A 115,343-nucleotide genomic window follows, 5' to 3' on the forward strand; every position below is an offset into this window, starting at 1 on the left:
GGTTTTCGGACTTCTCGACGGCGAGGCCTCCGTATCCTACAATGGCTACGAAAAGTTTAGGGAATGTATCGATCCGTTTTTCGATGTGGAAAACCTCGAAGGGAATTATGTTCCTAGCTGAGCACGAAGCCGAAAATATCCTGATTAACTACGCTGACATCGTGACGTATATCGAGAATGACGTGTCACTCCATGGTTTGGGCAAACGCTCGGCGTCGGACATCGACGACGGCATAGAAGAAATAGTGTACCCGCAATACTGGGCCGCTTTGTGCAAATACGTCAGCTATGAGAGGCACAAGGCGAAGCTAATGAGCGGCGCATTTGCCAACACGTTCTATGCAGATGCGTCCTCCTGGCGATCGATGAAGTCGATCAAGGATGCTGTAACTTCTAAGAACGGTGATTGGCGCGATTTCATGGTCCGGTTCAAAGAGATGCGCAATAGGACGGAAGGCTATCTGAACCAACTCGGCGATGAGGAGCGGAAGAAGGCTAGGCGACGTCTGGCAGACGGAAAAATCGCGCTGGCTAAGATTCAGAGCGTTTTTGGCCTTAAGGCGACATGGCAGGGCCATCTGGTTAAGGAGGTAGCTGCGAGTGCTTATTCAACCGACTTCCGCAAAAGCCTGTTCGACAAAACTGGAATAAAGACTTGAGGTGACAGCAAAGGCTGCCTGCCGCCTGTCAGAAGCCAATGATCGTTCGCTAGCACCGTGCCTCTTCTCCGCACTGACGTCGGTGCTGGTCGGACGTTTGCATCCTCCCAATCGAAACCAAAACCTTCGTTTCATAAACTGGACGTGCATGTCCGCAAGGTGCAACAGCGGGTCACATAAGGGTATACCTTCATGTGACGAGTCGGTAGTTACAGCCACCCATGTAACATCTGGGTTGACAGCGACTATTTGTGACAGGGTAGCGTCAAGCCTAAAGCTTGAGGTGACACATGGCTCGTATAGGGTACGCCCGCGTTAGTACGCTCGATCAGGATCTAGAAATTCAACAACAGCGGCTTATAGCCGAAGGCTGCCAAATCGTCCGGTGCGAAAAGGTTTCCGGTGAAAGCCGTCAAGGCCGAACCGAGTTGGCAACAATCATCGAGTTCTTGCGCGAAGATGACGAACTGATCGTCACACGCCTTGATCGCCTCGGCCGTGACACCCGTGACGTTTTGAATATCGTCCACGAATGCGAACAGCGCGGCGCATACGTCACTGTCCTCGAGCCACACGTCTCAACAAAAGGTGAAATGGGAAAGTTATTTTGACCGTGCTCGGCATGGTGGCTCAGATGGAGCGACGATTCATCAAAGAGCGACAGCGCGAGGGCATCGAACGCGCGAAGAATCTTGGTATATACAAAGGTGGCAAGACACGTATCGACAGCAACCTCGTTGTGCAACTTCATAAACTTGGCGCTGGACCAACTGCAATAGCGCGGGAGGTAAAGTGCTCACGCATGCAGGTATACCGGATACTATCGTCTTTAGTGCACCTCTGAAGGTGGCAAATCCGTTCCGCAAAACTAGACGCATGCCGTTAAGCAACGAGAAAGTGTGCCTGTTATTTTTTTGTACTTTTCAAGGTTGTATTTGTTTGCTATGGCCGCAGAGAATACACCCTGAAGATGCTAGTTTACTAAAAAAACAGGTTCCGGATGAATTCTCAGTTGCCCGCCCTCTCTTTTCAGACAAGCTTTACCTGCGTCCATCATCACAAGGGTTTGACGACAGGACTCAGGGTTCCCTCCTTTTTCGCTCGAATCGCATTTACCTTGGTTATGGCGGGTACAATTTCATTCGCAACCGTTCCGAGCTGGGCGCAAGAACCAACGACTAAAGGGCAAACCGACATTCGTGCCCCTTCCGATGTTCGGGTCGAGCATTTCGACGACTGGACGTTGCGATGCGTTGCACCGCCTGCGACAAATGGAAAACCAGCAACGTCACCCGCCTGTGAAATCGCTCAGCCACTCATGGTCAGCCAGAATGGCAAGCCTCTTGAGGTCCTAAACCTTGCCGTTTCCCGCGCCAACGACAAAGCAGGAAAAGCGGATTGGGCGCTGGTGGTTTTAACGCCGCTCGATGTTCATCTCGCATCGGATTTTGGTTTCGCGGCCGGCACAGCGAAACCTTCCCTGTTGAAATACCGCAACTGCAATCATCTTGGTTGTTTCGTCATCGTTCCGCTGGACCGCGACCGCCTCGCCCAGATGAAAAAAGCAGCCGACGGAACCGCCTATTTTCGCTTGCTCAACAGCCAGACCGTGAAGGCGTCTTTCTCACTGAAGGGGTTCACCAAAGCATTCGATGCACTGGCGTCGGGAGCAGTTCCTAGCACACAGGCGGTGAATGACGATAAGACTGCTCCTTCCAAGGCCGTGGATGGCGGCAATTGAAGGTCTTGCGTAGCTCCAGCCGTTTTTCCGGCCTTGCGTTATCCGCCGCGCTGCTTTCGCTCGCCGTGAAAACAGCGCCTGCCCATGCGCAAGGCGTTACAAACGACGCGGCACGTCAGGCGAACCAGATCGAAAGACAGCAGGCCGAACAGGATCGGCTTCGACAAGAAGAAATGTTGCGCAAGACCACGCGTGCGCCGCAGGGAAGGCCGACAACCGCTCCCGATACCGCCTCCTCCGCCCCCGGCGAAACTTGCCTGCCGGTCAGTCGTATTTCGGTAAGTGGAACAACGCTCGTCCCCGCCGCGACCGTTACGCACACTATACGCCGGTGGGAAGGACGATGCCTCGGGCTTGCCGAACTAAACAGCGTGCTGGAGGCACTGACCTACCTTTACGTCGAACGCGGCTATATCGCCTCGCGCGCCTATCTGCCGGAACAGGATTTGTCCGACGGTTCACTGGATATTTCCGTGATCGAAGGGAGCCTCGAAGATATCACCTTGAATGGCAAGGCACCCAGCGATAACCGCATCGCGACCGCATTTCCCGGCATACGTGGCGAGCCGGCCAATCTGCGCGATATTGAACAGGGCCTCGACCAGATCAATCGGCTACGCTCCAGCAAGGGCAAGATCGCGCTGCAATCCGGCAAGGGTCAGGGGGGCTCGGTTCTTGATGTGGCTGTAGAGCAGGCGCGTCCATGGCATGTAAGCCTGTCGGCGGACAATCTCGGCGGCAATGCGACCGGCATCTATCAGTCACGTGCGGATTTCGGGCTGGATAACATCTTCGGTGTCAACGACGAATGGCTCTTCGGCTACCAGCGCTCGATGGATCACCATCCGCTTTTTCTGTCGAGCGATCGTCCCAACAGCAACACGCTGACAGCAGCCGTTTCCGTACCTTACGGCTATTGGACTTTTGGGATCAATGGTTCCTGGAGCAACTACCACTCTACCCTTCAAGGGCCGCTATCCGCCATCGAGACATCCGGTGGTTCGCATTCGGTGGCTCCCTACGTCTCGCGCGTCCTTCACCGGGATCAGACATCGAAGACGTGGATGACCGGGCGTCTGACATGGAAGGAAACTGAAAACTTCCTGCTCGGTAGCCGCATCGACGTCTCAAGCCGTGTGCTTTCCGTCGCGACGGTGGAGCTTGGCCACTCCCGCCAGCTCCTCGGGGGACAGGCAAGCGTCAGCTTCGGCTATAATCGCGGTCTGGATATTTTAGGTGCATTCGACGATTCCACCGCACCTGCAGGTTCCCCGAAAGGCCAGTGCGAGACGCTTTCAGCTTCGCTCGGATATTTCCGGACGCAGGAGCTCGGGGCGGCGACGATGATCTTCAACACCAGCGTTACCGGCCAGTGGACCGACGACCTGCTGTTTGGCTCAGAGCAAATGTCGCTTGGCGGTTATTCAACAGTACGGGGTGCGCGCGAGGCAATTCTCTATTCCGGCAAGGCAATCCTGATGCGCAACGAACTTTCGGTTCTGTTACCGGAACTCAACGATGCCGAGGCCACCCGGATCATCGGACGATTGGAACCTTACGTCGCGCTGGATCTGGGACATAGTGCTGCCGACCCGTCCGGAACCGCACTCGGCGGAAATATCATCGGTGGTGCGATCGGTCTCCGAAATCGCGGCGGCCGCATCAATTTCGATGTGTCCTATGCCGACATTCTTTCCATGCCCGACCTGCCCAGTAGCCTTCGCCCGTCGTCAGGACTGGTACAGGCACGCCTGTCGGTTTCATTTTAGACTGCGAACTCTGCGCGTTCGTTCACTAGCCACCTTAGTATGGAGCAATGGCATGCCAAAATCGAAACTCGAAAAGCAGCGCAGAGTTGAACAACCGAACTCGCGTAGTTTGCGGTTTGGTATCATCGCCCGCAAATCCGTTGCGCTGACACTTAGCGCTATTCTTGCAACACAGCCGCTGATGTTGAAAGCGCAGGAAATCCGGGCTGATCAGGCAGCGGGCTTCGCAAACCAGCCCGGTATCGGCGCAACCGGCAATGGCGTTCCGCTGATCGATATCGTCACACCGAACGCTGCCGGCCTGTCTCACAATAAGTATGGCGACTTCAATGTCGGCCCGAATGGTGTCATCCTCAACAACTCCAATCAGGATTTGTTGCGCTCACAGCTTGGCGGCCTCGTCCAGGGCAATGCCAATCTGCGCAATTCCGGCCCGGCCAGTGTCATTCTAAACGAGGTAACCGGCTCCAACCGCTCGCTTCTGCAAGGAGCTGTGGAGGTCCACGGCGGCGGTGCCAATGTCGTGATCGCCAATCCGAATGGGCTCACCTGCAATGGCTGCGGCTTCATCAATACACCACGCGTGACCCTATCGACCGGCACGCCGGAACTGGGACCAGACGGATCTTTGTCCGGTCTACGCGTAAATGGCGGTGACGTCCGCATCGGCGCAAATGGTGCCGACCTCGGCTCGGTCAATATCTTCGATATCGTTTCGCGCAAGATCGCCGTCGATGGCCCGGTCAGGGCTGGCGGCGAACTCAATCTCGTTGCGGGCCGCAACAGCTACGCCTATCAATCCGGGCTGGTGACACCAATGGCATCCGATGATGACGAACCGGCAATCGCCATCGATTCCTCGCTGCTGGGCGGCATGTATGCCGGCAGCATCAAGATCATTTCCACCGACAAAGGTGCCGGCGTCAAAATGTCCGGCGATATGGCCGCCAATGCCGGGGCAATGACGCTCAGCGCCGACGGCAAGCTCACACTCGGAAAAGCGCAAGCCAAGCAGGCAATCACAGCCAGATCCGCCAAGCAGGCGGTTACGGTTGAAAGCACGCTGTTCTCAGACGAAGCCATCGTGCTCGAAGGGTTGAGCGGCGTAAAACTGGCCGATAACGCCCTTGTCATCAGCAAAGGCAACGTCTCACTCAAGGGGGAGACCGTGTCGCTCGGCACGGATGCACTCGCGGCATCGGGAACTGACAGCGCCGGGCAGCAAACAGCCACCGGCACCCTGAACGTCGTGGCTTCGACACTAGAGGCAGGGAAGGGTCAACTTGCTGCCGGGGGTCTGCTGACAATCAAGGCTGATAACATCAATCTGACGCGCACAACCGATACCGGGCGCGACACGCTTCGGTCACTCTCTGACATCACGCTTGAGACAGATAACATTGTTGCAGTAAACGGGCGCATCACGGCTGGCGGCAATCTCACCGTTACATCAGTCGACCGTCTGACGATCAATAGCGGCCGTTACGTTTCGGGCGGCGCGCTTCTCGCAGAAGCTGCAAGCCTCACCTCCAGTGCCAGCCTCGCGGCGAAATCGTCGGCAACACTCAGAACTATAAGCGGCAATCTGGCAAATTCAGGCGAAATCGCCGGAAACGACGGTGCCATCCTCTCGTCAAAAGGGGACATCGAGAATTCGGGGCGCGTCGTTTCCACGGACAAGGTCACACTGACGGCGGATGGCGCGCTTCGAAACACGACGGCCGGACTTGTTGCCGCCAATGCAGGGGTGAAAGCGTCCGCCGGATCGATCATCAACGACGGTTCCATTGCCGCACAGGGAGGCACGCTCGACGTCGCCGCACAAACCGACATTACCAATGCCGGTACGCTGTTAAGCACCGCCTCCGCAACCGTCTCAGCCGGCGGGAATATCGGCAGTTCGGGTGAATTGCTGGTCGAGGATGCACTTTCATTGCAAGCCGCCAGTGGAACGATCACTAGCAACGGCACCATCAACGCCGGACGCGTGGATATGGAGGCGGCAGGGCTTGTTAATCAGGGTCTTTTGACCGCTCATGACCAGTCAATCGTCGCCGCTCTTTCCGGCAACTTCCAAAACTCCGGGAAAATCTCCGCGCGGAACGGGATCGGCCTTTCTATCGATGGCGATGCCACCATTTCCGGCAAGATAGAATCAAATGGCGCGCTGACACTAACGGGCCGAAACGATGGCCGGGCTGGAAACGTCAATGCTCAGGCAGGTGCGGTGCTTAACGGCAGCAGCGGGCTGGCGCTGCGGGCGGCATCCCTTGCCAATGCAGGTTCGGTCGGCTCAGCGAACGGGCCACTTCTCGCCGAGCTTGCGGGCAACCTTTCCAATACCGGACTGCTCTATTCCGGCACCTCCTCGACCTATTCTCTGGATGGCAGCTTCACCAACATCAATGCCGATGTGCTGTCAGAGACCGATCTTGTCATCAAAGGTCTGACCGGCCTGCGCGCTGGTGCTTTGGACAACCGTTCCGGCACAATCGAGGCGGTGTCCGGTAACATGGCCCTGAACGTCGCTTCGCTCACCAACCGGAGGGAGGGCCTGACCGCGACCATTGATGAGACATCGCAATCCTCGGCATCCGGATCAACCACGACGACCACCGTTACAAAACGGGAAAAAGCAACGGCGAACGGACCCGCCTCCCAGCTTCTGGCGGGAGGCAAGATCGAAATCGACACTGGAGCGCTGACCAACAGCTACAGCCAGATCGCTGCCAATGGTGATATCGCGATTACGGCTGCTTCGATCATGAACGAAGGTCGTGACCTGATCGAAACCATCGAAACGACGGCGGTGACAGAGCACTCTGAACGCTATTGCGCGCGAAGAATTCTCGGCGTCTGCGTCGACCGCAAGACGCGTTACTGGACGACCACAGAGTCAGGCACATCCTCACGCACCTACGATTCCGTGTTCGGGACCATCGAGGCCGGCGGCACTCTCAGCGCCAATGTCAGCGGGTATCTCAACAACAACGCCGTGCGCGGTCAGGCAAGCCAGATCGGGCTTTCATCCGGTGATCGGGCATTGTCGGTCGCCGACGTCGCTTTCGCCTCGCAGGCAAGCAATCTTGCAAACATCTCGGCGCTTGATGTCAGCGTCAATTCGTTGATCGGACGGCAGGCCACGTTCCAGACGATTGCGGCTCCCAACATGCCGTTCCTGATCGAAACCCGATCCGAGTTCATCGATGCTTCCAAGTTCCTTGGTTCCGATTACTTCCTCAGCCACATCGGCGGCTACAATCCTGACCTGCCACTGAAGCGACTGGGCGATGCTTACGTCGAATATCGCCTTATCCGCGACCAGATATTCAATCTGACCGGTAGCCGCTCCTTCGGTTCCAGCCTCGATCCCTATCAACTCATACAGGCGCTCTATAACAACGCCATCGATGCCCAAAAGGAATTGGGGCTTACCTTCGGCGTCGCGCTGACACCGTCACAGATTGGTGCGCTGACCAAGGACATCGTCTGGCTGGAAAAGCAGACGGTGAATGGGCACGAGGTAATGGTCCCCCGCGTCTATCTGTCCCATTCGACTGCGGCCAACACCAGTCTGGCCAGCGCGCAGATCAAGGCCGGTCAGGCGACAATCGAAACGGCGGCGCTGACAAACTCGGGAACGATCTCCACCGTCGGCAACCTCTCCATCGATACCTCGGCGGCCCTCTTCAACAATGGAGGAAGCCTGTTTGCGGGCGCTGATATCGTCATCGATGCCGGCAGCATCTTCTCTAACCGTTCCGGCACGGTTTCGGGCCGCAACGTCACCGTTGAGGCAGACGCCGTCGTCAACGACACGGCGAAGGTTCGTGATGTCTATGCCAACGGTTTTGCCGACCGTGCCCAGCAAACGGCTCGTATCGAGGCACGTGAGGACCTGCTTCTCAAGGCATCCGGGTCGATCGTTTCCGAAGGCGGACAGTTTGTTGCCGGCGATGACATGACGCTGGATGCGGGCAGCGCGATCGAGATATCGGCGCTCGAACTGGAACGGTCCCGCGACGACAAGATCAAGGGCGGGTATGACCGGGCCTATAGCCTGACCAACACGCTGGCGGAACTACAGGCGGGCGGCAATCTCCTTATCGATGCCGGTGACGATCTCGCCCTTCGAGGCGTGACGGTGACGGGTGGCGAAGACGTCACCGTTCAGGCTGATGGCGACGTGACCATCGCCTCCGTGCAGAATCGCGAAAGCCGCGACCTGAAGCTCGACATCAAGACGGGCGGCTTCCTCGGCACCGAAACCAATATTCGTCGCCAGTCCTCTTCCGTGGACACCGAAGCGACGACGATCACGGCAGGAGGTGACCTCTCCGTTATCTCGGAAACCGGCGATGTGACGTTGCAGGCACCGCAGATAAAAAGCGGCGGAGAAACCCGCCTCGAAGCGGAAGAAGGCAAGGTCGCCCTTCTCACAAACACCGACCAGAGCTTCAAGCAGGATTTTAAGCGTGAGGAAGATCTGTTCTGGTGGAACGAGCGTGATCAGGGCAAGGCCGAAGAAACGATCCGCCATGTCGAGATCGAGGCAGGTGGCGGCCTGAAGATCGATGCCGGCAACGGGATTGTCATCGAATACCACAAGACCGGCAATCTAGAAGCCTCGCTCGATCAACTCTCGCAGTCCCCCGGCCTTTCCTGGGTCGGAGATATCCGCAACGACCCGGCTCTCGCCGGCAAGGTGGACTGGAAGGCCGTCGATGCTCAGTTCCAACAGTGGGACTACAAGTCTCAAGGACTGACTGAGGCCGGTGCGGCGCTGGTGACACTCATCACGGCCGCTCTCACAGGACCAATGACGGGCTTCACGTCAAGCCTTACCAGTTCCGTTGCCGGTTCACTTGGCTTGGCCGGCAATGCAGTTGCCGAAGCGGCTATTCAGGCGGGACTTCAAACGCTCATCAACAAGAGCGCAGTGGCACTGGTCAACAATCAGGGCGACATCGGTGCGGCCCTAAAGGAACTCGGTTCGTCTGCCAATATCCGCGCGTTGCTCACCTCCATGGTGGCTGCAGGACTGACGGTTCAGCTGGCCGACATGGCTGGTCTTGGGAATGAGCTCCCGGCAAACGCACCGTTGGCCGACCGGATCACCCAGGACATTCAGCAGGGCCTTATTCGCGCCACCGTCAAGGCGGGTGTTTCTACCGCCATCGAAGGCGGCAAGCTCGACCGAAACCTGCTTGATGCATTCAGGCTCGAAGCCGCAGCGGTTCTTAGCGAAAACATCGCGCAGGAAATCGGCAAGGCGTATCATACAGGAGAAATCGATAAGGTTTCCCAGATGATCGCACATGCGGCGCTTGGTTGTGCGGCTGGTGCAATTGCCGCTGGCGACTGCAAGTCTGGAGCGATCGGCGGCGTTGTCGGTGAAGTTACCGCAGAGCTGATTGAAAAGAGTATCCACAATGCGTTGACAGAACGCGATCTAACGCGTGACGAAGCGATAGTGCTCGTCAACAATTGGCGTGCAAGCGGCGTGGATGTCGCACGCGTCGCTGCTGGTCTTGCCGCCGCCCTTGCCGGAGGTAATGTTGATACCGGAGCCGACGCGGGCGGAAATGCCGCCGAAAACAACGCCTTCTGGATCCCTGTCATAATCGTAATTGGCGTTATATTAGAGGTGACCGACAAGGTTCTTGTGGCGTCGGATGCCGTTGATATCACCGTCGCAACGTACCAGTGCAACGCTGGCAGCCAGTCCGCATGCGATCAAGCCGTCTCCATGGCAAAACAGGCAGCGGTAGATGCAGGCATAGAGCTAACAATCGGTAGCGTCATTCCTGGGTCGAAGGCGGGTGCTGATCTACTGCGATGGGTTCGAAAAAATGCTGATGCCGATACGGTAAGAGCAATTGAAACTGCAACCGAAACAGCGTCAGCAAGTATCGGGGGTAAAACATGCGTTTACAGTTGCGTTGTAGATGGCGCGACAAGATATGTTGGCATCACAGATGATATCGCGCGCCGAGGCGCAGAGCATCTGCGCGAAAAGGGAATAAAGATCACGGAAATTCGCGGCTTGTCGAACCTTTCACGGGATGATGCCAGAGCAGTTGAGCAAACCCTCATTAATTATTACGGTTTAGGCAAAAATAATGGCGACCTGCTCAACAAAATAAACTCGATTTCGAAAACAAAAAATCCAACGGCCTACGAGCAAGCCCTAGTCCGTGGCAAAGAGCTTCTCGACAGAGTCGAATACCAATGGACGAAATAGATATGTTGCAACGTAAAACAGTGAAAATCGGCGATGTCTTCCAAATTCTGACTTCAGAAGGGATTTGTTATGGGCAGGTTACCCACACCCATCCGAAATGGAAATTTGTTGTCGCTGTCTTTAGACAGTTCTTTGCAAAAGAGCCGGAGGATTTTTCTTCTTTGGTCTGCCAAGATCCGCAATTTATCACAACATTTCTTATACAAGATGCAGTTCGACAAGGGCTATTTACGCTAGTCGCAAATGTTCCGGTTTCAGAAAAATTAGAGAATTTCCCGATTTTTCGTGGAACCAATAATCTCAAAGGGGACGATACTCTTTGGTTTTTCTGGGATGGAGAAAAAGAATGGCGGGTAAAACGCCCTCTCACGAACGAGGAAAAGAAATATCCAGAAGGACCTTCTCTTCCTAGCGCTCCACTACTCATCGAGATGATTGAGAAAAACTATCGAGTTGAAAAAGACTACATATAATTTACTTTTTCGACTGCCAGATGAAATTACAACTACGACCGGAGACATATCAATGTCGGTGTAGCTTTCACTTTCTCGCCTTGAACCCTCAGCAAGGCCTCTCAAACATTCAACGATGCAAACTTGCCAATTGGTCAGAGCTTTTAGTGTCCGCTCGCGCCTTATCGAGAACGTCGGCCCACCACTGCATCATCTTCACTCGCTCGTCCCAATATGTGGCCCGATTGTAGATACGTCTAACGGCCCGCGTATCGAGATGCGCAAGCTGAGCTTCGATAGCATCGATGCTGAACTCTCCAGACTCGTTCAATATGCTGCTGGCGGAAGAACGAAAGCCGTGCGCGGTATGCTGGGCCTCAGTCACCCCCATGCGCCGCAGAGCTGAATTCATGGAGTTCTCGGATAGAACCTTCTTGCCGGACATCATTGAAGGGAAGACATAGGGCTTATCGTCAAACAGCTCCTTCATCTCCGTGAGAACTTCCACTGCTTGTGTTGAAAGCGGCACATGATGCTCTCTGCGCATTTTGGTTTTCTGTGCGGGTATGGTCCAAACTAACTTATCAAAATCTAACTCCGTCCACTCCATCGAGCGCGTCTCACCGGGATGGGCAAAACACAAGGCTTGGATTTTCAATGCGGCAACCAAAGAAGGCCAGCCCTCGTAACCGTAAATCGCACGCATCAGGCCGCCCATCTCAGCCTTCGTCGTTAATGCGGCATGGTTGACCGGCACGTGGCGTTGGAGAGCCCCCCGTAGCGCCGACGTCGGGTCGTTCTCGGCCCTTGACGTTGCGATGGCATATCGGAACACACGACCAATGGCAGCGCGCGTTGCCAATGCACTTTCCACTCGCCCGCTCTTTTCGATGGTGGTCAACACCGCAAGAACATCACGCGCGGTAATCTGGGTGACCGGATAAGGTCCAAGCTTTGCTGCGAGATCCTTCAACATCCATTTATTCTTCGTGATGGTCGGCTCTGCACGCTTGTCGCGTTTCAGCTTCTCAATGAATTCATCCGCAATGACACCGGTCCAAACCTTCAGCCAGCTTCTTCTTGGCCTCGTCGCGCAATCGACGGGCATCCGCCAGCCCAACCGTTGGGTACGCCCCAATCGTAAGAGTTTTTCGCTTTCCGAAAAAATCGTAATCGAAGCGCCAAGACTTTCCCCCAGCAACCGAAATGTAGAGGTAAAGCCCCTTCTCATCAGACAGCTTGCACGGCTTGCTGTCGGCTTTGGCATTCTTAAACCTGAATGTCTGTCAGTGCCATTTTACGGTATCGGCTTCCCACCACGATGACGAATACCGTGATTTTTACCGACAAAATTGCTGGATGTCACTGCATACCGTTGCACGATCTTACGCGCACACGAGGCAAAAGCGCTGAAAAATCAGCGCTTGTTGGACGTCGTTGATCTTGTTGGAAAGGTCGCTGGAGCGGGTGAAGGGAATCGAACCCTCGTATTCAGCTTGGGAAGCTGCTGCTCTACCATTGAGCTACACCCGCACCGTGAAATAAGACATCGGACAGTTCGCATCGGGTGTCAAGCACCCGGCAGGCTCATTATTCCGCGCGGAAATGCTTGGAAAGTTTCAGGCCCTGCGCCTGGTAGTTGGAGCCGAGACCCGTGCCGTAGAGGCCCTCTGGTTTGTGCAGCATGTGCTCGTAAACCAGACGGCCGACGATCTGGCCGTGTTCGAGGATGAAGGGCACCTCGTGGCTGCGCACCTCCAGCACGGCGCGGCTGCCGGTGCCGCCGGCCTGCGCGTGGCCGAAGCCGGGATCGAAGAAGCCGGCGTAGTGCACGCGGAACTCGCCCACCAAGGGGTCGAAGGGGGTCATTTCAGCCGCGTAGAGCGGAGGAACGTGCACGGCTTCGCGCGAGACGAGAATGTAGAACTCATCCGGATCGAGGATCAGTTCGGCGCGGCCGCGCGCATAAAGCGGCTCCCAGAAATCGAGCACGTCGTGCTGGGCCTTTTTGTCGACATCCACCACCGCCGTGTGATGCTTGCCGCGATAGCCGATCAGCCCATTGTCGCCAAAACCCTTGAGATCGATGGAAAGGGCGATGCCGCCACCGGTGACGTTGGGCGTTTCGCTGGCAACCAGCGTTTCCGTTTCGTGCAGCTTCAGAAGCTCATTTTCGTTGAGCAGCGAATGGCCTATGCGGAAGCGGATCTGCGACAGGCGCGAGCCGCGGCGGACCACCACGGGGAAGGTACGCGGGCTGATTTCCAGATAAAGCGGGCCGGCATATCCCGCCGGTATCTTGTCGAATTCCTGCGCGTTGTCGGTCATGACGCGGGTGAAAATATCAAGGCGACCGGTCGAGCTTTTGGGATTGGCCGAAGCCGACATCTCCGCCGGCAGTTCCAGGCTTTCCATCAGCGGAACAATATAAACGCAACCGGTTTCCAGCACTGCGCCGTTGCTGAGGTCGATCTCGTGCAGGCTGAAGCGGTTGAGCTTGTCTATGACGCGGGTTCCAGGGCCGGGCATGAAGCTGGCGCGCACGCGATAGGCTTTTGAACCCAGCCGCAGATCGAGGCTGGCGGGCTGCACCTGGTCAATATCGAGCTCGGCCTCGCTTTTCAGCTTGCCGCCCGCAAACAGCGCCCGGATAGCGCCATCCGCCAAAATGCCCGTGGTTCTCGTCATGGTCATCATTCCTTTTGACCGCGACAAAACCAAAAGGAAGGCATTGACGCAAGCGGGTAACGGCAGTATGGCAATCTTATCCCGTGGTGATTTGGCCGGTCGGCTTGCAGCCACGTTAAATAAGTGGCTAAAAAGACCGGGTGCTTGGAACCGGTCTGCTTTTGCGGCCGGTTTTTTTGTTTTGAAGGTGATCACATGAGCAATAAATGGCGCCCGGCAACCCAGCTCGTTCACGGCGGTACGCTACGCTCCCCCTATGGTGAAACGTCGGAAGCAATCTATCTGACCCAGGGTTTCGTCTACGAAAACTCCGAAGCCGCCGAAGCGCGCTTCAAGGGTGAAACGGACGGCTTCATCTACGCCCGTTATGCAAGCCCGACCAATGACATGTTCGAAAAGCGCATGTGCCTGCTGGAAGGTGCGGAAGACGCCCGGGCGCTTGCCTCCGGCATGGCCGCTGTCACCGCCGCCATCATGTGCCAGCTGCGCGCCGGCGACCATATCGTTGCCGCACGCGCCCTTTTTGGCTCCTGCCGTTGGGTGGTTGAGACGCTTGCTCCGAAATACGGCATCGAATGCACGCTGATCGACGGCCGCGATCTCGGCAATTGGGAAAAGGCGATCCAGCCGAATACCAAGCTGTTTTTCCTTGAAAGCCCGACCAATCCGACACTCGAAGTGGTGGATATTGCCGGCGTGGCAAAGCTTGCCAACCAGATTGGCGCCAAAGTCGTGGTCGATAATGTGTTCGCGACGCCGCTCTTCCAGAAGCCGCTCGAACTCGGCGCCCATATCGTGGTTTATTCGGCGACCAAACATATTGATGGTCAGGGCCGTTGCCTCGGCGGCGTGATCCTTTCCGACAAGAAGTGGATCGAGGAAGAGTTGCAGGACTATTTCCGCCACACCGGCCCGGCCATGTCGCCGTTCAACGCGTGGACGCTGCTGAAGGGCATCGAGACCCTGCCGCTGCGCGTCAAACAGCAGACGGAAAATGCCGCAAAGATCGCCGATTTCCTCGCCGATAGCGGCAAGGTCGCCAAGGTCATCTATCCCGGCCGCGCCGATCACCCGCAGGCCGATATTATTGCGCGGCAGATGTCCGGCGGCTCGACACTGGTGGCTTTCGAGCTGAAGGGCGGCAAGGATGCGGCTTTCGCGCTGCAGAACGCGCTGGAGATCGTCAAGATTTCCAACAATCTGGGCGATGCCAAGAGCCTGATCACCCACCCCGGCACCACGACGCACAAGAACCTTTCCGATGAGGCGCGCGCCGAACTGGGCATTTCCGGTGGAACCTTACGTCTTTCCTGCGGTATCGAGGACACGGACGACCTGCTGGAAGATTTGGCGAAGGGGCTGGCAGCCGTTTCCGCCTGAAAATTCAATCCACAAGCGCCATGGCCCCACCCTGCGTCGGGCCATGGCGCAGCCAGCACCGCAAGGGGCAAAATCCTGTGGCGGGCAACCAATATTTACCTTTATCGTTATCCCTAACGGTGGAAAACGGCGCAACAGCAGGTGGCGCCTGCCCGTCAAGCCATTCATTTTCTTGACGATCGCCAGAGCCTATAGTGTAGGATAATGGCAGCAGGCATAATATCGAGGTGTGGCGCGTATGTATCGTGCTCTGACAAGGGATATCGAGGTAACGGTCGATCCGTATTATCTCGAAGAACAATCCGACCCGGATGACGATCGTTACGTCTGGGGCTATAAAGTCGTGATCTCGAACAACTCCGACATGACGGTGACACTCGTCAATCGCTATTGGCATATCACCGATCAAAACGGCCAGGTGGATGAAGTATACGGACCGGGCGTCGTCGGCGAGCAGCCGCACCTGAACCCCGGCGACAGCTATGAGTACTCCTCCGGCTGTCCGCTGGATACGCCTTCAGGCCTGATGTTCGGCCATTATGAAATGGAAACGGAAAAGGGCGAGGTGTTCAATGTCACCATACCCGCCTTTTCGCTGGATTCGCCCGGGCTTTTGCGGGTGTTGAACTGAGACTCCCGAACAGTTGAGAAGCCGCACCTTTTAAAGGCGCGGCTTTTTTATTCAGACGTTTTCAAACTCGCTGACATCGTAGCGATAGGTGGTGGAGCAGAACTCGCAGGTCACCGCGATTGCGCCGTCTTCCTCACTCGCCTTGATCTCTTCGGCGGTGAAGCCGGACAGAACGCCCTTGATCTTGTCCCGCGAACAGCTGCAACGATCGAAAATGACCTGCGGATCATAGATGCGCACGCCACTCTCATGGAAAAGCCTGTAGAGCAGACGCTCCACCGGCACCTGCGGATCGGTCAACTCGTCGGTATCCACCGTGTTCAGCAGCGACACCGCCTCAGTCCAGGCATCGTCCTCCGCCACGTCGTAATTGCCCTCGTCGCCGTCGCCTCCGTGAAGGTCACGCATGCGCAGACGCTCCGGCGCCTGGGGCAGGAACTGGGCAATCACGCCGCCGGCACGCCAGCCATGGCGCGGCTTGCCTTCACCGTCACGGTCGAAGAACTCGGCAACGCCGAGGCGCACGCGGGTGGGAAGCTGTTCCGACTGACGGAAATAAACCCCGGCGATTTCTTCCAGCGACGAGCCATCCAGTGGAACGATGCCCTGATAGGGCTGCATACCCATACCCTGATCGATCGTGAATGCGAGAATGCCGGTGCCCAGCAATTGCTCGGGCGAGGTGGCGTCGGCAGCGATCGCCTCGGCCAGTCGCTCTTCATCAAAACGGGCATAGGCGCGCATGCTCTCCGGCGCGGTAAAATCCGCCACCAGAAGATCGACCGGGCCATCGCCCTTGGTCTGCACGGTCAGCTTGCCGGAAAACTTCAGGGATGTGCCGATCAGCGCCGTCAGAACCGTCGCTTCCGCCAGCAGGCGGGCGACAACTGTGGGATAGTCGTGCCGTTCGAGGATGGCGTTCAGCAGCGGCCCGACCTGCACGGCGCGGCCGCGCACATCCAGACCTTCGACCTGAAAGGGTACAACCTTGTCGTCGCCAGCAAGAACGAGATCGTCCAGTTCAACCGTTACATCTGCCATATCATAACTCCCTGGCGCAGCCGTTGCGCCGCTACCGTCCAAAAGTCCGGCTTTTTGAATGTGCTTTTTTCGCTTGTCGCACAGAGATCCGGGAAGCGAAACCGCCTCCGGGGGAAATCCTGCAAATCTTGATGATGGCCCGCCAGCAAAAAACCGACGAGCCTCTTCGAAGTCCCACAAATGGTAATGTATGCGGCCAAGTTCAAGCACCCGGCCAAGCGTCGGTCGAAACCGGCGCTGGTCGTCAGATGACGCCCATGCACCAGGCGATAACGGACTTCTGTGCATGGAGCCGGTTTTCCGCCTCATCGAAGACCACCGATTGCGGCCCGTCGATGACGCCATCCGTCACTTCCTCGCCACGATGCGCCGGCAGGCAGTGCATGAACAGCGCATCCTTATCAGCCTTGGCCATCAGCGCTTCATTCACCTGATACGGCTGGAAGATGTTGTGGCCGCGCGCCTTGTGTTCCTGATTCATGGACACCCAGGTGTCGGTGACGATACAATCAGCCCCGGCAACCGCCTTGTCGGCATCATGATAAAGCGCGATCTCGCCGCCATTGTTGCGCGCCCAGTTCAGGAACTTGTCGTGCGGCTCAGACCCCATGGGTACCGCCATATTCATGCGGTAACCGAAGCGGGCCGAGCCTTCAACGAAAGAATGCAGCACGTTATTGCCGTCACCGGTCCAGGCGATTGTCTTGCCTTTGACCGGGCCGCGATGTTCCTCGAACGTCAATATGTCCGCCATGATCTGGCAGGGATGGGTGTCATCCGTCAGGCCGTTGATAACAGGCACGGTCGCGTGTTCGGCAAGCTCAAGCAGGCGCGAATGATCCGTGGTGCGGATCATGATGGCGTCGACATAACGCGACAGTACCTTGGCCGTATCGCCGATCGTTTCGGCGCGGCCGAGCTGCATTTCCGTGCCCGACAGGAAGAGTGTTTCGCCGCCGAGCTGGCGCATGCCGACATCAAAGGAGACGCGGGTGCGGGTGGACGGCTTTTCAAAGATCATCGCCAGCATCTTGCCGGCAAGCGGCTTTTCAGCCGTGCCGGCCTTGGTGGCAATCTTGCGCGTGTGCGCATCATCAAGAATCGCCCGCAAATCCTCCGACCCGACGGCCGAAAGGTCTAGAAAATGTTTTGGTGAAGCCATTTCAAACAGTCCCATGCTCGCGAGCCTCCGGAAAGAGGCCCGCCCTTGATTGGTTTCAGGCGATTTTCGCCTGTTTCGCTGTCAGGGAGGCGGCAGCCGCTTCCACTCGCGCCAGCCCTTCGCGGGCCTCTTCCGCCGTGGTGACGAGCGGCGGCAGAAGACGGATGACATTGTCACCTGCCGGCACGCCGAGCAGGTGCTCCGCGCGCATGGCCTGCAGCAAATCGCCCGAAGGAACCTTCGCCTTGATGCCCATCAACAGGCCTTCGCCACGAATTTCCTCAATCACATCAGGATAACGATCCTTGAGCGACGCCAGCCCCTGACGGAAGACCAGCGCAACATCACGAACCTTTTCCAGAAAACCGTCGGCCAGAACGACATCCAGCACGGCATTGCCAACCGCCATAGCCAGCGGATTGCCGCCATAGGTGGTGCCGTGCACACCGGCCGTCATGCCAGAGGCGGCGTCCGCTGTTGCAAGGCAGGCCCCTAGCGGGAAACCGCCTCCGATACCCTTGGCAACCGCCATGATATCCGGCGCAACGCCGGTCTGCTCATAGGCAAACAGCTTACCTGTGCGGCCGACACCTGTCTGGACTTCATCGAAAATCAGGAGCAGGCCGTGCTCGTCGCACAATCCACGCAGGATTTGCAGGAATTCCTTGCTCGGCGCGCGAATACCACCCTCGCCCTGAATAGGCTCGATCAAAAGCGCCGCCGTCTCAGTCGTGATGGCGGCCTTCAAGGCATCGATATCGGCGAAAGGAACCTGATCGAAACCTTCGACCTTGGGGCCAAAACCTTCGAGATATTTCTGCTGACCGCCGGCAGCGATCGTCGCCAGCGTGCGGCCATGGAAGGCGCCTTCGAAGGTAACGATGCGGAACTTTTCCGGATGACCCTTTGAATAATGATAACGGCGCGCCGTCTTAATGGCGCATTCCAGCGCTTCAGCACCGGAATTGGTGAAGAACACCTTGTCTGCGAAGGTTGCTTCCGTCAGCCGCTTGGCGAGCTTTTCCTGCCCCGGTACTTCATAGAGGTTCGAGACGTGCCAGACCTTCTCGGCCTGCGTCTTGATTGCTTCCACGAGGTGCGGATGGGCGTGGCCCAGCGAATTGACCGCAACACCGGCTGCAAAATCCAGATATCGTTCGCCACTCTCCGTGAACAGCCAGACGCCTTCACCGCGCTCGAAGCGCAGGGGGGCTCTTGAAAACGTATCAAACAATGGCGCGCCGGCTTCGGCCATGGCTGTATCACTCCTTGCGCGGATGCGCTGTCATAAGGTTGTCAATAGGCTCGCGGGGTTATCCCTCGCCTGAAAATCAAAAATGCCGCCTCGCGGCGGCAGGGGCACTATTGTCAGTTCGTTTGCCGATGTCAACAAAAGTCCGCGTTTCCCGGGCTTCTCAAGCACTAGTAGGCAGCCGCCAGAGAGCCCCAAGGTGTTGCCTTTCTGACTCAACACTCCAGCAAGTTGGGGAAAACCGGAAAATCGATTCCAGATGATTCCCGCGACTCTTGCCACGGAGTCGGGCTGGCACTAGGTTAATCGCTAATTACTAGACTGCATTGCGGCGGAACTAGTCACCTAAAATCCGGTAGGAACCACGCTTGCGGCACACCCGCGAGACGGAGATGGATTCTGCCGAAATATACGCGACAAGCGGAGAAGCGGCATGAACTGGACAGACGAGCGGGTCGAGAAACTCAAGAAATTGTGGGCCGAAGGACTTAGCGCCAGCCAGATAGCAGCACAGCTGGGCGGCGTCAGCCGTAATGCCGTGATTGGCAAGGTCCACCGTCTCAATCTGCCGGGACGTGTCAAGGCTGGCGGACCGGTCACTTCGGCACGCTCCGCGCCCAAGCGCACAGCAACACCTGCCCCGCGCGCGACAAATTTCGCGGGCCGCGTCAACGCGGCGCCGGCCCGAATTCTCACCCGTTCGAACGCGGCAACAGCGCTGCACGAAGAAATCGGCATCGAGACCGCCGAAGTTCTCGACTACGTTCCTTCTTCCAGAAATGTCGTTACGCCGATTTCCCGTCGCCTGACGCTGACGGAACTGACGGAGCGCACCTGCAAGTGGCCGGTCGGCGACCCGCTGAAGGATGACTTCCACTTCTGCGGTTGCGAGGCGCTGGAATCCTCGCCCTATTGCAAGTTCCATGCGAAGCTCGCTTATCAGCCGGTCAGTGAGCGCCGTAAGGCTTGAGTGTTGCGGCACGCATTCAGCACTCAAAAACTACGGGCCTTCTGGCCCGTTTTTTTTGACAAAATCAGGTCGGTTGGGAAATATGCCAGTGGCACGCCTGACCGTTTCCTCCATCACCGCCGTGCCTTGCCACACAATCCGGATACCGGGCCGGCCGTCGATTGCCCGTTCAACGGATGGAGTTTCATTTTTAGGGAATGTTCAAAACCGAAAGGCCCGAAACCGGAATGGTGTCGGGCCTTTTGATTTTTGGTCGGATTTTGTGCTCACTGAAGCTGTAAACCCGGCTTCGCTCAAGCTTCCATCGAATACCCGGCACCGCGGACGGTGCGGATGACATCCTGCATGTGAGAAAAATTAAGCGCCTTGCGCAGGCGTCCGACGTGAACGTCAACGGTGCGCTCATCGACATAGATATCATGACCCCAGACGCCGTCCAGCAACTGCGAGCGGGAGAACACCCGACCCGGAGATGTCATCAGGAATTCCAGCAGGCGGAATTCCGTCGGCCCAAGACGGACTTCGCGGCTTTTGCGGTGAACGCGATGGGTTTCGCGATCCAGTTCGATATCGCCGCATTTCAGCACCGATGAAAGAACCTCGGGACGGGCGCGACGCAGCATCGCTTTGACCCGGGCCATAAGTTCCGGCGTCGAAAACGGCTTGACGACATAATCGTCGGCGCCGGTGGCAAGACCACGCACCCGCTCGCTTTCTTCACCGCGCGCTGTCAGCATGATGATGGGCAGGCGTTCGGTTTCGGGCCGCATTCTCAGGCGCCGGCACAGCTCGATGCCGGAAACGCCGGGCAACATCCAGTCCAGGATGAGAAGATCCGGAATACGCTCCTGCAGCCTGATTTCCGCCTCGTCGCCACGGGGTATCGTGTCGACGTCATATCCCTCAGCCTCGAGATTGTAACGAAGGAGGACGCTCAACGCTTCCTCGTCTTCCACAACTGCAATCTTGGGCACCATATGCTGAACTCCGCAAGCTTCTGCTTGTCTGTTATTCGGTCACAGAACCGAGTGTGTTGGAACTATCGTCCTTCGGACGCTCGCCCTCCGGCTGGCTGCCGGTGGCCATGTAATAAATTGTCTCAGCGATATTCGTCGCATGATCGCCGATACGCTCGATGTTCTTGGCGCAGAACAGAAGATGCGTGCAGGTGGTGATGTTGCGCGGATCTTCCATCATGTAGGTCAGAAGCTCACGGAAGAGCGACGTGTACATGGCGTCGATTTCTTCGTCACGCTCGCGGATGGCGTTGGCCTTCTCGGCGGAACGCGTGGAATAGACGTCAAGTACTTCCTTGAGCTGCACCAGCGCCAGTTCCGACAGATGTTCGAGACCGCGGGCAAGCTTGCGTGGCACGCCGGTGCCGGCAACCGCGATAACGCGCTTGGCAGTGTTCTTGCCAAGGTCGCCGACGCGCTCGAGATCGCCGGCAATACGCAGCGTGCCGATGATTTCGCGAAGATCGGCCGCGACAGGCTGCCGTCTGGCGATGGTGACGATGGCCTTGTCGCCGATCTCGCGCTCGGAATGATCGAGGATCGCGTCGTCGGAAATAACCTTCTGCGCCAGCGCAGCGTCGGAATTGACCAGTGCGCGCACGGCGTCGGCGCACATCTGCTCGGCCAGACCGCCCATTTCGGCGATGCGGCGGGTCAGGAACTTCAATTCGTCGTCATAAGCGGACAGAATATGCGAATGGGTCGTTGTCTGTGTCATGGTCTAATCCTCCGGCTTGGCCTTCATGCACGTGCACGCCAGCGGGGCACGGCAAAGGCACCAGTCTTGTTCGGTTTCGATAAAGCGCCGGCCGGAAATCAGCCGAAGCGACCCATGATGTAATCCTGCGTGCGCTGGTCGTCCGGATTGGTGAACATCTTGTCCGTTTCGTTTTCTTCGACAAGATGACCAAGATGGAACATGGCCGTACGCTGGGAAACACGTGCTGCCTGCTGCATGGAGTGCGTGACGATAACGATCGTATAGTTGGCGCGCAGTTCGTGGATCAGTTCCTCGACCTTGGCGGTTGCGATCGGATCGAGCGCCGAGCAGGGCTCATCCATCAGGATCACTTCCGGGCTAACGGCAACCGCGCGCGCAATGCACAGACGCTGCTGCTGACCACCGGAAAGGCCGGTGCCGGATTCGTGCAGGCGGTCCTTGACCTCATTCCACAAACCAGCCTTCTGCAGGCTCTGTTCGACGATCTGGTCCATATCCGCCTTGTTACGGGCAAGACCGTGGATGCGCGGGCCGTAGGAGATGTTCTCGTAAATCGTCTTCGGGAACGGGTTCGGCTTCTGGAACACCATGCCGACGCGGGCACGCAATTCCACGACGTCGATCGCCTGGTCGTAGATATCATCGGTGTCGAGGGTGATCTTGCCGGTGACCCGGCAGCCATCGATCGTATCGTTCATGCGATTCAAGGTGCGCAGGAAGGTGGATTTACCGCAACCGGACGGACCGATGAGCGCAGTCACCGTGTTCTCGCGGACATTGAGGTTAACGTCGTAAAGCGCGCGCTTTTCGCCGTAAAAAACCGAAACGTCCTTGCCGATCATCTTGTATGTAACTTCATTCATTTTCTTGTCCAGCGCCTTTTCAACTGCTGCTTCCGACAACATGTTCATTGCTCAATCTCCCTCTACCAACGCCGTTCGAAGCGGCGACGCAACAGGATTGCGCCAACATTCATGACGATGAGGAACAAAAGCAGGATGATGATAGCGCCGGATGTTCTTTCGACAAAGGCACGTTCAGCTTCGTTCGCCCACATGTAAATCTGCACCGGCAGCGCCGTGGACGGGTCCATCGGCGTTGTCGGATAGTTCGCGACGAATGCCACCATGCCGATCAAGAGCAGCGGCGCCGTTTCGCCCAGCGCATGGGCGAGGCCGATGATGGTACCGGTCAGAATGCCCGGCATGGCAAGCGGCAGGACATGATGGAAGATCGTCTGCATCTTCGAGGCGCCAAGACCGAGTGCTGCAGCGCGGATCGACGGCGGCACGGCCTTCAAAGCGGCGCGGGTCGCTATGATGATCGTTGGCAACGTCATCAGCGTCAGGACGAGGCCGCCGACCAGAGAGGCCGAGCGCGGAAAGCCCATGAAGTTGATAAAGACGGAAAGGCCAAGCAGACCGTAGACGATCGAGGGAACAGCCGCCAGATTGTTGATGTTCACTTCGATAAGGTCAGTCAGGCGGTTCTTCGGGGCGAATTCCTCGAGATAGATCGAGGCTGCGACACCGATCGGCAGCGAAAGCACCAGCACGATCATCATCATGTAGAAGGAGCCGATGAGGGCAACGCCGACACCCGCCGCTTCCGGACGGCTCGAATTGCCGTTGACGAAGATCCCGGTATTGAAATGCTTGCCGAGCTGGCCGCTTTCGGCAAGCTGGTTCATCCAGCCGAGCTGCTGGTTCGAGATACGGCGGTTGGCTTCATCCACCGTCAGATCGACCTGGCCCTTGAAGGCGCTGTCGACATCGCCCGATGCCAGAAGCGTGACAGTGCGCGTGGTACCGATGACGGCAGGATCAGCAATGACGATGTCGCGCAGCTGGGTGCGGACGCTGTCGGAGATCATGACGTTAACGGCGCGAAGTCCGGCCCGGTCCGTTGGCGCGACGCCGAGAACCTTGGCGACCGCATCGCGGGCGAGGACGGGATAATTGGCCGTCATCAGCTTTGCGGGATTTGCGGCCCGTTCATTCTTCGGATCGATGATCTGTTCGGAAAATTCTACCGGAACGGTGATCATCGTCTGCTGGAAGGCGGTGTATCCTTTGGATACAACCGAAAAGAGCAGAAGAAACAGGAAGATAAGGCCGAACGAGATAGCTGCCATTCCATAAGCACGGAAACGGCGTTCGGCGGCGTAGCGGCGCTTGATGCCGATATCACGGCGCGTGGCCCGGTTCGCGGCGGCAGCGCCGGTTGTGGGAGAAACGATGTCGGTCATTCATATTGCTCCCGGTATTTGCGCACAATGTAAAGCGCGTAGATATTCAGGCAAAGCGTGATGGCGAAAAGCGTGATGCCCAGTGCGAAGGCGACCAGCGTCTGCGGCGAGGTGAATTCAAGGTCGCCGGTCAGCTGGCTGACGATCTTGACCGTCACGGTGGTCATGGGTTCGAAGGGGTTGATCTGCAGGCGGGCAGCAACGCCGGCGGCAAGAACCACGATCATGGTTTCGCCGATCGCACGCGACGCCGTCATCAGCACAGCACCGACGATGCCGGGAAGTGCCGCGGGAACAATGACCCTCTTGATGGTTTCAGAGCGCGTGGCACCGAGACCGAGAGAGCCGTCGCGCAGCGAGCGCGGTACGGCGGTGATGATATCGTCCGACAGCGAAGAGACATAGGGGATCAGCATGATGCCCATGACGAAGCCGGCGGTGATAACGCTCTGCGCCTGGATGAAGTTGGCGTAGTTACCGGTCGCGATGCCGCTGATCTGCGTGGAAATGTCTCGCAGGAAAGGACCGACCGTCGTCAACGCAAAGAAGCCATAGACGATCGTCGGAATACCGGCGAGCACCTCGAGCAGCGGCTTGACCACGGAGCGAACGCGCGGCGTCGCGTATTCCGACATGTAGATCGCCGCGAACAGTCCGACCGGCACGGCGACCACCATGGCGACGAGACCGATATAGAGCGTGCCGGCGAGCAGCGGGATCAGACCGAACTGGCCGGAGGAATCCGTTGAGCCAGCCGCCGCAAAACGCGGATCCCACACCGTTCCGAAGAAGAACTGGTGTGCCGGAACCATGTTGAAGAACTGGATGGCTTCCGTCAGCATCGACAGGACGATACCGATCGTCGTCAAAATCGCGATAGACGATGCGACGAGCAGAGAGGCAAGAATGACCCTTTCGACCTTGTTTCGCGCCCGGAAGCGCGGAGCGATCGAACGCAGCGCATAAGCGGCGCCACCGAACGCGGCCGCCAGCACGACGGCGATCATCGCAATGCGGCTGGTGGAGGTCATTGCATTCAGCGTGTGGGCGGCCTCGATCATGAAGCGTTCGGGATCGCCGGCAATCGCCACACCCTTCGATGCCAGAAGCGGCCTTACCGCAGCCGTATCCGCATCGACCTGCGCGGTTTCTTCCGTTGTCAGGCGCTGAAGACCACGGGCGATGGAGCTCACCATGCCGTAGGTCAGGCTCTGCTGCGCCTCGGACTGGGCACGCACGTCTTCAGGGAAATCGCCTCGTACCGCCGAAGTGACGACCAACGGGCTGATAACAAGCCAGATACAGAGAATGAACGCCGCGGGCAGCACCGCCCAGACGACAGCGTAAGAACCGTGATAACCGGCACGGGAATGCATGCTGGAGGGACGCCCGCCAGACAAAGCAATGGCGCGGCGGCTACCGAGCAGATAACTGCCGATGCCGATCAGCGCCAGTATCAGCAAAAGGATCGATGTGTTCATTAGAATTCCCTCGGCGTGCCTCAAGAGCACGGTGCGATATCGGGCAAATCAAAAAGTCATCAAAACGAGACCGCTGGACCATCCAGAGATGCCTGCCTTTTGACTGTATCAAAGTCTGGCAAGCGTCAAGGTTGATACATCCTATCCATCTGTAATCCATAAACAATTATGTGGATGGCGATGAATCGGAACTGTCAACCGGAGACAATCGCCGAAGCGGAGAGGCACCGGGCGGAACAAGGGGCGCGGCAAGCCGCGCCCCTCATTTTTATTACATGGAAGCGCCGGCCGTGAACTTGGCGCGGATTTCTTCGCGCTCCTTGTCCGGAGCGGCAACCAGGCCGTAGTTGGCGAGCGGGGACTCAGGGCCGATCATCGCGTCAGAAACGAAGAATTCGACATATTCCTTGAGGCCCGGGATAACGCCCAGGTGAGCCTTCTTCACGTAGAAGAACAGCGGGCGCGAAACCGGGTACTTGCCGCTGGCAACGGTTTCCGTGGACGGAACGACGCCCGAAACGGTTGCAACCTTCAGACGGTCAGCGTTGTTTTCATAGAAAGCAAGGCCGAAAACGCCGAGGCCGGTCTTGTTGGCGTCGATGCGGGCCAGCGTTTCGGTGTAGTCGCCGTCGATGTCGACTGCAGCGCCGTCCTTGCGGACTGCAACGCACTTTGCAGCAGCCTGCTTGGCATCGGTAACAATCTTCTTGATGGCGTCGGTGGCGCCGGCTTCCTTGCAGCCGTCAGCCATGATCTTCTCTTCGAAGACTTCGCGGGTGCCGTGCTTGGAACCCGGGATGTAAGCGGCGATCGCTACATCAGGCAGTTCCTTGTTGACTTCCGACCACTTCTTGTTGGGGTTGGCAACGAGCTTGCCGTCCTTGACGATTTCAGCGGCGAGCGCAAGGTACAGGTCCTTCGGCTCAAGCTTGATGTCCTTGTTGGAAGAGTCCATTGCGAAGACGATACCGTCGTAACCGATCTTCACTTCCTGAACGTCGGCAACGCCAGCAGCCTTACAGGCGGCCAGTTCGTCGCTCTTGATCGGGCGCGAAGCGTTGGCGATGTCGATGGTGCCTTCACCAACGCCGGAGCAGAACGCCTTCAGACCACCGCCCGTGCCGCCGGACTCAACAACCGGAGCCTTGAAGTTCGGGAAGGTTTCGGCAAAGGTTTCAGCAACGATCTTGGCATAGGGCAGAACCGTGGAAGAACCGGCAACCTGGATCTGGTCGCGAGCAGCGGCGGCGCCAGCGAAGGCGACAGAAGCCACCAGAGCTGCTGCGGAAAATTTAAGGATGTTCATTTGTCTCTCCCGTCGTGGGCTTGTTTGTGGACGCGGCCGATAGCGGCACTCGCTCAAAGCATGCGCTCGGCGATCTTTTCTTAACCACCGTAGCCACATCCTTTTATGTCACTTCCGTGAAAGATTTGTGACAGTCTAAATTATTGATTTAATTTATAGAATTTTACGACATTAAAAGCAGACAGATATTTTATGTCAGAATCTGACCGTGAAGTCCGTGCCGTTGCCCAATTCCGATTTAATGATGAGGCGGGCGCGGTGGCGGGTGAGGATGTGCTTGACGATGGCAAGCCCCAGACCCGTTCCCTTTTTGGAGCGGCTATCGGCGACACTGACGCGATAAAACCGCTCCGTCAGACGCGGCACATGTTCGGCGGGAATGCCTGGCCCCTTGTCGATGACGCTCACTTCCACCGGCTTGCCGGGTTCGGCGCGCAGCCAGACATCCACGACCTTGCCCTCCTGCCCATATTTACAGGCATTTTCAACGAGGTTCTGAAATACCTGCACCAGTTCGTCGCGGTCGCCCTGCACTTCCGCCGGCCGGTCGGGCAGATGCAGGGTGATCTCGACATCCAGTTCATTGGCGAGCGGCAACAGCGCGTCCCGCACATGACCGATCACCGAGACCAGATCGACCTTCTGGTCCGGCGCGATATTCGCTCGCAGCTCCAGCCGTGAAAGCGACATCAGATCATCCACCAGCCTGCTCATGCGGGTTGCCTGATCCAGCATGATGGCGAGGAAACGTTCCTGTGCTTTCGGGTCGTTGCGAGCCGGACCCTGCATGGTTTCGATGAAGCCGCGCAGCGAGGCGAGCGGCGTGCGCAATTCATGGCTGGCATTGGCGACGAAGTCGCTGCGCATCCGGTCGATGCGGCGAAGCTCCGACACATCACGGAACGACAATATGTAAAATGGCGGGCCGGCCACCTCCCCCGCGTCCGCACGGGCAATGCGAACGATGAAGACCCGCTCGGATGGAAAACGCTCCGAATGCTCAACCTGATTGGGCTGCCCGGTGGTGATGGTTTCGCGGATGACATCCAGCAGGCCCGGAGATCGCAGGCGGGCGGAAATATGCGCGCCGGGCGGAAGCTGGCCGAAAGCCCGTTCCGCCGCACCGTTCTGAAACAGCACGCTGGCATTCTTGTCGAGAATGAAGACCGGCGTATCCAGCACCGCAAGGCCAGCCCTGACGCCGGAAATGACACTTTCCGCCGGCGCTTCCGGTTCATCCGTTTCCGCAACGGCAGTTTCATCCGTCTTCGGGCCCACCGGCCGCTCCCGAACGGCCAGAATGGCGATGATGGCGCAGAGCCAAAGGACGGCCGGCATATAGGGCGTATGCAGTTCCGAAACGGCCACGATGGCCAGCATGCTGACGACAAGAACGGGCAACCAGTTTCGGCCAAGCTTTCGTCCCAAAAGCTTTAATCCACGATCGCCTTCCATGACTGCCATTTCAGCCTGCTTTCCACTTTCACCTGACAGCGCATCGAATTCTCATAGGCCAGCTTCATGACAGAGATTCATCACCGCGCATTTTTCACAACGTATATGCGCAAAATCTGTGCCGCAATCGTCGCCGATGCCGCACCATGGCCAGCCCCTGCTCTTTCTCTTGAATTCTGCCGGTGGATATGAACTCATTGGCGGTGAGTTGCCTTTACACAACAATAGCCGGAGAACAAATATGGCCGAAGACACCAAGAAGCGATCGGTTGAGCTTACCATTGGCGGCAAACCGCGCAGCTTCGACATCGACGATCCGGTTCTTCCCGACTGGGTGGAGGACAAGAAGCTCTCCGCCGGCGACTTTCCCTACGACAAGAAGATGAAACGGGAAGATTACGATGCCGCGCTGGAGGCGCTGCAGGTGGAATTGGTGAAGGTACAGTTCTGGCTGCAGGCCACCGGCAAACGGGTGATGGCGGTTTTCGAAGGCCGCGATGCGGCGGGCAAGGGAGGCGCGATCTTCGCGGCCCGGGCCTATCTCAACCCGCGCTACGCCCGCGTCGTGGCGCTGACCAAACCGACGGAAACCGAACGCGGCCAATGGTATTTCCAGCGATATATCTCACATTTTCCGACTGCCGGTGAATTCGTTCTCTTCGACCGTTCGTGGTATAACCGCGCAGGCGTCGAGCCGGTCATGGGATTCTGCACCCCGGAAGAACACAAGCGCTTCCTCAAGGAAACACCGCGGCTGGAAAAGATGCTGGTCCATGAGGACATCCATCTTTTCAAATTCTGGCTCGACATCGGCCGCGAGACACAGATCGAACGTTTTCATGACCGCCGCCACAGCCCGCTGAAATGCTGGAAGCTTTCGGATATGGATATAGCGGCGCTGACAAAATGGGACGACTACACGCAAAAGCGTGACGAGATGCTGGAAAAGACCCACACCGATGTCGCCCCCTGGACGGTGGTGCGCGCCAATGACAAGCGCCGCGCCCGGGTGAACCTCATCCGCCATATTCTCAATGCGCTCGACTATGACGGCAAGGACAAGAAAGTGATCGGCGAGATCGACGGCAAGATATTGGGTTCGGGTCCGGAGTTTCTTAAATAGAACGGCAAGACGATGGCAAGCGCCTCTGAAGGCGGCGCTTGCCATTCTTCCTATCAGTTATACATTGATCGGTGTTTTTATACATTGATCGGTGTTTTCGATGGAAAATATTATTTTAGGAATATTTTATATATCTGTGACCGCTTACTTTTTGGTATCCATTACAATATCTGAAGTTCGAGATATTATGTTTTACAAGAAGCACAAATGGGACTTTAGTATTGATAGTCAACCGAAATGGAAGTCGTAAGTAGGAGATTCAGATAATCAGACCTCAAACAAAGAAAGAGCAATATTTTCGCTTCCAACTACGATTTTATACTTAATTTTTCAATTATTTTGATTAATTTATATATTAATAACAGAATATATGTAAATAAAAAACATACATATGGTTTTATATAATCATATTGGAAAGAATTTTAATTGTAGTCATAAGGTATCTAACTTACTGGCCGGGCAGAATGCGCACCGAGTAAAGATTGACCGGGCGGCTGTTGCCGTCGATATCGCTGTTGATGAAGATTTTGCCGGGTGCGTTGGGCGCGAGCGAACGCTCGAATGTCGCGTTCAGCAACATATCCGCCCGTTCAGCCGTGGCCGTAAAGCGGTGGCGTGAGCAATCTCCAAGCGTGGCGAAATCGCAGGCGACGGAAACCTGCGTCTGCCGGTCGCTGGATGATTGCAGCGTAATGGATATGGTCGAGGACTTGCCCGCCATGTCACGCATGACTTCCACCGGAACCTCGACGCTGACCGCACCATCCTGCGAAACACTTCTCGACGTTACCTTTATCGCCTTGCCGGCAGGTGTGGCAATGTTTTCGACCGTGGCACGCGGGCCTGCCGAAACTCCGGCGCTGCCGCGCTCGGCATTAAAGAGTTCCACCCAGTCATCGGAAAAACCCCGGCCGGCGGAGAGGCTAGGCGCCGGCTCCGCACCGTTGAAGTCCTCCGCCTGGACCTGGGCCGGCGGATTGGGCACGCTGGTATCGCGTTGCGCAGGCGACAGCAGCAGGCCGGACGAATAGACCCACCATGCGCCGAAACCGATAAAGGCGAGAAGCGTCACATATATGAAAAGCCTTGCAAAAAGCCCGCGGCGCTTGCGGCGGCCAACAGCGCCTTCCGGGCGGAAAGCAAGCGAGGCATCGCCCGCGCTGGAGCCTCTCTTTGATGGCTTTGCATTGCGGCGACCGGCGCTTGGAGGCTCCACGGCAGCGGTGGCGCCCGGCTGCGCATCACGCGTTTCGCCACGCAGTTCCGGCTCGATGGCCATATCGCCGTGGCGCCGCGGTTGCGAAACGGGATCGACCGAGGGTTCATCATGGGTGACACTTTCCGGCAGTGGCGGCCGCAATTGCTGCTCCACCCTGTCCAGAAGCCGGTTGCGCTCTTCATTCTCAATCACATGAATGAGGCTTTCGAGCCGCTGACGTTGCTGGGCGACGACCTGTGGTTCGTCTATGCCCTGCTTGCGCAGGCCCGCTTCCAGCGCCTGGCGGGATGATTGGTAAATCCGTGCACGAACTTCGGCGTTCGATCTGTCCGATTTTTCCAGAGCATTTCTGATTGCCGTTTCCAGTCCGCTCACGACCGATCCTTGTTCTATGCGCTTTGCAAAAATATGCGGCGCTGCGTCATTGGTTTACGATTCGGTAACGGCTATGCCGCGCCTCCGCAAGCATCGTTTGATATAAAGACCGGATTGCCTTGGGGAAAATCGATCCATTGTGGCGCTGCGACCGCAGGTTTGCGACGCTGGTACGACGCTGTTTTCGCTTTCAATCCTTTGCCGAACACGATATTAGCTTACGTGCGCGTAAACGTAATTCGTGGGAGGAAACATGCTGCCGTCCGTGCTGAAAGACAATTTGCGTCTTCCGGTCATAGCATCACCGCTATTCATTATTTCGCATCCGCAATTGACGCTGGCGCAATGCAAGGCGGGTGTCATCGGCGCTTTCCCGGCGCTGAACGCGCGGCCTGAAAGCCAGCTGGACGAATGGCTGGCGATGATGACCGAAGAGCTTGCCGCACACAACAGCGCCAACCCCGATCGTCCAGCGGCGCCCTTCGCAGTCAACCAGATCGTGCATATGTCCAACCGCCGGCTGGAGCATGATCTCGGCCTCTGCGTCAAATATAAGGTGCCGGTGGTGATCTCCTCGCTCGGCGCCGTGCCGGAAGTTAATGCGGCCGTACATTCCTATGGCGGTATCGTGCTGCACGACATCATCAATGATCGCCACGCCCGCTCCGCCATCCGCAAGGGTGCGGACGGGCTGATTGCGGTGGCGACCGGCGCTGGCGGACATGCCGGCACGCTTTCGCCCTTCGCCCTCGTGCAGGAAATCCGCGAATGGTTCGATGGCCCGCTGCTGCTGGCCGGCGCCATCGCCAATGGCGGCTCCATCCTTGCCGCACAGGCCATGGGCGCAGACATGGCCTATATCGGCTCGCCCTTCATCGCCACGCAGGAGGCACGCGCTTCCGACGGCTACAAGCAGGCGATCGTGGATTCCCAAGCGAAGGACATCGTCTATTCGAATTATTTTACCGGCATACACGGCAACTACCTGAAAAGCTCCATCGTCGCCTCTGGCATGGATTCCGACAACCTGCCCGAAGCGGACCCTTCCAAGATGGATTTCGAAACGGCAACCGGCGGCGCAAAGGCCTGGAAGGACATCTGGGGCGCCGGCCAGGGCATTGGCGCGGTCAAGGCGGTGGAACCGGTGGCGGATCTCGTCGATCGACTGGCACGCGAATATGAGGCGGCCAGACACCGCATATGCGCGAAAGCCTGAGGCATTCATAAACAACGGACAGGCAAAGCTTTTTCTCGGAATTTTCAAAACCAGCACATTCAAGGCTTGAAATCCGTCAGCATTGCCTGTATCAGCCCGCCATGAAGCTGATCCGTAACAAACGGGTCACAATCGGGCCGCTTTAGCTCAGTCGGTAGAGCACGTCATTCGTAATGACGGGGTCAGGTGTTCGAGTCACCTAAGCGGCACCATTTCCTTTAAAATCAAAGACTTGAATACCGGTTTCCGCAGGTGGGACATTTCGGTGAGACATTTCTTTGTTTATCCCCTCCTATATTCTCAAGTCGCGACATGGTGTATTCTACTTCCGTTGGCCGTTACCCAGGCAGTTACACCCGCTCCAAAAATCCGAAACGATCAAGCTTTCCCTACAGACACGCGACCCACGAAAAGCATTGCGCTTGTCACGGTCCTTGATCCAGATAGGCGAAGGGTTTGTTGAGGACGGAATTGCATACAGAATGCGGTACGATGAGATACGGGCGGCTTTGACACGCCATTTTAAAGACCTTCTGGAAAAGAAGAAGCAAGACATTGCCGCAACAGGCAGGCTCACTTCATCCGATCGCGAGAAATACGTAGCTCGTCACCATGAGGTACAGACCGCAATTGATAACAATGCGCCTATCCCGACGAATAAAACCGAAGAAGAGTTGCTGGCCACGTTCATCAGGAAGTACCAACTCAACATCCTTCCCGACAGTGAACAGTACGGTTGGTTGCAGCGGGATATCAAACCGGCATTCCGCAGCCTCATTGCATCGGTTCTAGCCTACGATGCCTCGCTGGATCATTTTGATTTGGGGCAAGCTATCCCCGTTACGTCTGCTTCGTTGCATACGCCAGCACCCAGCCTAAAAAAAACTTCCGTAACTCTGGACGATTTGTCGGACCGTTTCATCGCAGAGCGCAGCCTTGGCAATAATTGGGTGCCTCGAACCAAGCTTGAAAAGCGGGATCACATTAATTTGTTAAAAGAAATTGTCGGTTTATCCAGAGACATAAGCAGCCTGACGCCCAAGGATGTGGCACAGGTGAAAGACACGCTGACATCTCTTCCTAAAAACCGGCATAAAAACAAGCTGACGAAAAACAAGCCGCTGGCTGAGGTTTTGAAGATGGTCAATGTGGAGAAGCTTCAGGTAGCATCTATCAACAAGTACCTGCAAACATACGGCGATCTGTTCGAATACGCACTACAACACAGTATCGTTGAGAAAAACCTGTTTTCCGGTCTTTCCATCAAACAGAACAGGCAGCGCTCACAGAACGAGAGAGGCGCGTTTTCGCTTGCTCAAGCTCGACTGCTAATCACCACCTTGACCGACCCGCTGCCGGTTCTCGTAAAGAAACCGCATCAAAAGTGGGGACCACTAATCGGGCTTTATACAGGAGCTCGCTTGAATGAGATCGCACAGATCGATGTGGCAGACATACGCCAAGAAAACGGCATCTGGCTTTTTGATCTGAACGATGAAGGTGAAGACAAGCAATTAAAAACGGTCTCGTCCAGACGGCTCGTGCCCATGCATGCCAAGCTAATTGAACACGGCCTGTTGGACTATGTAGAAGCTATGCACCATCAGAAGAAAGTTAAGCTGTTTCCCGATCTGCCGAATACGATTGAGCACGGCAGAGGCAGAAATATCGGTCGTTCGTTCAACCAAACGCTTTTACCAAAACTGGGTATCAAGGAGAAAGGATTGGTATTCCACAGCCTTCGACATACGGTGATTACCAGATTAAGTCGTGCAGACGTACCAGAGCCAATCGTCAAAGCAATCGTTGGACATGCTCAACAGGGCGTGACGCAACAGCACTATTTCAAACAAGGCTATACGCTGCGGCAATTGAACGACGCCATACAGAAATTGGACTACAGCCTTCAGGACGGCGATGAGTAAATAGCTCACGGGATTGACAGGGACTCCGCGAAGATTCAAAGAAGATAGTGGAGTTGTACGTGCAGCTCTGGGGCGTGGAAACCCGAATGGATAGGTACGAGTGCCGACCTGAACGGCACAATCTCCTTGACCTATGGTCGGGGAGCCTGCGGCGTATGCAACAGGTTCTCGGACTAAAGGCCGTAGGGACCGTATCCATTCGGTTTTCCAACTCCCCGATCACCAGAGATCAAGGGGGCTTGATTGCGGGGACGCACCGCAACGATTGCCCCATAGTCGGGGCGGTCATGTTTTTAATCCTTATCCTCGGTGCCCTCGCATGGGGTGCGTACCAGTTCTTCAAATACAATACGAACTCGGGCGCAGAAACCTTACGCGCATATATCTATCTTGAGGCGCTGCTTCGAGGAGACGGTAGAGAAACTGCACAGTCCCTCGTATCTGGCAACATGATCGATCTTGATACAGAAGTGATGCAGCACATCGTCAACGAAATTCGCATTGTTCACGCGGGTAGGCAATTACCTTTGGTTGCCGAAGCCTATCGTCAGGGTATGTCAAGCAGGATGCCGGGCTGGTATCGATGGTCAGCCTCGCAATGTGACCCAACCATTTCCGTGTTCGCGGTCTACACAAGCCCGCTGACTATGAAAGAGAAAGAACCGGATTGGGTGCAGTCTTTCGTCACCTATTTCGTATTAGGCGAACTAAAGGGCGAACCGGAGGGCGAGATACCCGGCACAGTGCTTATGCCTGACAACCTCGTCACCCTGCTAGAAGGCGACTTTCCAGACTACTACAAGTTTTCAATTCCCGCCTCCCTCCGAAACTACATGGCATTCGCCTTTCCAGCTACTACGCAGTTCCGCAGCGACTTCCTGCACACTGAAATCAGGGATTACCTCACCAAAACCCTACGGCTCCTTGGCCAACCTGGGACGATGAGGCAGATGCTACAAAAGCAACATACTCAGATCAGTGGCTCTCCAATGACGGAAACCGAACTGGACGAACTGACAGCAGGGATGAAACAGCGCCAAGCCGAGGGGGTGGACGTTGTTCAAATGATGTACGGAATGGGCTTGCTATCGATTACAGAAGACGAGTTCCGCGCAAGACACGATAAAAGCTACGAGCAATTTGAAGCGGAAATGGTCGCCTTCAACAATCGGCCAGATCGCAATGACACAGATTCAGAAGCAATAATTCCGAACCACGACGCGATACAACGGAACACGTCACGTTCAATCCAAAGTTAACCGGACAGATAGCAACCTTTGATGAGGATGGACCATTCCTGCATGCTTTCGTTTCTGGCACAGACCCTATAGAACTGGCTAAAAACATTCACGCTAACTACTGATCCATCGCGCAGTGTTGTGGCCGGGTGGCAATGCGAGTTGGTTGTCTGTCTTTCTCACGCCGGGCCACAGCCAAACTTATCACGTTCAACCATGCCGCATTCAGACGAGGACGGCCACAGAGAGCAATTCCTGCTGGCACGCGGGTGTTAAACCCACAACACAGGAAACCGGTCGGCATTGCTTCTCATGAGGCCTTTGGAGAAACACCATCTGAAATCGGCAAAGAACACACATCATGTCTGTAGTTACACATATGAATTTATGTAAGTGTTCTATACAGCTTATGCTATCTATATATCTATATATCTATATATCTATATCTAATTATTCATTCTATATATTAGTAGCCTGTATATTATCCATACTATCTACAATGTCATACTTGTATCTATCTATATCCTCTATTTATACCCGGTCATTCTCTCTTGTATTCCAATCCATTCCATTCCTAGCCTGAAACCGATATCGTTTGGCCGGTCGTTGTTTTATTCCTTATATGGAGGATATAATCGACCCGTAAATTTGTGACGAAAATCAAATATTTAAGCAATAAACGACGGACACTGATCCCGGTACGTTGCTGCTTCACTACTAATCTATCGCATCGCGACGCCTACAGATATTTCGGCCGTGCTGGATAGAACTTAGTTGTGATCTTTTCACCCAAATAATTGATACAGACCTAGCTATACAAAAGATTGCTGTGGTTCAAATATTTACCCGGAAGCCAGAGAATAGAAAACCGCCATATTGGGCCGGAGAGCGGCGATGGCGGCCTTGTGGGAAAACCCCCTATCCAAATCCGTAACTTGCGTGAGAGGCCTACCCTGACCGAAACAGGGCGCATTCTTGTCGTGAATGCCCTCGCGTCGTCCTGAACTGACGGACGGCGGTCCAAAATCATCTCATGTTAAACCATCTTTGCTACCGGCTGCTATAATCTTCTGTACCGTCGCCTTCGAATAACCGATTGCATCAGCGACCTTACGTATGCTGACACCTTGATGGCGTAGCGCCATTACCTGCTTGCGAACATCGTCAGTAACTTGTGCGGGCCTGCCACCCGATCGTCCTTCCGCCTTTGCCTTCGCAATCCCCTCCATTTGCCGCTCCTTGCGGATATCCGATTCAAATTCGGCTATCAACGCCAGTATGCCCATGACGAGTTTGCCCGTGCGGCTGCTTGTATCGATTGCAGCATCGTCCAGCACCTTGAATGCGACACCTTGCTGCTCCAAATTGCTTACAATCCTGTAGAGATCGGACGTCGAACGAGCCAATCGGTCCAGCTTGGTGACGAGCAAGGTATCACCCTCTCGCAGATACCGCAGACATTCGGCCAATGCAGGGCGCTCACCGTCGAGACCTGATCGCTTTTCCGTGAATATCTTGGCTGCGCCTGCCGCTTCCAATTTCCCTACCTGAAGCGAATAGTCCTGTTGGCTAGTGGACACTCTTGCATACCCAATAACTGCACCCATGCTCCGTACTCCTAATCTCTTAAAGATATGTAGACGAACAATTAGGGTACTCAAAATGTACAGTCAAGCCGCGTGTGATAAAAAGGTATACCTTTGTGGACATATAAGACGCACCCATCCCCTTATGTCACCCAAAGGAAAACATGTTAGCAGGCAGTATTGCGTTCTTTCTGTTGTTCACGGCGTTAAGCGTGATTAGCAGACTGGCATGGGGGAAATGACAGGCTTGATCTGATCTAAATACCCACACGAAAAATTTTATAGGATTTCAGCTTTGGTCACCAAGAAGTCGTAACAATGTTTAACCCGCAGCCAGATGCGCGCAGAGGTTTCATTAGGCAACTTGATGCCGCTTCGTAAAAATTTCTAGTTTTCTTGTTATTGCCGCCCATTAAGCAGCAACCATAGATAAGCCATACGTTGACTTATTGCCGTATCCAAGCATTGTGCACGTATTGAGGCTGGGGAATATGTATGTTCAAAACATCCGTTGCGGTAGCGGCTTTTGCTGCGCTGTTGAGTTCGTGCGTGCAGTCGAGCACTATGCGGGTATCCAAAAACCAAATGATAATTCAGACCAGCGCCGAAGCGATGTGCGGCAGCGTAGGAGCAGCAAGGGCCGCGCAGAAGCAAGCTGCGGTCGAAACGATCAAGGCGGGTTATGATCGTTACATCATCACGTCTGCTGCGGCGGCGAACAACGTCACAGCAACCCAAATGCCGGGGCAATACAATACCTACGGCACGATCAACTCCTACGGCCACTACGGGACAGTCAACGCGACTACGACATATACTCCCGGCCCTATCATCTATGGCGGCTCACACGACCAGTCTATTGGCGTGATAATGTTCAAAGACGGTGAACCCGGCAGCAATCAAGCAATATCCGCTCGTGAAGTGCTCGGCCCGAAATGGGCGGTGATTGTCAAGGATGGCGTAAACCTATGTAACTAGTCGCAATACTCGTACAATCTTCGTGTAACACACCGTTCTGGCGATTGCGCAAAGCATGTATCGCAGGCCAATGCCTACCAATCTCCCGTGACGCTCGGCCGATTCAAGGCAAAGGACTATGCATTAACAGAGAGCTTGCTACACGGGTACAGCGCTCATACGGTTGTTCGCGACATTCCGTGAACCGAAGTACAGTGCGATTGGAAATGGACACAAAAGGGGGACATTTTGTCCCCCTAGCCATCCTAGAAAGCCGGTTTGCTGGGTCTTCTAAGCGATGGTGGGCGCTCTCTCCTGTACCACCATCTAGGCGATTTTAACCTATACTCAGTGACAAGGTGTCCAATCCGATATCAGTATTGGATGTCAGTACATTGCAGCCTGCCCGCTTCCCTTGTATAGTCCTGTACACGAAAGTGAGACATGTGCCTCACTAATCAGCTGTAAAAATCGTTAGTATTCAATATCTTAGATTCTTGGAAAGCCCTCACCTAAGCGGCACCATTTTCCGAATAAACAAGAAACCTTATCCCATCGATAGGCTCGACGGCCCCGATTTCGCACGGCTTCACGTGGCGATTGAGGCTGCTCAGAAGTTCGATGACCATTGAGGATTGTCGCCCGCCGGATTTTGTCACTCAGACCTCTTCAGCCAATTATTGACTGCCGGTCCGACGATGTGTATCAATACACATATGAAAAGTGGCGATATCAATTCGGCATTGGCGGCAGATGGCTGGTATGAGGTGAGCACCAAAGGTAGCCACGTCCAGTTCAAACACCCAACCAAACAAGGCCGCGTGACCGTTCCTCACCCGAAGAGGGATTTGCCGATCGGCACACTCAAAAGCATTGAAAAACAATCCGGACTGAAACTGAGGTAGAACCATGAGTAATTATATCGGACTGATCCACAAGGACGGTGATAGCGATTACGGCGTTTCTTTCCCTGACTTTCCGGGCGTTGTGACCGCAGGCACCGATCTTGATGATGCGCGCCGCATGGCGGAAGAAGCTTTGGCGCTCCATGTTGAAGGTATGATCGAGGATGGTGAAGCCATTCCCGAACCATCTTCTCTCGATACCGTCATGGCTAACGCGGAAAACAGTAATGGCGTCGCCATCCTGGTCGCTCTCAAGGCGGAGAGCAAGAAGTCTGTTCGTCTCAACATCACACTCCCGGAAGACGTTCTGAAAGAGATTGACGCGTTCGCGGAGGCCAAAGGGCTGACGCGGTCCGGCTTCCTGGCGCGGGCAGCTAAACATGAGATGTCGAACGCAAGCCGCGACGATCATCGGTAGGTCCGTTTGGCTGACGTGCGATCGTCACGGCAAAAGTGTTTGAAACCAAACAGCCCGCCACACGTTGATCGGCAAGTCACTTTCAACCAGAAAGCCAGATATCGTGGACGTCATTCGCATTCTTATCGCCATCCTTCTGCCGCCCGTCGGTGTGTTCCTTCAGGTCGGGCTTGGCCTGCAGTTCTGGCTCAATATTCTCCTGACGCTGTGCGGTTATGTCCCCGGCATCATTCACGCCATCTGGGTGATCTTGCGGAAGTGAAATTCCGGCCCGCGATGGGGCGTCCTCAACATTTTAGTACGTGATTAAATTCTCATGATCTCCGGAACCTCGTCTTCTCCCTCACGTTAAGGTGATGACAAGCAGCCAAGGAGAAAATCATGAACCAGATCATCTACATCGTCGGCCTCGTCGTTATCGTCCTCGCGATCCTGTCGTTTTTCGGCTTTCGTTGATCCCCGTTGTCAATTCACTCGCTTGCGCATATTCTAAACAGCAGTGACACACGGCCGCGCTCATGGGTTGCTCCGCTGTCGGGTGTATTTCGGGATCGCGTTGCTCTGGGAGGTGCACGATGAAGAACGAGAGATGGACAGAACCGGTCGAGGTCAATCTTGAGGCGAACGGCAAGAGTGTCGTCGCCGGCCCCTCTGAAGCACTGACTTTGCTCACGGAAGGCTGGCCGAAGATTGGTGGGTTGAGCTTCGTGAGAGCCAGAAGCGCCTGCCGCGCCGCCCTTGACGGGCGCAAATCGCCGGAGGAAGCGCGCAAATGTTTCACCGATGCGGTTTCCGAGATGCAGAAAAACCCGCATTAAATTGAGATAAAACGAAAAACGGCTCCGTCATGGAGCCGTTTTTCCGTATGTCGCGCTTCCGGAAATTGTCCGGAAACGCTTTGTCTTGGGTGCGATCAAAAGCCGCTGCTTCTTACATCCAGTAAGGCGCGACGCCGTAATAGTCATGAACCTTGCGGTCCTTGGCGGTCAGCAGATCGTTATCATCGAGATTGGCGAAATGCGGCGCGTTTTCGATCTCTTCCTTGGTGAGATCGATGCGGTAGCCATCAAGCTCCTCGTCATAGTGCAATTTTTCCCAGGGGAGTGGATAATAATCGTCGCCAATGCCGAGGAAACCGCCGAAGCTCAAGACCGCATAGGCAACACGGCCGCCGCGCTTTTCCAGGAGGATGCGCTGTATCGAGCCGATATGCTTGCCGTCAGCACCATAAACGCGGGTGCCTTCAACCTTGTCGCTGGCGATCAGGCTCGGTGTATCCTTTACATAGGGGTCCTGTCCGGCGCGGGGTTCCTGATGCAATGTCATCTCTTCCTCCTTGATTTTCCTCGTTGGTGTCACGTCTGGTAAACCCTGCGACGGGGGAATCGTTCCGAGGCGTTTCAAGCGCTGCGGCAGGTATTTTTTTGAAGGAGGACGGAACAAAAAGGCCGCTATTGGCGGATTTTTTGCCAAACTGAGGGGGAAACCCCGACCATCTTGCGGAAGACGCGGGAGAAATGCGCCTGATCCGAAAACCCGCTGGCAATGGCGATGTCGGTCAGCGCCATGTCGGTTCGCATCATCAGTTCCTTGACGCGATCAATGCGCGCCTGCATCTGCCATTGATGCGGTGGCACGCCGGTAGACGCCTTGAAGGCGTGGCTGAAATGAGATTGCGACAGGTTGGTGAGTTCCGCCAGCTCCTCCAGCCGGATCGACCGCAGGCAATGTTCGCGGATGTAATCGGTCGCCGCCCTTAATTGCCAGGCGGCAAGCTTGCTGCGTTTCTTGACCGGCTCCCGCTTCACCTTGAGGAAATCCGTCAACAGCGCCAGCACGAGGCTTTCGCCGTAGAGGTCGTGCAGCGGATCGGGATTATCGCATTCGGCCGCGATCAACCGCGCCAGCGCCAGCAGGCGCTCATCCTCGAACATCAGATGCGGATCGAGCAGGCCGTGCGGGTCAAACCCCTGCACCAGCCGCGCGCCCAGCAAACCCGCATCGAAATGCAGATCGAGATGGCGCACGAAGGACACATTGCTAAGTTCCGCATGCACATCCAGATCGGCGGGCACGAAGGAAATCCGGTTCGCCTTGGAGGAACCGTAATTGTCGCGGCGGGAGCGGTTCATCATGAACCGGCCGTCATCGCTCCCGTCCATATCCAGCAGGAAAACAAACCGCGGGTCCTTGCCGACATAACGGCCACCCGCTTTCGGGGCGCAACGCACATCCCAGAGATCGGCGACGATGCCGTTCCACACCCTTGAGCGCGGGCCGCCGATGACGGCAAAGCCCTCGATCTCATTTTCCATCCGCACGCGGAAAGCCATGGCCTCTTGATCCCGCAAGGCGCAAAGGCGCCTCTATAAACATGATAAATCTATTCATGTTTATAGAGGCAAACTATATTTCCCGCAACTCTCCGCCGTTGAAGAGGTAGCTTACCACTTCTTGGCAAGCTTGAAGGTGATGGTACGGCTGTCGCCCCAGCCGCAGACCGAGACACCGGCGCAGCTCTTGACATATTCCTTGTCGAAGACATTCGCGACGTTGACGGATGCCGTCCAGTCGTTCTTCTCGTAGCGGATTGCGGCATCGAAGACCGCCGCATCCGGAACGCGCAACGTGTTTGCCGCATCCGCCCAGGATTTACCCTGATAGCGCACACCGCCGCCGATGCTGAGGCCTTCAAACGTATCATCGGTGAAGGCGTAATCCACCCACAGGGACGCGGTGTTGGCCGGCACGATCCATGGGGATTTGCCGATCAGGTTGGGATTGGCATCACGGGTAATCTCAAGATCGGTGTAGGAATAGGAAGCAAGGGCCTTCCAGTTGTCGGAAAGATTGGCCTTGGCTTCCAGCTCGAAGCCGGTGGATTCCACCTGTCCGAACTGCCCGCTCGTGGTCACGCCGCCAGCCGTATAGGACACGATGGCATTGTCCTTGACCAGCTTGAAGACGGAGGCAGTGATGCTGCCATCAAAGAAAGTTGGCTCGTATTTGACACCTGCTTCGAACTGGTGCCCCTCCTCCGGTGCGGCCGGGGTGCCATCCGCAAGCGTATCGATCAGCGGATTGAAGAAGGTGGCCGCCGAGACATAGGGCGTCAGGCCATTGTCGAATTCATAAGCGAGGCCGGCCCGGCCGCTCAGCGCATCGTCATTGGAGCGGAAAGAAGCGCCTGCCGGCAGCCTGTTTTTAAGCTCCGTATCGACATAATCGTAACGACCGTTGAGCGTCACCAGCCAGCCATCACCGAAACGCAGCTGGTCCTGCGCGTAGATGCCGATCTGCTGCTGGGTCACGACATTGTCTGCATAAACGAAATTCGTTCCCTGCGTCGAGCCATAGACCGGCTTGAGCGCGCCGATCGCATTCGATCCGCAGCAGGCCTGCATCTGATCCAGCTTGTAATATTTATAGTCGAGACCGAAGAGCAGCGAATGGCTGACCGCACCGGTTTCGAACTGGCCTTCAATGCGGTTGTCAACGCCGAAGCTGTCCGCCTTCGACAGGCCGTCATAACCAAAGCGGGTCAACATATAGTCGTTGGTGGTGGCATCGAGGATCGGCTGGCCGTTAGCGTCGGCATTGGCCCAACCGCCCGGATAAGGTCCGGTTTCGTGTTTGTAGAGGTGGCCGTAACGGGCGTTCTGGCTGATCTTCCAGCCATTATCGAATTCATGACTGACTTCGTAACCCACCATCGACTGGTAGACGCGGCCATTGTCGATATCAGGCTCGCCATAAAAGGCCTTGCGGTCGAGCTTGCCGAAGGGCGCATCGACGACGGTGCCGACATAGGGCAGGAAGCCATTGCCGACATGGACCTGATCAAGCGCCGAGAAATATCCGTAGAGTGTGGCGCTGGTCTGCGCATCCGGCTCGAAGGTGATCTGCGGCATGATGAAGCCGCGCAGATCCTCTGAGTAATCGGTGTAATTATCGCCGCCGGAAACCTTGCCGGTGACGCGGTATTTCCACACGCCCTCAGCATCTACCTTGTCGCCGAGATCGAAACCAAAGAAGGCATTGCCGAAATTGTTGATGCCGATTTCCGTTTCACGAACCGGCGTATCCTGAGTTTGCTTGCGGACCAGCTGCACGATACCGCCGGGATTGGCGCCGCCATAGAGCACCGAGGCAGGCCCTTTCAGCACCTCCACCCGTTCCAGACCATAGGCGTCCATCTGGAAACCGCCGAAACCATAGCTGAACAGGTTCAGCCCATCGAGGAAAACACCGGTCTGGGTGGCCTGAAAACCGCGAATGTAAAACCAGTCGGTATCCGGATCGGTGCCGAAGGGCTCCGCCGTCACACCGGGCGTATAGCGCAGCACCTCGTCGATTTTCGTCACGGCGCCGCGGTCATCCATTTCCTTGCGGCCGACGACGGATACGGATTGCGGAATGTCTTTCGTTTCCGTGTCGGTTTTCGAACCGGTGGAGCTTTTCTTAGCGACGTAACCCCGGACCGGACCCGTGGCATTTTCCGCCCCCTGCCCTTCGACGGTGATTTCCCGCAGAACGGTCGTTTCCTGTGCGTGGCCCATCACCGGCGCCATCAAAACAACGGCAGCCGTTCCCAAAGCCAGACGGCCCAAAAACATCCCATGCAAATTTTTCAAGATATGCCCCGAAACAGATCGCGGACGACGGTCATAGCCGGCAGGCCGCAGCACTTCAATTAAGCTGAGTATTTACATCAGGATTAAGGCGGGATGCTTGTCGTTTTCCGGGAGGATTTGAAGCTTATTGGCCTCTCGCATTGTTTTGTGCCCGTCATTTTATGTGGCGAGACCCAGCCATCAACCTTTGCGTCGGCCGATCCTTGCAAGCAGCATGACGGGAAGGATGCCGATGACGACAATCGCCAGTGCGGCGATTGCCGCCTCTTCATAGGTGCCGCGCGCCGCTTCGCCGTAGAGATGGGTCGCGAAGGTCTCGAAATTGAGCGGCCGCAATAACAGCGTGGCGGGGAGTTCCTTGACACAGTCCACGAAGATCAGCAACGCCGCTGCCGCAAGCGATGCCTTCGAGAGTGGTAGGTGGATCTGGCGGAATGTCTGGGTTGCGGATCGCCCGAGTGTTCGCGAAGCATGATCGAAGGATTGCGGGATACGGCTCAAGCCCGCATCGACGCCGCCGGCTGCAATGGTGAGGAAACGCGCCGAATAGGCATAGATCAGGGCTGCACCGCTGCCGATGAAAATAAGGCCGGTGGATATGCCAAACCAGTCGCGCATGGTCTGGTCGACAAACCTGTCGAAACCACCGAGCGCAATCAATACGCCGATGGCAATGACCGTGCCGGGGGCTGCATATCCCACCGTGGAGAGGCGAAAGGACCAGAGCGAGAGACGCCCCGGAGCAAGGCGCATCGCGTAAGCAACTGCAAGGCCGAGAATGAGGGTGATTATCGTCGCCATCCCGGCAAAGACGATGGTGTTCAAAGCCTCCTCGGTAAAACGGGCCGACAGGCCGCTGAAGCGGAATCGTTTCCACGCTTCGATGACGAGATAGCTCGCCGGCGCCACAAAACCGATCAGGACCGGCAGGCTGCCGAGTGTAAAAGCGCCGCAGGCCTTGAGGCCAGTAAGGCGCACCGGCTCCAGTTCCCGGCTTTTCTGCGCGGAAACCGAATAACGCTGCTTGCGCCGCGCCCAGCGTTCAAACGCCACGAGGGCGACGACGATGAACAGCATGGAAAGCGCGATCTGCGCCGCACCCGGCAGATCGGATTTCGTGACCCAGGTGGTATAGACCGAAACGGTGAGGGTGCGGACGCCCAGAAATTCCGAAGCGCCGATATCGTTCAGCGCTTCCATAAGGGCAAGGCTGACGCCGACCGCGATTGCCGGGCGCGCCAACGGCACCGCGACCTTAAAAAAAGCCCTTTGTCTGGAAACGCCAAGCGTTCGGGCGGCCTCCAGCAGATTGCCAGCCTGTGTGAGGAACATGGCGCGGACGGGGATATAGACATAGGGAAACAGCACGAAGCCAAGCAGGATGATACAGCCCGTCATCGACCTTATATCCGGCAGGCGGAATTCACGCGGGCTGGAATAACCGAGCAGAAAGCGGATCACGCCCTGCACCGGCCCGATGGGGTGCAGAATATCCAGATAGGCATAGGCGACAATATAGGTGGGCATGGCCAGTGGCAGCAGCAACGCCCATTCCAATATCCGGCGACCGGGAAAATCATAAGCGGTGACCAGCCAGGCCGAACAAGTTCCGATGATACCGGCCAGCAAGCCGACACCGGCCAGAAGGATGACCGTGTCCGGCAGGGCGGTCAAAAGAACGCTTGCGCCGAGATGCGCCCACAGGCCTGCCGAACCCTGCACAGCCTGGGAGACGAGCGCAACAACCGGCACCATGGCGCCGCAGACCGCCACCATGGACAGGAACAGCCACCAGAAGGCGGATGAAAACCTTGGTCTCGCGCGGGACGTCAATGGCTGGACGGCGTCTGGATTCATGAGCTTCTTGAAAATACAGGGAAAGGCGCCCGCGGGTGCGAACGCCTTCCAGCTTGTTGTTGCCAATTGGCCTTTACTTGTCGAAGCCGACCTTGTCGACCAGTTCGCTCGCCTGCTTGCGGTGCGAGACGATTTCCGTCAGCGGCTTGTTGTCGATCTTCAGGGTGCCGAAGGAGGCGACGATCTCGTTGAGAGCCGCACCCTGCTTGACCGGATATTCGTAGTTGGCTTCAGCATAGATCTTCTGGGCTTCGTCAGAGACGAGATATTCCAGAAGCTTGACGGCTTCAGCCTTGTTCGGAGCGTTCTTGGCCACAGCCGCGCCCGAGATGTTGACCTGCGTACCGCCATTCTTGAACGTCGGCAGAACCACCTTGATGGCGTCGCCCCACTTCACCTGCTCTTCGCCGCCCTTGCCCGAGCGCATCAGGCCGACGTAGTAGGAGTTGGCGATACCGATATCGCAAATGCCGCCGAGGATGTCCTTGGCAACGTCACGGTCGCCGCCGCCTGCCTTGCGGGCCAGATTGTCCTTGACGCCGGCAAGCCACTTTTCAGTGTCGGCTGCGCCATAATGGGCGATGTAGTCGGCGAACAGTGCTGTGTTGTAAGGGTGCTGGCCGGCGCGAATGCAGACCTTGCCCTTCCACTTGGCGTCGGCGAGATCTTCATAGTTGAAGGATGCGAGATCGACATCCTTCGCCGCATAAAGAACGCGGGCGCGCATGGAAAGCGCGAACCAGTGACCCTTGGCGTCGCGAAGTTCAGCCGGGACAGCCTTGGTCAGGGTTTCGGATTCGACCGCCTGGGTAACGCCCTTTTCGGCGAGATCAACGAGATTGCCGGCATCCACCGTCATCAGGACGTCAGCAGGCGAGCTTGCGCCCTCGCTCAGAACGCGCTCAGCCAGACCGTCCTTCAGGAACACGGTGTTGACCTTGACGCCGCTCGACGCGGTGAAAGATTCCAGCAGGGGCTGGATCAGGCCCGGCTCTCTGGTGGTGTAGATGTTGAGTTCCGCAGCGCTGACCGAACCGGCTGCAAAAGCAACGGTGCTGGCAAGCAGAGCAAGTTTGGCAAATTTCGTCATGGTCGTCTCCCTCTTCGATGGCAGGCAATATAGAGGGAGCAAACATCATACATGATGGATCAAATCAAGTTTTATTTAGCCGTTTTCAGGCGGGATTTGATCACCAAGAGTTGAAAATAGAGCGGAAATAAACATGCAAATCCGCTCATTCAACTTCAAGTAAATATCAGGACGCCCTTGGGATCGATGCCAAAACGCACGGCGCTCGTTTTGGCGGGCGTGCGCTGCATCGTCCTGACACGCAGGTCTCCCGGCAGGCCTGGCACGGCGATGCCGAGTTGCTCGATCTCGCCGAGAAAAACGCGGCTCGATATTTCACCCGCGATCCCCTCTTTCGCCGCGCTGTCCTCAATGATCGAAATCGCGTTGGGGCGCACATAGGCGACGGCGGCAAGACCTTCCGGCAGGTCGGAAGCGTCGCCCAGAGGCCCGAGCGGCGTTTCAACGCGCCCCTGCCTCACCCGGCCTTCGATCTTGTTGAAGGCGCAGAAAAAATCGGCGGCATAGCGGCTTTTGGGATGGTCGTGGATTTCGTAACCCGTACCGCTCTGCACGATACGCCCGCGCTGCATCAGCACCACGCGATCGCCAGCGGACAGCGCCTCTTCCGGATCATGGGTGACCATGATCGCCGTCGTACCCAGTTGCCGCAGAAGACCCAGCGTCTCCTCGCGCACATTGTCGCGCAATCCCCTGTCCAGATTGGAGAAAGGCTCATCCATCAGCAACAGGCCGGGCTGCGGGGCGAGCGCGCGGGCAAGCGCCACACGCTGCTGCTCACCGCCCGAAAGCGTATGCGGATAGCGCTTGGCTAACTCCTGCAGATGCACGTGCTCGATCATCTCTGCCGCACGGCGACGGGCCTCCGTCTTGGGCAGGGTTCTGAGGCCGAACATCACATTCTGCTCGACGGTGAGATGCGGGAACAACGCATAGTCCTGAAAGACAAAGCCGATATTGCGTTTTTCCGGCTCAACGAAAGCAGTCGAACCGGCAACGACCGCACCATTCAAAGAAACGCTGCCATGGTCTGGCGTCTCCACACCCGCAACGATCCGCAGCAAGGTCGATTTTCCACAGCCCGACCGTCCAACCAGACAAATAATTTCGCCGCGTTCGACGGACAGGTCGATATCGGACAAGACCTCCGTATCACCGAATCTTTTCCCAATCGATTTCAGTTCAAGCGCTGCGCTGCCTGCCATTTCCAATCCTGCCCTGCTTTGCGAATTATGTTGATCGCTCAAATCAGGATTAAAGTCAAAAAATCGCACAAAACCCCTTTCCATTCACGAGGGCGCGAGATGTGCGGCAGCAATATTGACGTTTACGTTAGAGTTAAATAGGCTTTACCGATATGATGGACGTCAGGGGATTCCGCGTCTATCATTCGTCACCGGGGAGCGGGAGGAGCGGTCGATCCGGTGGCGCACATGTGGTTCCTTCTATCTCGCCGATATGCGGCTGGTTGCGGGAGCTTCATGATCATCACGAAGCCTAAAGCGGCCTTGATGCATTCCACCGAATGCACGGCGCGAAAAAGACTCTGGGAGGAGAAGCATGAGTGAATTGTCCCTGGGACAGCCGGAAAATGTCAGCGTAGAAAAGCGTTGGCTGTCGTCCTATCCGCCGGGCGTCCCTTCCGAGATCCCCGTATCGGCCAACGCCTCGCTTGTAGACCTTCTTGAAAAGAGCTGCGTAAAATTTGCCGACCGCAAAGCCTTTTCCAGCATGGGGAAATCGCTGACCTACCGGGAGCTGGACGCTCAAACCCGCGCTGTGGCCGCCTGGCTGCAATCCAGAGGGCTGGAAAAGGGCGACCGGGTTGCGGTGATGATGCCGAACATCCTGCAAAATCCCGTCGCGGTTTACGGAATCCTGCGGGCGGGCATGATCGTGGTCAACGTCAATCCGCTCTACACACCGCGTGAACTGGAACACCAGCTGAAGGACTCCGGCGCAAAGGCGCTGTTCGTGCTGGAAAACTTCGCCCATGTGGCGCAGCAGGCGGTGCCGAAAACCGCCGTGCGGCATGTCGTCGTCGCAGCCATGGGTGATCTTCTCGGCTTCAAGGGACATATCGTCAATCTTGTCGTTCGCAAGGTGAAGAAGCTCGTGCCCGCCTATGCGATCCCCGGCTCGATCAGCTTCAAGGCGGTGTTGAAGGAAGGCCAGGGATTTTCCCTGAAGTCCGTCGGCCTCACGGCTCAGGATATCGCCTTCCTGCAATATACCGGCGGTACGACGGGCGTCTCCAAAGGCGCGATTCTTACCCACGCCAATCTTCTGGCCAACAAGGCGCAGATCAGCCTGTGGCTGGACGCCGCCTTCAGCAGCCGCAACGATCGTCCCGAGGTCCTCAACTTCATCTGCGCGCTGCCGCTCTGCCACATTTTCGCGCTGACGGTGAATTCGCTGATGGGTATCGCGCTCGGCGGCCACAATCTGCTGATCGCCAACCCGCGCGATATTCCCGGCTTCGTCAAAGAACTGTCGCATTATCAGCCGCATATTTTTCCGGGCATCAACACGCTTTTCAACGCGCTGATGAACAATGAGGATTTCCGCAAGCTCGACCTGTCGTCGCTCATCCTCGTTCTCGGTGGCGGCATGGCCGTGCAAAGACCGGTCGCGGAACGCTGGCTTTCCGTGGTGGGCTGCCCGATTGCGGAAGGCTACGGTCTCTCCGAAACATCGCCGGTGGCGACGGTCAATCGCCTCGATTCCCAGGAGTTTAGCGGCACAATCGGCCTGCCGCTTTCATCGACGGAGATCGACATTCGCGACGATGATGGCAACAGCCTGCCTATGGGTGAAGTTGGCGAGATTTGCATTCGCGGCCCGCAGGTCATGGCCGGTTATTGGCAACGGCCGGATGAAACCGCAAAAGCCATGACCGCCGACGGCTTCTTCCGCTCCGGCGACATGGGGTTCATGGACGAGCGCGGTTACACCAAGATCGTCGACCGCAAGAAGGACATGATCCTCGTCTCCGGTTTCAACGTCTATCCAAACGAGGTGGAGGAAGTGGCGGCCAGCCATCCGGGCGTGCTGGAATGCGCCGCAATCGGTGTTCCGGACGAACATTCCGGCGAAACCGTCAAACTTTTCGTCGTCAAGAAGGATCAATCGCTGACGGAAGCGGAACTCAAGGCCTTCTGCGCCAAGAACCTGACAAACTACAAACGGCCGAAGATCATCGAGTTCCGCACCGAGCTGCCGAAATCCAATGTCGGCAAGATTTTGCGGCGCGAATTGCGCAATCTGAACTGAGCGCTCGAAGCGAATGACGAGAGCCGGGCGACCGGCTCTTTTCTTTTATGCCCGCCCTTTTCTTTATCAAAGTCGCCTTGATTTGGCCGCCTGAAAAAGAATAGTTTCCTCATCCTTCCACGGAAGCCGAGGAGCACATGATGCAGGCCACCATCGAAAAACTCAAAGCAACGGCAAGCAGCACAGCCGCAACCGATCTTCGCGCCGCGTTTGCGGCCGACGACAAGAGATTCAGCCGTTTCAGCGCCAAATTCGATGACCTGCTGATGGATTATTCCAAATGCGCCGTCAACGAGGAGATCGTGACGCTTCTCGAACAGCTGGCCCGCGACGGCGGTGTCGAGGCCAAGCGCGAGGAGATGTTCTCCGGCAAGGAGATCAACTTCACCGAAGGCCGCGCGGTTCTCCACACCGCCCTGCGCAACCGCTCCAACACGCCCGTTCTCGTTGACGGCAAGGATGTGATGCCTGACGTGAACGGCGTTCTCGCCGCCATGGGCAGGTTTGCCGATGCAATCCGTTCCGGCTCCCTGAAAGGTGCGACCGGCAAGAAGATTACCGACGTCGTCAATATCGGCATTGGCGGCTCCGATCTCGGCCCCGTCATGGTGACGCTGGCGCTCGCGCCTTTCCATGACGGTCCTCGGGCACATTTCGTTTCCAACATCGACGGCGCACATATTGCCGATACGCTGAAGCTGCTCGACCCGGAAACCTCGCTCTTCATCGTCGCATCAAAGACCTTCACCACCATCGAAACGATGACGAATGCCGCCACCGCGCGCCGCTTCATCGCCGAGAAGCTGGGTGAAGAGGCCGTAAAGCACCACTTCGCCGCTGTTTCCACCGCGCTGGACAAAGTCGCCGCCTTCGGTATCGAAAGCGACCGCATCTTCGGTTTCTGGGACTGGGTGGGTGGTCGTTATTCGATCTGGTCGGCCATCGGCCTGCCGTTGATGATCGCCATCGGGCCGGACAATTTCGGCAAGTTCCTGGATGGCGCGCATGCGATGGACAAGCATTTCCGCGAGGCGCCAATCCGCGAAAACCTGCCGATGCTGCTCGGTCTCATCGGGTTTTATCACCGCAACGTGCTGAATTATTCGACACGGGCGATCCTGCCCTATGACCAGCGGCTGTCGCGTTTCCCCGCCTATCTGCAGCAGCTCGACATGGAATCGAACGGCAAGGGTGTTACCATCGACGGCACGCCGGTCGAAGGCCAGTCCGGCCCGGTTGTCTGGGGCGAACCCGGCACCAACGGCCAGCACGCCTTCTACCAGCTGATCCATCAGGGCACGAGCGTCATTCCGGCGGAATTCATGATCGCCGCCAACGGTTTCGAGCCCGAGTTGCGCCACCAGCACCAGCTTCTCATCGCCAATTGCCTGGCGCAATCGGAAGCACTGATGAAGGGCCGCACGCTGGCCGAGGCCAAGGAGCAGCTCACCTCCAAGGGCATGGACGACAAAAAGGCCGATTTCATCGCGCCGCACCGCGTCTTCACGGGCAACCGCCCCTCCATCACCTTCGTCTACGACACACTGACGCCTTTCGCGCTTGGCCGCCTGATCGCGCTTTATGAGCACCGCGTCTTTGTGGAAGGCGTGCTGTTCCGCATCAACTCCTTCGACCAGTGGGGTGTGGAGCTTGGCAAGGAACTGGCGACCGGCCTACTTCCGGTCGTGGAAGGTAAGGAAAGCGCTGCCGGACATGACAGCTCGACGCAGGGCCTGGTAAAGGCGTTGGCGGGTCTGGCCGGGTAAAATATCCGCACCTCGATCTAAGGAAAGCCGGGAGGACACTTCCGGCTTTTTTAATGCGGCGGCTTCAAATATAAAGCGCCGCCATCTTGCGCCACGCACCCGCCCGGTGGGCGCGCCCCTCCCAGACATGCATCTGATGGCCCACCTGCTTGTCGGATAGAACCCGACTCAGATGATGGTTGTTGTCGAGAAACGGGTCTGCATCGCCGATGGTGAAAACCATGTCGATGCGGCGCAGGTGTTCGAGCCGCCGCGGGCAGGCAAGTCCCGGCAGGAAATGGCTTGGCATGTGGAAATAGACGTCATCGTCGTAATAGCCGTCGAACAGGTCGCCGAAGGACTCCACCTTCATCGTCAGGTCGTAACGGCCGGAAAAGGCGACGAGTTTGCGAAACAGATGCGGGTGGCGAAAAACGAGACTGGCGGCCTGAAACGCACCGAGGCTGCAGCCATGAACGATGGTATCGGTATGGGAATTTTTCTCGGCCATCAGTGGCAGCACTTCGCTGAGAATATAGTCTTCGAAGGCGGCATGGCGGCGGATGCGGTCGGCCGGGTGATGATGGGCCGCATAAAAGGTCTCTGTGGCCAGCCCCTCAATGCAATAAAGCTGGAGATGGCCTGCCTCCAGCTTGTCGGCCAGACTACCGACAAGCCCCAGTTCTTCATATTCGAAGAAACGCCCGTCCCGGGTGGGAAACATCAGCACCTTGGCGCCGGCATGACCGAATATCAGGAGCTCCATGTCGCGATGGAGCCTGTGACTAAACCAACGGAGATATTCGCGTTTCATGGCACCTTGAAAAACCGTCTGACCTTGTCCTTATGGACCGCATCTTGCGATGCGCTGTCAGGGTAATCGAAATGCCCGGCGTCGAGGATGAAGATTTCATTAAATTTTGAGTGCGGCAGCGCATTGGCCACGGCGAACTGACAGGGCGGCGCCACCGATGGATCGAAAAGCGCCGGCGCAACCAGCATCGGCACTTTTATGCGGGAGGCGGCACAGGCGGCATCGAAGAAACGCAAGGTTTCGAGGACATTCGGATGGGCCTTCTGGTATGACTGAACCGAATTCGCACTGCCAACGGTGGGCAATGTCAGCCAGAACGGCCTATGCCCGAATGTCGGCACCACCAGATGGCCGCGGTCGATGCGCTCATCAAATGGTATCGCCAGCGCTCCGATGCCGCCGCCGAAACTGATGCCGCTATACCCCACCTGCCCTTCCAGCCAGGGGTAAAGGCTCACGAGCGTCGAAACGGCAACCCACAGATCATCGACACAGCCACCGATGATGTAATCGTCTTTCCTGTCGATATTGTAGAGAACATGGAGGGCCGATTCCGAAGAAATCGGCGGACAGGCGCTTAGCGAGAGACCGCGAAAACAGGGAAAAAGGACTGCCGTTTCTTCCACTGGCACTTCAAAATCAGGCTCGGAGCGCCCACCATAACCATGGCCGACGACGAGGCCGCGGCGCACCTGGCCTTCGCGCGGCAAAAGCATCCACCCGCCGATGCGGAAACCGCCGGTGGAGGTGTAGCTGACATCAAGGACATGCCAGCGCGGATGGCTGAGCCTGCTCTTGCGCAGCACCGGCCGCGGGTCCGTGGCGAGCGCGCGACGATAACGCTTCTGCCAGAAATCATCAAAACCCGGTGGCGCTTCGGGCGGGGTGATGGCCAGCAACTGTTCGCGCTGCATGCCGTAGCTGGGGTCGAAATCGAAAGGATGGATATTGGGAACACTCATGCGACGCTTGTTTCGCGAAAAACCGGCGGACACAAGGTTTTTGATCTTCGAATACCGGTTTTTTAGGGTATTGACCGCGCGCGCAGCGGCTCTGCCGAAAATGCCCCGCCTCAAACAGCGACATCCTGACCTTCGGGCAAGGTCCAAAGCTGCGGGTCCGCATTGATTGCGGCTACAACCGCCAATGCTCTTTCGCGGCATCCGGGCGTTTCACCAAGGGCCATATGTTCGGCCTCGATTCCCACCAGATAATCGGCGACTTCAGCGGCAGCGATACCTCTGCGCAATTGGCCTGCGGCCGCAATCAGGTAGTTGTCGTATTCATCCGCAAAACACAGGTTGCCGGCGTCGTTCCAGTTTTCTCCCGCCGGCATAAGTCCAATTGGGTCCCACACGGACCAACCAATATCCCGCAACCGCGAAAGCCTGATCCTGGGTGGTGGGGTCAACGGAGCCATAGTCTCATCCGCGGCGATGCAATTGGGACGAGAATACGCCCCCGTCCTCAGAACCACAATATTCCGGACGCAGATCAAGCGTTAGACAGCCATGCTCAAAGCCCGATTTCATGCGCAAAAGGCGGATTTGCGCCAGCCCGCGAGACAGTGACCGCAGCGGCTTTTGCACCCAACGCCAAAGCCTTCCTGATCTGCTCTTCATTGAGCGCGGCAACCTGCGCCTTGGTCAGAAGGCCCTGCATTTTCAGCGAGGCGAGAATGCCGGCGTCGAAAGTATCACCGGCACCGACGGTATCAACGACTTCGACCCGTTCGGAGGCCACTTCCACCTTGAGATTGGCAGCATAACCCACAGCCCCCTTGGCACCCCGGGTGATGACGACCAGTTTCGCGCCATGATGCAGCCAGTGGCGGGCGAGCGTATCCTCATCGCCTTCCAGACCGAACCAGGCGAGGTCCTCATCCGAGAACTTCACAATATCCGACATGGCGGCCATACGGCGGATGCGGGCCATATGCGACTGCTTGTCCTTGATGAAACCGGGGCGGATATTCGGGTCGAGCGAGATGACGCGGCTTTCGCGCTCGCGCGTCATCAGCGCCTCGTAGGTGCTGCCGCAGGGTTCGGGAATGAGGCTGATCGCGCCGAAATGCAGCGCCTCGCAATCGGCACCCAATGCCGGAAGCTCCGCCTCGGTGATCATCCGGCCGGCGGTATTCTCGTCATAAAATGCGTAGGTGGCATGGCCATCGATCAACTTGACGAAAGCGATGGTGGTCGGCCGCGACAGCGTTGCGCAATAGCTGAAATCGACATGGCTTGCCCGCAGGGTTTCCCGCAGGATATCGCCCATCATGTCATCGGAAAGACCCGTAAAGAAAGCGGATGGGACGCCGAGACGCCCCAGCGCAATTGCCGTGTTGAAGACCGCTCCGCCTGCATAGGGTGCGAAACCCGCCTCACCCAGCGTCGTCTGCCGGGGCAGCATGTCAATCAGGGCTTCACCACAACACAGGATCATTACGGTCCTCCTCAAAACAGCAAATCAAATGAACTTAAATCGATTTAGACGAAGATCGATCGGAAGGCCAGCCACAAGCCGACTGGCCGCATCCGAAATTAAGATTGCGGCAATTCGCTGACGCCGCCGTGCTTGGCAGACCAGGGCAGCGGGTTATCGAGGAAGGCTTCAACCCCCGACAGCGTCTTTTCATCGAACAGTTTTTCAGCCCGTGCGACCGCCAGAACATCGCGCCAGGTGGTCAGATAGTGCAGCTTGACATTGCCATTGGCGAAGCGCGCTTCGGCCTCTTCGAAGATGCCGTAATAAAACAGTGCAATGCCGTGATCGACAATGCCACCCGCCGCGCGAATGGCGTCGATGAAGGTGAACATTGAGCCGCCGGCCGTCGTCAGATCCTCGATGACGAGAACGCGTGCGCCCTCTGGCATGTGGCCTTCGATCTGGGCGTTGCGGCCATGGCCTTTCGGCTTCTTGCGGCAATAGATCATCGGCAGGCCAAGGCGCTCAGCGAGGAAAGCGGCAAAGGGAATGCCCGCCGTTTCACCACCGGCGACACAGTCGAATTTCTCAAAACCGGCCTCGCGCATCACGGCTGCCGCCGCGAAATCCATGGCCGCCGAGCGGATACGCGGGAACGAGATGAGCTTGCGCATGTCGATATAGACAGGGCTCTTCATGCCCGAAGCGAAGGTGTAGGGGCTTTCGGAATTGAAGTGGACCGCCTTGATTTCCCACAACATCTTCGCAACCAGTTCCGCGACGACGGTGCGGTCGGTGAATGTGAAATGGTTCATGGGCGTTCTCCTTTTCGGCCTTGGTTTATCGCTCCGAAAACCGGGGCTGGTTTTCGGAAGCACAACATCTCGGTTCAGCATTGCAAGCATCCTCGGGCGGCACCGGAATTTATGGGCGGATGCCAGAGGACCATAACAAAACCGCCGGCAATGCCGGCGGTTTTCAATAAATCAACTTACGTCCCAATGGAGCGGGAACATCGGGTCGAATACGGTCACCGGCCCGGCGCCCGTCTCGATCTTTTCGGGGAAGGAAACCGCTTCCTCACGTTTCACCAGCGTGATCGTCTCCTCATTCGGCGCGAGCCCATACCAAGCGGGACCGTTGAGCGAGGCGAAGGCTTCCAGTTTGTCGAGGGCATTTTCGTCCTCGAAGACATGGGCAAGGCAGCTCATGGTGTTGATGGAGGTATAGATACCGGCGCAGCCGCAGGCGCATTCCTTCAGCGGATCGACATGCGGGGCGGAATCCGTGCCGAGAAAGAAGCGCGCATCACCCGAAGTCGCGGCTGCACGCAGCGCCAGCCGGTGCTCCTCGCGCTTGGCGACCGGCAGGCAATAATAATGCGGCTTGATACCACCGACCAGAATGGCGTTGCGGTTGATGATGAGATGGTGGGTGGTGATGGAACCGGCCAGATTGGCCTTGGACGACTTGATGTAGTCCACGCCGTCGCTGGTGGTGATGTGCTCCATCGTCACCTTCAGTTCCGGCAGGCGCTGGCGCAGGGGCTCGAGAACCGTATCGATGAAGGCCTTCTCGCGGTCGAAAATATCGACCTCCGGCGTCGTCACCTCGCCATGCACGCAGAGCGGCAGGCCGATCTTCGCCATGTGCTCCAGAACCGGCATCGCCTTGTTGAAATCGCGCACGCCGCCGTGGGAATTGGTGGTCGCGCCCGCAGGATAGAGTTTGACGGCAGTGATGAGGCCGCTTTTTTTGCCTTCTTCCACATCGTCGGCAACAGTATCCTCAGTGAGGTATAGGGTCATCAGCGGCTCGAAACGATCACCCGCCGGGATCGCCTTGACGATGCGTTCGCGATAGGCGCGGGCATCGGCGGTGGTGACGACCGGCGGCACCAGGTTCGGCATGATGATGGCGCGGGCGAAATGACGGCTCGTATCCCCGATCACCCCTTCCAGCATGGCGCCATCACGCAGATGCAGGTGCCAGTCATCAGGGCGGCGCAGGGTGAGCGACTTCATCGGGATACCTCGGAGCATGATGGAATTGCGCCCGCTTAGCATCTTTTGTCGCGGGAAAACAGCCGCCAGAGGTCATCCGGCGGCTGTAAATGTCATTTTTTTGAAGCCTGCCTCAGATGCCGCCCGCTTCAGGACCCCATACATCCGTCATCGCGAACCCGTCCGCAAAGGGGTCGAAGGGATCGAGACCGACCTGATGAAGGCCGAAGGTAAAGCCACGCCCGGCAATGGTGGGAATGACGGCCGGACAGCCCGCCACCTCGGTGACGGCGGAGAGGCCGACGTCGAATTCCGAACCGATAATCGAACGGGATTTATATTCGTCTCCCACCTTCACCTTGCCGCGCGCATAAAGCGTGGCGAGATTGGCGGAATTGCCGGTGCCACAGGGGGAGCGATCCGCCCTGCCCGGCCACATGGTGGTGCAGGTACGGATCGAACCATCGGCATCCATATCGCGGAACATCACATAGGCAACGCCTGATATGGCAGGGATTTCCGGATGAACGACCGTCATTTCACGGTTGACGAGGTCCTTCAGAGTCATGCCGGCGGCAACGAGTTTCGCAGCATTGGCCTTCTCGATGGTGAGACCGATCTGGCGCACATCGACCAGCGCGTAAAAAATACCGCCATAGGAAATATCCATCGTCACCCTGCCCCATTCGGGGGTGTCGATGCTGACATCCAGCTCATGCACGAAGGACGGCACCATGGTCAGCTTGACCTTTTCGCAGCGCCCGTCGCGGCAGGTGGCCGTGGCCTTCACCAGACCGGCCGCCGTTTCCAGAATGATGACGGTTTCCGGTTCCTGCATTTCCACCATGCCGCTTTCCAGCAGAGCTGTGGTGGCGCAGATGGAATTGGAGCCGGAGCTGGCATGCGCCTGATCCGGCTGGAGGATGACGAATGCGGCATGTGCATCCGGATGCTTCGGCGGCAGGAGAAGATTGACCGACCCCATTGGCGTGCCGCGCGGTTCGAGCGTCAGGAAGCGGCGGAGCGCCTCCCCCTGCGGGTCCGTATTCATCCAGTGAAGTTGCTCAGCGACGGTGTTGCCGGGAATTTTCGGTGCGCCACCAGTGACGACACGGCCGATTTCGCCTTCGCAATGGACATCGAGAAGCTGAAGGGTGCGTTTCCAACGCATGGGGTCTTACTCCGGAAGTTGGGTTGTTGACCCGACCATACAGATAAAAATACAAACTGTATACAAATCTGCGGAGCGTAACGACAAAAAGCGCTTAGCGTTTTCGCGCCCTCGCACGCATCGTAGTTTAGCGGTTCCGGCACTCTGTCCGATTGCGATTGGCGGCGGCATCGCAATTCACTCTCGAACTCTGAACCGTCTGATCATCCACCACGGAGCCGGCGGTATCGCCCACCGATCCGACGGTATTTTCGACGGAGCGTCCAAGCCGTTCAACCTGCCTGCCGTAATTTTCCCGCGTGCGCGGATCGAAGACCGCAATCGGTGCGCTGACCACCACGCTGGCTGCCGTTCCGACGGTTTGCGCAGCACCGATGCTGACCGCTCCCAGCGCCTCACCCAGACCGACATCGGAATCCGTCACCGTCTGGCCGGCGATGAGGCGGTCGCCGATCAGGCGCACGACCTCGGGGCTTTCGGCGAATTTACCGTGGTTCAGGCGGTCGCCGGATTGCAGCTTGGTCAGATCGAGAACGGTGATGCCGGCCTTTTCCAGCTGGCTACGATAGGGCTCGACGGAGGGATCGATCTGGCCGAGACGATCGACATTGCCGGAAATGCGGCGCGACAGGCTAAGCGCGCGGTCATCCTGCGATACGAAAAGGGTGAATTTCGGTGGCGTCTTGCCGAGACTTGTGAACTGCCGGCTGAACACGTCCACATCGAGATCCGGCGCGGCCAGAATGACATTGCTGATCTTCGGATCGACGCGGCCGTTGCGGATGGCCATCTGGCGCAGCGCTTCCACTGCAAGCCAGGTGCCCATGGAATGCGCCATGACCGTGACCTCGCCGATAGACTTGTCCTTGGCCAGACGCGTCAGCATCTCTTCCAGCGCATCGCGGGAGTAGTTGGTGCTTTCCTTGTCGTAGTTATAATCGAAAATGCTGGCTCGCGACGGCCAGGTGAACACCACTGGCACGACATCCGTGCCGGAATCATGGACGATCTGGGCGAAACGGTAGACGGAATCCTCGTAACGATTATTGAAACCATGCACGAAGACCAGCACGCGGCGGTCCTTCTGGATATGTTTGTTGATCCAGCTTTTCGTCTCCGCTTCGGAGCGAATGGGCTCCACCGCCACCGTGGTGAAGTCCTTCAGCGGGTTTGGCGGCAGCTTCTTCGGCCATTGCACCTGCCCGACCTTGCGGTTGGCGGCGGGCGGAATGGAAACCGTTACCGCATCGACCTTCAAACCGGTCCCACGCTCCCCGCCGAAAAGCACGGCGGCGTTTTCCGAAGGTGCGCGCGTGGTGGCGACCAGAAGGTTCACCGATGAAGTTCCCGCCACCGTCTGCCCGGTCGGCGTCATGACCCCGATGGGACGCCCGCCGCAACCGGCGAGCAGGGCGACAATCGCAATTACGGCCACGAAGCGAATGGGCATCACATCACTCTCCTACAACCCAGAGGCAGCCGGATAACAGCCAGGGGGAGAGAATTTTCTACCGGAGGCGGAACTGCCGCGCCAGCAACCAAAGCCGAGCAGCGGACACTTTCCGCCCCGGTGTGTCCAAACAGACCCAATTGCCGGCCGACAGGCCGGAAACTCGACGGCCGGCAAGAGCGCGGGACCTATTACTGCGGCAACATCGTTCCTCTTTCCCGAAGCGCATTGTGCCAGGACAGCGCCTCCTCGATGAGATGCGGCGTGTGCCCGCCCCGTGCCGCCGCCCGCTGGTAATAATCCGTCAACGCATCGCGATAGCGGGGATGCACGCAATTTTCGATGACCACCGCCGCCCGCTCACGCGGAGCCAGCCCGCGTAGATCGGCCAGACCGATTTCGGTGACGAGAATATCCACATCGTGTTCGGTATGATCGACATGACTGACCATCGGCACAACGCTGGAAATCGCCCCGCCCTTGGCGATCGACTTGGTGACGAAGATCGACATATAGGCGTTGCGGGCGAAATCCCCCGAGCCGCCAATGCCGTTCATCATGTGCGTTCCGCCGACATGGGTGGAATTGACGTTGCCATAAATATCGAATTCCAGCGCCGTGTTGATGCCAATGATGCCGAGGCGGCGGATGACTTCCGGGTGGTTGCTGACCTCCTGCGGACGCAGGATCAGCCGGCTCTTGTAATCGGCGAGCCGCGGCATGACCCGTTCGTTCATGGCGGAGGAGAGTGTGATCGACGAACCGGAGGCGAAGGTGAGCTTGCCGGCATCGAAAAGCTCGAAGGTCGAATCCTGCAGGACTTCCGAATACATTTTGAGATCGTGAAACGGCGTATCGATGAAACCATGCATCACCGCATTGGCAATGGTGCCAATGCCGGCCTGAAGCGGCTGGAGTTCGTGGGTCATACGGCCATGACGAACCTCGTTCAGCAGGAACTCGGCGAGATGGCCGGCAATCGCCTTGGTTTCGTCATCCGGCGGCAGCACCGTTGAAAAACTGTCGCTCTTGTCGCTCAGCACGATGGCAGCGATCTTTTCCGGCGGCACCGGAATGAATGGCAGGCCGACACGGCTATCCGTCGCCACGACGGGGATGGGCATGCGGGTCGGGCGTTTGGCGGGAATGAAGATGTCGTGCAATCCCTCCAGCACTTCGGGCTGCGACAGGTTGATCTCAACGATGACCTTATCGGCCAGAATGGCGAAGCTCGCGGAATTGCCGACCGAGGTGGTGGGGACGATGCCGCCTTCCGCCGTGATTGCCACGGCCTCGACAATGGCGACATCGACGCCATGGATCTGACCCCCACGCAGTTGCTCAACCGTTTCGGAAAGATGCTGATCGATGAACATCACCCTCCCGTCATTGATCGCCTTGCGCAAAGCCGGATCGGACTGGAACGGCATGCGGCGCGCCAGCATGCCGGCCTCGACCATGGTCTTATCGAGATCGTTGCCGAGGGAAGCGCCGGTCATCAGGGTGATCTTCATGGGATGCGACTTGGCGCGTTCGGCGAGCGCCAGCGGCACCGCCTTGGCTTCGCCGGCGCGCGTGAAGCCGCTCATGCCGACAGTCATGCCATCCTGAATGAGACTGGCGGCCTCTTCAGCGCTGACGATCCGGTTCAAGAGGGACGCGTTGCGGATACGCTTTTCAAGCATGCACTTCTCCATGATCTGCACTCACGATGGCACGTCATCAAGCTGGCCACCTCTTGGGCGACTATGGCGTGCAGTTTCATCGATGAAACTGACATAGATCAAGGGCGCGGCCGGGACTACGGCCTTAGTCCATCAATCTTGCGCAACAAACCGCAAGTGGTGCATCGGCGCTACAGGCTGCGGGGTCTTCGCGACATCGCAGCCTCGCCAATCGGCGAGCCTTCCGCAGCATCGTATCGGCGGCGAAACAGGATGAGGCGGGCGACCGCCCCGTCCTGTCGCCAAAAATCCCTCGCGATCAGGGGCCTTCGCAGATGGGTGCCTGACCAAGCACAACCTGCCCCACTTCGGCATCATAGGCGCGCAGGCCGAATGTACCCGTTGTGATGACCCGGTAACAGGGGTTGCCACCCGTCCACAGCGGATCGAGAACGTCGATATCGGTGATGAAACGGTGGGCGCAGGCCTGACCCGAGCTGTAGGCTATGCCGTCGGCTGTCGTGCCGGCCATAGGCACATGGATATGGCCAAAGATGATATGACGCACACCGGCCGGGTGAGCCGCGAGGCGGCGCATGATGGCGCCATCATCATGCATGCCGATATGTTCGAAATGGCGGATGCCGCAATCCATCGGTGGGTGGTGGATGAACACCGTGACCGGCAGTTCGCCCGCGCTTTCCAGCGCACTCTCCAACCATGCCAGACGATCCGCGCCATACCTGCCGCCGATGACATCGGCTTCGTGGCTGTCGAGAAACAGCAGGCGGCCGAATTCGGTATCGATGAATGACTGGATATAGCCATTGTCGTCGCGCGGCTGTTCCGGGAAAGCTGCAACGAATTCCGGACGACGGTCGTGATTGCCGAGCATCAGCCGCACGGGGACGGAGACGGGTGCGAGGATGTCGCGCAGCAGCTCATAGGCTTCCGGCTCGCCGTAATTGCAAAGATCGCCCGTCATGACAAGAAGATCGGCGTCGGCGTGTTTTTCAACAATATCGGCCACTGCAGCGCGCAGCTGCTTTTCCGGATCGACGCCGTTTACAGCGATGCCGGGCGGCACGAGATGGGTGTCGGTGATCTGGATGATCTTCATTGTCAGTCTTTCTGCGCAAAATGGCTGCGGGAACGGATTTCCCCGCAGCCTCTTTCTGGGGGCTTATTTCAGCAGGGCGTTGGTCTGCTCGACAACCTGCTTGAGACCGGCTTCCGGCGTCACCTCACCGCGCATGACGGTGCCGATGATGTCGCGCTGGGTGCGCCAGATACGGACGGAATCGCCACCCGGATAACCGGCCCAGGGGAGCGAACGGTCAGCCTGCAGCGAAGCGGTCTTCACATTCGGGTTCTCGACATAATAGGGAGCGAGGAAGTCCGGACCCGTTGCCAGCTTGTTGGTGGGCAGGTAACCGGTGATGCGAACGATGGTGTTCTGCGCTTCCGGACCGGTGATCCACTTCAGGTATTTCCAGGCAGCATCCTGCTTGGCTTTTTCCTGCGTCAGGATAACGGCAGAGTTGCCGCCGGTCGGCACGCCGCCCTTTTCCTTGTTGTCGAGCGGGAAGGTCGCCGTCTTCAGCTTGAAGCGGTCGCCAACCAGACCCTGGATCGTCTGAACGTGGGCCGGGGTAGAGAAGATGAAGCCGGTGAGGCCTGCACCGAACTGCTGGCGGGACTGATCCCAGTCGAGCAGGTTCTGGCCACCTTCGGTAACGAACTGGCGAGCCATCTTCAGGGCGTTGAGGCCGATCTCATTGTCGAAGGCAACGGTCTTGGTCTTTTCGTCAACGAGCTTGCCGCCCTGTTCGAACACCAGCGCCTGCCACAACCAGTCATCCGGCCAGCCGTTGATGTCGTAGCTCATGCCGGCAAACTTGGCATCGAGAGCCTTGATCTTCTTGGCGAGAGCGATGAGCTCCGGGAAGGTGGTCGGCATCTTGTCCGGGTCGCCACCAGCCTTGGTGACGAGGTCGGCGTTGATGTAGATGATCGGCGAGGAAGCGTTGACCGGCAGGCCGTACTGCTTGCCGTCGATCTGGCCGAGAGCGGCCATCTTCGGGCTGTAGTTCTTGTCGAGGAAAGCCTGACCGCCTTCAGCCTGAATGAACGGGCCGAGATCGGTGATCTGGTTGCGCGGTGCGAGCGTGTGAACCAGTTCCGCCGTCAGGTTGTAACCCGAGAAATAAACATCAGGCAGATTGCCAGTGACGGCGGAGCGCAGAACCTGCTGCTGGCCTTCGTTGTAACCGGCAGCCGGGGCAAGGAAGTTGATCTTCACGTCCGGGTTCTTCTTCATGAATTCATCGGCCAGCGGCTGATGGAACTTGGTGAAGCCCGGCAGGTTGTAGAGAACGTTCAGCGTGATTTCATTGGCCAGAGCCGGCTGTGCAAGGCCTGCAAAAGCCATGCCGAGGGCCAGACCGCTTACCACAGCGCGTCGGTTGAGTTTCATATCAGTCTCCAGAAAGGTTGGGAGGAGGAGTGTGAACGGCGTCACTTGACGCCGGTCATGGTAATACCGGCGATGAAGTGCCGCCGTGCGAGGAGGAAGCACAGCACCATCGGCGCGGTAATCAGTGTGGCGCCCGCCATCAGCGCGCCGTAGTTCGCGCCGGATTCAACATCGGCAAAGAACATCATGCCAAGCGGCGGCGGGGCGAGATTGGTATCTGAAACCACGATCATCGGCCAATAAAGGTCGTTCCAGTGGGCGACGAGCGAGAAGACCGAGAAAGCGGCGAGCGAAGGCAGCGAGCCGCGCAGGACAAGCCCCCAGCAAATTTCCATTTCCGAAAAACCATCCATGCGTGCCGCCTCGATGATTTCATCCGGGTAGCTGCGGAAGGACTGGTTGAACAGGAAGATGGCGAAGACCGAGAGAAAGAACGGCATCATCATCGCGAAATAGGTGTTGAGGAGCTGCGTTTTCGCCAGCCCGACAAAAAGCGGCAGCGCCAGTGCCTGAATGGGCACGCAGAGTGCGGCGATGACGAGGCCCAGGAGCAGCTTGCGGCCCGGAAACCTTAGCTTCGCCAGTGCATAGGCCGCCGGAACCGAGGTCAGCACCTGAATAATGAGGATGCCGACGCAAACGATGACGCCGTTCAGCATGAAGCGGGCCATCGGCACCTGTCCCGCCGCCCGGGCATAGTTTTCCACCGCGTCGAATTTTTCGGGGATCGGCCAGAGCGAGACGTTGAATATTTCCGCCGGTGAGCGGATCGATGTCAGCATCATCCAGTAGAACGGCAGGAGCATCACGAATGCGCCGAGCGCCAGCACCAGATGCGGGAAATATTTGCGGAGAGCGGCCATCAGTAATGCACCTTCCGGTCCATATGTAGCGTCTGGCCTATCGACAGGACCAGCACGATTGCGAGGAAGATAATGGTCAGCGCCGCCGCATAACCGGTGTTGGAATATTCAAAACCCTCAAGATAAAGATCGAACAGCAGGGTTTCCGAACCGAAACGGCCCTTGGTCAGCACAGCCACCGTCTCGAAGACCTTGAAGGCCGAGATGGATGTGGTGACCACCACGAACATGGTCGTCGGCCCAAGCATTGGCCATGTCACCGTCAGGAACCGGTCTATGGGGTTTTTCGCGCCGTCAAGCCGCGCCGCCTCGTGCAGATCCTTCGAAATGGCGGTGAGGCCGGCAAGGAACAGCACCATGTTGAAGCCCAGAACCTGCCAGATACCGATCAGCGCCATGGTGGGAATGAGGAGGACGGGATTGGAAAGAAAGGCGACGGGTTCGAAGCCCAGCCATTTGATCGCCGCATTCACCGGGCCAAGCGAAGGGTGCAGCAGGAATTGCCACACGGTCGCCATGGCGACGAGGGTTGCAGTAACGGGAAGGAAATAGGCGACTTCCCAGAAGGCACGGCTGCGCTTGCGATTATAGACGAGCAGGGCCACGCCAAGCGCCAGAAACACGCCGAAGGGGATGACGATGACCGCGTAGATGGCCGTGTTTGTCAGAGCGCGCAGGAAAACCGGATCCTGAAATGCTTTTACGAAGTTGTCGAGGCCGACGAAACGCGTGGAGAGCGCGCCGAGCTGGTAATCCGTGACGGAAAAACCGGCGAGAACCAGCATCGGAACAATATAGATGGTCAGAAGCAGCAGGCTTGCGGGGGCGGCAAACATCAGGCCACGCCAGATCATCCGCCGGTCCGCCTTCGACAGGCTCGGACGGGATTTGGCACGCACGGTCGTGGAAGCATCAACAACCGTCATGCCGGCACCCGTTCACGCACCGTCGTCTTGCGGCGCAGGCCATCGGCGGCGAAAAGATGAGCGCGTTCCGGCGCAAAACCGAGGTTCAGCACACCATGCGCATCGGCCTCCAGCGCCTCACCGGCACCCTGACGCAGGGTGATGGCGACCGTCTCGTCGCTGAGAAGACGGCAGCTGACGAAGCGGTCCGCCCCGTGGGTTTCGCTGCGGACCACGCGCACGGCAAAACCTTCGGCACCCGGACGCAGATCTTCGGCGCGCAGGCCGAGGGTGGCCGGGCCAGCGTCGCGACCTGCGGTGTCGATGCCCAGATCACGTCCGAAAGCGGTAATCTTGCCGAGCGTATCGATTTCGACCGGCAGCAGGTTGATCGACGGCGTACCGATGAAGCGAGCGACGGTCAGCGTTGCAGGCTTCCGGTAAAGCTCATCCGGCGTACCGAGCTGCTCAATCCGGCCTTCCGACATCAGCGCGATGCGGTCTGACATGGTCATGGCTTCGATCTGGTCATGGGTGACGTAGATAAAGGTCGCACCCAGCCTCCGATGCAGCCCGGCAAGTTCCTCACGCATATGGGCGCGAAGCTTGGCATCGAGGTTGGAAAGCGGCTCGTCCATCAGGAATGCGGCAGGCGAACGCACCAGCGCCCGGGCAAGCGCCACGCGTTGACGCTGACCACCGGAAAGCTGCGCCGGTCTGCGCTCCAGCAAATGCGCTATCTGCAGGGTCTCAGCCGCCTGTTCGACAGCGGTATCGATCTCGCGGAGCGTTTCAGCCGGTGCTACCAGCCGTCCGATCAGCGGCAGGCGAGCGGCGAAAGGCAGACGCCGCATGCGCAGCGGCGTCGCAATATTCTGGCGGACATTCATATGGGGGTAAAGCGCGTAGGACTGGAACACCATTGCCAGATTGCGGTCGCTCGGATCGATCTCCGTCACGTCCTGCCCGCCGATCGAGACCGAACCGCGATCCGGCGTTTCCAGCCCCGCGATGATGCGCAGCAGCGTGGACTTGCCGCAGCCAGACATGCCGACGAGGGACAAAAACTCTCCGGGACGGATGGAGAGATCGATCTCTTTCAGAACATCGTCAGCCCCGAAGCCTTTGCCGATTCCTGAAAGCTCAAGTGATTGTGGCGTCATTCTGCGCTCCTTTTCTGGAGCGCATATGCTTATATTGTATGACAATATGACGAAGGTTTACCGAAAGTTCGGTGACATTAAAAAGCCCGGCAAACTCGGGTCGCCGCCAAGCCTTGCAGTATAGGCTTTCACTAAAACCACTAATATTTAGGGGTTTATTCCCAAATATCCGAATTCGTAGATTATCCCGCTGAAAACCAGCTTCGCCGCGCCCGTGTGCCCGGCGTTTAAACCGTGGCGAGAATCACATGTGCCTGAATTTTGGCGGCCACCTCGCCGCTGCCATGCCGTGCTTTGATTGCAGATGCGGCGCAGTCTGTCGCAGCGTCCAGTTGTCCCGGCGCTCTGGCTTCTATTTCAGTGCGAAGAACAGTTCCGTGACAATAGGCCATGGCCGGAATACGCGATGACGAAGCGCGGCTTTGCGCCGCTATCGTCTCGATCACCACCCGAGAAAAACCGCCATTTTCCAACTCGCTACGTATCAAGGCCGTATCGTGATAACCATGGGGAGTGCGGACCATGAAACGCGGCGGATCGTCGGGAAACATCTCCGCCAGGGCGTTCGTCACGTCATTCGCCAGGTGATTCTCCTCAATGCGGTCCCACACGTTGAATAAATAATGTCCGCCGGGCTTCAGCACTCTCATCGCTTCGCGGTAGGCGGACAGGCGGTCGGTGAAAAACATCGCGCCGAACTGGCAGAAGACAAGATCGAAAGCCGCGTTTTCAAATGGCAACGCCTGAGCATCGACCTGCCGCCAATGAATGCGGTTGTCGGCCGGCTGTCGCGCCGCGGCAAAATCAAGCATCGGCTGGTTAAGGTCTGTAACGACATAGTTTGCGGCGGGGGGCAATCTGGGCGCCAGTTCGCGGGTGACAACCCCGGTACCGGCAGCGACTTCCAAAATATCGATTGGCATCAATGCCGCCGCCCGCCGCGCCAGATCACGGGCGAACGGCTCGAAAATCAATGGCACCATATAGCGGTCGTAGTTTTCCGGGATAGAGCCGGCAAATACCTTGTCCGTTTCCAACATGGCTTTCACCTGAGGTCATCTAGCGACCTGCGACTTTAGCACATTTTCGGGAAATTCGGAATCTGCGAGCTTCTAAGACGGTGACGAAGATGCCGGTCCTGCGCCATGCGACAAAGCACCAGCGGGCACCGGGCGTATCATTATATTTTATGGGAAGAGAAATGGCGCACCCGAAGAGATTCGAACTCCTGACCCCCAGATTCGTAGTCTGGTGCTCTATCCAGCTGAGCTACGGGTGCGTGCCGTTCCGGTCGTTTCCGGTGGCGTGGCGATCCTCTAAAACGTCCTCATTCCGATTGCAAGCGATTTCGTTTCGAAATTGTCATTTTTCCGCAGCAATTCATTTATCTAATTGATTATAATGAAATTCCATACGGACTGTTTTTGAAGCGGCGCCCACTGCCCTTTTTCCAGCGGGCGCGCCGATGACTGAGACTTGTTGGCTCAGAGAGTTTTCAGGCGGTTCTGGCCGCCTGCACAGTGGCGGCGCGGTCAGTGATCTCGATGCGAAACTGCGTGCCTGGGCCGGGCTTCTCGACAAGCGCTATGGTGCCGCCATGGGCAAGCACCAGCTCGCGGGCGATGACGAGGCCGAGGCCGGTGCCGCCGGAGCGGGCCGACCCCCGGAAAGCGGAAAACAGGTTCTCTTTTGCTTTACGCGGCATTCCCGGCCCGTTGTCGTCGATGACGATGCTGACGACACTGCCGGCCCTTTGAGCAGCAATGGACAGATGTCGTGGCGCGGCGTTTGTCGCATCCGATTGCAGGGCCTGAACGGCGTTGCGACAGAGATTGTGTATCACCCGGAACAGTTGCTCGCCATCCGCGTCGACGGTCAGATCGGTGGGCACGCTGTCGTGAAACTCGATGCCGCTTTCCGGCTCGAGCGCCAGAATATCGCGCACATCCCTGACCAGAAGGCTTAAATGAACCGTCTTGCGTTTCGGCGCACCCTCCGTTGCCTGCCCATAGGCCAGAACTTCACCCGTATAGGCCACGGCGCGGTCGATGGTGCGCAGCAGTTTCGGGGCAAAACTGCGGACCATCGGGTCCTTGGCATCCACCAGACGGTCCGACATGAGCTGCGCGGAAGAGAGGATATTGCGCATGTCGTGGTTGATTTTCGAAACGGCGAGGCCGAGATCGACGAGGTTCTTCTGTTGACGCAGGGTTTTCTGCAGTTCCGTCTGCATGTCGGCGAGGTGACGTCCCGCAACCGACAGTTCGTCGGTTCCTTCTTCCGGCACGAAGATGCGCTCCGGATTGCCCGGATCTTCCGAGAAATGCTGCATGCCAAGCGTCAGCCGGCGTATAGGCCGGATCATGATGCGGTTGATGGAGATAAAGATGAGGCCGGCGGTGACGAGCGACAGGACGATGGAGATCAGGAACACATTGCGGGCATAGGCGAGCATGGCCGCCCGCAGCTTGTTTTCACCGAGCACCAGTTCGATGATGGTGTCACTATCGCCGACGACGTCGAAAACGCGGATGACGCGGTTGCCGCCGAACAGCAATGTGGAAAACGCATCCCGCACCGCTGCCAGCTGCGAAACATCGGAAAGATCATATTGCTCGTCCACCCCGGGCGGCGTTTCCGCCACTGCCAGCAGGCGCGAGGTGCCGTCCTTGCGCAGCGCAATAAGCTTTGCCCCGGTTGCCATCAGCGTGTCGTTCTGCACGCTTCGTGGCAATTCGGCCTGCAAGCCGTCAATCACCGCGCCGGCGGCAGCCGCCGTGTTCAGGCGGTCGCGCAGCCATGAAAGGCGCATATTGGCGACGGAAGGCACAAAGATCAGCACTTCGGCGATCATCACGAAAATGACCGTGAGCAACAGCAGGCGCCCCGAAAGACCAGCGGTCAACCCCGGCATGCAGTGCACCGGATTTTCCTCCGTGCGGTCCAAGCTGTCTACGCCTTTAGATAACACCTGGCCCTGATCCTATGCGCGCCGCCGCTTCGGTTGAACGGCTGGGTTTATATGCACGCATGATAATAGGACCTAACTGACATTTTTCCAATGCACTGCAAAATAAACGTTTTCATCGTCGCAAAAAAACAAACGCCGCCCAAAGGCGGCGTTTTAAATATAGCGGGTCTAAGGAGAAGCCGCATATCGGCTTTCTCAGAATTCCTGCCAGTCGCCATGCGCCGGCGTGGCGGCCGGCTGGGCATTGAGGGCGCGGCTGACGCTGTTCATCAATTTGCGGGCCGGAGAGGCCACGGCCGCCGCTCTGCCGGATACCGCCACAGGTCGCATCGGCTGCTCGATCCGCGTGCGGAGCGGAGCATCTTCAGCGCCAACCTTGAAGCGCGACACCAACGTCACGAGATGCCCTGCTTCATTGCTCAGCTTGTGGGTTGCGGCCGACGTTTCTTCCACCATGGCGGCATTGCGCTGTGTCACCTGGTCCATCTGGTTGATCGCCGTATTGACCTCATGCAAGCCGGTGGACTGTTCCCGCGCCGCCGTGGCAATCGAATGGATGTGGTCATTAATGGCGAGGACACGGGTCTCGATCTCGCTCAAGGCGCTACCCGTTTTCTGCACCAGCGATACGCCGCGTCCCACTTCCTGGCCGGATTTGGTGATCAGCGCCTTAATATCCTTTGCGGCAGTTGCGGAACGCTGCGCCAGTTCGCGCACTTCCTGGGCGACAACGGCAAAGCCCTTGCCCGCCTCGCCAGCGCGGGCGGCTTCCACGCCCGCATTCAGTGCCAGAAGGTTGGTCTGGAAGGCGATCTCGTCAATAACGTTGATGATCTGGCTGATCTCACGGGAAGCATGCTCGATACGATCCATGGCGGAGACGGCATCGCGCACGACATTGGCGGATTCTTCCGTCTTCTGCTTGGTCTCGGCCACCATGGTGCTGGCTTCCTGCGCACGATCAGTGGAATTGCGAACAACGGCGGTAATCTCGTCCAGAGCGGCGGAAGTTTCCTCCAGCGCTGCAGCCTGCTGTTCCGTCCGCTTCGACAGGTCGTCGGCCGCAGAGCGCAACTCGTTTGCGTTACCGCTGATACCTTCCGTGCTGCTACGCACCTCGCGCATCGTTTCACGCAGCTTGGATAGCGTCTGGTTGACGTTGGCCTGCAGTTCGGCAAACACGCCGCGGAACTCACCGTCCATCTTTTCCGTCAGGTCGCCGCGCGCCAGACCTTCGATGACACGGCTGGTCTCGGAGACGCCATTGTCTACGCCGGTGAGCAGCGCGTTGATCGTTGCAGCGAAACGGTTGAGATTTTCGTCGCCGTAATCCTTGTTGATGCGGCGGCTGAAATCGCCTCCCGCAGCCGCATCGACGACGATGGCCATGCCAGCCTGAAGATCGTCGCTCTTGGCGCGCATGGCGGTTTCCTGCGCGTTCATGCGGCGCATTTCGAGGCCATTCTTCTTGAAGACTTCAACGGCCGCCGCCATTTCGCCGATTTCATCGTTCCGGCCGAGATAGGGCACATCCGCATCCAGATTTCCGTCCGCCACGGCGTTCATCACTTCCGAAACACTGCGGATGGGCGCGCTCAGCTGCCGCGTACCGATATAAAGACCGAAGGCCGCGCCGGCCAATATGCCGCTGCCGGTGACGATGATGACCAGCCAGAATGTCGTCGTTACAAAACCATCGATGCCGGCCTCGACGGCCTCAAGTTCGGCAATGTCATTCTTTACGACTGCATCGATTTCCGCCTGATAGGCTTTGCGGTTGGCCCGGTTTGCGTCGTTGTTGCCCTGCAGGTTGGCCGCCTGTGGGCTGGCCTCACGGGCAAGCCGCGCGGTTTCCAGGCGAAACGTCTTGAATTCCTTGAAGCGACTGGAGAGGTTATCAAAGGTCGCCTTCTGTTCCGCCGGAACGAGAGGGGTCCATGTGCCGATCAGCTTTTCCATGGCGTCGAGGTTCTTGACGATGCCATCCGCGAAGGGCGCGGCCTTTGTTATATCGGGGGCGGCATATACGCCGCGCGCCTCCATCACGACCGCGGTGACCAGCCGATTGAGCGCCTCGCCCTTATAGGCGCGCTCCGCCGCCTTTTCATATGCGACTGTACGCACCCGGAATTCGCTGACGGCATAGATGGACAGTCCACCGATGGTGCAGGCCACGAGGCTCATCAGCCCGACAAGAAGATTGATACGACCGCGAATTCTCAATTTCATTCCCCCAACACACGCCAGCCGCACGACGAAAAACAGGAAGCTGGCATAACTTTTCGCATCACAACATTTATCAATGCTGCGTTAAGAAAGAATTTCGGATTTTACCAATTGCGCGTTGGAATCAATCTCTATTGACAGTCGGCGAAGGAGATGCCGGTGTGTTTTCCGCAAAAGGTGAACTGCGAAAACCCCTTCGGCAATTGACTTTGCTCGGCCTATGCCCTTATAAGCCGCGCACGCTCGGCCATTGAAAGCTCGCCCAGGCGGGGTTAGCCGTGCAAAAAACGAAACGCTCTTGCAAATAATTGCAAATTCAAGAAGGGCCGCACACCGCGGTATTAAATAAATGTCGAAGCGTACTTACCAACCGTCCAAGCTTGTTCGCAAGCGCCGTCATGGTTTCCGTGCCCGCATGGCTACTGCCGGCGGCCGCAAGGTTCTCGCAGCTCGCCGCGCACGCGGCCGCGCAAGTCTGTCGGCTTAATTGCCGAGCCTGTGGCCCGATGACAGTCGCGGGCACATGAGCGAGACTAAAAAACAGCCCGGCCGGCTTAAAAACCGGTCGGAGTTTCTTGCCGTTCAGGCGGGGGAAAAACGGCGGGGAGGCACCTTTCTTCTGGAAGTGCTTGACCGGAAAACCCCGGAAACCGAACCTCGGGTCGGTTTTACCGTAACAAAAAAACAAGGCAACGCGGTCGAGCGAAATCGCATGCGCCGCCGTCTCAAGGAAGCCGTCAGGCTTTCCGCCGGGGTCGCAATGAAGCCCGGTCATGACTATGTGATTGTCGCCCGCAGGGACGTGCTTAGTACGGCCTTCCCGAAACTTCAGTCTCTCCTTACCGAGCGCATTGAAGGAACGGCGAAACCGAAACGGTCCCAGGAGACCCGCTCCAGGAAAGAATGATGGAAAAGAACCGCAATTACTTCATCGCGATAGCCCTTTCGGTTGTCATCGTCCTCGCCTGGCAATTCCTTTACATGAATCCGCGCATCGAGCAGCAGCGCCGCGCCGAAGAGGCCCGCCAGGCGCAGCAGCAGACGACGCAGCAACAGCCGGCACCGGGTGCAGCACCCGGCGCGACTGTCGAAGGCGCACCGCCCGCCTCCTCTACGCAGGCCGCCGCCACGGCGACCCGGGAAGAAGCGATCGCCAAGACCCAGCGCGTCGCCATCGACACCAACGCCATCGCCGGTTCGATCAACCTGACCGGCGCCCGCTTCGATGACATCCGGCTCAAGGGCTACCATGAGACCGTCGATGACTCGAGCCCGATCATCACGCTGTTTTCGCCCTCCGACACCAGGGACGGTTACTTCACCGAGCTTGGTTATGTTGGCGCTGCCGAAGTCGGTGGCGTTCCCGGCCCGACGACGGTCTGGACGCTTGCGAGCGGCGACAAGCTGACGGAAACCACACCCGTCACGCTCACCTATACCAACGAAAAGGGCGTCGTTTTCTCCCGTACCGTGTCGATCGACCCGCATTACATGATCTCGGTCGCCGACAAGGTCGAGAACCCCGGTCAGGCCGCTATTTCTTTCGCCACCTACGGCCGCGTGACGCGCAACAACAAGCCGGCGATCCCGCCCGTCTTCGTTATCCATGAAGGCTTTCTCGGTGTCTCTGGCAAAGACGGCAGCCTGACGGAAGAGAAATATAAGGACGTTGAAGAGGCGCCGGTAACGGTTGCCAAGGCGACCGGCGGCTGGCTCGGTATCACCGACAAGTACTGGGCCGCGGCCATCGTTCCGCCGCAGACGACGCCGTTTGAAACCCGCTATTCGCATATCACGGGCAATCAGCCGAGCTATCAGGCCGATTTCAAGAGCGACACGATGACGGTCGAACCCGGCCAGTCCATCGAGCTGAAGAGCCTTGTCTTCGCTGGCGCCAAGGAAGTGCCGCTGGTCGACCGTTATGAAACCGAATATTCTATTCCGAAGTTCGACCTTCTGATCGACTGGGGCTGGTTCTACTTCATCACCAAGCCGATGTTCAAAATGATGGATTTCTTCTTCCGTTATTTCGGCAATTTCGGCGTGGCGATCCTGCTCACCACCATCGTCGTCAAGGCGCTCTTCTTCCCACTCGCCAGCAAGCAATATGCTTCCATGGCGAACATGAAGCGCGTGCAGCCGAAGATGGAAGAACTGAAGGCCAAGCATGGCGACGACCGCATGGCCATGCAGCAGGCGATGATGCAGCTCTACAAGGAAGAGAAGATCAATCCGGTGGCCGGCTGCTGGCCGATGCTGCTGCAGATACCGGTCTTCTTTGCGCTCTACAAGGTCATCTACGTGACCATCGAAATGCGTCATGCACCGTTCTTCGGCTGGATCCACGACCTTTCCGCGCCCGATCCGACCTCGCTGTTCAACCTGTTCGGCCTTCTGCCCTATGACGTGCCGCACTTCCTGATGATCGGCGTCTGGCCGTTGATCATGGGCATCACCATGTTCCTGCAGATGCGCATGAACCCGACACCGCCCGATCCGACACAGGCGATGATCTTCACCTGGATGCCGCTGATCTTCACCTTCATGCTGGCTTCGTTCCCGGCTGGTCTGGTTATCTACTGGGCATGGAACAACACCTTGTCCATCAGCCAGCAGGCCCTCATCATGAAGCGCCACGGCGCCAAGATCGAACTGTTCGATAATCTCAAAGGGCTGTTCAAGCGAAAGTCGGTGCAATCGAAATGAGTGACACCGGCCCGGCAACCGAAAAGCCCCTTTTCGGGCGACCCTGGATATTCATTCGCGGCGTTCCCGCGATGAAGTTCCTGCCGCCCGAAGGCCCGCCGGAGATTGCATTTGCGGGACGTTCGAATGTCGGCAAGTCCTCGCTCATCAATGCATTGGTGGGCCACAAGGGACTTGCCCGCACCTCGAATACACCCGGCCGCACGCAGGAACTGAACTATTTCGTTCCGGAAGGGTATTCCGGCGAGCCCGGCGACCTGCCGCCGATGGCGCTGGTTGACATGCCCGGTTACGGCTATGCGCAGGCACCCAAGGACCATGTCGATGCCTGGACGAAGCTCGTCTTCGATTATCTGCGCGGCCGTGCAACGCTGAAGCGCGTTTACGTGCTGATCGATTCCCGCCATGGCATAAAGAAGAACGACGAAGAGGTTCTGAGCCTGCTCGACAAGGCAGCCGTATCCTATCAGGTCGTGCTGACGAAGACCGACAAGATCAAGGATGTCGGCGTTCCCCGGCTGATCGGTGAGACACTGGAGAAAATCCGCAAGCGCCCCGCCGCCTATCCAGAGGTTCTCGCCACCTCGTCGGAAAAATCCTTCGGGCTGGACAGCCTGCGCGCCGAGATCGTCAGAACCGTCTCGCTTTAAGAGGCTCGGCCCTTATCTTCAGGCGATGGTGAAAAGCAGAACGGCGGTCCACAGCATCGCCGTCAACGCCAGAAGCCGCCAGAAGCGCACCGAATGCCAGACCTCCAGAAGCATGGCGGCGAACATGCTGCCATTGCGCAGCGGTTGGGCTCTGAAGGGCAGGCCTAACCGGGCCGGATCCCTTTCAAGCAATGCGGCGACGGTCGCCTTTTCCCGATACTCGGTTTCAACCAGATTATCCCGCCAGCGCCTGACCATGGCGGCGAACTGGCGGTCGCGTTTGACGCGTTTGGCAAGCTCCGCCATGCTTTCCGGCGGCAGCGCGCCCAGCACATATTCGCCAGCGAGCACTTCGTCCCGCAAACCGCTTTGCTTGTCTCGATCCGGTGCCGTCATAGGTCTTCAAACTCCTCGGTCGTCCAAGCAGCATCGTTTCACGATGCGCGACACATCCCTGTCGCCCTGCTGAATAACCCCTCCCCTGCCGCAAACAAGGCTGGTCCGATTGGTGCTTTATGTCAATCTTATTACGCGCTTTGAGCCGCCCAAAAACAGAATTTTACCAGGGGCCGACACAATGTGGCCCGGAGGTTATTTCATTCGTCAAAAGCAGACATCCGCCTGTCCTTGCAAACATGCCAGCATGTCCGATCCATGCATCCTGCACTGCAAAAATCGATTCCGATTTCTGCACCGATGCTGTAGAGCGATGAAAGGCTCTTTTGGGCCGCAACCACAGACCGAGGTTTTTCCATGACTTCTTCCGAAAGCGAAACTCAGGCGCGGCTGCTTGCACAGGCTCTGCCCTTCATGCAGAAATATGAGAACAAGACCATCGTCGTAAAATATGGTGGTCACGCCATGGGGGATTCGACACTCGGCAAGGCTTTCGCGGAAGATATCGCCCTGTTGAAGCAGTCCGGCATCAACCCCATCGTCGTCCATGGCGGCGGCCCGCAGATCGGCGCGATGCTGACCAAGATGGGCATCGAATCGAAATTCGAAGGCGGCCTTCGTGTCACAGACGCCAAGACGGTCGAGATCGTGGAAATGGTTCTGGCCGGTTCGATCAACAAGGAAATCGTCGCGCTCATCAACCAGACGGGCGAATGGGCAATCGGCCTGTGCGGCAAGGACGGCAACATGGTCTTCGCCGAAAAGGCGAAAAAGACCGTCATCGATCCCGACAGCAATATCGAGCGTGTTCTCGATCTCGGTTTCGTCGGTGAAGTCGTGGAAGTTGACCGCACGCTGCTCGACCTGCTCGCCAAGTCGGAAATGATCCCGGTCATCGCCCCCGTCGCTCCCGGCCGAGATGGCGCTACCTACAACATCAACGCGGATACCTTTGCCGGGGCCATTGCCGGCGCGCTCAATGCGACGCGACTGCTGTTCCTGACCGATGTGCCGGGCGTTCTTGATCGCAACAAGGAACTCATCAAGGAACTGACGGTTTCGCAGGCGCGCGCGCTCATCAAGGACGGCACGATTTCCGGCGGCATGATCCCGAAAGTCGAGACATGCATCGAGGCCATCAAGGCCGGCGTGCAGGGCGTGGTGATCCTCAACGGCAAGACCCCGCACTCCGTGCTTCTGGAAATCTTCACGGAAGGTGCCGGCACGCTGATCGTGCCCTGATGCGATTTAATGTGGCGGACGGCCAGCCTGTCCGCCACAGACGACATTTCAGCCGAACACCAGAAGCGACAGCACACCGACGACAATCAGCAGGCAGCCGGAAAGTTCGAGCCTGTTGATCTTTTCCTTGAAGAACAGCACGGTCGAGGCGAAGGCGAAAAGCATTTCCACCTGCGCCAGCGCCTTGACCACGGCGGCCTGTTGCAAGGTCATCGCCGTGAACCAGCCGAAAGACGCCGTGGCACCCACGAAACCGACCGCAAGCGACGGTTTCCACGCCTTTGCGATGCGCCGCAATTCGTCCCTCTGCCGCCAGACGATCCACAAGAACATCGACACCGTCTGCATCACGATAACGATGACGAGGGTATAGCCCGCCTGCACCACCGCATCCGGCGTTGGCAGGCTGGGCGCGAGGGACAGCGATGCCGAACGATAGGCAACCGATGAAAGGCCAAAAAATGCGCCCGAGGCGAGGCCTATACCAGCGGTGCGGCTGAAGATGGAGGTGAGAATGGAAGCAGGGGTCACTTCCGTGCGCGCAACCGAAATCAGCATGACGCCGGCGACCGAGACGGCGATAGCCACCAATGTCCCGCCATTGACGCTTTCACCGATAAAAATAAGCGCAAACAGCGCTGCCTGCGCTGGCTCCGTGCGGGAATAAGCCGTTCCGACAGCAAAATTGCGGAAGGAAAACAGGTGGACCAGCAGGAAGGTGGCGGCGATTTGCGCCATGGCGCCGACCGTTGCCCATACAGTGAAAGACATGTTCGGCACCGGCAGCGGCCGGCCAAAACCGAGATGCAGAAAGGCGAGATAGGCGAGAGCAAAAGGCATTCCGAACAGGAAGCGCACGAAGGTTGCGCCCGTGGTGCCCATCATGCCCTTGAGGTGCTTTTGCAGGGTCGAGCGCAGGTTCTGCAAGAACGCGCTTGCGAAGGTTATGCCTATCCAGAGTTCCATGCTCTTGGCGGTATCATGCGCTGGAGGCCCCAGCCAAGCCCGATTTTCTCAGCAATCGTCGTCTTTTCGATTTTCTTCGGCATTCGAAACGGGCATAAAGCAGGCCATGGACACAAAGCCGAAAAACCTGCCCGATGCCGCCGATTTCGCCCATGTGAGCGAATGGGTCTTCGATCTCGACAACACGCTCTATCCGCATCACGTCAATCTGTTTTCCCAGATCGACCGCAACATGACGGCCTATGTGGCGGAGCTTTTGAAGCTCGATCCGGAAGAGGCTCGAGTGCTGCAGAAGCGTTATTACCATGATCATGGCACCACGCTTCAGGGGCTGATGATCAATTACGGCATTAGTCCGGACGAGTTTCTGGAACGCGCGCATGCCATCGATTATTCGGCGCTGCAACCGCATCCGGAACTTGGCGAGGCGATCAAGGCGCTGCCTGGCCGCAAGTTCATCCTGACCAATGGCAGCGTCAAGCATGCACAGGCGGCCGCCGGCGCACTCGGCATTCTCGACCAGTTCGAGGATATTTTCGATATCGTCGCTGCCGGTTATCTGCCGAAGCCGGCCAGCGCGACCTATGAGAAGTTCGCAGCACTTGCGAAACTCGACACGAAAAAAGCAGCCATGTTCGAAGACCTGCCGCGCAATCTTGCGGCTCCCAAGGCGCTCGGCATGAAGACCGTGCTGCTCGTTCCCTCCAATCTCGAGGGTGTCATCATGGAGCGCTGGGAAATTCCCGTCGAGACCGATGCGCATATCGACTACATCACCGACAATCTGACCGGCTTCCTGACGAAAACCATCGCCGGCTGACCGCGGTAGCGGAGTTACATCGCAACATTACCGAAGCTTCATCCACCTTACCGATGTTTAAGTGGTGAGGTTCGGTTGAGGTCACTATCTTTTCTTCAGGGACACCAAAGAAAGGTAATGACGATGATGACCACGCGAAAAATCGCCCTCTCTGCTCTTGGCGCAGCCCTTGTGCTCAGCACGGCCGCGACGGCCAGTTTTGCCGCACCCGGCAAAGGCCATAAGGATCGCATGCCGATCCGCCAGGAAGTCGCCTTCGTTCACCTCTTGAAGATTGCCGATACCAACAAGGACGGCAAGATTTCGAAGGAGGAATTCGCCGCACGGCAGGATGCGCTTTTCACCGAGATCGACAAGGACAAGGACGGTTCGATCACGCCGAAGGAAATGCGTGAATATCGCCAGGCGAAAATGGAAGCTTTCCGCGCCGCCAATCCGCGCCCCGAGCGTGAGAATGCCAAAGCCGACGAAGGCAAAGGCCCCGAAGTCAAGCGCGCCGAACGCGAACATGGCGGCCGTTCCGGTCATCAGGGCTGGGGCAAGCATGGCGGCAAGGGTGCAGGCCTGGGGATGCTCCGCTGGGCCGATACCGACGAGAACGGTCAGGTCAGCAAGGCCGAATTCACCGCAACCGGCGAGAAAATGTTCGAACGGCTGGACAAGAACAAGGACGGCGTCATCTCCATTGATGACATGCCGGACCGCCCGTTCCTTTGATCCGATAATGATAAAGCCCGCTCAAAAGGCGGGCTTTTATCTTTGTTTTGTCGCATCTCCGGACGTAAAACCGCTATGCGCTTTTACTGGAAATGCTTCAACTGTTTGTTTTTACGCATTTCCGGACGGAAAACCGCTACGCACTTTTCCTGGAAATGCTCTAGTGCAGGCTGACGGTTTTGAGATCGTCTTCGGCCGCCTTGAAAAACGTGCTTGAACGATTGTCGGTCAGGAGGATCGGCGTACCATCCGCACCAAACAGCGCCCAGAGATCCAGCTGCGGATCGAGATCAGGCGCTTCCGGGAAACAGCGGCTGACGTCTTCCGCACGGATCTTGCGGATATATCCCACTTCTCCCTCGCCGATATGGGCGAGCTGGGACCGGGTGAGACGCGCATGCGCTTCTTTTAAAAGCATATTTCAGCCTCCTTATTCACGCCGAGAGATTCATGTCCGATTCCGGCGTTCACGTTCTACTCTGAGACGGAAATATTAATTTTCTTTACCACGTTCGAAATTTCAGGCCGCACCAGATCGATGGAAAGAAGGCCGTTGCGCATGCGCGCTTCCCTGACCTGCATGCCATCGGCAAGCACGAAGACCCGCTGGAACTGGCGCGCCGCGATACCCCTATAGAGAAAATCGCGCTTTTCCTGTTCCTGCTGGCGACCGCGAATGACAAGCTGGTTGTCGGCCGTCGTCACATCCAGATCGTCCTGCGAGAACCCGGCAACCGCGATGGTGATACGCAGCCGCTCCGGCACGTCTTCGCCGCCGGGTAGTCGTTCGATATTATAGGGAGGGTAGCCATCATTGGCCTTCGCCATACGCTCCAGCGTTTTTTCCATGGCATCAAAACCCAGCAGAAGCGGGTGGGTGAATGGCGTCATGCGGCTCATATCTTTTCTGTCCTTGCAACCAAGCGACGTTTCCCGGTCCCGCTTTCGGCAACCTTGCCGGTTAATAGCACCGGCTGAAACAATATGGGAAGCCAAGCCGCGATGCGCAAGACGGACAGCCGATGCAATGGCAGGTCCCGAGGAATGAGGCTTGACAAGTGAGTATCCGCCGCTCGAAAAAAGCACTCATCTCAACGGCGGGCAAGACATGGCAGAACGCAGAAAAATCATCATCGACACCGATCCGGGCCAGGACGACGCAGCGGCAATCATGCTCGCTTTCGCAAGCCCTGATGAAATCGACATTCTCGGATTGTGCGCCGTTGCCGGCAACGTCCCGCTGAAACTGACCAGCCGTAATATCCGCATCATCTGCGAATTATGCAACCGCACCGATATTCCCGTTTATGAGGGCGCGGAAAAGCCGCTGGTGCGCAAGCCCATCACCGCCGAGCATGTTCACGGCAGCACCGGTCTCGACGGCCCTGATCTCGATGAGCCGACAATGGAGGCGCAGAAGCAGCACGCGGTCGATTTCATCATCGAAACGCTGATGCGCGAGCCCGCAGGCACGGTGACGCTGTGCACGCTCGGCGCGCTCACCAATGTGGCGCTGGCGCTGCTGAAAGCGCCTGAAATCGCCGACCGCATCAAGGAACTGGTGATGATGGGCGGCGGCTTCTTCGAAGGCGGCAACATCACGCCCGCGGCCGAATTCAACATCTATGTCGATCCGCAGGCAGCCGATATCGTCTTCCGTGCCGGCATTCCGATCGTGATGATGCCGCTCGACGTCACCCATAAGCTCCTGACCACCAAGGCGCGGGTCAGCCGCATTCGTGACATCGGCACACGTCCGGCCATCGCCATGGCGGAAATGCTGGAATTCTTCGAACGTTTCGACATCGAGAAATACGGTTCGGACGGCGGCCCGCTGCACGATCCGTCCGTTATTGCCTATCTCATCAGACCCGAGCTGTTTCAGGGTCGCGAGTGCAACGTCGAAATCGAGGCCACTTCCGAACTGACCATGGGCATGACGGTGGTGGACTGGTGGCGCGTGACCGAACGCCCCGCCAATGCCCGCGTGATGCGCAACGTGGATGCGGACGGTTTCTTCGAATTGCTGACGGAACGTTTTGCCCGGCTCTGAACGGAACGCGGGCATGAAAAAAGGGCCGCTGGTATCGCCAGCGGCCCTTTTTATTTGAAGCGGGAAAACCCGTCAGAATTCCGTCCAGTCATCCTGCGCCAGTGCGTTTGCACCGCTGGTTCTTGGGCGGGGACGCGATGCCGTCGAGCGGGCCGGTGCTGCGGCCGGAGCCGAGGGTGCACGCATGGCAGCTGCCGCGGAGCGCAATTGCTGGCTGGGTTGACCACCGGAGACCGCAAAACCGGCAACAAGCGATTTCAGCGTTTCGGCCTCGCCATTCAGCGTCACGCTGGCCGCCGTGGTTTCTTCCACCATCGCCGCATTCTGCTGGGTGACCTGATCCATCTGGGTAACGGCAGAATTGATTTCCTTCAGACCTACCGCCTGTTCGCTGGCGGAAGCGGAAATCTGCCGTATCAGCTGGTTGATCTGCAAAACCTGATCGGCGATGTTCTTCATCGTCTCACCGGCCTTGCCAACCAGCTGGACGCCCTCGCCCACCTGCCTTGCCGAGGTGTTGATCAGCCCCTTGATCTCCTTGGCGGCGGTTGCAGACCGTTGCGCCAGTTCGCGCACTTCCTGCGCGACTACCGCAAAGCCCTTGCCGGCATCACCCGCGCGGGCCGCTTCCACACCGGCATTCAACGCCAGAAGGTTGGTCTGGAAGGCGATCTCATCAATCACCCCGATGATGCGGGAAATTTCCGCCGAGGATTGCGCGATGCCCTGCATGGAGTTGACGGCCTGCTGTACCACTTCGCCCGACGTGCCGGCATCATCGCAGGCATGGCTGACGGCTCCGGCGGCCTGCGCGGCATTTTCCGCGCTGGAATTGACCTGCGCTGTCAGCTGGTTGAGGGCGGCTGCGGTTTCTTCCAGACTTGCGGCCTGCTGTTCCGTGCGGTGCGAAAGGTCACTGGCGGCGCGGGTGATCTCACCGGTGCCATTGCCGATGGTGACAACCGTCGCATTGACCGTGGAGACGGTTTCCTCGAGGCTTGCCAGCGCCGAGTTGAAATCGCTACGTAGTTTCGCATAGTCGCCGGGGAACTCGTCCTCAATCCGGTAGGTCAGGTTGCCCTGCGAAAGCGCGTTGAGACCGGAGCCAAGCACGCTGACGATATGCTGCTGCATGCGGCTGTTCTCCGTGCGCTCGGATTCCGATCGCTGACGCGCCGTTTCCGCATCACCACGCTGGACAGCGGCATCCGCTTCCATTTCACGAATGCCGGCGAGTTTTGCGCGGAAGCCTTCCAGCGCGGTGGCCACGGCCCCCGTTTCATCCCTGCGGTCCTGCCCGGATACCGGCGCATCGTAACGGCCTTCGCTCAGCGTCCGAACATCCTTGACCAGCGAGGCGAGCGGGTTGCCGACGAAGTGACGCACGGCGAAATAAAGCGCGGTGATGACGGCGGCGAGAATGACGAGCGCACCGATGATCATCATGTAGGTCTGCTCTTCCACCGGCGCGTTCAGTGCCTGATGCGGAATATCCACCAGCACGACCCAGGTGGCGTTGAGGCCGGGAACCGCGAAGGGATAGACGAGGCGGTTATAGGGCGCGTCGGTATCGAGGCCGAGATTTTCAATGAGACCCTGCTTGCCGGAAGCGAGCGCCGCCTGAACAGCGCTGACGCCGTCTCCGTCATAGGCCTTCATATTCTGCTCGGGCGTCGGCGGCACCAGCCACTGGCCGCCCTGCGACACGAGCGTCACGCGGCCGGTCTCGAAAGGACGCAGCGCCTGCAGCTTCTGCGACAGCGCGGCAAGAGAAATATCGACGCCGGCGACGCCGATCATCTTGCCGTCCGACATGACGGGATAGGCAAGCGAGGTCATGGTCGTGGGCACTTCCGTGCCCTGCGCGAGATAGGGCTGGGTGATGGCGCCCTTGCCCGTCTTGGCGGCAAGCGCCCACCATTCAGCGGCGTAGTCATTATCGAAAGTCGAGAACTGGATGTCACCCTTCTGGGTCTTCGACCAATAGGGGGCGAAGACGCCATTTTTATTGGTGCCGAGATCGAGCCTGTTGGCAATCTCGGTGCTCTGGCCGTCGAAAAGGCCGAGCTGCTCGCAGAACCAGCTTCCGAAAGCGAAAGCATTCTGTTCGACATTGGCCTTGAGGATGTTGACCATGCCGGGGCGATCCATCGATTTCGCCTGATGCGCACGGCCGATGACGCCGGCCATGGAGCGCGCAGCGCTGCCGAGTTCGCCCACATCGGCGGCGATGACGTTGGCGATGGCGCGCGCCTCGGTATTCGCCTGATCCATAGTCAGCGCATGCACACGGTCGCTGGTCTGGGAAATGAGGAAGGAATTCGATGCGACCAAGACCGTGGTGATGGCACAGCCGGTTACGAGAATAAGCTTGGTCGCAAGCGACTTCACTTTGAAATTGAACATTTTGGCCTCGATCAAATCGTCTGCCGGGAGGCTGACGTCAACGGATGATAAATCTCCGTCATGGAGGCCCGTCCACATGGACAGTGCGCTGCAGCGCGACGAGGCAAAATTAGAGTATCTTTGCTAATTAAGCCCTAAAATTACTTCGTCGCACCAAGCAGAAATCAGTGTTCGTAGTGGTCCGAAATGATTTTCCACGCATCATCCGCCGTTTCAGCGAAATTCAGTAACTTCATATCTTCCGGCGCGATGGTGCCGAAATCCGCCAGAAACTCGAAATTGATCACGGATCGCCAGAATTTCTCTCCGAACAGGATAAGCGGAATCGGCTCCATACGTTTGGTCTGAATGAGGGTCAGCGCTTCGAAAAGTTCATCCAGCGTGCCGAAACCGCCGGGGAAAATTACCACGGCCTTCGCCCGCATCAGAAAATGCATCTTGCGGATGGCGAAATAGTGGAAATTGAAGCTCAGCTCCGGCGTAACATAGGGGTTGGGTGCCTGCTCGTGCGGCAGAACGATGTTAAGACCGATCGACGGGCCGCCCACATCGGCAGCACCACGATTGCCCGCTTCCATGACACCGGGACCGCCGCCGGTGACCACGACATATTCGAGATGATCAGATTTCGCGCCGTAGTCGGTGCAAATCCGGGCGAATTTGCGCGCCTCGTCGTAATAGACCGATGATTGTTCGAGATTGTGCTTCTGCGTCTCGTTACGCGCCGCCCAGGCCTCGCCGCCGGGTTCGGGAATGCGGGCACCGCCAAACATGACGACGGTGGATTTTATCCCACGCTCGGTGAGCGCCATTTCCGTCTTCAGAAGTTCCAGCTGCAACCGGACGGGGCGCAATTCCTCACGGCAGAGGAAATCCATGTCCACATAGGCAAGCCGGTAGGACGGAGAGTCCGACTGCGGCGTTTTTGGAACGACCTCGGCCTGCTGCTTGTCCGCAGAGCTGCGTTTCAGGGGATCCCACACCCCGTCCTTACGCCGCAATTTGCCATTTTTCAGTCGTGTCATTTCCATGCCTTTCGTCTGACGCGCCAAATCACCCAAATCACATTGACGCCTTTCCAACACTCCCTTAGATCAAATGGCCAAAGCCTTCCAGCGGCGCGGGACCTTCCGTGACCAAGACCACACGCGACTTTAAGGAATTTTCCATGAGCCTTACGGATCTCACCTCCCTCGAAACCATCATCGAAACCGCCTTCGACAACCGCGATGGTGTGAACGTATCGACGAAGGGCGAGGTTCGCGACGCGGTGAACACATCTCTTCAACTTCTCGACAGCGGCAAGGCGCGCGTCGCTGAAAAGCAGGCGGATGGCAACTGGAAGGTGAACCAGTGGCTGAAAAAGGCCGTGCTCCTTTCCTTCCGTCTGAACGATATGGAGATCGTGACCGGCGGACCGGGCGAATCCACCTGGTGGGACAAGGTGCCGTCGAAGTTCGAAAACTGGGGTGAAAACCAGTTCCGCGCCGCCGGTTTCCGCGCCGTGCCGAATGCCGTCGTGCGCCGTTCGGCTTACGTGGCGAAGAACGTCGTGCTGATGCCGTCTTTCGTCAACCTCGGCGCCTATGTCGATGAAGGCACGATGGTCGACACCTGGGCAACCGTCGGTTCCTGCGCCCAGATCGGCAAGAACGTGCACCTCTCCGGCGGCGTCGGCATTGGCGGCGTTCTGGAGCCGCTTCAGGCCGGCCCGACCATCATCGAGGATAATTGCTTCATCGGCGCCCGTTCGGAGGTCGTCGAAGGCTGCATCGTGCGCGAAGGCGCGGTTCTCGGCATGGGCGTGTTCATCGGCAAGTCTACCAAAATCGTCGACCGCGCCACCGGCGAGATCACCTATGGCGAAGTGCCGCCCTATTCCGTCGTCGTTGCCGGCACCATGCCGGGCAAGCCTTTCCCGAACGGCGAGTCGGGCCCGAGCCTTTATTGCGCCGTCATCGTCAAGCGCGTCGATGAAAAGACCCGCTCCAAGACCGGCATCAACGAGCTTCTGCGCGACTGATAAAAGCGACTGCCATGACCACGACCGATCCCGTTTCCAACCTCGCCGCCCTTATTCGCTGCCCTTCGGTGACGCCCGCCGAAGGCGGTGCGCTTTCGCTGCTCGATACGCTGCTTTCACCGCTTGGTTTTGCGGTGGAGCGCGTGATGGCAACGGAAGAGGGAACGCCTGACGTGGAGAACCTCTACGCCCGGCTCGGTAGCGAGGGTCCGCATCTGATGTTTGCGGGCCATACGGATGTCGTCCCCGTGGGCGACGAGGCCGCGTGGAGCCATCCGCCCTTTGCCGCCAACATTGCTGGCGGAGAAATGTACGGTCGCGGTGCGGTGGACATGAAGGGCGGTATCGCCTGTTTCGTCGCCGCCATTGCCCGCCATATCGAAAAACACGGCAAACCGCAGGGATCGGTTTCCTTCCTGATCACTGGCGATGAGGAAGGCCCGTCGATCAACGGCACCTCCAAGCTTCTGGAATGGGCCGCCGCCAAGGGCGAGACATGGGATGCCTGCGTGGTAGGCGAGCCAACCAACCCCGACCAGCTGGGCGACATGATCAAGATCGGCCGGCGGGGATCGCTTTCCGGTCGGATCACGGTCCACGGCGTGCAGGGGCATGCCGCCTATCCGCATCTCGCCGACAATCCCATTCGCGGACTGCTGCAACTGACCCATGCACTGATGCATCCGCCTTTCGATCACGGCACGGATAATTTCCAGCCATCCAATCTGGAAGTCACGACCGTCGATACAGGCAATGCTGCCACCAATGTCATTCCGGCACGGGCGACGGCGGCCTTCAACATCCGTTTCAACGATACCTGGACCGCGGAAAGCCTGCGGACAGAAATCATCCGCCGTCTAGATGCCGCCGCAGCCGAGGGCGAGCTTCGCCCTGATCGCAGCCCGGTCAAATATGAGATCGTCTGGGCCGACCGACCGGCTCACGTTTTCCTGACGCGCAACAACGCGCTCATCTCGTCGCTATCAGGCGCGGTTGAGGCCGTGACTGGCAAGGAACCGAAGCTTTCGACCACCGGCGGTACCTCGGATGCGCGCTTCATCAAGGATTATTGCCCGGTGGTGGAGTTCGGTCTCGTCGGACAGACCATGCATATGGTCGATGAACGTGTGGCGGTTGCCGATCTCGAGACGCTGACGCGTATTTACGCGACCTTTATCGAACGCTGGTTCGCCCATGCCGACGGCAAGTGAAATAAGGCTTTATCTGAAGGGCCTGTGGCTGCTGCTGCTCGGCGACCACACCGGTGCGCGCTATCTGGATCTTTCCGAGCGCGGCATGTGGCGCTCCTTCTATTCCGCCCTCTGGTGCCTGCCCGCCATGCTGGTGTCCTGGCTGTGGCTGCGTGCTGCGTTCCTGGCCAGCTATCCGCCCGGAACCGGAACAGGGTTCATCTTTTTTTTCCGCCTGGCGATGGTCGAGGCCATCTGCTGGATCGTGCCGCTGCTGTTGATCGGCATGCTGCTGTTCGCCTTCGGCGCACGGGAAAAATTCGCGCCACTCGTCACCACCATGAACTGGCTGTCGCTGCCGTTTTCCTATGCCTATGCGGTTCTGATCCTGATCGCATTCTTCCTGCCGCCCTTACAGGGGCTGATCGCCATTCTGTGGCTGGCGCTGCTCCTGTCGCTGGTCTTCGCCTTTTCGCGGATCGTGCGGTTTTTCATCCGCGACCAGTCGCTGCTCGCCTCGGCCATCGTCATGACACTGCTCGTTCCCGCCATGCTTCTGTCGGAGGCGCTACAGCGTTTTCTCGGCGTCTATCCGGCCTAAGCATTGAGGCGGACTTCCAAGTCAGTCTGCGTCCTCGGCCGTTTCGACTTTTGAATAGACACGCGGCGGAATGACATCAGGATAATCAACCTGCATGAAATAAAGACCGTCCGGCGGGGCGACGGGGCCGCAGGCCTTGCGATCCTGCGCCTCCAGTGCCGCACGCACGTCTTCCGGCGTCATGGCGCCCTCACCGGCCATTTTCAGCGTACCGGCGAAAGAGCGGATTTGGTTATGCAGGAAACTCTGCGCCGTCGCGCGGATTTCGATGAGGTCGCCGTTGCGCGTCACATCCAGCCGGTCGAGTGTCCGGATCGGGCTGTTCGCCTGACAATGAACCGAGCGAAAGGTGGTGAAATCGTGCCGGCCGACGAGCATCTGCGCAGCTGCATGCATGCGCTCATGGTCCATGTCCTTCGACACCCACCATGCGCGTTTGTGCTCCAGCGCCAGCCGAGCCTTCCGGCAGATGATGCGATAGAGATAATGGCGGCGGGTGGCGGAAAAACGGGCGTCGAAATCTTCCGTCACGGCAGCGACGTCGAGAACCGAAACGGCCTCTTTCGCCATGGCCAGATGAGCGTTGATAGCATTGCGAAGCTTATACGGCTCCCAATCGCGCGAAAGATCGGCATGGGCCACCTGCCCGACAGCGTGTACGCCGGAATCGGTGCGACCCGCGCCGCGAATGGAAACGGTCTCCCCGGTCAGCGAGCGGATCGCTGCCTCTAGCGCGCCTTGAACAGAGGGGCCGTTCTCCTGTCTCTGCCAGCCGAAATAGGGTGAGCCGTCATATTCGACGGTCATGCGGAAACGTGGCATCAGCCAAGCCTCGTTGTGGGGGGAACCGGCGTGCCGCGAACGAAATCGGCAGCCGACAGCGGCTTGCCCCCCGCCTTCTGCAAGCGGGTGAGCCGCACCGCACCGCTGCCGCAGGCGATGGTGAGAGCGTCGTCGAGCACCGCGCCCGCTTCCCCCATGCCGCTCGCCAGTTCGGAGCCCAGAACCTTCACGCGCTCCGCCTTGCCACCGATTTTCATCTCCAGCCACGCGCCCGGAAAAGGCGAAAGGCCACGAATATGATTATGCACATCCTGTGCCGGCCGGGAAAAATTAATCCGGGTCTCGCCCTTGTCAATCTTGGAAGCGTAAACAACGCCCTCTTCCGCCTGTGTGACCAGGGGCAGGTCGTCTGCTTCCAGTCTGTCCATCGCCTGCCGCATCAGCCGCGCGCCGGCGAGCATGAGACTGTCGTGCAATTCGCCGGCGGTCATGTTCTCGCCGATTGCAACCTTCGCCGTCAGTGCGACGGGGCCGGTATCCAGCCCCTTTTCCATTTTCATGACCATCATGCCGGTCTCGGCATCGCCAGCCATGATCGCCCGCTGGATCGGAGCCGCACCGCGCCAGCGCGGCAGCAACGAGGCGTGGCCATTGTAGCAGCCAAGGCGCGTGCCGGAGAGGATCGCTTCGGGCAGGAGCAGACCGTAAGCCACGACGACCGCAACATCGGCGTTGAAGTCCCGGAACTGATGGCGATCTTCTTCCGCCTTGAAGTTCACCGGCGTCAGAACGGGAAGCCCCAGCAATTCGGCAGCCTGATGCACCGGCGACTTTTGCAGGTCGAGGCCACGGCGACCACCGGGACGCGGCGGCTGCGTATAAACAGCAACGACCTCGTGACCCGCTTCCACCAATGTACGTAAGGTCGGAACGGAAAAATCCGGCGTACCCATGAAGATGATGCGAAGAGCCATCGTCGCCCCCTGCCCTTTCTGCCGTTCCGTCTCATGCTAAGGAGGACGAATCAGACCTTTGTGCGGGCCGCTTTGGTGAATTTCTTGATGACCATGTCGCGCTTCAACCGCGAAATATGGTCGATGAACAGAACACCGTTCAGGTGATCGATCTCGTGCTGCAAACAAGTCGCCAAAAGACCATCCGCCTCGACAGTCACCTGCTTGCCGTCACGACCGACATATCGGACCGTCAGCGCCGCAGGGCGCTCCACTTCGGCGTAATAATCGGGAATGGAAAGGCAACCCTCCTCATAGGTCGAGATATCATCCGACACCTTGAGGATTTCCGGATTGATGAAGACGACGGGGGTCTTTTCTTCGCCTTCACGTGCAACGTCGATCACCAGCATCCGCCGCGCGACGCCGACCTGAATAGCGGCAAGACCAATGCCCGGCGCGTCATACATGGTTTCCAGCATGTCGTCGGCGAGACGCAGCACTTCGGCATCCACCTGTTCGATGGGCTTCGATTGCTGGCGCAGCACGGGATCGGGCAAAATGATAAGCGGTTTGATAGTCATGGCTTCCCATAACGTATCTCTTGCGCGGAGGAAATAAAAAACACGAGCGGTCAAACTGCGCCGGGCTTCCGCTCTCCCGGACTCATTTCCGCCGCAGGAATGTTCTTGTTTTGATCTTACGAATCACAAGAAATCTGCTAGATTTAATCATGAGCATAGATTTATCCGTTCTCCTCGATCCAGCATTGCGGGCCGGTTCCGTCGATATCAGCTTCGGCGCGCTGCTCGCGGCCGTGGTTTTCGGCCTGGCAATCACGTGGCTGGTCACGACGAACCGCGTGAAAAAAGCGGGAGCCGATGGTGAAATCTCCGATCTGCTGAAAACCCAGTCCGAACTGCACGGCCGTATCGCCGCCATGGCGGAGACGCTTGGCACACGCCAGACCGAGATGAGCCAGACGCTGAACCAGCGTCTCGACGGCATGTCGCAGCGGCTGGGCGAAACGTTGACGGAACAGACACGATCAACGCACGAAAATCTGAGCCGCCTGCAGGAACGCCTCGCGGTCATCGATGCCGCACAGGGCAATATTCAGGATCTGGCCAAGGATGTCGTCGGGCTGCAGGCGATCCTCTCCAACAAACAGACCCGCGGAGCTTTCGGACAGGCGCGCATGGAAGCACTGATCGCCGATGCCCTCCCCGTCGGCGCTTTCCAGCTTCAGCCGACGCTTTCGAACGGTTACCGGCCGGATTGTACGATCAAGATGCCGAATAATGCACCATCGCTCGTCATCGACGCCAAGTTTCCGCTGGAAGCGTGGAACGCACTGAAAGCAGATGAATCGCCGGACGCGAAGCGCGCCGCCACCCAGCAATTCCGCCGCGATATGGAAGTGCATATTCGCGACGTGGCGGAGAAATATCTCATTCGCGGCGAGACACAGGATACGGCCTTCATCTTCGTACCCTCCGAATCAATCTTCGCCGATATTCACCAGCATTTCGAATATCTGGTGCAGCGCGCCCACCGTGCCCGCGTCGTCATCGTTTCGCCGTCGCTTCTGATGCTGTCGGTGCAGGTCATCCAGTCGGTACTGAAAGATCAGCGCATGCGCGAGCAGGCGCATCTCATTCAGGGCGAAGTGGCGCTGCTGATGGACGATGTGCGGCGGCTGGACGATCGGACACGCAAGCTGCAGGCCCATTTCGGGCTGGCGCAGAAGGACGTCGACATGATGCTGATTTCCTCCGACAAAGTGTTGGCGCGCGGCCAGAAGATTGAAGGCCTCGATTTTTCGCCGACGGAAAAAGAAGCTGCGCATGGGGAAATCGAGCAGGCACGTCGCTTTGCGGAGAACAGAGCCGGTGCGGCAAAGTTGCGGGTGGTTGACGACGAGTGATCGTCTCGGGCAAAGTCGCCGCCTTGCTTGAATTTCATACGGATATGCCCGCCATGATTACTGTTTTCGGCTCCATCAACATGGACCTCATCGCCACCGCCAAGCGCCTTCCCAAGCCCGGTGAAACCGTGACGGGAGAGAGCTTCTCCACCGCGGCGGGCGGAAAGGGAGCCAATCAGGCGCTTGCCGCAAAGCGGGCCGGCACCACGGTCAAAATGGCTGGCGCTGCGGGCGACGATACGTTTGCCGCACCGGCCCTGACCTTGCTGCGTGATGCCGGGACCGACCTCTCGCTCGTCAAGGCCGCGCCCGGCCCGACCGGTACGGCGATGATCCTTATCGGTGAAGGCGGGGAAAACATGATCTCGGTCATTCCTGCCGCTAATGGCGAAGTTTCCGCATCCGACGCAGCAAAGGTCGTGGCGGAGATGTCGGCGGGCGATATTCTGATGCTGCAGTTCGAGATACCAGCGCCTGCCATCGAAGCCGCGCTGGCGGCCGCAAAGGCGAAACGCATCACCACCGTCATCAATACCGCGCCGCTGACCGCGGACGGACCACGCCTCGCTGGCCTTGCAGATATCGTCATCGCCAATGAAACCGAGTTCGAGCTGCTGATCGGCAAGAACGGGCTTTCCGATTCGGAGCGGCAAAACGAACTCAAGGCCCTGCATGAGAAGACCGGCCAGACATTGATCGTGACGCTTGGTGCGGACGGCGTCATCGCCATTCGCAATAGCAAGCTTTACCGGGCGGCCGGTTTGAAAATCGTGCCAGTCGATACGGTTGGCGCGGGCGATACCTTCTGCGGTTATCTCGCCGCCAGCCTCGATCAGGGCATGGATTTCGAAAAGGCGCTGAAGCGCGCCGCTGTCGCGGGTTCGCTCGCCTGCACCCGCGCCGGCGCCCAGCCTTCCATCCCGCTTGCGGCGGAAGTGGATGCGAATATCTGAGACTTCAGCCGCTCAGCGACGAATGAAAGTGAGATAGGCCGAGCTGCGGCCTTCTCTTTTCGCCTTGTTCTCATAACGCGTCCCCGGCCAGTTGGCATAGGGCGTGCGCCAGTCGTCGGCGCTCGTCGCCGTCCATTCGAAACCGCCATGGCGGGCGCAATGCTGCAGCGTCCAGTTGACGTAGGTATCGATATCCGATGCGAAGCAGAACTTGCCGCCGGGTTTCAGCACCCTGTGGAAGCGGGCAAGATTGACGTCGGAGACGAAACGGCGTTTCCAGTGCTTCTTCTTCGGCCATGGATCGGGATAAAGAAGATCGATGTGATCGATCGACCCTTCCGGCAGCCAGTCCAGCAGTTGCGTCGCGTCATCATCGTAAAGGCGGATATTCATCAATTCGCCTTCGCGCACGCTTGCCAAGAGCTTGGCCATGGAATTGACGAATGGTTCAACCCCGATGAAACCCGTCTCCGGGTTCTCAACCGCACGATGGGCAAGATGCTCACCGCCGCCGAAACCGATCTCAAGACGGACAGATTTCACATCCGCCGGAAAGAGAGCCACGAGATTCTGCGGTGGCGCGTTCTCCAGATCGATTTTCAGCAAAGGCAGCAGGTTTTCGATCGTGTCGATTTGCTGGTTGCGCAAAGGCTTGCCCTTGCGTCTGCCAAAAAACGCTTCCGTTGCGCGTGAGCGCCGCTCTTCCGTCATCTCATACTCTCAAGAACAAATAGACTTAACCCGCACAGAGCCACGTGAATGGCCGCTGTGCGGGTTACAAATGGTGCAAACGGTATCTCTCAATCGCCGTCGAATGACAAGGCTTGGAACAAGCCCCCGCATTTTCTGGCCGTAAAACCGCGATGCACTTTTACTGGAAATGCGTCAAGCGCTCAAAGCTTCCTTGAGCGGCTTTACCAGATCGAGCTTCTCCCAAGAGAAGGAGCCGTCACGGCCGGCCTTGCGGCCGAAATGGCCGTAAGAGGACGTCTTGGCATAGATCGGCTTGTTGAGATCGAGATGACGGCGGATGCCCGACGGCGACAGGTCCATGACCTTGCGGATCGCGCCTTCGACCTGATCTTCGCTGACCTTGCCCGTGCCGTGCAGATCGACATAGATCGACAAAGGCTGGGCGATGCCGATCGCATAGGCGATCTGGATGGTGCAGCGCTCGGCCAAACCGGCAGCAACCACATTCTTAGCGAGGTAGCGGGCGGCATAGGCGGCAGAACGGTCGACCTTGGTCGTGTCCTTGCCGGAGAATGCACCGCCACCGTGCGGGGCAGCGCCACCATAGGTGTCGACGATGATCTTGCGGCCGGTCAAGCCGGCATCGCCATCGGGACCGCCGATGACGAATTTGCCCGTCGGGTTGATATACCACTGGCAATCGTCGGCGATCTTCAGGTCGCCCAGAGCTTCGCGGATATAGGGCTCGACGACGGCGCGAACCTTCTTCGAATCCCAGCTTGCATCGAGATGCTGCGTTGAAAGAACGATGGACACGGCTTCCGAAGCCTTACCATCGACGTAACGAACGGTCACCTGGCTCTTGGCATCCGGTCCGAGCTTTGCCGCTTCGCCTTCGCCGCTCTTGCGGGCGGTAGCGAGAAGCTGCAGGATACGGTGCGAATAATAGATCGGGGCCGGCATCAGGTCCGGCGTTTCCTTGCAGGCATAACCGAACATGATGCCCTGGTCGCCAGCACCCTCATCGCCCTGCTTGTCGGAAGCGCTGTCGACGCCCTGCGCGATATCCGCCGACTGCGGATGCAGGAGAACGTCGATCTTGGCCGTCTTCCAGTGAAAACCGTCCTGCTCGTAGCCGATATCGCGGATCGCCTTGCGGGCAGCGGACTTGAATTTGGAAGGATTGATGACCGGATGGCCGGCGGCGTCCTTGACGACCTTGCCGTCCTTGTCCTTCTTCAGCAGGGTATCGGGAACCCGAACCTCACCGGCGATAACGACGCGGTTGGTCGTCGCAAGCGTCTCGCATGCGATGCGCACGGTCCATGGGTCAACACCCGTCTTGGACGCTTCACGATAAATGAGATCGACGATTTCATCGGAAATACGGTCACAAACCTTGTCCGGATGACCTTCGGCCACGGACTCGCTGGTGAACAGGTAATTGGCACGCATGCGGGATTCCCCTCAAAGAACGGTCTTCGAGTTTGTTAGTCATTTCGACCACGAAAGACAAGGACACAACCACATAAATATATCTTTATGTGAGAATTCCTTTCTAATCTGGCACAAAAAAACGGCCCTTGCGGACCGTTGAGTGTCCGGCGCCCTTGCCGGAAATTATGGGCATCGCTGTCGAGACTATTCCGCGTCTCCTTCGGCGGCGAGCGCCTTGACGAGATCAACGAGACGGCGGCGAACCTTGGGATCGGCGATCTTCACAAAAGCGCGGTTCAACTGCAGACCTTCAGCCGAGGACAGGAAGTCAACCACGTAGTTGGAGCTGGAGGCTTCCGCCATGCCTGTCGCGCCGCCAACCTGATCACCAGGAGCGTCTTCGAAAAAGAAGGACACCGGAACGTTGAGGATCGCGGAAATATTCTGAAGACGGCTCGCACCGACGCGGTTCGTGCCCTTTTCATATTTCTGGATTTGCTGAAAGGTAATTCCAAGGCTTTCACCCAGCTTTTCCTGGCTCATGCCGAGCATGGTTCTGCGGAGACGAATTCGGCTTCCGACATGAATGTCGATGGGGTTAGGCTTTTTCTTATTCTCGGTCATCATGCGGTCCTGACACTCGGAAAGGGTTGATATCTCGCTTCATTACTATTCGAAGAAATGAGCCGGCATTTCGACAGCGTCTAAACTTGTTTTACGACTGACGTATTCACTATGCAATTGCGGGAGTTCCCGGTCAATTCTGACGCCGGGCAAAACTCCAGGCAGGAAATACCGCAACGATTAGCATGATTGAAAAAATCAACCAGAAATACGTCCGATGTGTGTCGTAAGTAAATGCGTCGTTTGACCCACCACTCAAAGTGGCGTCAACAATTCCGACCCGACCGTAGTCCAACCCGGCAATAATGCGCCCATAGGGGTCTATGACGGCGGAAATTCCGGTATTGGCGCCGCGAATCACCGGCACTCCCGTTTCCACAGCCCGGACTCTCGCCTGCAAAAAGTGCTGATAAGGACCAGGCGTGTTGCCGAACCAGCCGTCATTTGTCACGTTCAGTATTGCTGCCGAACCCGCCAGACCCGGCGTCATCTCACCGGGAAAAATGATCTCGTAACAGATCAGGGGATAGAAGGTCTTGCCGGAAGGCAGCGTCAGGGGCATGCGCGACGAGGCGGCGGAGAAACCACCCGGCAGGCTGATGACATTGTCGATGCCGAACTCCCGCAAAATGCCTTCGAAGGGAACATATTCGCCAAAGGGCGTCAGGTGAACCTTGTCGCTTGCGGCGATGATTTCGCCCTGGCTGTCGATTGCATAGACTGAATTGTAATAACGCGGCGGTCGGCCAGCACCTTGATCTTCCATTCGGACAGCGCCGGTGAACAGGATTTGCCCGTCCTCCAGCGTCTTTGCGATTTCCGCCAGAGCGTCCGGGTTCTGCGTCAGGATGAAGGGCACGGAGGTTTCCGGCCAGACGACGATATCGGGGCGCTTTCTCCCTTCACCGGGCGGCAGCGCCGTCAGCCGCAGATGTTCGCCGAAAATCTCTGCCCGGTCGGCGTTGAGCATTTTACGGGACTGATCGATGGAGGGCTGTACGATCCTGACGGTCAGCGCATCCGCCGGTGTCTCCACCGGTGTCTGAAGGCGATAGAAGCCATAACCGAAATGGCCGGCCAGCAGCAGGCCCGCCAGAGCTAGGCCCGGCCACATGCCTTTTTTCGTGCCAATCAGGGCCGGCGAGGCGAAAATGAAGACAGCAAGCGTGGTGACGCTGAAAAGCCCGAGCAGATGGGCGGACTGCATCATGACGGGGATAGGCATGATGCCGTAACCGATGGCGTTCCAGGGAAATCCAGTCGCAAGAAAACTGCGCAGCCATTCAAACAAGCCGAATGCGGCGGCAAGGGCGGCAATACGGCCGAGACCATCCGACCAGACGATGTTGGCGGCTGCGACCGCAAAACCGTAAAACAGCGCAAGAAGAGCCGGAAGGCCGATGATGGCAAGCGGCAGCGCCCAGGCGAACTCGTCTGCCTCCAGCAAAAGGGCATTGCCCAACCACCAAAGACCCGCCAAGAAATAGCCGAAGCCGAAACACCAGCCGATGCCAAAAGCGGGCAGGATACGGCTGAAGATGCCGCCGCCCGGCTTGCCGGTGCAGCCATCCACCAGCCAGACAAGCAGGGTGAAAGAGAAAAACAGCGCCGCGAAAAAACCGAATGGAGGCAATGCCAGCGCTCCGACCGCGCCTGCGGCAATTGCCATCACTGCGCGGCTTTTGCCACCCGCCAGCATTACCCTGCCTGCAAGACGCTCCATGCCATCTCCGTTTTATGCGCGCCCGGAAAAGCCCGCCCCGACAAGGCCGCGCCACGGAATTTTCCCTCAGACCCGGAGTAACGGAAAAAAGATTCGCAGTCCACAGGAGTGGATAAAGCCCTGATGACCGGGTGTACTTTTCGTCGGCCAACAGAAGCATTCAAAGCTGCCGGACCGACATTCAAGCAGCGAACCGACGGGATTACCCCGCCGGTCCTCTTCAGTCGGCATTCTGCTGGTGCGTGATGAGACGAACATCCGGCGCGGGCAGCGCAATCACCTCATTGTCGCGGGCATCGCCCGGTGCGCGATCATCCTGCCCTTCCGAGCCGTGATCACGGACGATGCGAACACCCTTGATACGCCTTGTATCCGCATCGAGAATCTGGAACTCGAAACCGGGCACGGCCCTGACCACCTCGCCCTTGGCCGGTATGCGGCCGAGCGCGAAGAAGATGAGACCGCCGAGCGTATCGATTTCTTCCAGATGTTCGCGGACATCGAATTCCGGGCCGATCGCCTCGGCAAGCTCGGTGAGTTCGGCGCGGGCATCGGCCACAAGCACGTCGGGGGAAAGACGCGAAAACATCGTCTCGTCCTTGTCGTGCTCGTCATCGATATCGCCCACGACCATCTCAACGATGTCCTCATGGCTGACGAGGCCGTCCGTACCGCCATATTCATCGATCACGAGAGCGAGCTGTGTTCTCTGCGCCTGCATGGTCTTCAAGAGATTGGAGGCGAGCATGGAGGGCGGCGCAAACAGAATTTTACGCACCAGCCCGGCATCGGCAACCGTCTGTTCAAGATCCACCCGCGCCAGGTCGAAATTCGGGCGCGGCGAACGCGGCGCTTTCGCTTCGCCATAAGCGACGCTGCGCGAGCCGGCCCGCCGCTTGTTGCGCGCCTGCTTGGCGACATAGGCCAAGAGATCGCGAATGTGGATCATGCCCTTGGGGTCATCCAGCGTTTCATCATAGACCGGCATACGGGAGCGGCCGGTTTCCTCAAAGAGGATCAGCGCCTCGCCGATGGTCATGTTCTGGTCGAGACCGTCGATATCGACGCGCGGGATCATGATATCTTCGACCCGAACTTCCCGGAAACGCAGGATATTGTTCAGCATCGCCCGCTCTTCGGGCGAAAAGGCAGCACCGATTTCGGTGTCGGCCATCAGCGCGTCGGTCAAATCCTCGCGCAGGCGCTCGCCCTGTGACGGTTTCAGCAACCGTGATATGCGCGACCAGATCGTCGATCTCGGCTTTGCAGGAGAGTCTTGACGTAAGTGGCTACTGCCTTCCTCCGAAGAGGACTGCTCGCCGTTTTCTCTGCCCTCATTGGCAGGTCGTGCAGAATGTTCGTTCATGGCTCCAGACAATATTCAAAGCGGTTCTTGACCCGCGTATGGATCAGATAGGCCAAGCACCGCCAAAATGCGAGTCTCAAGCGACTCCATTTCTTCCGCTTCTTCCTCGTCCATGTGGTCATAACCAAATAAATGCAGGAACCCATGAACGAGAAGATGGGTCAGATGATCCTCGAAACTCTTGTCAAGTTCAAGGGCCTCGCGCTCAACCGTCTCGCGCGCGATGACGATATCGCCCAGCATCGGACCGGGCATTCCGCCCGGTTCCAGCGGAAAAGCGGGGAAAGACAAGACATTGGTCGCCTTGTCCTTGTCGCGCCATTCGGCATTGATTTCCCGAATATTTTCATCATCGGTAAAGACCAGCGACAGTTCCACCGGCATTTTCGGGAAGGGTTGCTCCTCTTCCCGCTTCAGATAATCGACCGCCGCATCCAGTACCTTGGTGGCGAAGGCAGCCAAGTCCTCTTCCGAGGACCAGCCTTCGGCCTCGACGCTGATTTGAATATCAAGAGCTGTCATTGTCTTTACGTCAGTTGCCCTTCGGAAGGCTCTCATCCGGCACCGCGGTGTGGGACTCGTAGGCCCGGACGATGCGCGCCACCATCGGATGACGGACAACGTCGACGTCCTTGAAGCGCACGACGGACACACCTTCCACATCGGGGAGGATTTGCAGAGCCTCGACAAGGCCGGATTTCACACCGCGCGGCAAGTCCACCTGGCTCGGGTCCCCGGTCACGATCATGCGGCCGTTTTCGCCGAGACGGGTCAGGAACATCTTCATCTGCATGGTCGTGGTGTTCTGGGCTTCGTCCAGAATGACCGCAGCGTTGGCAAGGGTCCGGCCACGCATGAAGGCGAGAGGGGCGATTTCGATGACGCCCGCCTGAATGGCGCGCTCCACCTTGTCACCCGGCATCATGTCATAAAGCGCGTCATAAAGCGGGCGGAGATAAGGATCGACCTTTTCCTTCATGTCACCCGGAAGGAAGCCGAGACGTTCACCCGCTTCGACGGCAGGACGCGACAGGATGATACGGTCAACCGCGCCGCGCTCCAGCAGTTGCGCCGCATGCGCAACGGCAAGATAGGTCTTGCCGGTGCCTGCGGGGCCAACGCCGAAAACCAACTCGGATTGTTCAAGCGCCCGCATATAGACATCCTGCGTCGGCGTGCGGGCAGCGATCGTCTTCTTGCGGGTGGAAATCTGCGCCATGGAAATCTTTGCCTTGCGCTCCATCGTCGGCAAGGTCAGCTGGTCGTCGGCGGCCATGGCCATACGGATCGCCCCTTCCACATCGGAAACTTCGGCGGTTCCGCCCTTGAGCAGGCGTTCGTAAAGGAAATCCAGCGCCCGGCGGGCCTGATTGGTGGCGACGACATCGCCGGTAATGGCAACGGAATTGCCGCGCGGGCGGGCATCGATGTTGAGGCGCTGCTCCAGCAGCTTCAGGTTCTGATCGAACTGACCGAATAGCTCTCCCGCTATCCTGTTATTCTCGAACGTGAGGACGAAGTGATTGGCGTCGGTCGCGGCTTGGCGTGGCTGGCGCGATGAAGGTGATACCAATTCATGTGCGTTCAAGCGGTCAGGCTCCTGTCCCAATCAGTGTCGGCTCCTCACTCTAACTCCCTGCCACCTCGGCAAACAAGCTGTTTGGACCCGTTGCGGTGATTCGTACATTAACAATGTCACCGATTTTCAAAGTCTTTGCATCAAGATTCACGGATTGCAGCCAGGGAGAACGACCTATCAACTGTTCAGGCATGCGGCCGGGCTTTTCCAGCAACACATCCATCGTCTTTCCGACCAGCGATTCCGCAAATTCCTTCTGCTGCCGCAGCAACAGAGCCTGTAATCTCTCTAGCCGCTCGGCCTTCACCTCTTCCCCAACCTGATCGTTAAGATCAGCACCCGGCGTGCCCGGACGGGTGGAGTATTTGAAAGAGAAGGCCTGCGCATATTTCACCGTCTCAACCAGCGCCATCGTGTCTTCGAAATCACGATCCGTTTCACCGGGGAAGCCGACAATGAAGTCCCCCGACATGGCGATATCAGGGCGGGCGGTGCGGATTTTTTCGATAAGCTGGATGTATTCCTCGCCCGTATGGCGACGGTTCATCGCTTTCAGAATGCTATCCGATCCTGACTGTACCGGCAGATGCAGATAAGGCATGAGAATACGCAGATCGCGATGGGCGCCAATCAGGCGATCGTCCATGTCGCGCGGGTGGCTGGTGGTATAGCGAAGCCTTGCAAGCCCCGGAATTTCCGCCAGCCGGTAGAGAAGTTCGGCGAGACCCCATTTTGCGCCGTTCGGGCCTTCGTTCTGCCAGGCATTGACGTTCTGGCCGAGCAGCGTGACCTCGCGCACGCCGGCATCAACCAGCTTCATCGCCTCATCGACGATCTGACGCACGGGACGGGAGACTTCCGAACCACGGGTATAAGGCACCACGCAGAAGGTACAGAACTTGTCGCAGCCTTCCTGCACCGTCAGAAACGCCGTGACGCCGCGTGTGCGCAACGTCGCCTTTTCGGCGATCGGCAGGTGCTCGAACTTGTCCTCGACCGCATATTCGGTCTCGATGACGCGTTCGCCGTTGCGCACCCGCTTCAGCGCATCCGGCAGTCGGTGGTAAGTCTGCGGGCCGATGACGACATCGACGGCGGGCGCGCGGCGGAGGATTTCCTCGCCTTCCGCCTGCGCCACGCAGCCGGCAACGCCGATCATGAGCTCGCGGCCCTGCTCCTCGCGCGTTTTCTTCATGTCGCGCAGGCGGCCAAGCGCCGAATAGACCTTTTCAGCCGCTTTTTCGCGGATATGACAGGTGTTCAGCAGGACCAGATCCGCCTCGCCCATATCCTCTGTCTGAACGTAGCCATCCTTCGCCAGCGCATCGCTCATGCGGACGGAATCGTAGACGTTCATCTGACAGCCATAGGTTTTGATAAAAACCTTGCGGCTGTTACATCCCTCGCGGGCGATCACTTCGGGGGCGTCGAGGCTCATGGTTTCCTGGGTCATGGCCGCTATTTAGGGGTTTTCCCGGCCAGATTAAACAAAAAAATCCCGGAAAAACGACGGTCTCCCTATTTCCGCCAGCCGCCGCGCAGGCTGAAGGCCAGCATGGAACGGATCGAGGCCGCGATCTCGGTCGCCAGTCGCTTGCGGTTATCCGTGCTGTGAAACGGAACGCTCTCCCCGAACGTCACGTCGACATCGATGGCGCCCGCCCTGATGATGCCGAGCAGATGCGGCACCAGCGTGATGCTGCCGGGCCATGCGGCGATGACGCGGTGGTAGCGGCCCATAGCCATGCCCTGCACCCGCGTATAGGCAATCGCGACCGGCTGAACGTAAACCAGCTTGCCCGGAACCTGCTCGGCGGCGGTGGAGGCTGCGCCGAAAAGCGAGGATTTAACCGCCAGCATTCGGTTGCCGTCCGAGGTGGTGCCTTCGGGGAACAAAACCACAATCTCCCCGTCAGCCATGCGGCTGGCAATTTCGCTGACCTGTGCGCCGGTGCTGCGCTTCTGCTCGCGTTGAACGAAAATGCTTTTCTGCAGACGGGCAAGCCATCCGAAAACCGGCCAGTCACGCACTTCCGTCTTGGCGATGAACACCACGTCGGCAATGCTGCCGAGAACGAGGATATCCTTCCACGAGGCGTGGTTGACCGCCAGCATCAACGGCTTTGCCCGCTCTACCTCTCCGTGGACATGCACGCGGATGCCGAGAACATGGCAGGCGATACGGTGCCAGATACGCGGAATGCGGCGACGCAGCCGCCAGTCGAAAGCAAGACCCAGCAGTTGCAGCGGCAGCAATATGAGCGTGACGATCAGGAGAGCGACCGCGATATAGGCTGTCCGCAGCCACATCATCATGAGAACATCCGCCTGCTCACCGGCGTCTCAGCGTTCGTCGGGTTTCAACGGCACGCCGTAAAGTTCCAGCCGGTGATCCACGAGCTTGAAGCCATGTTCGCGGGCGATCTTTTCCTGAAGGGCTTCGATCTCAGGGGAGTGAAACTCGATGACGACGCTGTTCTTCAGATCTATCAGGTGATCGTGATGTTCCTCGGGCACGGTCTCATAACGCGAACGGCCATCGCGAAAATCATGGCGCTCGATAATGCCGGCATCCTCGAACAGCTTCACCGTTCTATAGACGGTGGAAATCGAGATGCGCGGATCCACAGCGGAGGAACGGTTGTAAAGCTCCTCGACATCGGGATGGTCGGCCGATTCCTGCAGGACGCGGGCAATGACACGGCGCTGGTCCGTCATCCGCATGCCGCGCTCGGCACAAAGCTCCTCCAGCGTTTTCGAAAGGTCTATCACGTCTTCTGGCCTTTTGAGTATTCCGGTTGAATTTTGCGGCTTTCGCCGAAAAAATGCCTGTCGCAGGGAACTAGCGAAGATCGCGGCGCATGACAAGCGCCGTCGACTTGGTTCCATCCCTGGATGTGTAATAGGCCTTGCGCTCCGCAACCGTCTTGAAGCCGAGCTTTTTATAAAGCCCGAGGGCGGAGGCGTTGCCGTTGTCCACCTCGAGAAACATGGTTTCAGCGCCGCGCATCATCGCTTCACGTACCGCCGACTGCATCAGGCGCCAGCCGAGACCGGTGCGTCCGAACTTGTCAGCCACGGCGACGGTCAGGATTTCCGCCTCGCCCGCCACTTCCCGCGCCAGCACGAAACCGCCAAGTGGCTTGCTGAAGAACGCGTTGGTCTGGCGCGCTACCGCGCCGAAAACCGAGCCCTGCGTCAATAGCCCGGAAAATTCACCGTCATTCCAAGGGCGCGGAAAACGCAGCGCATGCAGTTCCGCCACCGCGGCGCAATCCTCATGCTGCATCGGCACGATCTCGAAATAGGGTTTCCAGCTCAGATATTCGTCAAACATAATAGGAATCTGGCATCACAAGAATCGGGCATTACAGGAATCAGTCACGGGCATGGGCAAATGCCCTATCAGGCAACGTCCTGACGTGCCAGCGCAAAACCGGTTTGCGGCCGGGCATCCGGACCGCGCAGATAAAGTGGTGCAGGTTTCGGCTGACCCGCGGGCTTGCGCGCCGCAGAGCGCGCAACAGACGCAATCGGGAAATGGTCCGGCCCGGAGCCGATTTCCTCTCCTGCAAACAGCGGTGCGGCCGAGCCAATCACGGCACCATCGAAACCGGAGAGAACACCCCTGGCGTCATCCAGAGACAAAAGCGTCGCCTCAGCCAGCGGCGATCCATCTGCCGCGAAAGTCTGGAGATAGGCTTCGCCACGTTTGGCATCCAGCCCGACGGCCACGGGCCGGCCGGGAGTTGTCAGCAGATGATGCAGGGCGAGCGTTTCAAGCGTGGTGACGCCGACTGCCTCGACGCCAAGCGACAGGGCAAAGCCACGCGCGGCGGCAACACCGACGCGGATGCCAGTGAAGGACCCCGGACCGATGGTCACGGCGATGCGCTCAACCTTCTGCAGCGGAAGTCGCGCCTGCTGCAGGGCGCGATCGATCACGGCCATCAACCTCTCGGCATGACCCTTGCCGATCATTTCGCACACCTCGCCGAGCACCCTGTCGGCGGCGCCGTCATAAACGCAGGCGGAACAATCCACACCTGACGTGTCGAGTGCGAGAACAATCATGTCGTGGCCTGGCTTACAATGTCATACCGCTTCGACTTCGCGCACTTCCGGCACGAAATGGCGAAGCAGGTTCTGAACGCCGTGCTTCAGCGTGGCGGTGGAGGACGGGCAACCCGAGCAGGCACCCTTCATGTTCAGAAACACGGTGCCATCGCGGAAACCGCGGAAAGTGATGTCGCCGCCATCCTGCGCCACCGCGGGGCGCACGCGGGTTTCCAGCAGTTCCTTGATCGTGGCGACGATCGTCTCGTCACCCTCTTCGAAAAACTCGTCCTCTTCGTCCGATACTTCGGCAGCGATTGCCGTGCCCATGATCGGGCGACCGGACATGAAATGTTCCATGATCGAGCCCAGAATGGCAGGCTTCAGGTGCTGCCATTCCGCATCGTCCTTGGTGACGGTTATGAAATCGAAGCCGAAATAAACGCCGGTGACGCCGGGAATCGTAAAGAGACGCTCCGCCAGCGGAGAAGCCTGCGCCTGCGAAGGATTGAGAAACTCAGCTGTCCCGCTTTCCAGCACCACCTTGCCGGGCAGAAACTTCAGCGTGGCGGGGTTGGGCGTGGCTTCCGTCTGAATGAACATCATCGTCTCCTTCGAGGTCGCGGTTCACGCCCCGTAATTTAGAATTCTTCCAAAATACGCCCGGCGAAGCTTCACTTCAAGCCCTGACATGATAATTACATTCAAGAAATCGTCAGCCCCTAAATCTTGCCCTAAACCCGGATCAGCAGAGCGCGTCGATTTCCTCATCCGTCAGCGTATCCGGCAGGACAGTGACGGGAATGGGGAAGGCTGCCCCTCGCCCGGCGATGGAAGAAACGAGCGGTCCCGGCCCTTCTTTCGTCGATCCCGCCGCCAAAATCAGAATGGCGATATCGCGGTCTTCCTCGATCAGCCCGTGGATCTGCTCGGTGGCGCTGCCTTCGCGGATCACCGCTTCAGGCTCGATGCCGATGGTCTCCCGCACCTTCTGGGCGATTTTCGCGAGCGTGGCTTCCGCCTCCTCGCGGGCTTCGGCCCGCATGATCTGTTCGACGCCCAGCCATTGCTGGAAATCGCCTTCCGGGATCATGTAGAGCAGCACCAGCCCACCATTGGAGTTCTTGGCGCGACGACCGGCATAATGCACGGCCCTTTCGCATTCCGGTGTGTCATCAATAACAGCGAGAAACTTGCGGCGATGCCCTTCCAGACGCGACAGCCGTTTTGAAACCATTCCGCACTCCCTTAGGTCCGCCGTGATCCGAGAAACCGCCCGACGGTTCGGGCGGAGATTATATCAAATCACGGCAGGCGCAAACCGCCCGCCGCATCAGCGTGGCAGCGACTTCTCAGCGCAGGAAGCCGATGATGTCGCGCACCTCGTTCATCGTCTTTTCAGCAATAGTACGCGCGCGCTCACCGCCCTGTTTGAGGATGGCGTCGATATGGGTCGGGTCATCGAGAAGGCGGCGCATCTCGTTGTTGACCGGAGCGAGCACATTAACCGCAAGCTCCACGAGTGCCGGCTTGAAGGCCGAGAATTGCTGTCCGCCGAATTCGGCAAGAACATCCGCCTTCGTCTTGTCGGAGAGAGCGGCATAGATACCGACGAGGTTTTCCGCCTCGGGGCGGCCCTTCAGGCCCTCCACTTCGCTCGGCAGCGCATCGGGATCGGTCTTCGCCTTCTTGATCTTCTTCGAAATCGCGTCGATGTCGTCCATCAGGTTGATGCGCGACAGATCGGACGGGTCGGACTTCGACATCTTCTTGGTGCCGTCCTTCAGAGACATGACACGCGGCGCGGGGCCACCGATCAGCGGCTCCACCATCGGGAAATAGGCATGTACCGGCTCGTCACCGACCTTGATATCAAGGCCGAGACCGGCGTTGCGGATATGATCGCTGAAATCGATGTTGAATTTCTGGGCGATATCGCGGGCCAGTTCCAGATGCTGCTTCTGGTCGTCACCGACAGGAACGTGGGTGGCGCGATAGACGAGAATATCGGCGGCCATCAGGCTCGGATAGGCGAGCAGACCGAGCGAGACCTGTTCGGCATTCTTGCCGGACTTGTCCTTGAACTGCGTCATGCGCTCCATCCAGCCGATACGCGCCACGCAGTTGAACACCCATGCCAGTTCCGCATGCTGCGGCACGGCCGACTGGTTGAAGACGATATGCTTCACCGGGTCGATGCCCGCAGCGATAAAAGCGGCCGCAATCGAACGGGTCTGCGCCTTCAGGTCGGAATGAACGAGCTGGGCGGTGATGGCATGCATATCGACGACGCAATAGATGCAGTCGTTATCTTCCTGCAAAGCCACGAACTTGCGGATAGCGCCGAGATAATTGCCGAGATGCAGATTGCCGGTCGGCTGGACGCCCGAGAAAACCAGCGGCTTGAATTCGTTCATTGTCGTCCTCGAAAAGGCTTGTGGAGGGCCTCGCCCCGTGATTTGAATTGCACGCGCTTATGCACCCGCAGCCCCTCGCAATCAAGCGGTTTCAGGGCATGTCAGCCGCGCGGCTGAAGAAGGTCCCAGCGATTTCCGTAAGGGTCGGCAAAGACCGCGACGGAGCCGTAAACCTCATGGCGCGGTTCTTCGAGAAAGCGCACGCCGCGCGCCAGCATGGTCTCATAGTCGCTTTGGAAATTGTCAGTATTCAGGAAAAATCCGACACGTCCGCCGGTCTGGTTGCCGATGGCAAGACGCTGCGGCTCGCCATCGGCTTGAGCAAGCAACAGGGCGCAGCCATCGGTGCCTTGAGGTTTCACCACCAGCCACCTTTTGCCATCGCCAAGCGGCTGATCGGAGACGCATTCGAACCCCAGAACCTCGCAATAAAACGCCTTTGCCCGATCGTAGTCATCGACCACGAGGGTGACGAGCGCGATGCGGCGGTTTTCAGCAAAAGACATCAGCCTGCCTCCGTCTCGACGTTCTTTTTGCCGCGCTTGCGAATGGCTCGCTTGACCATGCCGATATCGGCACCGCCCGACACGAAGGCCAACACAAAATAAACCAGCATGGCCGCGAAAACGAGGGCCATGATGGTGCCGGCCCGAACGAAAATCGACGAGGCCGAAGACAGCTCGAAACTCAGCCAGGTCAGCGCATAGTGGACGAAGCCGGCCATCAACGCCGCCGCCAGCAACAATCGCGGAATGCGGGTAAGCAGCGGAATATCCACCTGCCAATGGCCGCGCCACAACAGCATGACGAAGAGCAAGGCGGCATTCACCCAGCCGGCGGTGATTTCAGCAATGGCGATGCCCGGACCGCCGAGACGCGGAAACAGCGTCAGCGCCAGGGAGACGTTCACCACCACGGAAATTGCCGCGAAAATCATCGGTGTGCGGGTGTCTTCACGGGCGAAGAAGCCTGGAATGAAAGCCTTTATCAGCACGAAAGCCGGCAGGCCGAGACCATATATGCCGAGGATTTGCGCAACCGTGATGGTGGCCGACGGCGAGAAATTGCCGCGCTCGTAAAGGAAACGCACGATGGGTTCCGCCATGACCAAAAGGGCGGCTGCAGCAGGCAAGGTCAGGAACAAGACGAATTCGACCGAACGGTTCTGCAGGCTTCCGGCTTCCACCATATGGCCACCGCGCAAGGCGCGCGCCAGCTCCGGCAGAAGCACTGTGGCGACAGCGATGCCGACGACCCCGAGCGGCAGCTGGTAAATCCGGTCCGCATAGGCGAGCGAGGAGATCACCCCTTCGCCGGCGGAGGCGATATTGGTGTTGATCAGCAGGTTTATCTGGGTGATGCCGCCGGTTATTGCCGCCGGCAGTGCGAGGACCAGAAGCCGTTGTACATTCTTCGTCAGCCGCGGCCTGCGGAAGCCAATGCGCATGCCGGCATTGCGCACGGCGATCCAGACGATGGCAAGCTGCACCAGACCCGCCACCATCACCCCCCAGGAGAGCGCATAACCCACCTCAAGCGGATCATAATTCTTCCACCATGCCCAGGCGAGCACGCCGATGAGGATGATGTTGAGGAAAACAGGAGCGATTGCCGCAGCGAAATAACGGTGCAGCGAGTTCAACATGCCGCCCATCATTGCCGCCAGAGACATGCAGGCGAGGTAGGGGAACATGATGGTGGCAAGATGCACCGTGTTATCGAACTTCACCGGATCTTCGAGGAAGCCCGGCGCAATCACGGTACGCACGATGAACGGCATCGACAATTCCATCAGAATTGTCAGCGCCAGAAGTACGGTGAACAGGACGCCGAAAACTTCCTCGGAAAAGCGCCTTGCGCCCTCCATGCCGTTCGCCTCGATTTCCTTGGCGAAGAGCGGCACGAAAGCCGAGTTGAACGCGCCTTCGGCAAAAAGTCGCCGGAAGGTGTTCGGAAAACGGAAAGCGGCGTTGAAGGCATCGGCCACCGGGCCGGTGCCGACGGCGGCCGCCATCAGAGTTTCTCGAAGAAAGCCGAAGATGCGGCTGCCGAGCGTGGCTGTACCGACGGTGGCGAACTTGCCGATCAGACTCATGGGCGCTTCAAGCCTTTGCCGTGCGCGCGGCCGGCAGTGCGGCCACGTCGGGATGGGCGATGATGCCGTTCGGCATCCGGTCGCGCAATTCGTCTTCCTGCTCGCTCATCACCGCCTTCAGGCGGGTGGCGATGCTGGCCTGCCGATTATCGTTCGTCACTTTCTGCCCGAACAGGTCTGTCACGTAGAAGGTGTCGATGACCTTTTCGCCGAAGGTGGTGATACGGGCGGAGTGAATATCGAGCGACAGATCGGCGATGACAGCCGTCATATCCGCCAGCAGGCCCGGCCGGTCGAGGCACTCGACTTCGATGACGGTGAACTTGTTCGACAGCCCGTTGGAAATGATGACCGAGGGCGGAATGATGAAGGCGCTTTTCTTCTTGCGGCTCTTGGTGCGCGTCGCGATCATTTCCGGCAGGCGCTGGCGGCCGGACAGAACCTCCTCGATGAGCTTGCCGACATTGTTGCCGCGCCGTGTCTCATCCTCGTCGATCGGGAATTCGCGGTTGATGAGGATCGTATCCAGCGCCCGCCCGTCGGAGGTGGTGAAGATCTGCGCATCGGCGATATTGGCGCCCGCCGCCGCGCAGGCGCCGGTGATGATCGACAGCAGGCGCGGATGGTCGGGCGCCAGCACGGTGATTTCCGTAATCGCGTGGAAAGAATGGGTGCGCACCATGGTCGACAGCGCCTTTTCCTGCTTGTCGGCCTCACGGATGAAGCGGGTGTGGCGCACCTGGTCTTCCAGCGCCACCGTCAGCAGATAAGGCTCGTAATGCAGCTTGGTATATTTGCGCCGCGCCTTCTGGCCCCAGTCATCGAGGGCGTCGTAAAGCGCCTGCCGGGCGATCTGAGCCCGTTCCTTGCGGGAGACCTCCGAAAAGCCGCCGGAGAGCAGCAGTTCCGTCTCATAATAGAGCGAACGCAGCAATTGCCCCTTCCAGCCGTTCCACACACCCGGGCCGACGGCGCGGATATCGCAAACCGTCAGGATGAGCAGCATCTTCAGCCGCTCCATCGATTGCACCTTGTCGGCGAAATCGGTGATGGTCTTGCGGTCATGCAGGTCGCGCGTCTGGGCAACCATGGACATCAAGAGATGCTGTTCGATGAGCCAGACGACGGTTTCGGTCTGCTTGCCCGTCAGGCGGAAACGTTGGCAGAGCTTGCGGGCCACCCGCGCGCCGGCAATCGAGTGGTCCTCCTGCCGGCCCTTTGCCACGTCGTGCAGCAGCACGGCGACATACAGCGCCTCGCGCTCTTCAACGCCCGGCATCAGCTGGTTGGCGAGCGGGTGGGCATCGACAGCCGTTCCCTTGTCCACCTCCGACAGCACACCCACGGAGCGGATCAGGTGCTCGTCCACGGTATAGTGATGATACATGTTGAACTGCATCATCGCGACGATCTTGCCGAATTCGGGAATGAATTTGCCGAGTACGCCTGCCTCGTTCATCCGCCTGAGTGTCAGCGCCGGATCGCGTCGCGAGGTGAGGATCGACAGAAACAGCCGGTTCGCCTCCTCGTTTTCGCGAAGCGCATCATTAATGAGCGACAGTGAGCGCGTGACGACGCGCAAGGCATCCGGATGCAGTTCGAGATTGTTGATATCGGCGATGTGGAAAAGCCGGATCATATTAACCGGGTCGTTCTTGAAGACGTCAGGCTTGGCTAGTGCGATGCGCCCCCGGTCCTCGACGAATTCTACCGAACCCGGGATTTTACGCACACGATGGGCGAAACGGCTGAGGACGCCGGAGAGACCCGGCACCTCCTTCGCCTGCCGGTCTTCCAGCGCGGCGCAGACGATGCGCGTCAGGTCACCCACGTCCTTCGCCACGAGGAAATAATGCTTCATGAAGCGCTCAACGGCGGAAAGGCCGGGGCGCGGCTGATAGTTCAGCGCATCGGCGATCTCGCGCTGAATATCGAAGGAAAGGCGCTCTTCCGCCTTGTTGGTGATGAAATGCATCTGGCAGCGGACGGCCCAGAGAAAATCATCGGCCTTTTCGAACAGCCTGAGTTCGCGCCTCGACAGAACACCGAGCTTGACGAGATCGGCGGTATCGCGAACGTGGTAATAATATTTGGCAATCCAGAATAGCGTGTGCAGATCGCGCAGGCCGCCCTTGCCTTCCTTGACGTTCGGCTCCACCAGATAACGCGTATCGCCCGCCTTGCGGTGGCGCTGGTCTCGCTCCGCCAGCTTGGCGGCGATGAATTCCGGGCCGGTGCCGGTGACGACTTCCGCCTCGAAGCGTTTTTCCAGATCATCGGTCAGGGATTTTTTGCCGCAGATAGCCCGCACTTCCAGAATGGCGGTTCGGATGGTCATATCGGATTTGGAGAGGCGAATGCACTCATCCCCTGTGCGGGTAGCATGGCCCACCTTGAAACCGAGATCCCAGAGCAGATAAAGCACGAACTCCACGGCCTTGTGCATGTCAGGCGTATTCTTGGCCGGCAGCAGGAACAGAAGGTCGATATCCGATCCCGGCGCCAGCGTGCCGCGACCGTAACCGCCGACTGCCGCCACCGCGATCTGCGGGGCATCCTTCGGATAGGCATATTGGCAGGCAAGATCATAAAGCGTCTCGATCAGCCGATCCTGAAGCCAGGAAATGCGGCGGGCGCAATCAATGCCGCTGCCATCGGTTTTCAGCAGTTCGCGGACCTTTTCCCGGCCTTCCGTGCTGGCCTTGCGAAACAGTGGCAGCAGGTCGGACCTGATATCGGCGATGCGCTTGCCATCTTCCTTAAAGATGATGTCACTGTCGCGCTTCAGCGCCGAGACATCGAGAATTTCGGAAAAATCCAGGTCCTTGATGGCCATCTATGCCGGTATCCATGTCCTGTGGGAAATCCCACCGCTTGCGATGGGAGTGTCCTATAGCGAGTTTTAAAGGCGATGGACAGGCAGTCTCCGCATCGAACCGAAAAGTGTCAGCGGTTTTCGGAAAATTCGATGCGCAAAAAAGTTCAAACCTTGCCAAGTTCTTTCTTTAGCGCATAGAGCGCGTCCAATGCCTCACGCGGCGTCATTTCGTCCGGATTGATCCCCTTTAATGATTCTTCCACTTTCGATGGTCCGGCCTTGCGGGTTTCCTCGCGGCGAACGGCGATCTGGAACAGCGGCAGATCATCGATCAGCTGGCTGGCCGGGTTCTTGCGGTCGGCATCCTCCAGTTTCGTCAGCACTTCACGAGCGCGCTCCACAACCGATGCCGGCAAGCCGGCAAGCCGTGCGACCTGAATACCATAGGAGCGATCTGCGGCACCCGGCCCGACTTCGTGCAGGAAGATGACGTCGCCTTCCCACTCTTTCACCCGCATCGTGGCATTGGAGAGGCGGCCAAGTTTTTCCGACAAAACGGTCAACTCATGAAAATGGGTGGCGAAGAGGCCACGGCAACGATTAACCTCGTGCAGATGTTCGACTGCCGCCCAGGCGATCGAAAGCCCGTCGAAGGTTGCCGTGCCACGGCCGATCTCGTCCAGAATGACCAGCGAACGGTCCGTCGCCTGATTGAGGATGGCAGCGGTTTCCACCATCTCCACCATGAAGGTCGAGCGGCCGCGCGCCAGATCGTCGGACGCGCCGACGCGGGAAAACAGCCGGTCGACGACGCCGATATGGGCTGCCTCCGCCGGGACGAAGGAGCCGATCTGCGCAAGGATGGCGATCAGCGCATTCTGGCGCAGGAAGGTCGATTTACCGCCCATGTTCGGGCCTGTCAGCAACCAGATTGCGCCGTTCTTGCCGCCGTTGACCGCCGACAGATCACAATTATTGGCGATGAAGGGTCCGGCCGATTGCCGCCGCAGCGCCTGCTCTACGACCGGATGACGCCCGCCTTTGATCGCGAAGGTCATGGAGGCATCGACAATCGGGCGGCAATAGGCCTGTTCGGTCGCCAGATAGGCAAGGCTTGAGGCGACATCGATGATGGCGAGTGCTGAAGCACCGGCCTTGATTGCTTCCGCCTGCTGCACCACAGCCTCGACCATGCGGGCGAAGGCTTCCAGCTCCATTGTCAGAGCCTGCGCTGCAGCATTGGCGATGCGACTTTCCAGATCGGCAAGCTCGGTTGTGGTGAAGCGCATGGCGCCGGCCATGGTCTGGCGGTGGATGAAACGCGCTTTCGCTTCATCGGTCGCCATCATGACATCGGCATTGCCGGCAGTGACCTCTATGAAATAGCCCAGCACATTATTGTGCTTGATCTTCAGCGACTTGATGCAGGTCTCATCGGCATATTTCAGTTGCAGACCGGCGATCACCCGGCGGGACTGATCGCGTAGCGCCCGAACCTCGTCAAGTTCCGGATTGGCGCCGTCACGCAGGAAACCGCCGTCGCGTTTCAGAAGCGGCAGATCATCGGCCAGCATCGAGCCGAGCATTGCTTCCAGCCCGCCCGGCAAGGCTTTTAAATCCTTGAGAGCCGTCGCCAACTCATCTGGCAGCAACCCACCGTCGAGAATAGTCGCGATTTTTTCAGCGGAAACCAGTCCCTGCCTGATGGCGCCGAGATCACGCGGGCCACCGCGCTCCAGAGCCAGACGTGAAAGCGCACGCGGCATATCAGCAACATGTTTCAAGGCATCGCGCAGCCCGTCGCAGAGCGAGACATCGTCGATGAGATAGCCCACCGCATCGAGGCGGGCGTTTATCTTTTCCGGGTCGGTAAGCGGCGACATCAGCCGCTCGGCCAGCATTCGTGCGCCACCGCCCGTCACCGTGCGGTTCAGGGCATGCAGCAGCGAGCCATCCCTGTCGCCAGCGAGCGTCTTCACCAGTTCCAGATTGGCGCGGGTGGCGGGATCGATGAAAAGGGTGGAGGCAGCACTTTCGCGCTCCGGCGCGCCAAGCGGCGGGCGCTCGGCAATCTGGGTCTTTTCGACATAAGCGACGGCAGCGGCAGCGGCAGCCATTTCAATGCGAGAAAAACTGCCGAAACCATCCAGCGTCGCGACATTGAAATAACGGGCGATACGCCCTTCCGCCGTGGCGCTGTCGAACAGGATGGCAGGTTGCGGCACCGCCACGCGACCCAAAACATCGAAAACCGGCCGCAATTCCTCATCATGGAACAGGCTGTCGGCAACGATCAGCTCGCGCGGGTCGATACGCCAGATATCGGCGAGAAGCCGCGTCAGCGTGGTTTCCGCCAAACGGAAGACGCCGGTGGAAATATCGATCCAGGCGAGCGCGAACTGCGCCTCGGCACTGCCGCGAATACGGGCCAGCGCCATCAGATAGTTGGATTCCGTCGGCGACAGAAGTTTTTCTTCGGTCAGCGTGCCAGGCGTGACAAGCCGCACCACATCACGCTTGACCACGGATTTCGAGCCGCGCTTCTTCGCCTCGGCGGGATCTTCCACCTGTTCGCAGACGGCGACGCGATAACCGCGCAGGATGAGCTTCTGGAGATAATCGTCCGCCGCATGCACGGGAACGCCGCACATGGGAATATCGTGGCCCATATGCTGGCCACGTTTCGTCAGCGTGATGCCGAGCGACCGGGAGGCTTCGACCGCATCGTCAAAGAACAATTCATAGAAATCGCCCATGCGGTAGAACAGCAGCGAACCGGGATTGTTCGCCTTGATCTCGATATATTGCTCCATCATCGGAGTGGCCGAAGCGCGGCTCTCCTCCGTTATCAGGGAAGCGGTTGTCAGAACGTCCGTCAATGGCCTGCCGATGTCATATCGTGTTGCGGAAAAGGAGCGCCGACACTAGCGGCAATGCCCGCCCCGACACAACACGCGCAGAGCCGCTGCCCACAGGAACATCCGGCAAGATCCAGTCAAAAGCTGATCAGCCGTTGATGCGCTCGGCCTCGCCGCCGTAATAGCTGATGTAGCGGCCGGCGATGGACGTGACCGGCAGAACGACCAGAACATCTGTCGTGTTGAAGGCATGGTCCACCACAGCACCGGAGCCGAACATGGCGCCAAGACGCATATAACCCTTGATCAGCGGCGGCATGGCGTTCAGCGCCTTGCGGGTATTCAACGCCTCCGCCGGCATCAGGTCCATCTCGCGGTAAAGCTCGGGAAGTGCGGAAGCCTCCCACTCGCCCTTTGCAACACAATTATGGTGCAGGAAGGACAGCGCCAGTGCATGGGTTTCCGGCTGCACGCCGGGGAAGGAGGCGCAGCCGATCATCGCGTCCATACGATGTTTCACCGCATAGGCCCAATTGCCCTGCCACAGAAGCTCAACGGTACGCTTGGTGCGATATTCCGGCAGCACGCAGGAACGGCCAAGCTCCATGAAGCGCTTGCCCGGATGGCGCGCAACCAGCCCTGCAATGTCGAATTCGCTGGCCGAATAAAACCCGTTGTTGGCGAGCGCCGTTTCCTGCCGCAGCAGACGGTAGGTGCCGACGATCTGGTCTTCACTATCGCCTTCGATGGCCTTGTCGAGCACGAGCAGATGGTCGCAGACACTGTCCCAGGCGTCGATATCGCGCTTGCGGCGCATCGCGTCAGCGGGAAGCCGCGCATTCATTTCCTCAACGAAAACCTTGTAACGCACGGATTGTGCGGCATCGATCTCGCGCTCATTTCTCGCAAGCCGGGTTTCCAATGTGCCGATACGACCGAAAAGACCCTCATTGTCCTGAGCGGACTCCGAACGAGGATGAATGACAACATTGTTTTCACAAATGTCGTGATTGAAGATTTCGGCCACCATGGGGAATCGCTCCGCCACCAAAGAATTTTCCTGTCATAAATCACTAATTGACGACAGAATAGTGACAAAATGACGCCAGCGCGAGTCTGTCAAGCTATTATGGGGAAAGGCGTTTCGCCTCCAGCATGCGACGGATTTCCTCGACCAGCTGCCTCGGGTCGGTGGGCTTGGTCAAAACCTTGGCTGCACCGGCTTTCAGCAGGATTTCGGCGGTGTCGGCACTGGCATCGCCACTGAGCACGATCAGGGGAATATTTCTCTCACCCTCCAACGTGCCGAGAAGTTCCGGCAGCACCTCAAGCCCCTCACCACCCGGCATATTGAGGTCCGAGATGATGAGGTGCGGCAAACGGG

100 protein-coding genes, 3 tRNA genes, 2 pseudogenes and 1 riboswitch (1 of these 106 running past the window's edge) are annotated in these 115,343 nt (G+C 58.1%); of the genes and pseudogenes, 35 read left to right on the plus strand and 70 right to left on the minus strand.

Going from position 1 to position 115,343, the window contains the following annotated elements:
- The 6 genes and pseudogenes from DXT96_RS13075 to DXT96_RS13100 form a co-directional block, all read left to right on the plus strand.
- The coding region (locus tag DXT96_RS13075; RefSeq protein WP_210251590.1) for a hypothetical protein at positions 1-659 on the plus strand (659 nt) is incomplete at its 5' end.
- Between the two features lie 290 nt (positions 660-949).
- Positions 950-1,503, plus strand: a pseudogene (locus DXT96_RS13080) (recombinase family protein).
- Between the two features lie 156 nt (positions 1,504-1,659).
- Positions 1,660-2,400, plus strand: coding sequence for an invasion associated locus B family protein (locus DXT96_RS13085; protein ID WP_153515143.1), 741 nt, complete (start codon positions 1,660-1,662; stop codon positions 2,398-2,400).
- On the plus strand, positions 2,397-4,169 hold the full coding sequence (locus tag DXT96_RS13090) for a ShlB/FhaC/HecB family hemolysin secretion/activation protein (RefSeq protein WP_153515144.1): 1,773 nt from the start codon (positions 2,397-2,399) through the stop codon (positions 4,167-4,169). Before DXT96_RS13085 ends, DXT96_RS13090 begins: the two co-directional genes overlap by 4 nt.
- Before the next feature lie 52 nt (positions 4,170-4,221).
- The gene (locus DXT96_RS13095; RefSeq protein ID WP_194287634.1) at positions 4,222-10,413 is read left to right on the plus strand and encodes a DUF637 domain-containing protein; all 6,192 of its coding nucleotides are present in this window, start codon (positions 4,222-4,224) and stop codon (positions 10,411-10,413) included.
- Entirely contained in the window at positions 10,401-10,886 is a 486-nt protein-coding gene (locus tag DXT96_RS13100; protein ID WP_153515146.1) for an Imm26 family immunity protein, read from the plus strand. The genes DXT96_RS13095 and DXT96_RS13100 overlap by 13 nt, the downstream gene beginning before the upstream one ends.
- A gap of 109 nt (positions 10,887-10,995) precedes the next feature.
- Here DXT96_RS13100 and DXT96_RS27410 read toward each other — a convergent pair whose 3' ends face one another.
- The 4 genes from DXT96_RS27410 to DXT96_RS13115 form a co-directional block, all read right to left on the minus strand.
- A complete protein-coding gene (locus DXT96_RS27410) occupies positions 10,996-11,973 on the minus strand; it encodes a tyrosine-type recombinase/integrase (protein WP_371418871.1) in 978 nt (325 codons plus the stop codon).
- A complete protein-coding gene (locus tag DXT96_RS27200; RefSeq protein WP_236776618.1) occupies positions 11,903-12,103 on the minus strand; it encodes an Arm DNA-binding domain-containing protein in 201 nt (66 codons plus the stop codon). Before DXT96_RS27200 ends, DXT96_RS27410 begins: the two co-directional genes overlap by 71 nt.
- A 221-nt stretch (positions 12,104-12,324) precedes the next feature.
- A tRNA-Gly gene (locus DXT96_RS13110) sits at positions 12,325-12,398 on the minus strand.
- A 57-nt stretch (positions 12,399-12,455) separates the two neighbouring features.
- Complete coding sequence (locus DXT96_RS13115; RefSeq protein WP_153515147.1) at positions 12,456-13,553, minus strand: 2'-deoxycytidine 5'-triphosphate deaminase; 1,098 nt, start codon at positions 13,551-13,553, stop codon at positions 12,456-12,458.
- A 73-nt stretch (positions 13,554-13,626) separates the two neighbouring features.
- Positions 13,627-13,705: riboswitch (SAM riboswitch) on the plus strand.
- A 43-nt stretch (positions 13,706-13,748) separates the two neighbouring features.
- Here DXT96_RS13115 and DXT96_RS13120 point away from each other — a divergent pair.
- Both DXT96_RS13120 and apaG read left to right on the plus strand, forming a co-directional pair.
- A complete protein-coding gene (locus tag DXT96_RS13120) occupies positions 13,749-14,933 on the plus strand; it encodes an O-succinylhomoserine sulfhydrylase (protein WP_149898477.1) in 1,185 nt (394 codons plus the stop codon).
- Between the two features lie 238 nt (positions 14,934-15,171).
- The gene (apaG, locus tag DXT96_RS13125) at positions 15,172-15,564 is read left to right on the plus strand and encodes a Co2+/Mg2+ efflux protein ApaG (protein ID WP_046799401.1); all 393 of its coding nucleotides are present in this window, start codon (positions 15,172-15,174) and stop codon (positions 15,562-15,564) included.
- Positions 15,565-15,615: 51 nt separating this feature from the next.
- On the opposite strand, the gene DXT96_RS13130 is transcribed toward apaG, so the two are convergent.
- The 3 genes from DXT96_RS13130 to DXT96_RS13140 form a co-directional block, all read right to left on the minus strand.
- Complete coding sequence (locus DXT96_RS13130) at positions 15,616-16,605, minus strand: Hsp33 family molecular chaperone (protein ID WP_149898476.1); 990 nt, start codon at positions 16,603-16,605, stop codon at positions 15,616-15,618.
- A 244-nt stretch (positions 16,606-16,849) separates the two neighbouring features.
- The gene (gene argF / locus DXT96_RS13135) at positions 16,850-17,767 is read right to left on the minus strand and encodes an ornithine carbamoyltransferase (protein WP_149898475.1); all 918 of its coding nucleotides are present in this window, start codon (positions 17,765-17,767) and stop codon (positions 16,850-16,852) included.
- 55 nt (positions 17,768-17,822) lie between these two features.
- Positions 17,823-19,022 (minus strand): aspartate aminotransferase family protein, encoded by a 1,200-nt coding sequence (locus DXT96_RS13140; protein WP_153515148.1) that lies wholly within the window; start codon positions 19,020-19,022, stop codon positions 17,823-17,825.
- 430 nt (positions 19,023-19,452) lie between these two features.
- On the opposite strand from DXT96_RS13140, the gene DXT96_RS13150 reads away from it, so the two are divergent.
- Positions 19,453-19,989, plus strand: a complete 537-nt coding sequence (locus DXT96_RS13150) for a GcrA family cell cycle regulator (protein WP_153515149.1) — start codon at positions 19,453-19,455, stop codon at positions 19,987-19,989.
- A 293-nt stretch (positions 19,990-20,282) separates the two neighbouring features.
- On the opposite strand, the gene phoB is transcribed toward DXT96_RS13150, so the two are convergent.
- The 7 genes from phoB to phoR all read right to left on the minus strand — a co-directional run bounded on the left by phoB (position 20,283) and on the right by phoR (position 28,225).
- The gene (phoB, locus tag DXT96_RS13155; RefSeq protein WP_003493692.1) at positions 20,283-20,966 is read right to left on the minus strand and encodes a phosphate regulon transcriptional regulator PhoB; all 684 of its coding nucleotides are present in this window, start codon (positions 20,964-20,966) and stop codon (positions 20,283-20,285) included.
- A 31-nt stretch (positions 20,967-20,997) separates the two neighbouring features.
- Positions 20,998-21,723, minus strand: a complete 726-nt coding sequence (phoU, locus tag DXT96_RS13160) for a phosphate signaling complex protein PhoU (protein WP_142840984.1) — start codon at positions 21,721-21,723, stop codon at positions 20,998-21,000.
- 98 nt (positions 21,724-21,821) lie between these two features.
- Positions 21,822-22,637 carry a phosphate ABC transporter ATP-binding protein PstB gene (gene pstB, locus DXT96_RS13165; protein ID WP_149898471.1) on the minus strand — a complete coding sequence of 272 codons (816 nt, stop codon included), beginning with the start codon at positions 22,635-22,637 and terminating at the stop codon, positions 21,822-21,824.
- Positions 22,638-22,651: 14 nt separating this feature from the next.
- Positions 22,652-23,974, minus strand: a complete 1,323-nt coding sequence (gene pstA / locus DXT96_RS13170) for a phosphate ABC transporter permease PstA (RefSeq protein ID WP_153515150.1) — start codon at positions 23,972-23,974, stop codon at positions 22,652-22,654.
- Positions 23,971-25,455: a phosphate ABC transporter permease subunit PstC gene (gene pstC / locus DXT96_RS13175; RefSeq protein ID WP_153515151.1), complete on the minus strand. Its 1,485-nt coding sequence runs from the start codon at positions 25,453-25,455 to the stop codon at positions 23,971-23,973. Before pstC ends, pstA begins: the two co-directional genes overlap by 4 nt.
- Positions 25,456-25,726: 271 nt before the next feature.
- Positions 25,727-26,761 carry a substrate-binding domain-containing protein gene (locus tag DXT96_RS13180; protein ID WP_149898468.1) on the minus strand — a complete coding sequence of 345 codons (1,035 nt, stop codon included), beginning with the start codon at positions 26,759-26,761 and terminating at the stop codon, positions 25,727-25,729.
- Positions 26,762-26,956: 195 nt separating this feature from the next.
- A complete protein-coding gene (gene phoR, locus DXT96_RS13185) occupies positions 26,957-28,225 on the minus strand; it encodes a phosphate regulon sensor histidine kinase PhoR (protein WP_153515152.1) in 1,269 nt (422 codons plus the stop codon).
- Positions 28,226-28,457: 232 nt separating this feature from the next.
- Here phoR and ppk2 point away from each other — a divergent pair, with 232 nt between their 5' ends.
- Positions 28,458-29,339 (plus strand): polyphosphate kinase 2, encoded by an 882-nt coding sequence (gene ppk2 / locus DXT96_RS13190; RefSeq protein ID WP_153515153.1) that lies wholly within the window; start codon positions 28,458-28,460, stop codon positions 29,337-29,339.
- A gap of 448 nt (positions 29,340-29,787) precedes the next feature.
- On the opposite strand, the gene DXT96_RS13195 is transcribed toward ppk2, so the two are convergent.
- Entirely contained in the window at positions 29,788-30,933 is a 1,146-nt protein-coding gene (locus DXT96_RS13195) for a hypothetical protein (RefSeq protein ID WP_371418858.1), read from the minus strand.
- A 253-nt stretch (positions 30,934-31,186) separates the two neighbouring features.
- On the opposite strand from DXT96_RS13195, the gene DXT96_RS13200 reads away from it, so the two are divergent.
- From DXT96_RS13200 to DXT96_RS13215, 5 genes and pseudogenes are all read left to right on the plus strand, one after another.
- A complete protein-coding gene (locus DXT96_RS13200) occupies positions 31,187-32,149 on the plus strand; it encodes a nitronate monooxygenase family protein (RefSeq protein WP_153515154.1) in 963 nt (320 codons plus the stop codon).
- A 136-nt stretch (positions 32,150-32,285) separates the two neighbouring features.
- Positions 32,286-32,361: transfer RNA gene (locus tag DXT96_RS13205), tRNA-Thr, on the plus strand.
- A gap of 66 nt (positions 32,362-32,427) precedes the next feature.
- Positions 32,428-32,577: pseudogene (locus DXT96_RS27415) on the plus strand (DUF6538 domain-containing protein); the annotation flags it as partial.
- Positions 32,578-32,631: 54 nt separating this feature from the next.
- Positions 32,632-34,074: a site-specific integrase gene (locus tag DXT96_RS13210; RefSeq protein ID WP_153515155.1), complete on the plus strand. Its 1,443-nt coding sequence runs from the start codon at positions 32,632-32,634 to the stop codon at positions 34,072-34,074.
- Positions 34,075-34,229: 155 nt separating this feature from the next.
- Positions 34,230-35,333, plus strand: coding sequence for a hypothetical protein (locus DXT96_RS13215; RefSeq protein WP_153515156.1), 1,104 nt, complete (start codon positions 34,230-34,232; stop codon positions 35,331-35,333).
- A 1,010-nt stretch (positions 35,334-36,343) separates the two neighbouring features.
- Here DXT96_RS13215 and DXT96_RS13220 read toward each other — a convergent pair.
- Positions 36,344-36,919 carry a recombinase family protein gene (locus DXT96_RS13220; protein WP_153515157.1) on the minus strand — a complete coding sequence of 192 codons (576 nt, stop codon included), beginning with the start codon at positions 36,917-36,919 and terminating at the stop codon, positions 36,344-36,346.
- Positions 36,920-37,393: 474 nt separating this feature from the next.
- On the opposite strand from DXT96_RS13220, the gene DXT96_RS13225 reads away from it, so the two are divergent.
- The 5 genes from DXT96_RS13225 to DXT96_RS13245 all read left to right on the plus strand — a co-directional run bounded on the left by DXT96_RS13225 (position 37,394) and on the right by DXT96_RS13245 (position 39,996).
- Positions 37,394-37,876 (plus strand): hypothetical protein, encoded by a 483-nt coding sequence (locus DXT96_RS13225; protein WP_153515158.1) that lies wholly within the window; start codon positions 37,394-37,396, stop codon positions 37,874-37,876.
- A gap of 695 nt (positions 37,877-38,571) precedes the next feature.
- Positions 38,572-38,760 (plus strand): type II toxin-antitoxin system HicA family toxin, encoded by a 189-nt coding sequence (locus tag DXT96_RS13230; protein WP_153515159.1) that lies wholly within the window; start codon positions 38,572-38,574, stop codon positions 38,758-38,760.
- Positions 38,761-38,764: 4 nt separating this feature from the next.
- Complete coding sequence (locus DXT96_RS13235) at positions 38,765-39,178, plus strand: type II toxin-antitoxin system HicB family antitoxin (protein ID WP_149898462.1); 414 nt, start codon at positions 38,765-38,767, stop codon at positions 39,176-39,178.
- A gap of 103 nt (positions 39,179-39,281) precedes the next feature.
- Positions 39,282-39,440, plus strand: coding sequence for a YqaE/Pmp3 family membrane protein (locus tag DXT96_RS13240; protein WP_149898461.1), 159 nt, complete (start codon positions 39,282-39,284; stop codon positions 39,438-39,440).
- Between the two features lie 313 nt (positions 39,441-39,753).
- Positions 39,754-39,996 (plus strand): DUF982 domain-containing protein, encoded by a 243-nt coding sequence (locus DXT96_RS13245; protein ID WP_046799388.1) that lies wholly within the window; start codon positions 39,754-39,756, stop codon positions 39,994-39,996.
- A gap of 112 nt (positions 39,997-40,108) precedes the next feature.
- On the opposite strand, the gene DXT96_RS13250 is transcribed toward DXT96_RS13245, so the two are convergent.
- The 6 genes from DXT96_RS13250 to DXT96_RS13275 form a co-directional block, all read right to left on the minus strand.
- On the minus strand, positions 40,109-40,504 hold the full coding sequence (locus DXT96_RS13250; RefSeq protein WP_149898460.1) for a PRC-barrel domain-containing protein: 396 nt from the start codon (positions 40,502-40,504) through the stop codon (positions 40,109-40,111).
- A 125-nt stretch (positions 40,505-40,629) separates the two neighbouring features.
- Positions 40,630-41,511 (minus strand): AraC family transcriptional regulator, encoded by an 882-nt coding sequence (locus tag DXT96_RS13255; RefSeq protein WP_188355947.1) that lies wholly within the window; start codon positions 41,509-41,511, stop codon positions 40,630-40,632.
- 111 nt (positions 41,512-41,622) lie between these two features.
- Positions 41,623-43,812: a TonB-dependent siderophore receptor gene (locus tag DXT96_RS13260; RefSeq protein ID WP_153515161.1), complete on the minus strand. Its 2,190-nt coding sequence runs from the start codon at positions 43,810-43,812 to the stop codon at positions 41,623-41,625.
- 180 nt (positions 43,813-43,992) lie between these two features.
- Entirely contained in the window at positions 43,993-45,669 is a 1,677-nt protein-coding gene (locus DXT96_RS13265) for an iron ABC transporter permease (protein WP_153515162.1), read from the minus strand.
- A gap of 73 nt (positions 45,670-45,742) precedes the next feature.
- Positions 45,743-46,759: an extracellular solute-binding protein gene (locus DXT96_RS13270; protein WP_149898457.1), complete on the minus strand. Its 1,017-nt coding sequence runs from the start codon at positions 46,757-46,759 to the stop codon at positions 45,743-45,745.
- Between the two features lie 155 nt (positions 46,760-46,914).
- Entirely contained in the window at positions 46,915-47,964 is a 1,050-nt protein-coding gene (locus DXT96_RS13275; protein ID WP_149898456.1) for an ABC transporter ATP-binding protein, read from the minus strand.
- Between the two features lie 355 nt (positions 47,965-48,319).
- Between DXT96_RS13275 and DXT96_RS13280 the strand changes: the two genes are divergently transcribed.
- Together DXT96_RS13280 and pgi are read left to right on the plus strand one after the other, a co-directional pair.
- On the plus strand, positions 48,320-50,032 hold the full coding sequence (locus tag DXT96_RS13280) for a long-chain fatty acid--CoA ligase (protein ID WP_149898455.1): 1,713 nt from the start codon (positions 48,320-48,322) through the stop codon (positions 50,030-50,032).
- A 140-nt stretch (positions 50,033-50,172) separates the two neighbouring features.
- Positions 50,173-51,798, plus strand: coding sequence for a glucose-6-phosphate isomerase (gene pgi, locus DXT96_RS13285; protein WP_153515354.1), 1,626 nt, complete (start codon positions 50,173-50,175; stop codon positions 51,796-51,798).
- A gap of 64 nt (positions 51,799-51,862) precedes the next feature.
- Here pgi and DXT96_RS13290 read toward each other — a convergent pair whose 3' ends face one another.
- The 18 genes from DXT96_RS13290 to DXT96_RS13380 all read right to left on the minus strand — a co-directional run bounded on the left by DXT96_RS13290 (position 51,863) and on the right by DXT96_RS13380 (position 71,904).
- Entirely contained in the window at positions 51,863-52,591 is a 729-nt protein-coding gene (locus DXT96_RS13290; protein ID WP_153515163.1) for an esterase family protein, read from the minus strand.
- Positions 52,588-53,553, minus strand: coding sequence for an acetylxylan esterase (locus DXT96_RS13295; RefSeq protein ID WP_153515164.1), 966 nt, complete (start codon positions 53,551-53,553; stop codon positions 52,588-52,590). The genes DXT96_RS13290 and DXT96_RS13295 overlap by 4 nt, the downstream gene beginning before the upstream one ends.
- 110 nt (positions 53,554-53,663) lie before the next feature.
- Complete coding sequence (locus tag DXT96_RS13300) at positions 53,664-53,948, minus strand: hypothetical protein (RefSeq protein WP_336510800.1); 285 nt, start codon at positions 53,946-53,948, stop codon at positions 53,664-53,666.
- Between the two features lie 158 nt (positions 53,949-54,106).
- Positions 54,107-55,033, minus strand: a complete 927-nt coding sequence (locus DXT96_RS13305) for a carbohydrate kinase (protein ID WP_153515166.1) — start codon at positions 55,031-55,033, stop codon at positions 54,107-54,109.
- A gap of 98 nt (positions 55,034-55,131) precedes the next feature.
- On the minus strand, positions 55,132-55,830 hold the full coding sequence (locus DXT96_RS13310; protein WP_006310650.1) for an orotate phosphoribosyltransferase: 699 nt from the start codon (positions 55,828-55,830) through the stop codon (positions 55,132-55,134).
- 171 nt (positions 55,831-56,001) lie between these two features.
- Positions 56,002-57,039 (minus strand): dihydroorotase, encoded by a 1,038-nt coding sequence (gene pyrC / locus DXT96_RS13315; protein ID WP_153515167.1) that lies wholly within the window; start codon positions 57,037-57,039, stop codon positions 56,002-56,004.
- Between the two features lie 112 nt (positions 57,040-57,151).
- Positions 57,152-58,189: a 4-hydroxyproline epimerase gene (locus DXT96_RS13320; RefSeq protein WP_153515168.1), complete on the minus strand. Its 1,038-nt coding sequence runs from the start codon at positions 58,187-58,189 to the stop codon at positions 57,152-57,154.
- Between the two features lie 127 nt (positions 58,190-58,316).
- Positions 58,317-59,639 carry an alpha/beta hydrolase gene (locus DXT96_RS13325; protein WP_149898447.1) on the minus strand — a complete coding sequence of 441 codons (1,323 nt, stop codon included), beginning with the start codon at positions 59,637-59,639 and terminating at the stop codon, positions 58,317-58,319.
- A gap of 191 nt (positions 59,640-59,830) precedes the next feature.
- Positions 59,831-61,324: an acetyl-CoA hydrolase/transferase family protein gene (locus tag DXT96_RS13330; protein ID WP_149898446.1), complete on the minus strand. Its 1,494-nt coding sequence runs from the start codon at positions 61,322-61,324 to the stop codon at positions 59,831-59,833.
- 298 nt (positions 61,325-61,622) lie between these two features.
- The gene (locus DXT96_RS13335) at positions 61,623-62,423 is read right to left on the minus strand and encodes a phosphodiesterase (RefSeq protein ID WP_153515169.1); all 801 of its coding nucleotides are present in this window, start codon (positions 62,421-62,423) and stop codon (positions 61,623-61,625) included.
- Between the two features lie 63 nt (positions 62,424-62,486).
- Complete coding sequence (locus DXT96_RS13340) at positions 62,487-63,779, minus strand: ABC transporter substrate-binding protein (protein WP_046799372.1); 1,293 nt, start codon at positions 63,777-63,779, stop codon at positions 62,487-62,489.
- A 41-nt stretch (positions 63,780-63,820) separates the two neighbouring features.
- Entirely contained in the window at positions 63,821-64,642 is an 822-nt protein-coding gene (locus DXT96_RS13345; RefSeq protein ID WP_153515170.1) for a carbohydrate ABC transporter permease, read from the minus strand.
- Positions 64,642-65,568: a carbohydrate ABC transporter permease gene (locus tag DXT96_RS13350; protein WP_149898444.1), complete on the minus strand. Its 927-nt coding sequence runs from the start codon at positions 65,566-65,568 to the stop codon at positions 64,642-64,644. Before DXT96_RS13350 ends, DXT96_RS13345 begins: the two co-directional genes overlap by 1 nt.
- The gene (locus DXT96_RS13355) at positions 65,565-66,710 is read right to left on the minus strand and encodes an ABC transporter ATP-binding protein (RefSeq protein ID WP_174374165.1); all 1,146 of its coding nucleotides are present in this window, start codon (positions 66,708-66,710) and stop codon (positions 65,565-65,567) included. The genes DXT96_RS13350 and DXT96_RS13355 overlap by 4 nt, the downstream gene beginning before the upstream one ends.
- Before the next feature lie 227 nt (positions 66,711-66,937).
- Entirely contained in the window at positions 66,938-67,750 is an 813-nt protein-coding gene (locus tag DXT96_RS13360) for a class I SAM-dependent methyltransferase (RefSeq protein WP_153515171.1), read from the minus strand.
- A gap of 162 nt (positions 67,751-67,912) precedes the next feature.
- Positions 67,913-67,989, minus strand: a tRNA-Arg gene (locus tag DXT96_RS13365).
- A 216-nt stretch (positions 67,990-68,205) separates the two neighbouring features.
- Positions 68,206-69,624, minus strand: coding sequence for a HAMP domain-containing sensor histidine kinase (locus tag DXT96_RS13375; protein WP_153515172.1), 1,419 nt, complete (start codon positions 69,622-69,624; stop codon positions 68,206-68,208).
- Between the two features lie 252 nt (positions 69,625-69,876).
- Entirely contained in the window at positions 69,877-71,904 is a 2,028-nt protein-coding gene (locus DXT96_RS13380) for a methyl-accepting chemotaxis protein (RefSeq protein ID WP_153515356.1), read from the minus strand.
- Positions 71,905-72,256: 352 nt separating this feature from the next.
- Here DXT96_RS13380 and rpmH point away from each other — a divergent pair, with 352 nt between their 5' ends.
- From rpmH to yihA, 4 genes are read left to right on the plus strand one after another with little or no spacing between them, the layout of a single operon-like run.
- Positions 72,257-72,394 carry a 50S ribosomal protein L34 gene (gene rpmH, locus DXT96_RS13385; RefSeq protein WP_052675362.1) on the plus strand — a complete coding sequence of 46 codons (138 nt, stop codon included), beginning with the start codon at positions 72,257-72,259 and terminating at the stop codon, positions 72,392-72,394.
- Between the two features lie 36 nt (positions 72,395-72,430).
- Positions 72,431-72,814: a ribonuclease P protein component gene (rnpA, locus tag DXT96_RS13390; RefSeq protein WP_153515357.1), complete on the plus strand. Its 384-nt coding sequence runs from the start codon at positions 72,431-72,433 to the stop codon at positions 72,812-72,814.
- Positions 72,814-74,613: a membrane protein insertase YidC gene (gene yidC, locus DXT96_RS13395; protein ID WP_153515358.1), complete on the plus strand. Its 1,800-nt coding sequence runs from the start codon at positions 72,814-72,816 to the stop codon at positions 74,611-74,613. Before rnpA ends, yidC begins: the two co-directional genes overlap by 1 nt.
- Positions 74,610-75,263: a ribosome biogenesis GTP-binding protein YihA/YsxC gene (gene yihA / locus DXT96_RS13400; protein ID WP_142840946.1), complete on the plus strand. Its 654-nt coding sequence runs from the start codon at positions 74,610-74,612 to the stop codon at positions 75,261-75,263. Before yidC ends, yihA begins: the two co-directional genes overlap by 4 nt.
- Positions 75,264-75,281: 18 nt before the next feature.
- Here yihA and DXT96_RS13405 read toward each other — a convergent pair whose 3' ends face one another.
- Positions 75,282-75,659 (minus strand): hypothetical protein, encoded by a 378-nt coding sequence (locus tag DXT96_RS13405; protein ID WP_153515173.1) that lies wholly within the window; start codon positions 75,657-75,659, stop codon positions 75,282-75,284.
- A 357-nt stretch (positions 75,660-76,016) separates the two neighbouring features.
- Between DXT96_RS13405 and argB the strand changes: the two genes are divergently transcribed.
- Positions 76,017-76,901 (plus strand): acetylglutamate kinase, encoded by an 885-nt coding sequence (gene argB, locus DXT96_RS13415; protein ID WP_052820274.1) that lies wholly within the window; start codon positions 76,017-76,019, stop codon positions 76,899-76,901.
- Positions 76,902-76,949: 48 nt separating this feature from the next.
- Here argB and DXT96_RS13420 read toward each other — a convergent pair whose 3' ends face one another.
- A complete protein-coding gene (locus DXT96_RS13420; RefSeq protein WP_153515174.1) occupies positions 76,950-77,867 on the minus strand; it encodes a DMT family transporter in 918 nt (305 codons plus the stop codon).
- Positions 77,868-77,973: 106 nt separating this feature from the next.
- Between DXT96_RS13420 and DXT96_RS13425 the strand changes: the two genes are divergently transcribed.
- Together DXT96_RS13425 and DXT96_RS13430 are read left to right on the plus strand one after the other, a co-directional pair.
- Positions 77,974-78,687, plus strand: coding sequence for a pyrimidine 5'-nucleotidase (locus DXT96_RS13425; protein WP_153515175.1), 714 nt, complete (start codon positions 77,974-77,976; stop codon positions 78,685-78,687).
- Between the two features lie 126 nt (positions 78,688-78,813).
- On the plus strand, positions 78,814-79,404 hold the full coding sequence (locus DXT96_RS13430) for an EF-hand domain-containing protein (protein WP_371418872.1): 591 nt from the start codon (positions 78,814-78,816) through the stop codon (positions 79,402-79,404).
- Positions 79,405-79,564: 160 nt separating this feature from the next.
- Here DXT96_RS13430 and DXT96_RS13435 read toward each other — a convergent pair whose 3' ends face one another.
- Positions 79,565-79,822, minus strand: coding sequence for a DUF1150 family protein (locus tag DXT96_RS13435; protein ID WP_003493591.1), 258 nt, complete (start codon positions 79,820-79,822; stop codon positions 79,565-79,567).
- A 56-nt stretch (positions 79,823-79,878) separates the two neighbouring features.
- On the minus strand, positions 79,879-80,304 hold the full coding sequence (locus tag DXT96_RS13440) for an Hsp20 family protein (protein WP_153515177.1): 426 nt from the start codon (positions 80,302-80,304) through the stop codon (positions 79,879-79,881).
- A 208-nt stretch (positions 80,305-80,512) separates the two neighbouring features.
- Here DXT96_RS13440 and DXT96_RS13445 point away from each other — a divergent pair, with 208 nt between their 5' ends.
- Positions 80,513-81,457, plus strand: coding sequence for a nucleoside hydrolase (locus tag DXT96_RS13445; protein WP_153515178.1), 945 nt, complete (start codon positions 80,513-80,515; stop codon positions 81,455-81,457).
- Between the two features lie 72 nt (positions 81,458-81,529).
- Here the strand turns inward: DXT96_RS13445 and DXT96_RS13450 are convergent, their stop codons facing one another.
- Together DXT96_RS13450 and DXT96_RS13455 are read right to left on the minus strand one after the other, a co-directional pair.
- Entirely contained in the window at positions 81,530-83,863 is a 2,334-nt protein-coding gene (locus tag DXT96_RS13450; protein WP_153515179.1) for a methyl-accepting chemotaxis protein, read from the minus strand.
- 164 nt (positions 83,864-84,027) lie between these two features.
- The gene (locus tag DXT96_RS13455) at positions 84,028-84,888 is read right to left on the minus strand and encodes an LOG family protein (protein ID WP_153515180.1); all 861 of its coding nucleotides are present in this window, start codon (positions 84,886-84,888) and stop codon (positions 84,028-84,030) included.
- A gap of 143 nt (positions 84,889-85,031) precedes the next feature.
- On the opposite strand from DXT96_RS13455, the gene dapD reads away from it, so the two are divergent.
- Genes dapD through DXT96_RS13470 form a run of 3 tightly spaced genes read left to right on the plus strand, consistent with a single transcriptional unit; the run spans position 85,032 to position 87,677 of the window.
- Positions 85,032-85,886 carry a 2,3,4,5-tetrahydropyridine-2,6-dicarboxylate N-succinyltransferase gene (gene dapD / locus DXT96_RS13460; protein WP_153515181.1) on the plus strand — a complete coding sequence of 285 codons (855 nt, stop codon included), beginning with the start codon at positions 85,032-85,034 and terminating at the stop codon, positions 85,884-85,886.
- A 14-nt stretch (positions 85,887-85,900) separates the two neighbouring features.
- The gene (dapE, locus tag DXT96_RS13465) at positions 85,901-87,097 is read left to right on the plus strand and encodes a succinyl-diaminopimelate desuccinylase (RefSeq protein WP_153515182.1); all 1,197 of its coding nucleotides are present in this window, start codon (positions 85,901-85,903) and stop codon (positions 87,095-87,097) included.
- A complete protein-coding gene (locus DXT96_RS13470) occupies positions 87,081-87,677 on the plus strand; it encodes a hypothetical protein (RefSeq protein WP_149898427.1) in 597 nt (198 codons plus the stop codon). Before dapE ends, DXT96_RS13470 begins: the two co-directional genes overlap by 17 nt.
- 21 nt (positions 87,678-87,698) lie before the next feature.
- Here the strand turns inward: DXT96_RS13470 and truA are convergent, their stop codons facing one another.
- The 3 genes from truA to def are packed head-to-tail and all read right to left on the minus strand — an operon-like array spanning position 87,699 to position 89,997.
- Positions 87,699-88,499 carry a tRNA pseudouridine(38-40) synthase TruA gene (gene truA, locus DXT96_RS13475; RefSeq protein ID WP_149898426.1) on the minus strand — a complete coding sequence of 267 codons (801 nt, stop codon included), beginning with the start codon at positions 88,497-88,499 and terminating at the stop codon, positions 87,699-87,701.
- Complete coding sequence (gene fmt / locus DXT96_RS13480) at positions 88,499-89,434, minus strand: methionyl-tRNA formyltransferase (protein WP_153515183.1); 936 nt, start codon at positions 89,432-89,434, stop codon at positions 88,499-88,501. The genes truA and fmt overlap by 1 nt, the downstream gene beginning before the upstream one ends.
- A 50-nt stretch (positions 89,435-89,484) precedes the next feature.
- Positions 89,485-89,997, minus strand: a complete 513-nt coding sequence (def, locus tag DXT96_RS13485; RefSeq protein WP_153515184.1) for a peptide deformylase — start codon at positions 89,995-89,997, stop codon at positions 89,485-89,487.
- A 149-nt stretch (positions 89,998-90,146) separates the two neighbouring features.
- Here def and DXT96_RS13490 point away from each other — a divergent pair, with 149 nt between their 5' ends.
- Together DXT96_RS13490 and DXT96_RS13495 are read left to right on the plus strand one after the other, a co-directional pair.
- Complete coding sequence (locus DXT96_RS13490) at positions 90,147-91,340, plus strand: DNA recombination protein RmuC (RefSeq protein WP_194287636.1); 1,194 nt, start codon at positions 90,147-90,149, stop codon at positions 91,338-91,340.
- A gap of 53 nt (positions 91,341-91,393) precedes the next feature.
- A complete protein-coding gene (locus DXT96_RS13495; RefSeq protein ID WP_153515186.1) occupies positions 91,394-92,293 on the plus strand; it encodes a ribokinase in 900 nt (299 codons plus the stop codon).
- Between the two features lie 12 nt (positions 92,294-92,305).
- Here the strand turns inward: DXT96_RS13495 and trmB are convergent, their stop codons facing one another.
- The 21 genes from trmB to DXT96_RS13600 all read right to left on the minus strand — a co-directional run.
- Complete coding sequence (gene trmB, locus DXT96_RS13500) at positions 92,306-93,004, minus strand: tRNA (guanosine(46)-N7)-methyltransferase TrmB (protein ID WP_153515187.1); 699 nt, start codon at positions 93,002-93,004, stop codon at positions 92,306-92,308.
- A 174-nt stretch (positions 93,005-93,178) separates the two neighbouring features.
- Positions 93,179-94,441, minus strand: a complete 1,263-nt coding sequence (metK, locus tag DXT96_RS13505) for a methionine adenosyltransferase (RefSeq protein WP_149898420.1) — start codon at positions 94,439-94,441, stop codon at positions 93,179-93,181.
- A gap of 186 nt (positions 94,442-94,627) precedes the next feature.
- Complete coding sequence (locus DXT96_RS13510; protein WP_046799453.1) at positions 94,628-95,047, minus strand: helix-turn-helix domain-containing protein; 420 nt, start codon at positions 95,045-95,047, stop codon at positions 94,628-94,630.
- A 133-nt stretch (positions 95,048-95,180) separates the two neighbouring features.
- A complete protein-coding gene (lnt, locus tag DXT96_RS13515) occupies positions 95,181-96,770 on the minus strand; it encodes an apolipoprotein N-acyltransferase (protein WP_153515188.1) in 1,590 nt (529 codons plus the stop codon).
- Positions 96,771-96,990: 220 nt separating this feature from the next.
- A complete protein-coding gene (locus DXT96_RS13520) occupies positions 96,991-98,136 on the minus strand; it encodes a hemolysin family protein (protein WP_149898418.1) in 1,146 nt (381 codons plus the stop codon).
- Between the two features lie 15 nt (positions 98,137-98,151).
- Entirely contained in the window at positions 98,152-98,658 is a 507-nt protein-coding gene (gene ybeY, locus DXT96_RS13525) for an rRNA maturation RNase YbeY (protein ID WP_153515189.1), read from the minus strand.
- 10 nt (positions 98,659-98,668) lie between these two features.
- On the minus strand, positions 98,669-99,724 hold the full coding sequence (locus DXT96_RS13530; RefSeq protein ID WP_149898416.1) for a PhoH family protein: 1,056 nt from the start codon (positions 99,722-99,724) through the stop codon (positions 98,669-98,671).
- Positions 99,725-99,764: 40 nt separating this feature from the next.
- Entirely contained in the window at positions 99,765-101,168 is a 1,404-nt protein-coding gene (gene miaB / locus DXT96_RS13535) for a tRNA (N6-isopentenyl adenosine(37)-C2)-methylthiotransferase MiaB (RefSeq protein WP_153515190.1), read from the minus strand.
- 65 nt (positions 101,169-101,233) lie between these two features.
- Positions 101,234-102,028 carry a 1-acyl-sn-glycerol-3-phosphate acyltransferase gene (locus tag DXT96_RS13540; protein ID WP_153515359.1) on the minus strand — a complete coding sequence of 265 codons (795 nt, stop codon included), beginning with the start codon at positions 102,026-102,028 and terminating at the stop codon, positions 101,234-101,236.
- A 30-nt stretch (positions 102,029-102,058) separates the two neighbouring features.
- On the minus strand, positions 102,059-102,487 hold the full coding sequence (locus DXT96_RS13545; protein WP_371418860.1) for a Fur family transcriptional regulator: 429 nt from the start codon (positions 102,485-102,487) through the stop codon (positions 102,059-102,061).
- Positions 102,488-102,557: 70 nt separating this feature from the next.
- Entirely contained in the window at positions 102,558-103,052 is a 495-nt protein-coding gene (locus DXT96_RS13550) for a GNAT family N-acetyltransferase (protein ID WP_149898413.1), read from the minus strand.
- A 68-nt stretch (positions 103,053-103,120) separates the two neighbouring features.
- On the minus strand, positions 103,121-103,789 hold the full coding sequence (tsaB, locus tag DXT96_RS13555; RefSeq protein WP_153515191.1) for a tRNA (adenosine(37)-N6)-threonylcarbamoyltransferase complex dimerization subunit type 1 TsaB: 669 nt from the start codon (positions 103,787-103,789) through the stop codon (positions 103,121-103,123).
- Positions 103,790-103,810: 21 nt separating this feature from the next.
- Positions 103,811-104,374 (minus strand): NifU family protein, encoded by a 564-nt coding sequence (locus DXT96_RS13560; protein WP_052820288.1) that lies wholly within the window; start codon positions 104,372-104,374, stop codon positions 103,811-103,813.
- Positions 104,375-104,516: 142 nt separating this feature from the next.
- Positions 104,517-105,008, minus strand: a complete 492-nt coding sequence (locus tag DXT96_RS13565; RefSeq protein ID WP_149898411.1) for a universal stress protein — start codon at positions 105,006-105,008, stop codon at positions 104,517-104,519.
- Positions 105,009-105,123: 115 nt separating this feature from the next.
- A complete protein-coding gene (gene trpS / locus DXT96_RS13570) occupies positions 105,124-106,188 on the minus strand; it encodes a tryptophan--tRNA ligase (protein ID WP_153515192.1) in 1,065 nt (354 codons plus the stop codon).
- A gap of 101 nt (positions 106,189-106,289) precedes the next feature.
- Positions 106,290-106,694, minus strand: a complete 405-nt coding sequence (locus DXT96_RS13575) for a VOC family protein (RefSeq protein ID WP_149898409.1) — start codon at positions 106,692-106,694, stop codon at positions 106,290-106,292.
- Complete coding sequence (murJ, locus tag DXT96_RS13580) at positions 106,694-108,283, minus strand: murein biosynthesis integral membrane protein MurJ (protein ID WP_153515193.1); 1,590 nt, start codon at positions 108,281-108,283, stop codon at positions 106,694-106,696. The genes DXT96_RS13575 and murJ overlap by 1 nt, the downstream gene beginning before the upstream one ends.
- 7 nt (positions 108,284-108,290) lie before the next feature.
- A complete protein-coding gene (locus DXT96_RS13585) occupies positions 108,291-111,119 on the minus strand; it encodes a [protein-PII] uridylyltransferase (protein WP_153515194.1) in 2,829 nt (942 codons plus the stop codon).
- 146 nt (positions 111,120-111,265) lie between these two features.
- Entirely contained in the window at positions 111,266-113,980 is a 2,715-nt protein-coding gene (mutS, locus tag DXT96_RS13590) for a DNA mismatch repair protein MutS (protein WP_194287637.1), read from the minus strand.
- A gap of 127 nt (positions 113,981-114,107) precedes the next feature.
- Complete coding sequence (locus DXT96_RS13595; RefSeq protein WP_149898981.1) at positions 114,108-114,989, minus strand: GNAT family N-acetyltransferase; 882 nt, start codon at positions 114,987-114,989, stop codon at positions 114,108-114,110.
- Between the two features lie 97 nt (positions 114,990-115,086).
- Positions 115,087-115,343 carry the 3' end of a hybrid sensor histidine kinase/response regulator gene (locus DXT96_RS13600; protein ID WP_153515195.1) on the minus strand. Its footprint extends 1,987 nt past the window's final position, so the window shows 257 of its 2,244 coding nt (coding positions 1,988-2,244); the start codon falls outside the window, past its right edge; the stop codon is at positions 115,087-115,089.

It is taken from the genome of Agrobacterium sp. ICMP 6402 (genome assembly GCF_009498615.1).
Taxonomy (GTDB): Bacteria; Pseudomonadota; Alphaproteobacteria; order Rhizobiales; family Rhizobiaceae; genus Agrobacterium; species Agrobacterium burrii.

Excerpts from the sequence above, each read along its gene's own strand:
- DXT96_RS13115 (WP_153515147.1), bottom strand. The coding sequence starts at position 13,553 with ATGACGAGAACCACGGGCATTTTGGCGGATGGCGCTATCCGGGCGCTG.
- phoB (WP_003493692.1), bottom strand. The coding sequence starts at position 20,966 with ATGGTGCCCAAGATTGCAGTTGTGGAAGACGAGGAAGCGTTGAGCGTC.
- DXT96_RS13520 (WP_149898418.1), bottom strand. The coding sequence starts at position 98,136 with ATGAACGAACATTCTGCACGACCTGCCAATGAGGGCAGAGAAAACGGC.
- DXT96_RS13575 (WP_149898409.1), bottom strand. The coding sequence starts at position 106,694 with ATGTCTTTTGCTGAAAACCGCCGCATCGCGCTCGTCACCCTCGTGGTC.
- yidC (WP_153515358.1), top strand. The coding sequence starts at position 72,814 with ATGGAAAAGAACCGCAATTACTTCATCGCGATAGCCCTTTCGGTTGTC.
- DXT96_RS13430 (WP_371418872.1), top strand. The coding sequence starts at position 78,814 with ATGACCACGCGAAAAATCGCCCTCTCTGCTCTTGGCGCAGCCCTTGTG.
- miaB (WP_153515190.1), bottom strand. The coding sequence starts at position 101,168 with ATGACCCAGGAAACCATGAGCCTCGACGCCCCCGAAGTGATCGCCCGC.
- DXT96_RS13265 (WP_153515162.1), bottom strand. The coding sequence starts at position 45,669 with ATGAATCCAGACGCCGTCCAGCCATTGACGTCCCGCGCGAGACCAAGG.
- DXT96_RS13450 (WP_153515179.1), bottom strand. The coding sequence starts at position 83,863 with ATGTTCAATTTCAAAGTGAAGTCGCTTGCGACCAAGCTTATTCTCGTA.
- fmt (WP_153515183.1), bottom strand. The coding sequence starts at position 89,434 with ATGGCTCTTCGCATCATCTTCATGGGTACGCCGGATTTTTCCGTTCCG.
- argB (WP_052820274.1), top strand. The coding sequence starts at position 76,017 with ATGACTTCTTCCGAAAGCGAAACTCAGGCGCGGCTGCTTGCACAGGCT.
- trmB (WP_153515187.1), bottom strand. The coding sequence starts at position 93,004 with ATGACGGAAGAGCGGCGCTCACGCGCAACGGAAGCGTTTTTTGGCAGA.
- DXT96_RS13200 (WP_153515154.1), top strand. The coding sequence starts at position 31,187 with ATGCTGCCGTCCGTGCTGAAAGACAATTTGCGTCTTCCGGTCATAGCA.
- phoR (WP_153515152.1), bottom strand. The coding sequence starts at position 28,225 with ATGGCAGTCATGGAAGGCGATCGTGGATTAAAGCTTTTGGGACGAAAG.
- apaG (WP_046799401.1), top strand. The coding sequence starts at position 15,172 with ATGTATCGTGCTCTGACAAGGGATATCGAGGTAACGGTCGATCCGTAT.
- DXT96_RS13325 (WP_149898447.1), bottom strand. The coding sequence starts at position 59,639 with ATGCCCATTCGCTTCGTGGCCGTAATTGCGATTGTCGCCCTGCTCGCC.
- phoU (WP_142840984.1), bottom strand. The coding sequence starts at position 21,723 with ATGACACAGACAACGACCCATTCGCATATTCTGTCCGCTTATGACGAC.
- DXT96_RS13095 (WP_194287634.1), top strand. The coding sequence starts at position 4,222 with ATGCCAAAATCGAAACTCGAAAAGCAGCGCAGAGTTGAACAACCGAAC.
- DXT96_RS13425 (WP_153515175.1), top strand. The coding sequence starts at position 77,974 with ATGGACACAAAGCCGAAAAACCTGCCCGATGCCGCCGATTTCGCCCAT.
- dapE (WP_153515182.1), top strand. The coding sequence starts at position 85,901 with ATGACCACGACCGATCCCGTTTCCAACCTCGCCGCCCTTATTCGCTGC.
- DXT96_RS13560 (WP_052820288.1), bottom strand. The coding sequence starts at position 104,374 with ATGTTCATTCAGACGGAAGCCACGCCCAACCCCGCCACGCTGAAGTTT.
- ppk2 (WP_153515153.1), top strand. The coding sequence starts at position 28,458 with ATGGCCGAAGACACCAAGAAGCGATCGGTTGAGCTTACCATTGGCGGC.
- DXT96_RS13435 (WP_003493591.1), bottom strand. The coding sequence starts at position 79,822 with ATGCTTTTAAAAGAAGCGCATGCGCGTCTCACCCGGTCCCAGCTCGCC.
- DXT96_RS13550 (WP_149898413.1), bottom strand. The coding sequence starts at position 103,052 with ATGTTTGACGAATATCTGAGCTGGAAACCCTATTTCGAGATCGTGCCG.
- DXT96_RS13470 (WP_149898427.1), top strand. The coding sequence starts at position 87,081 with ATGCCGACGGCAAGTGAAATAAGGCTTTATCTGAAGGGCCTGTGGCTG.
- tsaB (WP_153515191.1), bottom strand. The coding sequence starts at position 103,789 with ATGATTGTTCTCGCACTCGACACGTCAGGTGTGGATTGTTCCGCCTGC.
- DXT96_RS13100 (WP_153515146.1), top strand. The coding sequence starts at position 10,401 with ATGGACGAAATAGATATGTTGCAACGTAAAACAGTGAAAATCGGCGAT.
- rpmH (WP_052675362.1), top strand. The coding sequence starts at position 72,257 with ATGTCGAAGCGTACTTACCAACCGTCCAAGCTTGTTCGCAAGCGCCGT.
- DXT96_RS13585 (WP_153515194.1), bottom strand. The coding sequence starts at position 111,119 with ATGGCCATCAAGGACCTGGATTTTTCCGAAATTCTCGATGTCTCGGCG.
- DXT96_RS13215 (WP_153515156.1), top strand. The coding sequence starts at position 34,230 with ATGCAACAGGTTCTCGGACTAAAGGCCGTAGGGACCGTATCCATTCGG.
- pstB (WP_149898471.1), bottom strand. The coding sequence starts at position 22,637 with ATGAACATGTTGTCGGAAGCAGCAGTTGAAAAGGCGCTGGACAAGAAA.
- DXT96_RS13445 (WP_153515178.1), top strand. The coding sequence starts at position 80,513 with ATGGCAGAACGCAGAAAAATCATCATCGACACCGATCCGGGCCAGGAC.
- DXT96_RS13490 (WP_194287636.1), top strand. The coding sequence starts at position 90,147 with ATGAGCATAGATTTATCCGTTCTCCTCGATCCAGCATTGCGGGCCGGT.
- DXT96_RS13320 (WP_153515168.1), bottom strand. The coding sequence starts at position 58,189 with ATGCGTTGGAAACGCACCCTTCAGCTTCTCGATGTCCATTGCGAAGGC.
- DXT96_RS13595 (WP_149898981.1), bottom strand. The coding sequence starts at position 114,989 with ATGGTGGCCGAAATCTTCAATCACGACATTTGTGAAAACAATGTTGTC.
- DXT96_RS13510 (WP_046799453.1), bottom strand. The coding sequence starts at position 95,047 with ATGACCGAGAATAAGAAAAAGCCTAACCCCATCGACATTCATGTCGGA.
- DXT96_RS13565 (WP_149898411.1), bottom strand. The coding sequence starts at position 105,008 with ATGGTTTCAAAACGGCTGTCGCGTCTGGAAGGGCATCGCCGCAAGTTT.
- DXT96_RS27410 (WP_371418871.1), bottom strand. The coding sequence starts at position 11,973 with ATGCCCGTCGATTGCGCGACGAGGCCAAGAAGAAGCTGGCTGAAGGTT.
- trpS (WP_153515192.1), bottom strand. The coding sequence starts at position 106,188 with ATGAACGAATTCAAGCCGCTGGTTTTCTCGGGCGTCCAGCCGACCGGC.
- DXT96_RS13455 (WP_153515180.1), bottom strand. The coding sequence starts at position 84,888 with ATGACACGACTGAAAAATGGCAAATTGCGGCGTAAGGACGGGGTGTGG.
- DXT96_RS13330 (WP_149898446.1), bottom strand. The coding sequence starts at position 61,324 with ATGCTTGAAAAGCGTATCCGCAACGCGTCCCTCTTGAACCGGATCGTC.
- DXT96_RS13280 (WP_149898455.1), top strand. The coding sequence starts at position 48,320 with ATGAGTGAATTGTCCCTGGGACAGCCGGAAAATGTCAGCGTAGAAAAG.
- DXT96_RS13540 (WP_153515359.1), bottom strand. The coding sequence starts at position 102,028 with ATGATGTGGCTGCGGACAGCCTATATCGCGGTCGCTCTCCTGATCGTC.
- DXT96_RS13305 (WP_153515166.1), bottom strand. The coding sequence starts at position 55,033 with ATGATCCTGTGTTGTGGTGAAGCCCTGATTGACATGCTGCCCCGGCAG.
- DXT96_RS13355 (WP_174374165.1), bottom strand. The coding sequence starts at position 66,710 with ATGACGCCACAATCACTTGAGCTTTCAGGAATCGGCAAAGGCTTCGGG.
- DXT96_RS13310 (WP_006310650.1), bottom strand. The coding sequence starts at position 55,830 with ATGAACCATTTCACATTCACCGACCGCACCGTCGTCGCGGAACTGGTT.
- rnpA (WP_153515357.1), top strand. The coding sequence starts at position 72,431 with ATGAGCGAGACTAAAAAACAGCCCGGCCGGCTTAAAAACCGGTCGGAG.
- truA (WP_149898426.1), bottom strand. The coding sequence starts at position 88,499 with ATGCCACGTTTCCGCATGACCGTCGAATATGACGGCTCACCCTATTTC.
- DXT96_RS13120 (WP_149898477.1), top strand. The coding sequence starts at position 13,749 with ATGAGCAATAAATGGCGCCCGGCAACCCAGCTCGTTCACGGCGGTACG.
- DXT96_RS13255 (WP_188355947.1), bottom strand. The coding sequence starts at position 41,511 with ATGGCTTTCCGCGTGCGGATGGAAAATGAGATCGAGGGCTTTGCCGTC.
- DXT96_RS13210 (WP_153515155.1), top strand. The coding sequence starts at position 32,632 with ATGCGGTACGATGAGATACGGGCGGCTTTGACACGCCATTTTAAAGAC.
- DXT96_RS13295 (WP_153515164.1), bottom strand. The coding sequence starts at position 53,553 with ATGAGTGTTCCCAATATCCATCCTTTCGATTTCGACCCCAGCTACGGC.
- DXT96_RS13245 (WP_046799388.1), top strand. The coding sequence starts at position 39,754 with ATGAAGAACGAGAGATGGACAGAACCGGTCGAGGTCAATCTTGAGGCG.
- DXT96_RS13345 (WP_153515170.1), bottom strand. The coding sequence starts at position 64,642 with ATGGCCGCTCTCCGCAAATATTTCCCGCATCTGGTGCTGGCGCTCGGC.
- DXT96_RS13495 (WP_153515186.1), top strand. The coding sequence starts at position 91,394 with ATGATTACTGTTTTCGGCTCCATCAACATGGACCTCATCGCCACCGCC.
- dapD (WP_153515181.1), top strand. The coding sequence starts at position 85,032 with ATGAGCCTTACGGATCTCACCTCCCTCGAAACCATCATCGAAACCGCC.
- metK (WP_149898420.1), bottom strand. The coding sequence starts at position 94,441 with ATGCGTGCCAATTACCTGTTCACCAGCGAGTCCGTGGCCGAAGGTCAT.
- DXT96_RS13150 (WP_153515149.1), top strand. The coding sequence starts at position 19,453 with ATGAACTGGACAGACGAGCGGGTCGAGAAACTCAAGAAATTGTGGGCC.
- DXT96_RS13350 (WP_149898444.1), bottom strand. The coding sequence starts at position 65,568 with ATGACGGTTGTTGATGCTTCCACGACCGTGCGTGCCAAATCCCGTCCG.
- DXT96_RS13405 (WP_153515173.1), bottom strand. The coding sequence starts at position 75,659 with ATGACGGCACCGGATCGAGACAAGCAAAGCGGTTTGCGGGACGAAGTG.
- DXT96_RS13140 (WP_153515148.1), bottom strand. The coding sequence starts at position 19,022 with ATGGCCGAAGCCGGCGCGCCATTGTTTGATACGTTTTCAAGAGCCCCC.
- pstA (WP_153515150.1), bottom strand. The coding sequence starts at position 23,974 with ATGACCGACATCGTTTCTCCCACAACCGGCGCTGCCGCCGCGAACCGG.
- DXT96_RS13235 (WP_149898462.1), top strand. The coding sequence starts at position 38,765 with ATGAGTAATTATATCGGACTGATCCACAAGGACGGTGATAGCGATTAC.
- DXT96_RS13130 (WP_149898476.1), bottom strand. The coding sequence starts at position 16,605 with ATGGCAGATGTAACGGTTGAACTGGACGATCTCGTTCTTGCTGGCGAC.
- pstC (WP_153515151.1), bottom strand. The coding sequence starts at position 25,455 with ATGAACACATCGATCCTTTTGCTGATACTGGCGCTGATCGGCATCGGC.
- pyrC (WP_153515167.1), bottom strand. The coding sequence starts at position 57,039 with ATGAAGTCGCTCACCCTGCGCCGCCCTGATGACTGGCACCTGCATCTG.
- def (WP_153515184.1), bottom strand. The coding sequence starts at position 89,997 with ATGACTATCAAACCGCTTATCATTTTGCCCGATCCCGTGCTGCGCCAG.
- DXT96_RS13250 (WP_149898460.1), bottom strand. The coding sequence starts at position 40,504 with ATGACATTGCATCAGGAACCCCGCGCCGGACAGGACCCCTATGTAAAG.
- DXT96_RS13335 (WP_153515169.1), bottom strand. The coding sequence starts at position 62,423 with ATGAAGATCATCCAGATCACCGACACCCATCTCGTGCCGCCCGGCATC.
- DXT96_RS13420 (WP_153515174.1), bottom strand. The coding sequence starts at position 77,867 with ATGGAACTCTGGATAGGCATAACCTTCGCAAGCGCGTTCTTGCAGAAC.
- murJ (WP_153515193.1), bottom strand. The coding sequence starts at position 108,283 with ATGAGTCTGATCGGCAAGTTCGCCACCGTCGGTACAGCCACGCTCGGC.
- DXT96_RS13290 (WP_153515163.1), bottom strand. The coding sequence starts at position 52,591 with ATGAAACGCGAATATCTCCGTTGGTTTAGTCACAGGCTCCATCGCGAC.
- DXT96_RS13270 (WP_149898457.1), bottom strand. The coding sequence starts at position 46,759 with ATGACGAAATTTGCCAAACTTGCTCTGCTTGCCAGCACCGTTGCTTTT.
- DXT96_RS13375 (WP_153515172.1), bottom strand. The coding sequence starts at position 69,624 with ATGCCGGGGTTGACCGCTGGTCTTTCGGGGCGCCTGCTGTTGCTCACG.
- DXT96_RS13360 (WP_153515171.1), bottom strand. The coding sequence starts at position 67,750 with ATGTTGGAAACGGACAAGGTATTTGCCGGCTCTATCCCGGAAAACTAC.
- DXT96_RS13340 (WP_046799372.1), bottom strand. The coding sequence starts at position 63,779 with ATGAAACTCAACCGACGCGCTGTGGTAAGCGGTCTGGCCCTCGGCATG.
- DXT96_RS13440 (WP_153515177.1), bottom strand. The coding sequence starts at position 80,304 with ATGAGCCGCATGACGCCATTCACCCACCCGCTTCTGCTGGGTTTTGAT.
- DXT96_RS13180 (WP_149898468.1), bottom strand. The coding sequence starts at position 26,761 with ATGAACATCCTTAAATTTTCCGCAGCAGCTCTGGTGGCTTCTGTCGCC.
- lnt (WP_153515188.1), bottom strand. The coding sequence starts at position 96,770 with ATGGAGCGTCTTGCAGGCAGGGTAATGCTGGCGGGTGGCAAAAGCCGC.
- DXT96_RS13225 (WP_153515158.1), top strand. The coding sequence starts at position 37,394 with ATGTTCAAAACATCCGTTGCGGTAGCGGCTTTTGCTGCGCTGTTGAGT.
- DXT96_RS13230 (WP_153515159.1), top strand. The coding sequence starts at position 38,572 with ATGAAAAGTGGCGATATCAATTCGGCATTGGCGGCAGATGGCTGGTAT.
- ybeY (WP_153515189.1), bottom strand. The coding sequence starts at position 98,658 with ATGACAGCTCTTGATATTCAAATCAGCGTCGAGGCCGAAGGCTGGTCC.
- DXT96_RS13220 (WP_153515157.1), bottom strand. The coding sequence starts at position 36,919 with ATGGGTGCAGTTATTGGGTATGCAAGAGTGTCCACTAGCCAACAGGAC.
- pgi (WP_153515354.1), top strand. The coding sequence starts at position 50,173 with ATGCAGGCCACCATCGAAAAACTCAAAGCAACGGCAAGCAGCACAGCC.
- argF (WP_149898475.1), bottom strand. The coding sequence starts at position 17,767 with ATGGCTTCACCAAAACATTTTCTAGACCTTTCGGCCGTCGGGTCGGAG.
- DXT96_RS13275 (WP_149898456.1), bottom strand. The coding sequence starts at position 47,964 with ATGGCAGGCAGCGCAGCGCTTGAACTGAAATCGATTGGGAAAAGATTC.
- DXT96_RS13085 (WP_153515143.1), top strand. The coding sequence starts at position 1,660 with ATGAATTCTCAGTTGCCCGCCCTCTCTTTTCAGACAAGCTTTACCTGC.
- yihA (WP_142840946.1), top strand. The coding sequence starts at position 74,610 with ATGAGTGACACCGGCCCGGCAACCGAAAAGCCCCTTTTCGGGCGACCC.